The sequence below is a fragment of the Amycolatopsis halotolerans genome, from assembly GCF_042647905.1.
In the GTDB taxonomy this organism is placed as follows: Bacteria; Actinomycetota; Actinomycetes; order Mycobacteriales; family Pseudonocardiaceae; genus Amycolatopsis; species Amycolatopsis halotolerans.
This window is the reverse complement of record NZ_JBHRWI010000050.1, coordinates 1-111541: the sequence shown is the minus strand read 5'-3', so window position 1 is coordinate 111541 and position 111541 is coordinate 1. Positions and strand designations below refer to the sequence as shown.

The 111541-nt window shown below is 67.9% G+C and carries 111 protein-coding genes, 4 tRNA genes and 1 pseudogene (1 of these 116 cut by a window edge); 56 read left to right on the top strand and 60 right to left on the bottom strand.

Annotation, left to right across the window (positions count from 1 at the left end; translation table 11 throughout):
- The 3 genes in view from ACFORO_RS35170 to ACFORO_RS35160 are tightly spaced (at most 54 nt apart) and all read left to right on the top strand, a layout consistent with a single transcriptional unit that may run on beyond the window.
- Window positions 1–214: the 3' portion of a RidA family protein gene (locus ACFORO_RS35170; RefSeq protein ID WP_377874195.1), read on the top strand. It extends 179 nt beyond the left edge of the window; 214 of the gene's 393 nt are visible here — the last part of the coding sequence; its start codon lies off the left edge, out of view; it ends in the stop codon at window positions 212–214.
- Window positions 211–615, top strand: coding sequence for an SRPBCC domain-containing protein (locus ACFORO_RS35165; protein ID WP_377874196.1), 405 nt, complete (start codon window positions 211–213; stop codon window positions 613–615). The genes ACFORO_RS35170 and ACFORO_RS35165 overlap by 4 nt, the downstream gene beginning before the upstream one ends.
- Before the next feature lie 54 nt (window positions 616–669).
- Window positions 670–1329, top strand: coding sequence for a haloacid dehalogenase type II (locus tag ACFORO_RS35160; RefSeq protein ID WP_377874197.1), 660 nt, complete (start codon window positions 670–672; stop codon window positions 1327–1329).
- Here the strand turns inward: ACFORO_RS35160 and ACFORO_RS35155 are convergent.
- The 3 genes from ACFORO_RS35155 to ACFORO_RS35145 all read right to left on the bottom strand — a co-directional run bounded on the left by ACFORO_RS35155 (window position 1319) and on the right by ACFORO_RS35145 (window position 3909).
- Window positions 1319–2344, bottom strand: coding sequence for an NADP-dependent oxidoreductase (locus ACFORO_RS35155; RefSeq protein WP_377874198.1), 1026 nt, complete (start codon window positions 2342–2344; stop codon window positions 1319–1321). The two genes, ACFORO_RS35160 and ACFORO_RS35155, sit on opposite strands and share 11 nt — an antisense overlap.
- A gap of 113 nt (window positions 2345–2457) precedes the next feature.
- Window positions 2458–2892 carry an SRPBCC family protein gene (locus ACFORO_RS35150; RefSeq protein WP_377874331.1) on the bottom strand — a complete coding sequence of 145 codons (435 nt, stop codon included), beginning with the start codon at window positions 2890–2892 and terminating at the stop codon, window positions 2458–2460.
- Window positions 2893–2991: 99 nt separating this feature from the next.
- The gene (locus ACFORO_RS35145; RefSeq protein ID WP_377874199.1) at window positions 2992–3909 is read right to left on the bottom strand and encodes an ABC transporter substrate-binding protein; all 918 of its coding nucleotides are present in this window, start codon (window positions 3907–3909) and stop codon (window positions 2992–2994) included.
- 140 nt (window positions 3910–4049) lie between these two features.
- Here ACFORO_RS35145 and ACFORO_RS35140 point away from each other — a divergent pair, with 140 nt between their 5' ends.
- Together ACFORO_RS35140 and ACFORO_RS35135 are read left to right on the top strand one after the other, a co-directional pair.
- A complete protein-coding gene (locus tag ACFORO_RS35140) occupies window positions 4050–4742 on the top strand; it encodes an ABC transporter permease (RefSeq protein ID WP_377874200.1) in 693 nt (230 codons plus the stop codon).
- Window positions 4739–5452 carry an ABC transporter permease gene (locus ACFORO_RS35135; protein ID WP_354746103.1) on the top strand — a complete coding sequence of 238 codons (714 nt, stop codon included), beginning with the start codon at window positions 4739–4741 and terminating at the stop codon, window positions 5450–5452. Before ACFORO_RS35140 ends, ACFORO_RS35135 begins: the two co-directional genes overlap by 4 nt.
- A gap of 16 nt (window positions 5453–5468) precedes the next feature.
- Here the strand turns inward: ACFORO_RS35135 and ACFORO_RS35130 are convergent, their stop codons facing one another.
- The 5 genes from ACFORO_RS35130 to ACFORO_RS35110 form a co-directional block, all read right to left on the bottom strand.
- Window positions 5469–6836, bottom strand: a complete 1368-nt coding sequence (locus ACFORO_RS35130; protein WP_377874201.1) for an aromatic amino acid lyase — start codon at window positions 6834–6836, stop codon at window positions 5469–5471.
- A 10-nt stretch (window positions 6837–6846) separates the two neighbouring features.
- Window positions 6847–7392: a YbaK/EbsC family protein gene (locus ACFORO_RS35125; protein ID WP_377874202.1), complete on the bottom strand. Its 546-nt coding sequence runs from the start codon at window positions 7390–7392 to the stop codon at window positions 6847–6849.
- A gap of 31 nt (window positions 7393–7423) precedes the next feature.
- Window positions 7424–7717 (bottom strand): DUF2516 family protein, encoded by a 294-nt coding sequence (locus ACFORO_RS35120; RefSeq protein WP_067595455.1) that lies wholly within the window; start codon window positions 7715–7717, stop codon window positions 7424–7426.
- 771 nt (window positions 7718–8488) lie between these two features.
- On the bottom strand, window positions 8489–9181 hold the full coding sequence (locus tag ACFORO_RS35115) for a hypothetical protein (protein ID WP_377874203.1): 693 nt from the start codon (window positions 9179–9181) through the stop codon (window positions 8489–8491).
- A complete protein-coding gene (locus ACFORO_RS35110) occupies window positions 9178–9576 on the bottom strand; it encodes a helix-turn-helix domain-containing protein (RefSeq protein WP_043836265.1) in 399 nt (132 codons plus the stop codon). Before ACFORO_RS35110 ends, ACFORO_RS35115 begins: the two co-directional genes overlap by 4 nt.
- Window positions 9577–9716: 140 nt before the next feature.
- Here ACFORO_RS35110 and ACFORO_RS35105 point away from each other — a divergent pair, with 140 nt between their 5' ends.
- A complete protein-coding gene (locus ACFORO_RS35105; protein ID WP_377874204.1) occupies window positions 9717–10889 on the top strand; it encodes a methyltransferase domain-containing protein in 1173 nt (390 codons plus the stop codon).
- A gap of 93 nt (window positions 10890–10982) precedes the next feature.
- On the opposite strand, the gene ACFORO_RS35100 is transcribed toward ACFORO_RS35105, so the two are convergent.
- A complete protein-coding gene (locus tag ACFORO_RS35100) occupies window positions 10983–11816 on the bottom strand; it encodes an enoyl-CoA hydratase/isomerase family protein (RefSeq protein ID WP_377874205.1) in 834 nt (277 codons plus the stop codon).
- 122 nt (window positions 11817–11938) lie between these two features.
- Here ACFORO_RS35100 and ACFORO_RS35095 point away from each other — a divergent pair, with 122 nt between their 5' ends.
- Entirely contained in the window at window positions 11939–12319 is a 381-nt protein-coding gene (locus ACFORO_RS35095) for a winged helix-turn-helix transcriptional regulator (protein ID WP_377874206.1), read from the top strand.
- On the opposite strand, the gene ACFORO_RS35090 is transcribed toward ACFORO_RS35095, so the two are convergent.
- From ACFORO_RS35090 to ACFORO_RS35080, 3 genes are read right to left on the bottom strand one after another with little or no spacing between them, the layout of a single operon-like run.
- Window positions 12286–12954, bottom strand: coding sequence for an AAA family ATPase (locus tag ACFORO_RS35090; RefSeq protein ID WP_377874207.1), 669 nt, complete (start codon window positions 12952–12954; stop codon window positions 12286–12288). The genes ACFORO_RS35095 and ACFORO_RS35090 overlap by 34 nt on opposite strands.
- Window position 12955: 1 nt before the next feature.
- Window positions 12956–13321 carry a TFIIB-type zinc ribbon-containing protein gene (locus ACFORO_RS35085; RefSeq protein WP_354746087.1) on the bottom strand — a complete coding sequence of 122 codons (366 nt, stop codon included), beginning with the start codon at window positions 13319–13321 and terminating at the stop codon, window positions 12956–12958.
- 44 nt (window positions 13322–13365) lie between these two features.
- Window positions 13366–13734, bottom strand: coding sequence for a VOC family protein (locus ACFORO_RS35080; RefSeq protein WP_377874208.1), 369 nt, complete (start codon window positions 13732–13734; stop codon window positions 13366–13368).
- A gap of 94 nt (window positions 13735–13828) precedes the next feature.
- Between ACFORO_RS35080 and ACFORO_RS35075 the strand changes: the two genes are divergently transcribed.
- Window positions 13829–14296: a CGNR zinc finger domain-containing protein gene (locus tag ACFORO_RS35075; protein WP_377874209.1), complete on the top strand. Its 468-nt coding sequence runs from the start codon at window positions 13829–13831 to the stop codon at window positions 14294–14296.
- Window positions 14297–15097: 801 nt separating this feature from the next.
- Here ACFORO_RS35075 and ACFORO_RS35070 read toward each other — a convergent pair.
- The gene (locus ACFORO_RS35070; protein WP_354746081.1) at window positions 15098–16396 is read right to left on the bottom strand and encodes a DUF445 domain-containing protein; all 1299 of its coding nucleotides are present in this window, start codon (window positions 16394–16396) and stop codon (window positions 15098–15100) included.
- 29 nt (window positions 16397–16425) lie between these two features.
- On the opposite strand from ACFORO_RS35070, the gene ACFORO_RS35065 reads away from it, so the two are divergent.
- Both ACFORO_RS35065 and ACFORO_RS35060 read left to right on the top strand, forming a co-directional pair.
- A complete protein-coding gene (locus tag ACFORO_RS35065; protein ID WP_377874210.1) occupies window positions 16426–17592 on the top strand; it encodes a pyridoxal phosphate-dependent aminotransferase in 1167 nt (388 codons plus the stop codon).
- A gap of 365 nt (window positions 17593–17957) precedes the next feature.
- The gene (locus ACFORO_RS35060; RefSeq protein ID WP_449224226.1) at window positions 17958–19304 is read left to right on the top strand and encodes a hypothetical protein; all 1347 of its coding nucleotides are present in this window, start codon (window positions 17958–17960) and stop codon (window positions 19302–19304) included.
- Between the two features lie 437 nt (window positions 19305–19741).
- Here the strand turns inward: ACFORO_RS35060 and yczR are convergent, their stop codons facing one another.
- On the bottom strand, window positions 19742–21181 hold the full coding sequence (gene yczR, locus ACFORO_RS35055; protein ID WP_377874212.1) for a MocR-like transcription factor YczR: 1440 nt from the start codon (window positions 21179–21181) through the stop codon (window positions 19742–19744).
- A gap of 61 nt (window positions 21182–21242) precedes the next feature.
- On the opposite strand from yczR, the gene yczE reads away from it, so the two are divergent.
- Window positions 21243–21884, top strand: coding sequence for a membrane protein YczE (gene yczE / locus ACFORO_RS35050; protein WP_354746075.1), 642 nt, complete (start codon window positions 21243–21245; stop codon window positions 21882–21884).
- On the opposite strand, the gene ACFORO_RS35045 is transcribed toward yczE, so the two are convergent.
- Window positions 21881–22414, bottom strand: coding sequence for a Clp protease N-terminal domain-containing protein (locus ACFORO_RS35045; protein WP_354746073.1), 534 nt, complete (start codon window positions 22412–22414; stop codon window positions 21881–21883). The genes yczE and ACFORO_RS35045 overlap by 4 nt on opposite strands.
- Complete coding sequence (locus ACFORO_RS35040) at window positions 22414–22623, bottom strand: hypothetical protein (RefSeq protein WP_009071860.1); 210 nt, start codon at window positions 22621–22623, stop codon at window positions 22414–22416. Before ACFORO_RS35040 ends, ACFORO_RS35045 begins: the two co-directional genes overlap by 1 nt.
- A 404-nt stretch (window positions 22624–23027) precedes the next feature.
- Between ACFORO_RS35040 and ACFORO_RS35035 the strand changes: the two genes are divergently transcribed.
- A complete protein-coding gene (locus ACFORO_RS35035; protein ID WP_377874213.1) occupies window positions 23028–23792 on the top strand; it encodes a hypothetical protein in 765 nt (254 codons plus the stop codon).
- 59 nt (window positions 23793–23851) lie between these two features.
- Window positions 23852–24535 carry a DUF998 domain-containing protein gene (locus ACFORO_RS35030; protein ID WP_377874214.1) on the top strand — a complete coding sequence of 228 codons (684 nt, stop codon included), beginning with the start codon at window positions 23852–23854 and terminating at the stop codon, window positions 24533–24535.
- On the opposite strand, the gene ACFORO_RS35025 is transcribed toward ACFORO_RS35030, so the two are convergent.
- Window positions 24513–25541, bottom strand: a complete 1029-nt coding sequence (locus ACFORO_RS35025) for a D-cysteine desulfhydrase family protein (protein ID WP_377874215.1) — start codon at window positions 25539–25541, stop codon at window positions 24513–24515. The two genes, ACFORO_RS35030 and ACFORO_RS35025, sit on opposite strands and share 23 nt — an antisense overlap.
- A gap of 51 nt (window positions 25542–25592) precedes the next feature.
- A complete protein-coding gene (locus ACFORO_RS35020) occupies window positions 25593–26195 on the bottom strand; it encodes a DinB family protein (RefSeq protein WP_377874216.1) in 603 nt (200 codons plus the stop codon).
- 92 nt (window positions 26196–26287) lie between these two features.
- On the opposite strand from ACFORO_RS35020, the gene ACFORO_RS35015 reads away from it, so the two are divergent.
- The 3 genes and pseudogenes from ACFORO_RS35015 to ACFORO_RS35005 all read left to right on the top strand — a co-directional run.
- Window positions 26288–27664 carry an amidase gene (locus ACFORO_RS35015; RefSeq protein ID WP_377874217.1) on the top strand — a complete coding sequence of 459 codons (1377 nt, stop codon included), beginning with the start codon at window positions 26288–26290 and terminating at the stop codon, window positions 27662–27664.
- Window positions 27631–28209, top strand: a complete 579-nt coding sequence (locus tag ACFORO_RS35010; RefSeq protein ID WP_354738696.1) for a TetR/AcrR family transcriptional regulator — start codon at window positions 27631–27633, stop codon at window positions 28207–28209. Before ACFORO_RS35015 ends, ACFORO_RS35010 begins: the two co-directional genes overlap by 34 nt.
- 1 nt (window position 28210) lies before the next feature.
- Window positions 28211–28848: pseudogene (locus ACFORO_RS35005) on the top strand (oxygenase MpaB family protein); the annotation flags it as partial.
- 214 nt (window positions 28849–29062) lie between these two features.
- Here ACFORO_RS35005 and ACFORO_RS35000 read toward each other — a convergent pair.
- The gene (locus tag ACFORO_RS35000) at window positions 29063–29599 is read right to left on the bottom strand and encodes a CGNR zinc finger domain-containing protein (RefSeq protein WP_377874218.1); all 537 of its coding nucleotides are present in this window, start codon (window positions 29597–29599) and stop codon (window positions 29063–29065) included.
- Between the two features lie 75 nt (window positions 29600–29674).
- On the opposite strand from ACFORO_RS35000, the gene ACFORO_RS34995 reads away from it, so the two are divergent.
- Window positions 29675–30511: an alpha/beta fold hydrolase gene (locus ACFORO_RS34995; protein WP_446681615.1), complete on the top strand. Its 837-nt coding sequence runs from the start codon at window positions 29675–29677 to the stop codon at window positions 30509–30511.
- Here the strand turns inward: ACFORO_RS34995 and ACFORO_RS34990 are convergent.
- Window positions 30470–31909: an amidase gene (locus ACFORO_RS34990; protein WP_377874220.1), complete on the bottom strand. Its 1440-nt coding sequence runs from the start codon at window positions 31907–31909 to the stop codon at window positions 30470–30472. The two genes, ACFORO_RS34995 and ACFORO_RS34990, sit on opposite strands and share 42 nt — an antisense overlap.
- Window positions 31910–32078: 169 nt before the next feature.
- Window positions 32079–32339 carry a DUF397 domain-containing protein gene (locus ACFORO_RS34985; protein WP_354738706.1) on the bottom strand — a complete coding sequence of 87 codons (261 nt, stop codon included), beginning with the start codon at window positions 32337–32339 and terminating at the stop codon, window positions 32079–32081.
- A 481-nt stretch (window positions 32340–32820) separates the two neighbouring features.
- On the opposite strand from ACFORO_RS34985, the gene ACFORO_RS34980 reads away from it, so the two are divergent.
- The gene (locus ACFORO_RS34980; RefSeq protein ID WP_377874221.1) at window positions 32821–33057 is read left to right on the top strand and encodes a hypothetical protein; all 237 of its coding nucleotides are present in this window, start codon (window positions 32821–32823) and stop codon (window positions 33055–33057) included.
- Window positions 33058–33428: 371 nt separating this feature from the next.
- Here ACFORO_RS34980 and ACFORO_RS34975 read toward each other — a convergent pair whose 3' ends face one another.
- Complete coding sequence (locus tag ACFORO_RS34975) at window positions 33429–34277, bottom strand: SAM-dependent methyltransferase (protein WP_377874222.1); 849 nt, start codon at window positions 34275–34277, stop codon at window positions 33429–33431.
- 120 nt (window positions 34278–34397) lie between these two features.
- Between ACFORO_RS34975 and ACFORO_RS34970 the strand changes: the two genes are divergently transcribed.
- The gene (locus ACFORO_RS34970) at window positions 34398–35552 is read left to right on the top strand and encodes a glycosyltransferase (protein WP_377874223.1); all 1155 of its coding nucleotides are present in this window, start codon (window positions 34398–34400) and stop codon (window positions 35550–35552) included.
- On the opposite strand, the gene ACFORO_RS34965 is transcribed toward ACFORO_RS34970, so the two are convergent.
- A complete protein-coding gene (locus ACFORO_RS34965) occupies window positions 35512–36366 on the bottom strand; it encodes a helix-turn-helix domain-containing protein (RefSeq protein ID WP_354738712.1) in 855 nt (284 codons plus the stop codon). The genes ACFORO_RS34970 and ACFORO_RS34965 overlap by 41 nt on opposite strands.
- A 282-nt stretch (window positions 36367–36648) precedes the next feature.
- Here ACFORO_RS34965 and ACFORO_RS34960 point away from each other — a divergent pair, with 282 nt between their 5' ends.
- Window positions 36649–37566 (top strand): MBL fold metallo-hydrolase, encoded by a 918-nt coding sequence (locus ACFORO_RS34960; RefSeq protein WP_377874224.1) that lies wholly within the window; start codon window positions 36649–36651, stop codon window positions 37564–37566.
- A 56-nt stretch (window positions 37567–37622) separates the two neighbouring features.
- Window positions 37623–39059: an NADP-dependent phosphogluconate dehydrogenase gene (gene gndA, locus ACFORO_RS34955; protein ID WP_354738716.1), complete on the top strand. Its 1437-nt coding sequence runs from the start codon at window positions 37623–37625 to the stop codon at window positions 39057–39059.
- A 97-nt stretch (window positions 39060–39156) separates the two neighbouring features.
- Here gndA and ACFORO_RS34950 read toward each other — a convergent pair whose 3' ends face one another.
- The 5 genes from ACFORO_RS34950 to ACFORO_RS34930 all read right to left on the bottom strand — a co-directional run bounded on the left by ACFORO_RS34950 (window position 39157) and on the right by ACFORO_RS34930 (window position 45302).
- Window positions 39157–39879, bottom strand: coding sequence for a Clp protease N-terminal domain-containing protein (locus tag ACFORO_RS34950; RefSeq protein ID WP_377874225.1), 723 nt, complete (start codon window positions 39877–39879; stop codon window positions 39157–39159).
- A 60-nt stretch (window positions 39880–39939) separates the two neighbouring features.
- The gene (locus ACFORO_RS34945; RefSeq protein ID WP_377874226.1) at window positions 39940–41658 is read right to left on the bottom strand and encodes an ATP-binding protein; all 1719 of its coding nucleotides are present in this window, start codon (window positions 41656–41658) and stop codon (window positions 39940–39942) included.
- A gap of 89 nt (window positions 41659–41747) precedes the next feature.
- Window positions 41748–42920: a 4-hydroxybenzoate 3-monooxygenase gene (locus ACFORO_RS34940; protein ID WP_377874227.1), complete on the bottom strand. Its 1173-nt coding sequence runs from the start codon at window positions 42918–42920 to the stop codon at window positions 41748–41750.
- A gap of 12 nt (window positions 42921–42932) precedes the next feature.
- The gene (locus tag ACFORO_RS34935; RefSeq protein WP_377874228.1) at window positions 42933–44156 is read right to left on the bottom strand and encodes an NAD(P)/FAD-dependent oxidoreductase; all 1224 of its coding nucleotides are present in this window, start codon (window positions 44154–44156) and stop codon (window positions 42933–42935) included.
- A 66-nt stretch (window positions 44157–44222) separates the two neighbouring features.
- Window positions 44223–45302, bottom strand: a complete 1080-nt coding sequence (locus ACFORO_RS34930; RefSeq protein ID WP_377874229.1) for an erythromycin esterase family protein — start codon at window positions 45300–45302, stop codon at window positions 44223–44225.
- A gap of 88 nt (window positions 45303–45390) precedes the next feature.
- On the opposite strand from ACFORO_RS34930, the gene ACFORO_RS34925 reads away from it, so the two are divergent.
- Window positions 45391–46086, top strand: a complete 696-nt coding sequence (locus ACFORO_RS34925) for a MerR family transcriptional regulator (protein WP_377874230.1) — start codon at window positions 45391–45393, stop codon at window positions 46084–46086.
- A 56-nt stretch (window positions 46087–46142) separates the two neighbouring features.
- Here ACFORO_RS34925 and ACFORO_RS34920 read toward each other — a convergent pair whose 3' ends face one another.
- Together ACFORO_RS34920 and ACFORO_RS34915 are read right to left on the bottom strand one after the other, a co-directional pair.
- The gene (locus ACFORO_RS34920; protein ID WP_377874231.1) at window positions 46143–46451 is read right to left on the bottom strand and encodes an NIPSNAP family protein; all 309 of its coding nucleotides are present in this window, start codon (window positions 46449–46451) and stop codon (window positions 46143–46145) included.
- Window positions 46448–47569 (bottom strand): 5-methyltetrahydropteroyltriglutamate--homocysteine S-methyltransferase, encoded by a 1122-nt coding sequence (locus ACFORO_RS34915; RefSeq protein WP_377874232.1) that lies wholly within the window; start codon window positions 47567–47569, stop codon window positions 46448–46450. The genes ACFORO_RS34920 and ACFORO_RS34915 overlap by 4 nt, the downstream gene beginning before the upstream one ends.
- Before the next feature lie 74 nt (window positions 47570–47643).
- Between ACFORO_RS34915 and ACFORO_RS34910 the strand changes: the two genes are divergently transcribed.
- Window positions 47644–48984 (top strand): nucleobase:cation symporter-2 family protein, encoded by a 1341-nt coding sequence (locus tag ACFORO_RS34910; protein WP_377874233.1) that lies wholly within the window; start codon window positions 47644–47646, stop codon window positions 48982–48984.
- Here ACFORO_RS34910 and ACFORO_RS34905 read toward each other — a convergent pair.
- Window positions 48941–49510, bottom strand: a complete 570-nt coding sequence (locus ACFORO_RS34905; RefSeq protein ID WP_377874234.1) for a TetR-like C-terminal domain-containing protein — start codon at window positions 49508–49510, stop codon at window positions 48941–48943. The genes ACFORO_RS34910 and ACFORO_RS34905 overlap by 44 nt on opposite strands.
- An 88-nt stretch (window positions 49511–49598) precedes the next feature.
- On the opposite strand from ACFORO_RS34905, the gene ACFORO_RS34900 reads away from it, so the two are divergent.
- Complete coding sequence (locus ACFORO_RS34900; RefSeq protein ID WP_377874235.1) at window positions 49599–50039, top strand: pyridoxamine 5'-phosphate oxidase family protein; 441 nt, start codon at window positions 49599–49601, stop codon at window positions 50037–50039.
- Between the two features lie 265 nt (window positions 50040–50304).
- On the top strand, window positions 50305–51723 hold the full coding sequence (locus ACFORO_RS34895) for a pyridoxal phosphate-dependent decarboxylase family protein (protein ID WP_377874236.1): 1419 nt from the start codon (window positions 50305–50307) through the stop codon (window positions 51721–51723).
- A 509-nt stretch (window positions 51724–52232) separates the two neighbouring features.
- On the opposite strand, the gene ACFORO_RS34890 is transcribed toward ACFORO_RS34895, so the two are convergent.
- Together ACFORO_RS34890 and ACFORO_RS34885 are read right to left on the bottom strand one after the other, a co-directional pair.
- Window positions 52233–54167 carry an amino acid transporter gene (locus tag ACFORO_RS34890; RefSeq protein ID WP_354738740.1) on the bottom strand — a complete coding sequence of 645 codons (1935 nt, stop codon included), beginning with the start codon at window positions 54165–54167 and terminating at the stop codon, window positions 52233–52235.
- Between the two features lie 66 nt (window positions 54168–54233).
- Window positions 54234–54764, bottom strand: coding sequence for a hypothetical protein (locus ACFORO_RS34885; RefSeq protein ID WP_377874237.1), 531 nt, complete (start codon window positions 54762–54764; stop codon window positions 54234–54236).
- Window positions 54765–54912: 148 nt separating this feature from the next.
- Here ACFORO_RS34885 and ACFORO_RS34880 point away from each other — a divergent pair, with 148 nt between their 5' ends.
- Both ACFORO_RS34880 and ACFORO_RS34875 read left to right on the top strand, forming a co-directional pair.
- A complete protein-coding gene (locus tag ACFORO_RS34880) occupies window positions 54913–55884 on the top strand; it encodes a rhomboid-like protein (protein ID WP_377874238.1) in 972 nt (323 codons plus the stop codon).
- A gap of 117 nt (window positions 55885–56001) precedes the next feature.
- A complete protein-coding gene (locus tag ACFORO_RS34875) occupies window positions 56002–58707 on the top strand; it encodes a sensor domain-containing protein (protein WP_354738746.1) in 2706 nt (901 codons plus the stop codon).
- Here the strand turns inward: ACFORO_RS34875 and ACFORO_RS34870 are convergent.
- Window positions 58701–59501, bottom strand: a complete 801-nt coding sequence (locus tag ACFORO_RS34870) for an arylamine N-acetyltransferase family protein (protein ID WP_377874239.1) — start codon at window positions 59499–59501, stop codon at window positions 58701–58703. The two genes, ACFORO_RS34875 and ACFORO_RS34870, sit on opposite strands and share 7 nt — an antisense overlap.
- Before the next feature lie 157 nt (window positions 59502–59658).
- Between ACFORO_RS34870 and ACFORO_RS34865 the strand changes: the two genes are divergently transcribed.
- Window positions 59659–60492, top strand: coding sequence for a serine protease (locus ACFORO_RS34865; RefSeq protein WP_377874240.1), 834 nt, complete (start codon window positions 59659–59661; stop codon window positions 60490–60492).
- Window positions 60493–61025: 533 nt separating this feature from the next.
- Here ACFORO_RS34865 and ACFORO_RS34860 read toward each other — a convergent pair.
- The 3 genes from ACFORO_RS34860 to ACFORO_RS34850 form a co-directional block, all read right to left on the bottom strand.
- A complete protein-coding gene (locus ACFORO_RS34860) occupies window positions 61026–62765 on the bottom strand; it encodes a glycoside hydrolase family 9 protein (RefSeq protein WP_377874241.1) in 1740 nt (579 codons plus the stop codon).
- A gap of 617 nt (window positions 62766–63382) precedes the next feature.
- A complete protein-coding gene (locus tag ACFORO_RS34855; protein WP_377874244.1) occupies window positions 63383–64318 on the bottom strand; it encodes an NAD(P)-dependent oxidoreductase in 936 nt (311 codons plus the stop codon).
- Window positions 64315–65316 carry a GntR family transcriptional regulator gene (locus ACFORO_RS34850; protein ID WP_377874247.1) on the bottom strand — a complete coding sequence of 334 codons (1002 nt, stop codon included), beginning with the start codon at window positions 65314–65316 and terminating at the stop codon, window positions 64315–64317. The genes ACFORO_RS34855 and ACFORO_RS34850 overlap by 4 nt, the downstream gene beginning before the upstream one ends.
- Before the next feature lie 56 nt (window positions 65317–65372).
- Here ACFORO_RS34850 and ACFORO_RS34845 point away from each other — a divergent pair, with 56 nt between their 5' ends.
- The 11 genes from ACFORO_RS34845 (at window position 65373) to ACFORO_RS34795 (ending at window position 74098) form a co-directional block, all read left to right on the top strand.
- The gene (locus ACFORO_RS34845; RefSeq protein WP_377874249.1) at window positions 65373–65678 is read left to right on the top strand and encodes a hypothetical protein; all 306 of its coding nucleotides are present in this window, start codon (window positions 65373–65375) and stop codon (window positions 65676–65678) included.
- Window positions 65679–65800: 122 nt separating this feature from the next.
- The gene (locus tag ACFORO_RS34840; protein WP_377874251.1) at window positions 65801–66052 is read left to right on the top strand and encodes a hypothetical protein; all 252 of its coding nucleotides are present in this window, start codon (window positions 65801–65803) and stop codon (window positions 66050–66052) included.
- Window positions 66049–66483, top strand: a complete 435-nt coding sequence (locus tag ACFORO_RS34835) for an SsgA family sporulation/cell division regulator (protein ID WP_377874253.1) — start codon at window positions 66049–66051, stop codon at window positions 66481–66483. The genes ACFORO_RS34840 and ACFORO_RS34835 overlap by 4 nt, the downstream gene beginning before the upstream one ends.
- Window positions 66480–66725, top strand: a complete 246-nt coding sequence (locus ACFORO_RS34830; RefSeq protein ID WP_377874255.1) for a hypothetical protein — start codon at window positions 66480–66482, stop codon at window positions 66723–66725. The genes ACFORO_RS34835 and ACFORO_RS34830 overlap by 4 nt, the downstream gene beginning before the upstream one ends.
- On the top strand, window positions 66725–67042 hold the full coding sequence (locus ACFORO_RS34825) for a hypothetical protein (protein WP_377874257.1): 318 nt from the start codon (window positions 66725–66727) through the stop codon (window positions 67040–67042). Before ACFORO_RS34830 ends, ACFORO_RS34825 begins: the two co-directional genes overlap by 1 nt.
- A 91-nt stretch (window positions 67043–67133) precedes the next feature.
- Window positions 67134–68042: a hypothetical protein gene (locus tag ACFORO_RS34820; protein WP_377874259.1), complete on the top strand. Its 909-nt coding sequence runs from the start codon at window positions 67134–67136 to the stop codon at window positions 68040–68042.
- The gene (locus ACFORO_RS34815) at window positions 68042–70327 is read left to right on the top strand and encodes a cell division protein FtsK (RefSeq protein WP_377874261.1); all 2286 of its coding nucleotides are present in this window, start codon (window positions 68042–68044) and stop codon (window positions 70325–70327) included. The genes ACFORO_RS34820 and ACFORO_RS34815 overlap by 1 nt, the downstream gene beginning before the upstream one ends.
- A 236-nt stretch (window positions 70328–70563) precedes the next feature.
- Complete coding sequence (locus ACFORO_RS34810) at window positions 70564–70941, top strand: hypothetical protein (RefSeq protein WP_377874263.1); 378 nt, start codon at window positions 70564–70566, stop codon at window positions 70939–70941.
- A gap of 16 nt (window positions 70942–70957) precedes the next feature.
- Window positions 70958–72229, top strand: a complete 1272-nt coding sequence (locus tag ACFORO_RS34805) for a DUF3631 domain-containing protein (RefSeq protein WP_377874265.1) — start codon at window positions 70958–70960, stop codon at window positions 72227–72229.
- A 242-nt stretch (window positions 72230–72471) separates the two neighbouring features.
- The gene (locus ACFORO_RS34800) at window positions 72472–72765 is read left to right on the top strand and encodes a helix-turn-helix domain-containing protein (protein WP_377874267.1); all 294 of its coding nucleotides are present in this window, start codon (window positions 72472–72474) and stop codon (window positions 72763–72765) included.
- A gap of 10 nt (window positions 72766–72775) precedes the next feature.
- Window positions 72776–74098, top strand: coding sequence for a tyrosine-type recombinase/integrase (locus tag ACFORO_RS34795; RefSeq protein WP_377874269.1), 1323 nt, complete (start codon window positions 72776–72778; stop codon window positions 74096–74098).
- Between the two features lie 89 nt (window positions 74099–74187).
- Here the strand turns inward: ACFORO_RS34795 and ACFORO_RS34790 are convergent.
- The 4 genes from ACFORO_RS34790 to ACFORO_RS34775 form a co-directional block, all read right to left on the bottom strand.
- A tRNA-Phe gene (locus ACFORO_RS34790) sits at window positions 74188–74261 on the bottom strand.
- Between the two features lie 31 nt (window positions 74262–74292).
- A tRNA-Asp gene (locus ACFORO_RS34785) sits at window positions 74293–74366 on the bottom strand.
- Window positions 74367–74380: 14 nt separating this feature from the next.
- Window positions 74381–74453 (bottom strand) — tRNA-Glu (locus ACFORO_RS34780).
- 337 nt (window positions 74454–74790) lie between these two features.
- A complete protein-coding gene (locus tag ACFORO_RS34775; RefSeq protein ID WP_377874271.1) occupies window positions 74791–75042 on the bottom strand; it encodes a hypothetical protein in 252 nt (83 codons plus the stop codon).
- 451 nt (window positions 75043–75493) lie between these two features.
- Here ACFORO_RS34775 and ACFORO_RS34770 point away from each other — a divergent pair, with 451 nt between their 5' ends.
- Window positions 75494–75913 carry a hypothetical protein gene (locus ACFORO_RS34770; protein WP_354738757.1) on the top strand — a complete coding sequence of 140 codons (420 nt, stop codon included), beginning with the start codon at window positions 75494–75496 and terminating at the stop codon, window positions 75911–75913.
- A gap of 1060 nt (window positions 75914–76973) precedes the next feature.
- Here the strand turns inward: ACFORO_RS34770 and ACFORO_RS34765 are convergent.
- Window positions 76974–77177: a cold-shock protein gene (locus ACFORO_RS34765; protein WP_003097368.1), complete on the bottom strand. Its 204-nt coding sequence runs from the start codon at window positions 77175–77177 to the stop codon at window positions 76974–76976.
- A 458-nt stretch (window positions 77178–77635) separates the two neighbouring features.
- Here ACFORO_RS34765 and ACFORO_RS34760 point away from each other — a divergent pair, with 458 nt between their 5' ends.
- From ACFORO_RS34760 to ACFORO_RS34745, 4 genes are all read left to right on the top strand, one after another.
- On the top strand, window positions 77636–78844 hold the full coding sequence (locus ACFORO_RS34760; protein WP_377874275.1) for a L,D-transpeptidase: 1209 nt from the start codon (window positions 77636–77638) through the stop codon (window positions 78842–78844).
- Window positions 78845–79009: 165 nt separating this feature from the next.
- A complete protein-coding gene (locus tag ACFORO_RS34755) occupies window positions 79010–79321 on the top strand; it encodes a hypothetical protein (protein WP_354738762.1) in 312 nt (103 codons plus the stop codon).
- 7 nt (window positions 79322–79328) lie between these two features.
- Window positions 79329–79874: a SigE family RNA polymerase sigma factor gene (locus ACFORO_RS34750; protein WP_344287969.1), complete on the top strand. Its 546-nt coding sequence runs from the start codon at window positions 79329–79331 to the stop codon at window positions 79872–79874.
- A 5-nt stretch (window positions 79875–79879) separates the two neighbouring features.
- Entirely contained in the window at window positions 79880–80374 is a 495-nt protein-coding gene (locus ACFORO_RS34745; protein ID WP_377874278.1) for a hypothetical protein, read from the top strand.
- 352 nt (window positions 80375–80726) lie between these two features.
- Here ACFORO_RS34745 and ACFORO_RS34740 read toward each other — a convergent pair whose 3' ends face one another.
- On the bottom strand, window positions 80727–82085 hold the full coding sequence (locus tag ACFORO_RS34740) for an MFS transporter (protein WP_354738768.1): 1359 nt from the start codon (window positions 82083–82085) through the stop codon (window positions 80727–80729).
- Between the two features lie 204 nt (window positions 82086–82289).
- On the opposite strand from ACFORO_RS34740, the gene ACFORO_RS34735 reads away from it, so the two are divergent.
- Window positions 82290–82868 carry a PaaI family thioesterase gene (locus tag ACFORO_RS34735; protein ID WP_067594954.1) on the top strand — a complete coding sequence of 193 codons (579 nt, stop codon included), beginning with the start codon at window positions 82290–82292 and terminating at the stop codon, window positions 82866–82868.
- 269 nt (window positions 82869–83137) lie between these two features.
- Window positions 83138–84553, top strand: coding sequence for an NF041680 family putative transposase (locus ACFORO_RS34730; protein ID WP_377874281.1), 1416 nt, complete (start codon window positions 83138–83140; stop codon window positions 84551–84553).
- Window positions 84554–84706: 153 nt separating this feature from the next.
- On the opposite strand, the gene ACFORO_RS34725 is transcribed toward ACFORO_RS34730, so the two are convergent.
- From ACFORO_RS34725 to ACFORO_RS34690, 8 genes are all read right to left on the bottom strand, one after another.
- Complete coding sequence (locus ACFORO_RS34725; protein ID WP_377874334.1) at window positions 84707–87166, bottom strand: tetratricopeptide repeat protein; 2460 nt, start codon at window positions 87164–87166, stop codon at window positions 84707–84709.
- A 733-nt stretch (window positions 87167–87899) separates the two neighbouring features.
- Window positions 87900–88865, bottom strand: coding sequence for a glutamate ABC transporter substrate-binding protein (locus ACFORO_RS34720; RefSeq protein ID WP_354738772.1), 966 nt, complete (start codon window positions 88863–88865; stop codon window positions 87900–87902).
- Complete coding sequence (locus tag ACFORO_RS34715) at window positions 88862–90250, bottom strand: hypothetical protein (RefSeq protein ID WP_377874283.1); 1389 nt, start codon at window positions 90248–90250, stop codon at window positions 88862–88864. The genes ACFORO_RS34720 and ACFORO_RS34715 overlap by 4 nt, the downstream gene beginning before the upstream one ends.
- A gap of 91 nt (window positions 90251–90341) precedes the next feature.
- Window positions 90342–91397, bottom strand: a complete 1056-nt coding sequence (locus ACFORO_RS34710) for an ATP-NAD kinase family protein (RefSeq protein ID WP_377874285.1) — start codon at window positions 91395–91397, stop codon at window positions 90342–90344.
- 143 nt (window positions 91398–91540) lie between these two features.
- A complete protein-coding gene (locus tag ACFORO_RS34705; protein ID WP_377874287.1) occupies window positions 91541–91762 on the bottom strand; it encodes a heavy-metal-associated domain-containing protein in 222 nt (73 codons plus the stop codon).
- Between the two features lie 191 nt (window positions 91763–91953).
- Window positions 91954–92157, bottom strand: coding sequence for a cold-shock protein (locus ACFORO_RS34700; RefSeq protein ID WP_116199576.1), 204 nt, complete (start codon window positions 92155–92157; stop codon window positions 91954–91956).
- 211 nt (window positions 92158–92368) lie between these two features.
- Entirely contained in the window at window positions 92369–92644 is a 276-nt protein-coding gene (locus ACFORO_RS34695) for a hypothetical protein (RefSeq protein WP_354738777.1), read from the bottom strand.
- Between the two features lie 298 nt (window positions 92645–92942).
- Entirely contained in the window at window positions 92943–94586 is a 1644-nt protein-coding gene (locus ACFORO_RS34690) for a thiamine pyrophosphate-binding protein (protein WP_354738779.1), read from the bottom strand.
- Window positions 94587–94710: 124 nt separating this feature from the next.
- Here ACFORO_RS34690 and ACFORO_RS34685 point away from each other — a divergent pair, with 124 nt between their 5' ends.
- The 3 genes from ACFORO_RS34685 to ACFORO_RS34675 all read left to right on the top strand — a co-directional run bounded on the left by ACFORO_RS34685 (window position 94711) and on the right by ACFORO_RS34675 (window position 97024).
- Window positions 94711–95991 carry a hydroxyacid-oxoacid transhydrogenase gene (locus ACFORO_RS34685; protein WP_377874290.1) on the top strand — a complete coding sequence of 427 codons (1281 nt, stop codon included), beginning with the start codon at window positions 94711–94713 and terminating at the stop codon, window positions 95989–95991.
- Window positions 95985–96392: an acyl-CoA thioesterase gene (locus ACFORO_RS34680; RefSeq protein WP_377874292.1), complete on the top strand. Its 408-nt coding sequence runs from the start codon at window positions 95985–95987 to the stop codon at window positions 96390–96392. Before ACFORO_RS34685 ends, ACFORO_RS34680 begins: the two co-directional genes overlap by 7 nt.
- 122 nt (window positions 96393–96514) lie before the next feature.
- A complete protein-coding gene (locus ACFORO_RS34675) occupies window positions 96515–97024 on the top strand; it encodes a hypothetical protein (RefSeq protein ID WP_377874294.1) in 510 nt (169 codons plus the stop codon).
- Here the strand turns inward: ACFORO_RS34675 and ACFORO_RS34670 are convergent.
- Complete coding sequence (locus ACFORO_RS34670; protein ID WP_377874296.1) at window positions 97011–97958, bottom strand: helix-turn-helix transcriptional regulator; 948 nt, start codon at window positions 97956–97958, stop codon at window positions 97011–97013. The genes ACFORO_RS34675 and ACFORO_RS34670 overlap by 14 nt on opposite strands.
- Before the next feature lie 45 nt (window positions 97959–98003).
- Here ACFORO_RS34670 and ACFORO_RS34665 point away from each other — a divergent pair, with 45 nt between their 5' ends.
- Together ACFORO_RS34665 and ACFORO_RS34660 are read left to right on the top strand one after the other, a co-directional pair.
- Entirely contained in the window at window positions 98004–99092 is a 1089-nt protein-coding gene (locus ACFORO_RS34665) for an epoxide hydrolase family protein (protein ID WP_377874298.1), read from the top strand.
- 68 nt (window positions 99093–99160) lie between these two features.
- Window positions 99161–99233 (top strand) — tRNA-Lys (locus ACFORO_RS34660).
- A 14-nt stretch (window positions 99234–99247) separates the two neighbouring features.
- Here the strand turns inward: ACFORO_RS34660 and ACFORO_RS34655 are convergent.
- Window positions 99248–99457, bottom strand: a complete 210-nt coding sequence (locus ACFORO_RS34655; RefSeq protein ID WP_377874300.1) for a hypothetical protein — start codon at window positions 99455–99457, stop codon at window positions 99248–99250.
- Window positions 99458–99550: 93 nt separating this feature from the next.
- Here ACFORO_RS34655 and ACFORO_RS34645 point away from each other — a divergent pair, with 93 nt between their 5' ends.
- Entirely contained in the window at window positions 99551–100021 is a 471-nt protein-coding gene (locus ACFORO_RS34645; protein WP_377874302.1) for an NUDIX hydrolase, read from the top strand.
- Here ACFORO_RS34645 and ACFORO_RS34640 read toward each other — a convergent pair whose 3' ends face one another.
- Entirely contained in the window at window positions 100022–102211 is a 2190-nt protein-coding gene (locus ACFORO_RS34640; protein WP_377874304.1) for a hypothetical protein, read from the bottom strand.
- Between the two features lie 394 nt (window positions 102212–102605).
- Between ACFORO_RS34640 and ACFORO_RS34635 the strand changes: the two genes are divergently transcribed.
- From ACFORO_RS34635 to ACFORO_RS34625, 3 genes are all read left to right on the top strand, one after another.
- Entirely contained in the window at window positions 102606–103550 is a 945-nt protein-coding gene (locus tag ACFORO_RS34635; RefSeq protein WP_377874306.1) for a LysR family transcriptional regulator, read from the top strand.
- Window positions 103551–103678: 128 nt separating this feature from the next.
- Window positions 103679–104152, top strand: a complete 474-nt coding sequence (locus ACFORO_RS34630; RefSeq protein WP_377874308.1) for a MarR family winged helix-turn-helix transcriptional regulator — start codon at window positions 103679–103681, stop codon at window positions 104150–104152.
- A gap of 35 nt (window positions 104153–104187) precedes the next feature.
- Window positions 104188–105825: an FAD-dependent oxidoreductase gene (locus ACFORO_RS34625; protein WP_377874310.1), complete on the top strand. Its 1638-nt coding sequence runs from the start codon at window positions 104188–104190 to the stop codon at window positions 105823–105825.
- A gap of 127 nt (window positions 105826–105952) precedes the next feature.
- Here ACFORO_RS34625 and ACFORO_RS34620 read toward each other — a convergent pair whose 3' ends face one another.
- From ACFORO_RS34620 to ACFORO_RS34605, 4 genes are all read right to left on the bottom strand, one after another.
- Window positions 105953–106639, bottom strand: a complete 687-nt coding sequence (locus tag ACFORO_RS34620) for an MOSC domain-containing protein (protein ID WP_377874312.1) — start codon at window positions 106637–106639, stop codon at window positions 105953–105955.
- Window positions 106640–106737: 98 nt separating this feature from the next.
- Window positions 106738–107283, bottom strand: coding sequence for a carboxymuconolactone decarboxylase family protein (locus ACFORO_RS34615; RefSeq protein WP_377874314.1), 546 nt, complete (start codon window positions 107281–107283; stop codon window positions 106738–106740).
- Window positions 107284–107342: 59 nt separating this feature from the next.
- Window positions 107343–107873 (bottom strand): hypothetical protein, encoded by a 531-nt coding sequence (locus ACFORO_RS34610; protein WP_377874316.1) that lies wholly within the window; start codon window positions 107871–107873, stop codon window positions 107343–107345.
- A complete protein-coding gene (locus tag ACFORO_RS34605; RefSeq protein ID WP_377874318.1) occupies window positions 107870–108457 on the bottom strand; it encodes a protoglobin domain-containing protein in 588 nt (195 codons plus the stop codon). The genes ACFORO_RS34610 and ACFORO_RS34605 overlap by 4 nt, the downstream gene beginning before the upstream one ends.
- A gap of 111 nt (window positions 108458–108568) precedes the next feature.
- Between ACFORO_RS34605 and ACFORO_RS34600 the strand changes: the two genes are divergently transcribed.
- Complete coding sequence (locus ACFORO_RS34600; RefSeq protein ID WP_377874320.1) at window positions 108569–110035, top strand: catalase; 1467 nt, start codon at window positions 108569–108571, stop codon at window positions 110033–110035.
- Between the two features lie 3 nt (window positions 110036–110038).
- Here the strand turns inward: ACFORO_RS34600 and ACFORO_RS34595 are convergent, their stop codons facing one another.
- Together ACFORO_RS34595 and ACFORO_RS34590 are read right to left on the bottom strand one after the other, a co-directional pair.
- The gene (locus ACFORO_RS34595; protein ID WP_377874322.1) at window positions 110039–110641 is read right to left on the bottom strand and encodes a MarR family winged helix-turn-helix transcriptional regulator; all 603 of its coding nucleotides are present in this window, start codon (window positions 110639–110641) and stop codon (window positions 110039–110041) included.
- Between the two features lie 139 nt (window positions 110642–110780).
- Window positions 110781–111380: a TetR/AcrR family transcriptional regulator gene (locus ACFORO_RS34590; protein ID WP_377874324.1), complete on the bottom strand. Its 600-nt coding sequence runs from the start codon at window positions 111378–111380 to the stop codon at window positions 110781–110783.
- Window positions 111381–111541: the final 161 nt, after the last annotated feature.

Here is a 111541-nt window from a genome sequence, read left to right as displayed (position 1 = left end):
GAAGACCGCGCTGGCCGCCGGGGGTGCGACGATCCAGGACGTGGTGCTGCTGAACGTCCTGCTGGTCGAAGACGTCGACATCGACAAGGCCTATCCGGCCGCCGCGGCGGGCCTGGAGGGCGCGACCCCGCCGGTCGTCGCCCAGCGGGTGGCCGGGCTCGGAGTGCCGGGCGCGCTCGTCGAGGTCAGCGCGATCGCGGCGGTGGTCCGGTGAGCGTCGGGCAGACCAAGGACGCGGGCTGGCAGATCGGCGTCTCGAAGACGATCAGCCGCTCCGCCGAAGAGGTGTGGGACTTCATCACCTCGCCGGAAGGCGTGGCGATCTGGCTCGGCGAAGGCGTGACTGTCCACCCCGAACCCGGCGTCGGATACGAGACCGCCGACGGAATCCGCGGCGAGACGCGCAGTTTCCGCGAAATGGACCGGATCCGGCTCACCTGGCAACCGACCGGTTGGTCGCACGAAACGACCCTGCAGCTGGCGGTGCGCGCCAGCGGTCCCGGCAAAGCGATGCTGCGCATTCACCAGGAGCGGCTGGCCAATGCCGCCGAACGGGAGCAGCAGCGCCGCCATTGGCAGGGAGTTCTCACCGAGCTGATCACCGCGCTTGCCTAGCCCGCGACTGACGGAGGACCCTGGTACGCAAGCGGTTCACCGGCAGGAGGCGCGATGCTCTGCGTGTTCGACGTCAACGAGACGCTGCTCGACCTGACCGCGCTCGACCCGCTGTTCACCCAGCTCACCGGAGACCCGGCGGCGCGGCAGGAGTGGTTCACCCTCGCGATCCACACCGTGCTCACGGTGACCGCGGCGGGCCAGTACCGCGATTTCGCGCAGATCGCCGGGGAAGCCGCGGTCGCCGTTTGCACGCGGCACGGGCACGAACTCACCGATGCCGAGCTGGGGAAGGTCGGCGACGGCCTGCGTTCTCTCCCCGCACACGCCGACGTCGTACCCGGCCTTGACCGCTTGCGCCAGGCCGGGCATCAGGTTGTCGCCCTCACGAATTCGCCGCTCGCCACCGCGGAAGCGCAGCTGCAGAACGCTGGTCTGGCAACGAAATTCGACCGGATCTTCTCCGCACAGCAAGTCAGCCGGTTGAAGCCCGCGCCAGAGCCGTACCACCAGGTGCTGCGCGCCTTCGGCGTCGAACCTGGTCAGGCGGTGATGATCGCCGCACACGGCTGGGACATCGCCGGGGCCCAAGCCGCCGGACTCCGGACCGCGCTGCTCGCGCGTCCCGGAGTCCATCCGCTGCCCGGCCTGCCCGCCGCCACCTACACGGCGGCGACGATGCCCGAGCTGGCCGACGCGATCGTCAGGAACTGAGGCGCACCAGCATCTTGCCGGTGTTGGCCCCGCTCAGCAGACCGAGGAACGCTTCCGGCGCGTTGCGGATACCGTCCACAAAGGTCTCGGAGTACTTGATCTCGCCGGACGCGACGAGCGGCGCGACCTCGGCCACGAACTCCTGCATCAGGTGCCAGTGGTCCAGCACGAGCAGGCCGCGCATGGTGATCCGCTTCGCGATGAGCTGCACCAGGTTGCGCGGCGCGGGCGTCGGCTCGGTGGCGTTGTACTGCGAGATCATGCCGCAGATGGCGATCCGGCCGTGCAGGTTCATCGACGCGATCGCGGCTTCCAGGTGCTCGCCGCCGACGTTGTCGAAGTAGACGTCGATGCCCTCGGGCGCGGCCGCGGCGAGCTGCTCGGCGACCGGTCCGTCCTTGTAGTTGAAGGCGGCGTCGAAGCCGAGCTCCTCGGTGAGGTAGCGGACCTTCTCCGCCGAACCCGCGCTGCCGATCACGCGCTTGGCGCCCTTGAGCCGCGCCAGCTGACCGACGAGCGAGCCGACCGCACCGGCCGCGCCGGACACGAAAACGGTGTCGCCGGGCTTGAATTCCGCGCTCACCAGCAGTCCGGCGTAGGCGGTGAGACCCGGCATCCCGAGCACGCCGAGGTAGGTCGAAAGCGGCGCGACGGAATCGTCCACTTTGACCGCTCGCTTGGCGTCGAGCACCGCGTGCGTGCGCCAGCCCGCCTGGTGCAGCACGTGATCGCCGGGCGCGAAGTCGTCCACAGTGGACTCGATGACCTCGCCGACCGCGCCGCCCTGCATGGCCTCGCCGACGACGAACGGCGGCGAGTAGGACTTCACGTCGTTCATCCGGCCGCGCATCGCCGGGTCGACGCTCATCACCGCGTTGCGCACCAGGATCTGCCCGGGACCCGGCTTCGGCACCTCGGTCTCGACGATGTCGAAAGTGTCCATGGTCGGGACGCCGTGCGGACGGGCCGCGAGCCGGACCTCGGTCGCTGTGTCGGGCGCTGTGGGTGCGTTCACCGTCGAACTCCGTTTCGTTCAAGCTGGACTGAAGCGGGGCGCACGCCCCGTCTATCCGGCCAACGGAGCAACCGGGGCGCGCATTCCGATTGTCCCCGGAGCTGTGGCAAGCGCTACACGATCTCCGCGAGCTTGCCGAGAACGCCGTCGTAGATCTTCTTGAGCCCGCCGGGCGCGAAGGTCTTCTCGAAGAAGCCGCCGACGCCGCCCGCGCCGTCCCAGCTGGTCTGGATGCGGACCAGCGAACGCTCGCCGGAGGCGGTGACGGTCCAGGTGGTGACCATGCTGGAGTTCGCGTCGGTCTCGACGAGGGTGCCCGGCGACGGCTCGGTCACCGTGGCCGCGACGTCGCGCACGCGCTTGGACGTGGCCTGCAGCTTCCAGCTGGCCTTCGTGCCGGCGCCGACTCCGCCTTCGCTGACCTCGTAGTCGCGGTAGTGCTCGGTGAGCAGCTTCGGCCGGGTCTCGGCGTAGTCCGCGACCAGCTCACGCACGCGTTCCACCGGCGCGTCGATCGTGCGCTCCGCGGTGGCCGTGACCTTGCCCATGTCGTTTCCCCTGCTCTCCTCGGTTTCCGCCGCAGTCACCTTCGCACACGTGAGGAAACCCCGGGAGTGGCGGTACGCACCCGCCACTCCCGGAGAGCGTCAGGACAGGCCCTGCTGCTTCAGCCAGTCCTTGGCCACGTCGGCCGCGGGCTCGCCGTCCGCGTCGACCCGCTTGTTCAGCTCGCGCATGCCGTCCGTGGTGAGCTTCGCGCTGACCGCGTTGACGACCGTCGCGAAGTCCGTGCCGCGCTCGTCGAGCACCTTCTTGTTCACCGCGGGCACCACGTTCTCGGTGGGCACGATGGTGAGGTCGTCCTTGAGCGCGACGTACTGCGAGTCGCCGACCAGCGGGCTGACCGAGTCGACCGGGATCACCGTGACCGCGCCGGAATTGAGCTGCTGCACGCGCGGCCCGGCCTCCTGCACGGTCTGGAAGGTGGCGTTCGCCAGCTTGTAGACGTCCTTGAAGCCCTTGAAGCACGGCAGCCGCTTCTCGCACTCCGGCGGACCGGCCATGACGACCTTGTCGAGCTTCTTCAGGTCGCTGATCGACGCGATACCCTTCGACTTCGCGACGTCGGCCTTCATGATGTAGGTGTTCTTGTCCTCGGCCGCGGCGTAGTTCAGCAGGCCGACGCCCTCCGGCGCGAACAGCTTTTCCAGCTGGTCGTGCTCGGCCTTGGCGTCCTTCGTGGCCTCCTTGCCGAAGCCGGTCGTGATCGCCGCGCCCTGGTACTCCGGCAGGAACTGCAGTTCGCCGGATTTGAGCGACGGGTAGACCAGCTCCCGCGAGCCGAGGTTCAGCTTCCGGGTGACCGGATAGCCCTTGGCCTCCAGCGCGCTCGCGTAGATCTCGGCCAGGATCTGGCTGTCGGTGAAGTTGAACGAGGCGACGACGATCGGAGCGCCGCCCTTGCTCGGCGCGGCCGGCTGGTCGCTTCCCCCACCGCACGCGGTCAAGCCGAGCGCGGCCGTCGCCAGCAGCGCGGCCACTCGGATGTTCCGGGTCCAGCGCACGTGTCCCCACACTCCTCAGTTCACTCTTTCAGTGGAGTTGGACCCTAACCGCGCGCACCGACAGAAACCACTGGTTAGGAACATCGCCACGCAATCTCAACTGTCGGAATATTGTCGCTCGATCGGGGTAACCTCGTGCGGTGCACGCGTCCGTGACCCCGCTGCTGGCCGACAGCAGCCGTCCCCTCTTCGAATGGCGGTGGGTCGAACGCAACGCTGACGCGATTCTTCAGCGGCTCGGCGAGCACGGCGCCCTCACCGCGACCGCGCTCGGCGTCGGTCTCGTGCTGTCGCTCGCGCTGGCCACGCTGTGCCTGCGCTACCGCTGGTTCTATCCGTTCGTCGTGGGCGCCGCGGGCGCGCTCTACGTGATCCCGAGCCTGGGCGCGTTCGCACTGCTGGTCCCGTTGCTCGGGTTCACCTTCGCCACCTCGGTGATCCCGCTGGCGACGTACACGCTGCTGATCCTGATCCGCAACATCGTGACCGGCGTGCAGCAGGTGCCGACCGAGGTGCGCGAGGCCGCGGTCGGGATGGGCTTCACGCGACGGCGGCTGTTGTGGCAGGTGGAACTGCCGCTCGCGCTGCCGGTGGTGATCGCCGGGCTTCGAGTGGCCGCGGTGACGACGATCGGCCTGGTCACCGTCACGTCGCTGCTCGGCAACGGCGGGCTCGGCTACTTCATCCGCGCCGGCATCCAGACGCCGATCCCCAACCCGAGCCCGATCATCGTCGGCATCGTGCTGTCGATCGCGCTGGCCGTGCTCGTCGATTTGCTGCTGTGGCTGAGCGAACGCGCGCTCGCCCCGTGGGCGCGGAGGGCGGTCCGATGAGCTTTTTCGCGCAGCTGAGCCAATGGCTGGCCGACCCGAACCGCTGGAGCTGGACCGATCCGGCCGGGATTCCGTTCCGGACCGTGCAGCATCTGTGGTTTTCCGCGCTGGCGCTGGTGATCTCGATCGTCCTGACGGTCCCGTTCGCGCTGTGGCTCGCGCACTACCGGCGCGGGCAGTTCCTCGCCAGCAGCGCGGTGAACATCGGCCGCGCGATCCCGAGCTTCGGGCTGATCATCCTGTTCTGGTTCCTGGCCAGCAGGTGGGGCGCGAACACGGACTTCTGGCCGCTGCTGCTCGCGCTCGTCGCGCTGGCGCTGCCGCCGCTGTTCACCAACACCTACGCCGGGGTGGTGCAGGTGGAACAGGAAGTCGTCGACGCGGCGCGCGGCACCGGGTATCGCGAATGGCAGATCATGCTGCGCGTGGAACTGCCGCTGGCGTCGCCGGTGATCGTGGCCGCCGCGCGAGTGGCGTTCCTGCAACTGGTCGCGACGGTCGCGATCGGCGCGATCGTCAACGACGGCGGCGGTCTCGGCCGCTACATCGTGGACGGTTTCGCCCTCGGCGAGCAGGGCCACGGCGAGATCTTCGGCGGCGGCGTGGCGGTGGTGATCCTGGCATTGGTGTGCGAGGGATTGTTCGCTTTGCTGACCAAGCTGGCCACGCCTCGCGGTCTCGCGCTCCAGCAGGCACGGCGAGACTCGTGAGTGTTTATCCCGGTTCTCACCGGCATAGGAACTCACGACACACCGCGGCCAGTCGCTCGATTTCCGGCCCCAGCGACCGGTCGACCACCACCGGTTCGACCCTCTCGGCCAGCCAGGCGTAGGCGTCGGCCAGCCTCGGTGCTCCTGGGGTCTTGAGCAGATACCGCGCCTGCCGTCCGGCGATCAGCTCGCACGCGGTGATGGCGAAGAAGCGTTCGATAACGGTCTCGAGTTCGGCACCGGCCTTGCTGGCAAACGCTTGCACGTCCTCCTGACCAGCGGAAGTGTCGAGCGATCCGAGCGTCGCCGGTGCGGCCAGCCGCCGCATCGCGTGCAGTTCGCCCGCCGCGCGTTTGTGCAGCGGCGTGAGTCCAGCCTGTGGACCCGGATCCACCGCCAGCTGCGGCGGGAGACCACTGAACTGCGGGTCGAGGAGGCGGTGCAGGCGCTGTACCGAGACCTCCGCCGCGTGGATGAGCGCCGCCTTGACAGCGTCCATCCTCAGCCCGACCGCAGCAGCGTGATAGCCCGTTGTCGGGACGAACTCTCCGTCGAGGAAGGCCGGCGAGTCCGCCGGGGTTTCCCAGGACTGCTGCAGGGTTTCCCGCAGTTCCTCGACAGTGTGGCTAACGTATTCGAGCACTTTCGGGCCTACTCGCACCGAGATCGGCGCCTGCAGGACTCCTGGTCTCGAGGCGGCGCCTTTGATGAGTTTCTCGATGCGGGTGCCGCGGTAAATCGCTTGCGGCGCACCGAGAACGTCCACGGTGATCGCCGCGCAGACCGTCTGCCAATCAACCAGCCGACGCGCTCTTCCGCCGCAAACCCACGCGTAGGCCTCGGCCAGCGGCGAACCTTGAATCAGGCTCGCCCCTTCCTTCGGCCCGAGCACGAACGGCTTCACCCCGCGTTGGTGCAGCGCCTCCGCCGCCGGGACTTCGATGCCGTCCTCGATGACTGTGCCGAGCCCGACGAAGGTCTGGAACGCGTGCGCCAGCGGGATGATCTCGCCCGCGCTGCCGAGGCTGTCGCGCGGGACGGCGGGGAGGAACCCGTCGTTGATCCGGTCGGCGAGGAAGGTGACCAGCTCGGGGCTGACCGCCGCGTCGCCGCGGAGAAACCCGCGCAATCGCATGCGCAGCACCGCACGGGTCAACTCCGGCGACAACCACGGCGGCCCGCCCACTGCCCGGCCGACCAGGAGATTGCGCTGGTGGTGAGCTTGCTGCTCGCTGGTGAGCCGGGTCCCGGCGAGCCGCCCCATCCCGGTGTTGACGCCGTAGATCGGGCTGTTGTCGTCCAGCGCGGTCAGCATCGCCTCGCGCTGCTGCTTAAGCGCTTCGAGGACTGCCGGGCTGAGCTTGACCGGTTCCAGTTCGTCCATTATGGACAGTTCAGCGCGCGAGCCCGTCGATGACCTCGGCGTTCGGCAGCCCCGCGAGGGCCGAACCGGAGATCAGGAGCTTGCTGCCGCGGATTCCGCTGCCGATCACCAATTCCGGCGCGTCCGCGACGGCCTGGTCGATGAGGATCGGCCAGTCCGCGGGCAGCCCGACGGGCGTGATGCCGCCGTACTCCATGCCAGTGAGGGAAACGGCCTCGTCCATCGGCGCGAAGGACGCCTTGCGCACGTCGAGCCGACGCTTGATGACGCCGTTGACGTCGGCGCGGGTAGTCGCGAGCACGAGCGCCGCCGCGAAGCGAACCTCGCCAGCGCGCTTGCCGGCGACAACAACGCAGTTCGCGGAGGCCGTCAACGGCGAGCCATATGCCTCGCAAAACGCGGCCGTATCGGCTAGTTCCGGATCGATCTCGGTGACGCCGAGCGCGTCCGGCGCGGGCATCGCGGCCAGCGCCTTGGCGACGGGTTCGGCGAGCAGGTCAGTACGGGTCGGCGCGGGAACGACGGTGAGGCTTCCGGCGATAGTCCAGGTGGTCACCGACCCGAATGTAATCCGCCCGGTGCCCCGGTCACCAGTTGCGGTGGCCCCGCTGGACCTCGATGAGCTTCGGCCGCACGTCGACGATGTAGACGAGCGCCGCCGCCATCGCGGGCACCCAGAAGATGAACCCGGGTCCCTGGATCTGGAACAGCACCAGCGCGAGCGTGGCCCCGCCGGTGATCAACATCCAGATCGGCTTGGTCTTGCGATCGGCCGCCGAGTACGCGTCGGCCCGCTGCAGCAGCGCGTGAACGAAGGCGAAGAGCCCGACCAAGGCGCTGCCCCAGTGGATGACCCTGAGGATCCATTCGGCAACCAGCACGACGTCAGCTTACGGCAAACCGCCCACGCCGCCCGCTCCCCCGAAACCCGGCGTCACGACGTGACTGCTGGTCAGGGTCGGGTCGAGCGGGTTAGCCATGGTCGACCGCCGCAGCGGGGCTCGAGGTGACAACGGTCACTCCCGGCGGGCCGCCTTGGCTCCGGCCGACGTGCGGTTCGAGTGCGGCTCGTTGCTCGGGTTAGGTCGAACCCACCCGCTTTGCCGCGAGCTTAGGTCGGATCCAACGGGGCTCGTCCTAGCTAGGCCGAACCTAATCCGCTCGCCCAAGCTAGGTCCGACCCAATGAGGCTCGCCGCCCCTAGGTCCGACCCAGCGAAACTCCCTCAAGCTAGGCCCGACCTACCGGGGTTCGTCCCGGCCTAGGTCCGACCCAACCACGCTTGCCCAAGCTAGGCCCGACCCAACGAAGCCGCCCCAACCTAGGCCGGACCCAACGAAACTCGGCGAAACCTAGGCCAAACCCAGCCACGCCCCGCCAGGCCGCACCGAACGAATCTCGCCGAATTGGGCCCAGCCCAAGACCGGCCACCGCCCACGGCCCCGGCGCACCGATACCCCGACGCCTCCGCCGAAACACCCCAACGCAGCACACGGCGACCGGACCAAACCTCGGTCCGGCCGCCGTGCGACCCCTCGATCTTCAATTCTCGCCCTCGGCGACTCCGGCGCAAACCGAGTCACCCCAACGATTCCAGCGCCGAAGCGCCCGAACCGCCGTCAGCGCGGTGCAGTGCGGTGCGAGTGCGACCGTCACTTCTCCGTCTTCGGCGCGGCCGGCTTCTTGGCGTTCGCCGTGGCCGTGCTGCTGCTGGTGGTGGTGCGACGAGCAGGCGTCGCGGTCTTCGGCGAGGTGCGGTTCGCGGCCTTGCGGGCCACCGACCGGGTCTCGTGCGCGACGTTCTCGCCGATTTCCTCAACCGCGTCCGCGGTCTCGCCGGCCACCTCGGTCACCTTGCGGGCGGCCTTCTCGCCCGCGGAACGGGTGCGCTTGGTGACCTTCGACAGCACGCCGTCGACGCGCTCGCGGGTCTCCTCGGTCAGGCCGTCGACGCGCTCCTGCGCGGCGGTCAGCGCGTCGTCCAACTGCTCGAGAGCCTTCTTGACCTGCGGCTGCGCGGCGATCTTGTCCCAGGCCTGCTCGCCGGACTCGGCCAGCTTGTTGTACAGCTTCAGCGCGGCCTCGGTGTACTCGTCGATGGCCTTGCGCAGTTCGGCCGGGTCGAGCTTCTCGCGGAGGCTCTCGACGTCGGTCGGCAGCTCCTCGAAGCCCTTGCGGGCGGCCTCGGTGTTCTTGGTGACGTTGGCGCGGGCCTTGGAAACCGCGTCGGTCACGGCCTGGCTGGCCAGGTTGCCGGCGCCGAGCGCGGCGAGCAGCGGGGTGCGGACCTGGTCGAGCGCGGTGTTGACGGCCTTGCGGACGTCCTCGGTCTTGGGCGTGGTCATGCCGACTCCTCAGTGGTCTCTTGGGTGGTCTTCGGTGCGGTGGTGCTCGCGGCGGCGTTTTCGCGCCGGAAGGACTCGTAGACGTCGAGCAGGACCTGCTTCTGCCGTTCGGTCAGCTCGGCGTCGGCGCGGATCGCGTCGCCGACCGGGCCGCCGGTCGGCAGGTCGAGAATCCCGGCCTGCACGTACAACGCTTCGGCCGAGATCCGCAGCCCCTTGGCGATCTGCTGGAGGATCTCCGCGCTGGGTTTGCGGACCCCGCGCTCGATCTGGCTCAGGTACGGATTGGACACTCCCGCGAGTTTCGACAGCTGGCGCAGCGAAATCTTCGCGGAACTGCGCTGCTGGCGGATGTACTCGCCGATGTCGGAGGCGATGTCCGCGACCTTGTCCATGGGGCGCTGTGCTCCGCCGGGTTCTGTCATCCGGTCACCTCCTCGCGACCTACTCGACAGTACGCTCGCGTGCTAGCTATTGCAAGCACCCTGCTTGCAACCATCGGGTGTGGTTCCGCTCACCCCGTTACCCTGGGCTTATGCGGGCACAACGGTTGCGTCGACGCCTGGTCCGGCAACTCGTCGAAGAGGACGTGCTGCACGACGAAGCCTGGGCCGAGGCCTTCGCCACCGTCCCGCGGCACGCGTTCCTGCCGCGCTTTTTCGTGCCCGCCGGCACCGGCTGGGCGGCGGTCGACCGCGGCGATCCGGATTGGCTGGACCGCGTCTATTCGCGCGAAGTCCTGGTCACCCAGCTCGACGACGACCCGGCGCGCTGGGACCGCGCCCGCGCGCACGGGCCAGTCCCCGGCGTGCCGACCAGTTCGTCCAGCATGCCCGCGATCATGGCGATCATGCTGGAAGAACTCCTGGTCCGCGACGGCGATCGCGTACTGGAGATCGGCACCGGAACGGGCTACAACGCGGGTTTGCTGTGCCACCGCTGCGGTTCCGGCCAAGTGTCCACAGTGGATATCGACACGACCATCGCCGCCGCCGCGCAGGAACGCCTTGCCTCCTGCGGCTACGAACCCGCGTGCGCCACCGGCGACGGCGCGCTCGGCTTCCCGGCCGGGGTTCTCTTCGACCGAGTCCTCTGCACCGCGTCGGTATCGCGGATTCCCCTTGCCTGGCTTGAGCAAACACTCCCCGGCGGGCACATCGTCACCACCCTGAACCGCCCGCTCGGCGGCGGGCTCGTCCGCCTCACCGCAGGCGAAGGCGCGACCGCCGAAGGCCAAGTCCTCGCCCGCGACGGCCGGTTCATGCCCCTGCGCGCGCATCGCCTCCCACCGCTCGCGGACCTGCCGGATGCCGCCGGCACACAATGGCGGCCGACTGAGGTGTCGATGTCAGATGTCCTTAAGCCACAACGGCATTTCGAATTCTTCGCCTCACTGGAGCTGCCCGACGTACGCCCGGTGCACGTCGAGCCGAACGGAGCCTTCGCACTGTCCCATCCGGACGGTTCCTGGGCCCGAACCCGCCGCACCGACTCCGGTTTCGAGGCAGCGCAAGGAGGTCCGCGCGCGTTGTGGGATCTCGCCGAGGACGCGCACCGCCGCTGGGAATCGCTGGGCCGCCCCAGCCGATCCCGCTTCGGGCTCACGGTGAACAGCGAGGAACAAACCTTCTGGCTGGACGATCCACAGTCCGAAAACCGATGGCCGTTGCAGGGTCTCAAATCCGATGGCGGATCCGCCAACCGGTAGCGGTCACTGGCGGGAAGAACTGCCATCGAGCTGAGGCCGATCTTGAGTGGCGCAGCCGCTGTTCGAGGCCGCGCAGCCGTGCGGGTGCTTCGATCAACCCGCCAGCCCGCGAAGCAGTCCTTCCAAATCACGCTCGCCGACCCGCGTCTGCGCACCCCGCGCCAATCCTCCGCGAATCAGCGCTTCCGCTGCGGGACGAGTGAACTGCCCCGCCCAAGCATCGTGTTCCCGCTGAAATCCGTTGGCCAAATCATCCGGGACCAGAGCCTGTTTCGCCGCCGCGACCACGCCTTCCGGCAACGCGGCGATGTTGCGCGCCAACCGATCGACGAATTCGTCCAGTTCATCGTCAGGCACCGCCCGATTGACCCAGCCGTAGCGTTCGGCCGTCCGCGCGTCGTACAACCCGGCCCCCAGCACCGCTTCCAACGCGCGGTTGCGACCGATCCGGTTCGCCAGGTACTGCGTTCCCCCGCCGCCCGGAACGATCCCCATCAACGCTTCGATCTGGCCGATCCCCGCGGTGCCGATCGCCGCGAAAGCCATGTCCGCGGCGGCGACGAACTCCGCCCCGCCGCCGCGCGCCAGACCGGCCAGCTTGACGATCGTCACCTGCGGCTGATGCCGCAGCAACTCGCCCAATGCCTGGAAAACGTTGAGCCCCGGCGGCACGTCGGGGGCGAACTGGTCGAACGCGTCCGGCGCGTCGACCAGCGACATGTCGACGTGGGCGATGAAGAAGTCCGGGTCAGCACTGTCGAAAACGATCACCCGCGCCGATTCGTCGTCCCGCAGCGTCGTCAGCAGCCGCCGGAGGTCCGCCATGAGCGCGACGTCGAGGACGTTGACGGGCGGGTTGTCGAGGGTGACGCGGACGAGGCCGGCCTCGCGGCTCACTCGCAGGGTCGCGTAGGCGTCGTGGTGCATGCGGGTCTCCGATACGTATTCGGCAGGCAGCTAGGTTCCTGATGTATACCTAGACTCGGACCCGGGTCGACCAGCGTCAATAACGCACTTTGGGCATCGCAAGGATCATGGAGGATACCGAGATGGCCGCTTCTGACACCGGAACCGTCTACCGGGCCGACTGTCCCAGCCGCCCGATCCTCGACCAGATCGCCGACAAATGGTCGATGATGGCGATGGCCGTCCTGGAGGAGCCGCGCCGGTTCAACGACATCAAACGCCGGTTGGAAGGCGTGACGCAGCGGGTGCTGACCCAGACCCTGCGCCGCCTGGAACGCAACGGCATGATCGTCCGGCGCGTACTGCCGACCTCCCCGGTCGGAGTCGAGTATTCCCTTACCCCGCTTGGCGAATCCCTTCGCGAGCCGTTCGGCAGGCTGTACGACTGGACTGTCGCGCACACCGGTGAGATCCAAGAATCCCAGCAGAGTTACGACGAACGGCTCCGCGCGGAAGAATCGTGAAGGGTCGCTAGGTCCGACCCAATTCTGGCCCGAACCCATTTCTCCACCGCGGTCACGACGTCGTCGAGCCGGGCATCGGTCGTGTCGATGGACTCGACCTGCCCGCGTATCCACAGGTTGAACTCGAGCATCTCCTCGATGCGCGGCTCGTCCCACTCCCGCCACGCGGGCCGGGCGCGCAACCGCCGCCGGAGGGTTTCGTTGTCCGCGACCAGAGCCAGATAGTGCACGCCTGAGAAGAAAACGCGCTCGGGCAACGGTTCCAGCTCCTGCGGCGCGACCGTCCCGCACAGCACGACCGGCCGTCCGTTCTGGTGCAGCATCGCCGCCATCCGCAGCCAGGCACCGCGGAACGCGGGATTGCCCGGTTCGTCGTCGCGCAACGCGCCGGTCCACAGCACGTCCTGCTCCAGCACGACGGCCTCGCCCGCCAACCGCTGCGCCAGCTTCGGCCCGACCGTCGATTTGCCGCCCGCGCTCGGACCGGTCAACGCGAACAACGGCAGCCGCCGGAACGGCCACCGCTGCCCGCACTCCGCGCACCGCAAGATATCGCCGTCAGCCTGTGGACAACTCGCCCGGTCGCCGCAGGACGGACAGATCCGCAGGTCGAGCGCTACCGGATCGGTGGACAACTCAGTCGAAGAGGTTCTCGAGGAAGCTGCGCTTGCGGCGCCGGTCGTACGGCCGCGGCGAATCGCCGTAGCCACCGCGGTACGGCCGCGGCGAGTCCGCGTGCCCGCCTCGGTACGGGCGCGGCGAATCCGAGTGCCCGCCCCGATGCGGACGGGGCGAATCCGAGTACCCGCCTTGATAAGGGCGAGGCGAATCGGCACGGGCGTACTGCGGCGGCTGCTGCCGGTAGAACGCGCTCTCCGCACCGGCGATCTGCTCCAGCTCGCCGCGATCGAGAAAGATCCCGCGGCAGCCGTCGCACTGCTCGATGTGGACGCCGTTCTTGTCGACCGTGCGCATCATGTTCTGACACTTCGGACAAATCACTCATCCGACCCTACGCGGATTCGCCGCGCTGTGTCAGCAGGCGGTCAGCAGGCGCAGAGGCAGAACGGGTGGCCGACCGGATCGGCGTACACGCGGAAGGTCTCCGGGGAATCGTCGAGCAGCTTCGCGCCCAGCCCGAGAATGCGCTGGTGAGCAGCCTCGAGATCCGTGACGTCCAGGTCAAGATGCGCCTGCTGCGGCAGGTTCTGCGACGGCCATTCGGGGGCGCGGTAATCAGCCACCCGCTGAAATTCCAGCCGGACGCCGCCGCGCGGGTCGACGAGCGTGGCCCAATGGCCGTCTTCGGCGATCTCAGGTTCGGCCCACTCGAGCACGGAGCGGTAGAAGCCGGCGAGCGCCGCCGGGTCCGGACAGTCGAACGCAACGCCGCCGAACGTCGGAATCGCACCCATGTTTCGTCCATCCTCTCCTCGTCGCGTAACCAGTAAAACGAGTATGTCGGTTAGGCCACCAGGTCGCAACCGATATCGCCCGTACACTGGGCAGGTGCACACCGACGCTTCCTTGGTGGTCGCCTTTCTCAACACCGTCGACATCGAACGGGGCGACGACCTGCTGGACGATCCGGGGCTCTGGCGGCAGTGGGCCGCGGACCACGACGTGACACCGAACGATCCCGCCGAAGCCCGCGCGGTGCGGGACAGCCTGCGCGCCGCGGTCGGCGATCCGCGACTGCCCGCGACCGCGCTGGACGTCCCGCTCCGCTTCGCGCTCACCGACACCGGCCCGACGCTGCTCGCCCCGGACGCCGTCACCGCGACCCTTGCCGCCGCCACCCGAATGGCCATCCGAGGCGACTGGGTCCGGCTGAAGATCTGCCCCGCCGACGACTGCCTGTGGGCCTTCTTCGACGAATCCCGCAACCGCTCCCGCACCTGGTGCTCGATGCGCGTCTGCGGAAACCGCGAAAAAGCCCGCTCCTGGCGCGCCCGCACAGCGGCTGTGCACAACTGAGACCCTGTGGACAACTTGTCCACACACACCACATATGCACGTGCAGATGCCCCGGATCCCCACAAGTTGTGGACAGCGATTAGGCCATCACCGTGAATTCCTGTGGATAACCCCGGGGATAACTCAGCTTCCTGTGGACAACTGGTTTGAGCCCCTCCCGGCTGTGGTATAGGACGGCGCGCATGCGACCGGCCACCCGCCGCATCCGGCCGGGGCAGGGGAAAGACCGAGGAAACGCGGCCGACTCAGCAGCACCAGACCGCTGAAGGCAGCCCCAGACTCGGGCGGCTGCGGCTGCGGGACAGTCTCCGCTCATGCCCGAGGCACGTGCGCTCGAACCAAGATCCGCTGAGGTCGCGAGCGCTCGTGCTGGAGCTTCCCCGCCGACGAATTCCGCTCAACCACAACGAAATCCACCTCAGCCAACAGCCAGAACCCGCCACGCTGCCCTCGCCACAACCGGCAGCCAGCCCTCAACTCGCCCGCCGCACAGCCATCACGACGGCCCTCAGCAAACCCCACCGCACGGACTTCACCACGGCCGCCGCCCAACTCTCGGCCAGCTTCGCGACATGGCTCTCGCCGCAACCGCCTAGCCCCAGTCCGCCTCACGGCACAGCTCTCGCCGCAACTGCCCAGCCCCAGCCCGCCTCACCACACAACTCTCGCCGCAACCGCCCAACCCTCGCCGCCCCGCCGCCCGACCGGCCCCCAGCCAGCCGCACCGCACATCCCCCGCCACGACCGCCGAACCAGCCCCAGCCCTACCCCTCGCAGCAAACCGCAGCAGAACTCCGGCCGTCAGAACAGCAACTGCGCCACCGCGTAAATCACCAGCCCAGCCAGCGCACCCACCACGGTCCCGTTGATCCGGATGAACTGCAGATCCCTCCCGACCTGCAGTTCGATCTTCCGGGAAGTCTCCTCGGCGTCCCACCGCTCCACCGTGTCCGTGATGATCGTCGTGATCTCGCGCGAATAGTGGGTCACCAGGTAAACCGCCGCGCTTTCGACCCAGCCGTCGACCTTCGAGGTCATCGACGGGTCGTCCACCAGGCGCTTGCCCAGCGATTCCAGGCCGCCGCGCACCCGCTGGCGCAGTTCGCTCGACGGGTCCTCCGCGGCGTTCAGCAGCATTTCCTTGGCCGTCGCCCACGCGTTGCCGATCAGTTTCTGCACTTCGCCGTGGTTCACGATCTGGCCCTTGACCTGCTCGGCCCGCTCCATGGTCTTCGGGTCGGTCTGCAGGTCCTGCGCGAACTCGCCGAGGAACTTGTCCAGCGCGAGGCGCATCGGGTGGTTGACGTCCGTCTTCACGGCCCAGGCGAAGGTCAGTACCTCGCCGTACACCTTGTCCGCCAGCATTTCGTCCACGAACTTCGGCGACCAGCTCGGCGCGCGGTCCGAGACCACGCGCAGCATCGTCTGGTGGTTGTCCCGGACCCATTCGTACGCCCGGTCGCACATCAGGTCCACGAGCTTGTGGTGCGCGCCGTCCTCGAAGACGCCCGCCAGGATTTTGCCGAGCGGCGGACCCCACGGCTTGTCGATCACGCGCTTGACCACGGCCTGCTCCATGATCGCCTGCACGTCCTCGTCACGGAGCACCGTCACGGCACCGCGCACGACCGTCGCCAGTTCCGACGTCACGCGTTCCGCGTTGTCGCGCTGCGAGAGCCAGGCACCGAGCCTGCTGGCGACCTCGACGCGGCGGAGCTTGTCGCGGATGACATCAGGGGACAGGAAGTTCGAGCCGACGAACTCGCCGAGGCTGTTGCCGAGCGCGTCCTTCTTGTTCGGGATGATCGCGGTGTGCGGGATCCGCAGCCCGAGCGGATGCCGGAACAGCGCGGTCACCGCGAACCAGTCCGCGAGCGCGCCGACCATGCCCGCCTCGGCCGCGGCGCGCACGTAGCCGACCCAGCCTCCCCAGCCCGCCGACTGCGCCCAGCTCGTCAGCAGGAACACGATCGTCGCGCCGAGCAGGAAGGACAGCGCGACCAGCTTCATCTTGCGCAGGCCGCGCCGTTTCGCCTCTTCGCCGGCGGTGCCGCCGGGCGGGTCCGCGGGCGTGACCTTGGCAGGGGTGAGTTGCTCCACACCGCCATTGTCCGTGAGGATGCGTTCTCGTGCGTGAACCAGCTCTCGTCCCCCGCCTCCGCCCGTTCGCCTCGACGGTCTTCGCGGAGATGACCGCGCTCGCCGTCCGGCACGACGCGGTCAACCTCGGCCAGGGCTTTCCGGACACCGACGGGCCCGCCGGAATGCTCGAAACGGCGAAGAACTCGCTGTTCGGCGGCGACAACCAGTATCCGCCGGGACCGGGCCGCCCGGAGCTGCGCGCCGCGATCAGCCGGCACCGCCAGCGCTACGGCGCCAGCTACGACCCGGACACCGAGATCCTGGTCACCGCGGGTGCGACCGAGGCCATCGCGGCGACGCTGATCGCGCTGACCGAGTCCGGCGACGAGGTGATCGTGGTCGAGCCGTACTACGACTCGTACGCCGCCGCGGTCGCGATGGCGGGCGCGCAGCGGCGCGTGATCGGACTGGTCGAAACCGAGAACGGACAGCTCGAACTCGACCTCGACGCCCTCCGCGACGCGATCACGCCGAATACCCGCGCGGTGCTGCTGAATTCGCCGCACAACCCCACCGGCACGGTGTTTTCGCGCGCGCAACTGGAGGAGGTCGCGCGGCTGTGCGTCGAGCACGACCTCATCGCGGTCACCGACGAGGTCTACGAACACCTCGTCTTCGACGGTGCCGAGCACCTTCCGCTCGCGTCGTTCCCCGGCATGCGCGAGCGGACCGTCGCGATCTCGAGCGCGGGCAAGACCTTCAACTGCACCGGCTGGAAGATCGGCTGGATCTGCTCGACGCCGGAGCTCGTCGCCGCGGTGAAGGCGGCGAAGCAGTTCATCACCTTCGTCTCCGGCGGACCGCTGCAGCCGGCCGTCGCGTACGCGCTCGACAACGAACTTGAGTGGGTCGAAAACCTGCGTGTGAGCCTTCAAGAGAAGCGCGATCGGCTGTCTGCCGGTCTTGTCGATGCGGGATTCGCCGTACGGCCGAGCGCGGGGACCTATTTCGTGACCGCTGACGTGCGTCCGCTCGGCTTTGAAGACGCCGCCGAACTCGCTTGGACGCTGCCGGAACGCGCCGGAGTCGCGGCAGTACCCGTCAAGGTGTTCACGGATCACCCGGACGAGTGGAAACATTTGCTGAGGTTCGCGTTCTGCAAGCGCAACGAGGTGATCGACGAAGCGGTCGAACGCCTGCGGAAACTCGTCTGACGACTGCGGCCCGGCCGCGGTTTCTCCCTGCGGGAAAGGAGATACCGAGAGTGTCGCGGTGGCCGAAACATCGGGTCAACGCCCGAATTCGCGCCGTCGGACGGCCGCCCGGATGGCCGCATTCGCCCCGGTTGAAGCGACGCTGGGTGATCGACTAGGGCGGATCGGACACCAGAGCCGGTGGGGACGTTCCGCCGTACGGGGTGGATCGAGCGCGGGAGAGATGAAACACTCGCGTCCGGTGCTAGAAAGAGGGCAGCCCCGGGGGACCTGCGACCTGGCCGGAAGAGAGCCCCAGCAAGATCAGCCTCGTGCGGTGGGCCGCACGAGCTTCAGGCGCGGACGGTGGTGGTGGCGTGACCGGCATGGCGACCCCGCGCGGCCTCGCACATCCCGCGCCCTCCGGCGCGAGCGTCAGTCCGCTCGGGAACACGAGTTCGGTGTTGCTGGGCATGGTCGACCGCGCTGAGCGGAATTCCTCCTTCGCGCGCGCGGGCGCGCGACGACGGCCACGCGCCTGGGCGGCGCCGATCGCCCGGCCTGCCGCCCGAATCGCCGTCGCCGGCGGACTCACGCTGGCCGGATGGCTGCTCGGAGCGGCGTTGTCGCAGGCGAACGCGGCGACGGACGACCACGTCGACCATCCGATCTCTTCCGCACACGACACCGAGCCGGAGCACCGGTACGCCGGAACGGCCACATCCGGCACGCTCACCTGGGCCATGCCGGGCGCGGCGACCGGCGCGAAGCGCGCCAACCTGCACCGGTTCCACGTCTCCGCCAAAGACTTCGAGCCCGACGTGAGCTTCCGGCCGACCACAGTGGCCGGAAGCGACCCGGGTACGCAGAATCCGGGTCACCACGCTTCCCGGCCCGCCCCCGCGGCGAAGGTCACCAAGCCCGCCAAGCCGAAGAGCCCGGTCAAGCCCAAGCACCACGCGCCTGCCAGCGACCCCGCGCCGGAAGCCGCCACCCAGCCCGGCCTGCTCAGCAGCATCGAACCCGAGCCCGGCATCCTCAGCACCGCCAGCCACGAACCGCGGCAAGGACTCCTCGACGGCCTGCTCGGCGGCTCCGATCGCGACTCCGGCCCTGGTCTCCTGGACGGCCTCCTCGGCAGCCCCGAACACGACCAGCCAGGGCTTCTCGACAGCGTCCTCGGAACCGTTGACGACACCGTCGACACGACCCTGCACACCACCGTCACCTCGGTCGACACCGTGATCGACACCGCGCCGGTCCGAGTCGTCGAACCGCCGGTCCGCGCAGTCGAACCCGCACCGGTGGCCAGCGGCTCGGTCAGCGCCTCCGTCCCCGCGACGAAGCTGGCGAAAGAGCCTGACGCGCCGGTCGCCGAGAAGGTCAGCAAGCAAGCCCCCGCCGTCGTGCACACCGCGCCCGCCCGCGTCCTCACCGGACAACCCGCCGCGAAGCAGGAAACCCAGCCCGCGCCGCCGGTCAAAGAGCGCAGCCGGGCAGGCGGCGGCAGCAGCGGTGGCGGCGAAGGCCTCCCCTCTGCACCGGCCGCACCGGCCGCGCCCGCGTCGACTGTCTCAGCGGGACACGACGGTTCCGGCGGCCTGCGCCAGCTGTTCGCGCTGGCCGGCGACGGCGACACCGTCACTCAGCTCAAGCTCATCGGCGTCAGCCGCGACCACGAGGTCGACGGCGCGGGCAGGGATGCCGCCCTGCCGACCACCTCCCCGGACTGACCGCCCGACCGGTTTCCCGGGGAGAGCTACGTCCACGTCAAGATCAACTTCTTGATCGCGCGCGCCCGTTCGCTGCGCCGGGCTCACCCCTTCGCACCAATGCCACTTCGAACCAGGGGCTGAACCATGACCGCACTTCCCGACCGGCCGACCGCGCCCGGCCGGATCGGGCCCTGGTCCCGGCGCCGCGCTGCCCCCGCGGCGCCGGGACCCACCACGGGCGTGCTCCGGAGGTTTTCGCTCACCGCGCCGAGCGAAAGCCTGCGCCAACCGAAGCTCGCCTGAACCGAGGGCGCTTCCCGGCACTTCGAGGGGCTGTGCCGGGAAGCGCCTCGGACGATCGGCCGGTGCGCCGGACAGGAGACCGCCACCCTCCCTGGAGTGGCTGGATCCCATCCGGTGCACCGGCTGTTCACTTTTCCGGACCGTGAGTGGCGCTACGTCACCGGAATCCGCTCCGCGGGCACATCCGCGCAGCCGCGTACCGAAGCCGCCGCCGCGCTGACCCGCCGCACCGCCTCCGGCAATTGCTCGCGCGGCAGCCCGAACGGCAGCCGCAGCCAGCGTTCCAATCCGCCGTGCACCCCGAACCTCGACCCCGGCGCGAGTTGCACGCCGCGAGTCGCCGCCGACACCGCCAGCCGCGTGCTCATCGGCTCCGGCAACCGGCACCACACCGACAGTCCGCCGGACGGCACCTGGAATGTCCACTCTGGACAGTACTTGCGCAGTGCCGAGACCGTGATGTCCCGCTGCTCCCGGAATTCCGTACGACGCCGGGCAAGCACCTCGTAACCCTCCGGTTCCAGCAGCGCCGCCAGCACGAGCTGATCGAACACCGGCGCCCCGAGATCGACCGCGAACCGCGAGGACTGCAGCCGGTCCAGCAGATCCGTCGACGCCCGGATCCAGCCCAGCCGCAACCCGCCCCACTGCGATTTCGCCGCGGATCCGACGCTCAGCACCAGATCCCCGCCGAACGCGGCCAGCGGCGGCGGACCGTCCACCGGATCGCCCTCGTAATCCAGCTCTACCAACGATTCGTCGACCACGACCGGCGTCCGCGTCCGGGCGAGCAGCCCGCCGAGCCGTTCGCGGCCAGCCGCGTCGAGGCGCAGTCCGGTCGGGTTCTGGAAGTCCACCACGAGGTAGCCGAACCGGGGCGCGGCCTGGCGCAGCGCGGCTTCAATCCCGGGCAAATCCCAGCCGTGCACCGGATCGAGCGCGACCGGCACCGGCAACGCGTGCGTCGCGCGGACGGCGTCGATCGCGTTGGGATACGTCGGTTGTTCAAGCAGGACACGATCGCCCGGCCCGGTCAGCATCCGCAGGCACAGCACGAACGCGGAGTACGCGCCGGACGTCACCAGCACCTGGTCCGGCGAGGTCGGCAGGCCACGCGCGGTGTAGCGCTCGGCGATCCGCTCACGCAATCGCGGAAGGCCGCCCGTGAGGTAGCCATTGCCGCTGGCGTACTCGACCAGGTCCCGCCGCGCGGTGTCGAACGCGGCCATCAGCCCCGGCACGGCGGGCGGCGCGGCCCGCGCGAGGTCGAGGAGGTCGTCGCGGACCGCCTCGGCCTCGTCGCGGTTTCCGACCCCGGCCACCCACGACCCGGCTCCGCGACGGCTGGCGACGAGGCCGTCCGCGCGGAGCCGGTCGAGCGCCGCCCCGATGAGCGTGCGGCTGACGCCGAGCGCGTCGGCGAGTTCGCGCTCGGCGGGCAGCCGGGTGCCGATCGGCAACTGCCCGTCGAGCACGTGCAACTCGACCGCCGCCGCGAGATCCGACGCACCTTGCCGGGAGCCACGCTGCCGCCATTCCCCCAGCAATGTGGCCAATCGACGTCCCGAGATGCGCCCACCGAGCGGTTCCATAAGGCCAATTATTGCGCATTGGCCATGGCATATCAGGCCAGTTGTCGCCAATAGTGGAGAAGTGGCAGCTATCGACCTCAGTCCGCTCAGCATCCGCCGATCCCCCGCGCGCCGGGGCGCCCAGTTGTTCGCCGGACTCGCCCTCTACGGCGCGAGCATGGCCATGCTCACCCGAGCCCGCCTCGGCCTCGACCCGTGGGACGTGCTGAACGACGGCCTGACCAAGCTCACCGGCCTGACGTTCGGCACGATCAGCGCCGTAGTGGCGGTCTTCGTGCTGCTGCTGTGGATCCCGCTACGGCAGCGCCCCGGCATCGGCACCGTTGCGAACATCGCGGTGATCGCGGTGGCCGTCGACGCGGTGCGCGCCGTGCTGCCGGACCAGCACGTGCTCGTCTGGCAAATCCTGATGCTAATCGGCGGCGTGGTCCTGAACGCCGTCGCGACCGCGGTGTACGTCGGAACCCGCCTGGGCCCCGGCCCACGAGACGGCCTGATGACCGGCCTGCACGCCCGAACCGGCTGGTCAGTGCGCCTAGTCCGGACCGGCATCGAAGTACTCGTCCTGGCCGCGGGCTGGCTGCTCGGCGGCTCGGTCGGCGTCGGAACGGTCCTGTACGCCCTCAGCATCGGCCCGCTGACCCAGGCTTTGCTCCCCCTGGTCACTTGGCGCACCGGGCCGGACGAGCAAGAACAGCATTAGCGTTTGCCGACGGCGTGGCGGACCGCCGGATAATCCACGCCGCGCGCCGCGAGGAAATCGGCGACCGGACCGCGCTGTTTGACGAGCGCGAGCAGCAGATGCTCCTGCCCGAGATGCTTGTCGCCGAGGTCGTGCGCCTCCCGCACGCTCATCTGCAGCGCGTTCTTGGCCTCCGAGGTGAACGGCAAGTGATTGCGCCGGCTGCGCCGCCCAGCCTCAGCGAGCGCACCCGGCCCGTGCGTCTGCTCGATCCGGTCCACGATCTGATCGACGTCGATGCCGAACTCGGTAAGCGCCTCGGCATCGGCGTCACTGATCCCCCCACGCCGACGCACCCGGGCAAGCTCAGCGAAGACGTCGTCCCGAGACACCCCGAGAACCCGCAGCAGCCGCACCGCCTCGCCGTCCTCAACCCGCGCCAACCCAGCGAAAACGGCCTGCGCGGAAATCTCGCGCGCCCCCGCTTCGTGCGCCGCCGCCTGCGCCTCGACCACCGCTCTCCGGGCGTCATGGGTGAACTTCTCGAACATCAATGCCTCCCGTACTTCTTGTGCACGGCCTGCCGGCTGACCCCCAACTCGGCCGCGATGTCCTGCCAAGACCAGCCGTGCATGCGCGCACTGCGCACCTGCACGGCCTCCAACTGCTCCAGCAACCGCCTAAGCGCCGCCACCGCCCGAAGCCCCACCCGGGGATCCCGGTCACCGGCGCGAGCGGCCAGATCCGTCGCTTCCGTCATGATGTCAATCTAGGTTGACACCGACGCCTCTGTCAACCTCCGTTGACACCGCAAGGTTCGTGAGGGCCACCCTCACAGACTCTGATTCCCTCAGGGTCCCCCTCACGACCACCGCCCGCCGCGATGCGCCCCAATGCCACATTGGGTGCGTCCCACGCACCCAATGTGGCGTTCGGTGCGTCCCACGCACCCAACGCCACATTGGGGCGCTAACCCAAGCCCACCACGAACCGCAGCCGACGCACCCAACTGTCGAGGCGCCCAGCCCCTCCCCCGCACCCCGATACGAAGCGTCCCTGCGGTCTGCACAATCAAGCTTCGGGGTGCCCCACGCACGCCAGGGCGCAATGTCGCCGCCAGGCGACGAGCCAAACCCACACCCAACGAGAGCTACAGTCAACGACGTGCCCGAGATCTCGACCGCAGAGCGAGCCGGAGTCGGTTCCGACGGCCACCCCCGTCCAACCGAAGACCACATCGCCCTCCTCCCCCAAGCCATCCTGGTCCTGGACGGCGCCACCTCCCCAAGCCCGGACCTCCCCCCAGGCGGCTGGTACGCCCACTTACTCCGCGACCAACTGGCCCACGAACTGACCACCCACCCCCACCAACCCCTAACCACCGCACTGGCAACCGCAATCACCGCGGTAGCCAAAACGAACGACCTGAACCCAGGCCACTCCCCCTCCAGCACAGTCTCGATCCTCCGCTGGACCGACCGCGAAATCGAAGCCCTGGTCCTGGCCGACAGCCCGATAGTCGCGTTTGGACACTCCGGAACCGACGTAGTCGCGGACGACCGCCTCATTTCCCTGCGCAACAACGGCCTCCTCCAAACCAGCGCAGACGTCCGCCGCAGGCGCAACGCCGAGGACGGCTTCTGGGTAGCCGAAGCCGACCCCGCCGCAGCCCACAAAGCCGTCCGACGCAGCTGGCCCCGCAAAGACATCGACGCAGTCCTCATAGCCACCGACGGCGTGGCAATCGGAGTAGACGAGTACGGCCTCTTCAAGTGGCCAGAAGTCCTGCAAATAGCCAAAAACAAAGGCCCAGAAGCAGTACTGGACGCAGTACGCGCCGCCGAAAACGACGACCCGCACGCCGTCCGCTGGCCCCGGGCCAAACGCCACGACGACCAAGTCCTCGTCCTCGCCGACTTCGCCGGGTAGGGGCTGAATCAGGGGTTTTCCCTGATCACGAAACGCCGCCGAGCGGCCAATCTGGCTACATGGGGAACTCACGAGGCGTCCGGGGATGGCGCCTGACCGCGCTGGCTGCGATCGCCTGGGGGCTGTTCACGATCACGGTGCTGCACATCATCAGCTCGCACGACCCGATCTACGACACGCTTTCGAGCTACACGATCACCGACCGAGGGGAAGGCATGCTCGGGGCGAGCGTGCTGTCGGTGGCCGTCGGATCGCTCGCGGTGCTCGGCGCGCTGATCGCCGGCGGGGTGCCGATGACGTTCAGCACCAAGGCTTTGCTCATGCTGTGGGCGCTCGGACTGGCGGTCGCCGCGGTTTTTCCGGCCAGTTACCCGCCGAGCCCAAACCCGCTCAGCGGCGACATCCACCTTTACTCGTGCCTGGTCGCCTTCGCGAGCCTGCCCGGCGCGGCGATCACGATGCTGGAACCGTTGCGCGGCACCGCGGAGCGCGTGTTCGTGGTGCGCTGGCTGAAGTTCGGGCTCGCCGCGGTCGGGCTGTTCGCGCTGAGCTTCCTGTTTGTCCGCTTGGACGAGGCCGGGGTGCGGCCGTTCCACGTGCTCACCGAGGTGCTGCCGGTGGGCGCGACGCAGCGGCTCACGCTGATCGCGAACGTCGCCCTGCTGCTGGTCCTGCTCCGCATCGCCGTGCGGACCGAAACCGCTCGCGCCACGGTGCTCGTCACTTCCGCGCCTCGGCCATGAATTCGGGCGCGTAACCGAACAATCCGGGAAGACCTCCGGTGTGGACGAACACCACGGTCTCCTCCGGCGAATACCGTCCCGCCGCCGCCCATTCCACCAGCGCGGCGGCGGCTTTTCCGGTGTAGACCGGGTCGAGCACCACACCCTCGGCACGGCCGAACAACCGGATCGCTTCCCAGGTCCCCGAAGCCGGAATGCCGTACCCCTCGCCGATCGTCGTGTCGTTCAGCCACACGTGCTCGAGTTTCGGTGGGTCGAACCCAAGCAACTGCGCGGCCCCGGCGGTGAGGTGGGACAAGTTGTCCACAGCCTCGTCGAGCGGGTGGCTGACGCAGGCGATGTCCAGGTCCAGCGAACCGAGCACCTCCGTGCCGAGCGCGAGCCCGGCCGCGGTGGCCCCGCTGGCGTGCGGACCGACGATCCGGGCGTGGTCCAGGCCCAGTTCCACCAGCTGGGCCGCCAGCTCGCGGGTCGCATCCACATAGCCAAGAACGCCCAGTGGGTCGGACCCACCGACTGGGACCGTCCGCACTTTCCGACCCTCGTCCGCCGCTTCGGTGAGCAGCCGTTCGTACGTCGCGGTCGCTTCCGCGTCCGACGCGCAGATGTGCACCCGCGCGCCGAAGAGGTGGTCAAGCGGAACGTTGCCGGACCGCTCGTACGCGTCACCGGAACGTGGCACCTCAGCGGTCAGCACCAGCTCGCAGCGCAACCCGAGCTTCGCGCACGCGGCTGCGGTCTGACGGCCGTGGTTGGTCTGCAGGGCACCGAAGGTGATCACGGTGTCGGTGCCGTCGGCGAGCGCCGCGCCGAGGTGGAAGTCGAGCTTGCGCAGCTTGTTGCCGCCGACGCCGAGCGGGTGGACGTCGTCGCGCTTCAAGAGCAGCCGGGGAATGCCGAGCGCTTCGCCAAGCCGCGGCGCCGGGACGAGCGGTGTCGGCCCGTAGTGCAGACCGGCGCGCGGAAAGCCGTCGAAGCTGGGGAACCGGGCGAAGTCGAACGTCATCGATCCTCCGTGCGCTGGCCGGGCTGATGGCTTGGAGTTTAGGTGGCTTCCTCAGGCGGTGGCCGGGTCCGCGGCCTTGGCTGCCCGCTCGATTTCGGCCCACCGGCTTTGCCAGAAGGCCTCGTCCCGGCCGCGCCGCGCCATGGCAGCCAGGTCCATCTCGACCGCGCCGTCCAGCTGTTCGCGCAGGATGTCGGCGTGCCCGGCGTGCCTGCTGGTCTCGGTCAGCATGTGGACAAGAACGGTGAACAGCAGCACATCCGGGCGCGGCCACCAAGGCACGTAGCCGGGCGAGTCGATCGCGAGAGCGGCGATCGTCGCGTCGGAGTGCTCGCAGACGCGCTGGTAGCGGCTGGTGATTTCCTCGCGGGTCTCGTGCTCGGTCGCCCAGAAGTCGGCACCGCGCTGGCCGAGGTCGTCCCATCGCGGGACCGGCTCGGGGAAGGGCCGGTCGAAAACCTCGCCGAAGTACCGGGCCTCGGCCAGCGCAAGGTGTTTGACCAGGCCGAGAAGGTTGGTCCCGGTCGCGGTCAGCGGACGGCGAATGGCGTATTCGGGCAGTCCGCCGAGCTTCCGGAGCATCGTCTGCCGGACCTCTTTCAGGTCGTCGTGCAGGTACTGCTTCGCGAAGTCATCGATCACCGGTACGAGCATGCCCGAACTTCGGCCACCGTGGTCAGGGGTGCTTTCCGAGCGTCCGCCGTGATACGTTCGTTCGAGCGAACGAGAGAAACGGGGAGCCGCTGATGCCTTCCGCGATGACAGAGTTCACGACCCTTGCCGACCAGGTCGCCGCGCTCGAAGCCGGCGACGTCACGGCCGTGCGGCTCACCGAACTCGCGCTCAAGCGGGCCCACGCGAGCCAGCCGGTGCTCAACGCGTTCCGTGTCCTGCGGGACGAAGCCGCGCTCGCCGAGGCCGCCGAAGCTGATCAGCGCCGGGCCGACGGTGATCGCGCACCCTTGCTCGGGGTGCCAGTGGCGATCAAGGACGACGTGGACATCACCGGCCTGCCCACCGCGTTCGGCTGCCCCGGCGACTTCCCGGCGGCCACTGGAGACGCGCCGGCGGTAGCGAGTCTCAAGCAGGCCGGCGCGGTCATCATCGGCAAGACCAACACGCCTGAGCTGGGCCAATGGCCGTTCACCGAGGGCACGGCGTTCGGCGCGACGCGCAATCCGTCGCAGCCCGAGCACACGCCGGGCGGGTCGTCCGGCGGATCGGCCGCGGCGGTGGCGGCCGGGGTCGTGGCCGCCGCGCTCGGGTCGGACGGGGCGGGTTCGGTGCGCATCCCGGCGGCGTGGACCGGGCTCGTCGGGATCAAGACCCAGCGCGGGCGGATCCCGACCGGCAGCGAACTGTTCCACGGCCTCACCGTGCTCGGCCCGCTCGCCAGGACGGTCGCCGACGCGGCCCTGCTGCTCGACGTCACCGCGGGCACCGGCACCTCGTTCCAGACCGCCGCGCAGCGCGAACCCGGACGGCTGAGAATCGGCCTCTCCACGCGGATTCCCTTCACCGCCACCAAAACCCGGCTCGACCCAGTGGTCGAAGCGGCAGTGCGGCAGACCGCCGAAACGCTCGCCGGGCTGGGGCACGAGATCGTGCCGGTCGAACCCGGGTACGGCCTGATCGGACTCACCTTCCTGCCGCGGTCGCTCACCGGCGTGCGCGATTGGGCCCGTCGCGTGCCGGAGCCGTCCGCGCTCGACCCGCGCACCCGCAGCAATGCCCAGCAAGGCGGCCTGCTCGCCGGGCCCGCGCTGAAACTCGCCCGCGCGCTCGAACCCGTGCTGCGCCGCCGGATCGGCGGAATGTTCGGCGACATCGACGTCCTGCTCACACCGACCACCGCCACCCCGCCGCCCGCGATCGGCTCCTTCGACGGGCTTTCCGGCTGGCAGACCGATCAGACGATGATCGCCGCGTGCCCGTACGCTTGGCCGTGGAACGTGCTGGGCTGGCCCGGGGTGAACGTGCCTGCCGGACTGACCGCGGACGGGTTGCCGCTCGGCGCCCAGCTGCTCGGCCCGTCGCATTCCGAGGAGCGGCTGATTTCCGTTGCCGCGCAACTGGAAGAGGTACTGCGATGGCCGGACCGACGTCCCGAGCCGGGGTGGTGAGCACCCGCGACGCGATCCTCCGCGCCACCCTGAAAGTGGTCGGCGAACAGGGCGTCGGCGGGCTCACCAACCGGCGCATCGTCGCCGCGGCCGGGGTTTCGCTCGGCACGCTGACGTATCACTTCCCGAGCCAGACCGAACTGTTGCGCGAAGCGATGCTGTTGTTCGCCGAGGAGGAAACGGCGAAGCTGGCGGGGATTGTCGAGGTATACCGGGAACAAGGGCTGAGCCTCGAACAAGCGGCGACGGTCGTGGAGCACGTGATCAAGCAGCTGCCGTTCGGCACGGACGAACTCGCGCCGCACGAGCTGTACCTGCAAGCCGCGCGCGACCCCGGGCTGCACGAAGCTTCAGCGAAATGCTTTGCGGCGTATGACGAATTGGCCATCACGATCCTCACCGCGCTAGGTTTGCCGGATCCGGAACGAGTGGCCGGGCCGGTGGTCGCGTTGATCGCCGGGCTGCAGTTGCGTCGGCTCGCCACCGGCACGGACGTTCCGGCCGCCGAACCGTTGATGATGCTGTTGCATGGCGCCCGGGGCTGACGTGGCCCCGCCGGTCGTCCGCGGTACCCGCGGCTTGGCGCTATTTCGGCGACTTCCGCGACGCGCTGCTCGCGGAGCAGGTGCTCGTGCTGCAGGTCGCGCATCCGGTTGCGGCGGCTGGGGTTCGCGATCATTCGGACTACCGCGAGGACCTGTGGACCCGGCTGATGCGCACCATCGCTTCGCTGTCGATCTATGTGTACGGCGGGACAAAAGGCGCGCAAGTCGAGGCCGCGCGACTGCGGAAATTGCACCGAACCCTTCACCGGGATCGCTGACGGTCGTCGCTACAGCGCCCTCGATCCTGGCGCGTACGCGTGGGTGCACGCGACGCTGGCTCCCTTTGACGCACAACGATTCTTCGGCCACCCAATGTCCACTTCGGAGCTTGACGAGTACTACGCGCAGCTGCGCGGCATCGGCCGGACCCTCGGCGTGCGCGAGCGGTACTTGCCGCCGACCTGGCCGGAATTCGAGCAGTACTACCGGAAGATGATCGCCGGATTCGGTCCTGACGAAACGATCAGCACGCTGTTCGAAACCATCGACACCGTGGGGAAACCGTTCGCGCGCATGTCGGACCGCCGCTGGTCGAAGCTCCAAAAAGGATACTCGACCGGGCAGATGTTCCTGATCCGCACGCCGGACGTTCCCCCTCGCCCCGGCCCCGCCAGCGCAGCCCCCACCCTCTCCGGGGGACGGCCCTTGTCCAGTCTATCCGCTCCCACTGACAACCCCGTCCACTTCGGCCGGGTTGTCCACAGCAAGCGCGACTTGGGGAAAGTCCCGTGCTCACCGGCCCCATGCGAGTGGTCGGCAAGCTGAACGTGTGGCTGCGCGAGCGCCCGTGGGCTTACCGGTTTTTCGTGCGCTCGTAGTGCGCCCGGGCCTTCGCCCGGTTCCCGCAGCGCGACATCGAGCACCACTGCCGAGTCCGGCGTGGCGACGTGTCGACAAACCGCAGACCGCAGTCGTCCGCCGAGCAGATGCGGATGTCCTCCACGCCGGTGGCGAGATCGACCGCGTCCGCGGCCAGCAGTGCGAGGACCGTCGCCACTGGATCCGCCGGAGCGGGCACTTCCCGCTGCAGCAAGCCGTCCTTCACCAGCAGGCGGTCCGGTTTCGGTGCGGCGGCAAGCGCGTCGTTGACCAGCCGGATGTCGGCGACCAGCGGCTTGACAGTCAGCAGCCGGTTCACTGCCTCGCGCAGTTCCTTGGCCGCCGCCAGCTCGGCGGCGGTCACTCGGAGGCGGCCGAACCCGGCCAGCTCAAGCCATTCCGCGAGCGCGTCCGGGTCGGTGAGCAGCTCGATGCCTTCCGGGAGATGCCGGGAGCGCAGCGTGTTCACCAGGTGCAGACACGGCCGTCCGGCGTCGAACACCCAATCCATGCCGCCCATTCTAACCATTGAAACCGGTGAGAACCCGCGCTACCGTCTAACCCTATGAGCCGGTTAGAAGCAGCCATGGCCCAAGTCGACGACCTGCGCGTGCACTACCTCCGCGGTGGCGACGGTCCGCCGCTCTTCCTCCTGCACGGCTGGCCACAGACGTCGCACTGCTGGCACCGTGTCGCCGGGCCACTGACCGAAACACACACCGTGATCGCACCTGACCTGCGTGGATACGGGCGCACCGACAAACCCCGCACCGGTTACGACAAGCGCACGATGGCCGCCGACGTCGCGAAGCTGGCCGAGCAGCTCGGGTTCGACCGGGTCGCGGTCGCGGGACACGATCGCGGCGGGCGGGTCGCGCATCGGTGGGCACTCGACCGTCCGGACCAGGTGGAACGACTGGCCGTACTGGACATCGCGCCGACGCGGGAGATGTGGCGTCGCCTCGACCGCGACCTCGGAAAGGCGTACTGGCACTGGCTTTTCCACCTGCAGCCAGACCTGCCCGAACTGCTGGCCGGGCAGAACATCGCCGCCTACCTCGGCTACTTCTTCGAGCGCTGGACCTTCCAACGCCACGGACTGCCCGCCGAAGACGTCGCCGAGTACGTCCGCGCCTTTGAAGCACCCGGCGCGCTCCGAGCCGGTTTCGACGATTACCGCGCCTCTTTCCCCGACGACGCCGAACTGGACGACGCCGATTACGCCGCAGGAAAACGCCTCACCCAGCCGGTACTCGCGATGTGGGGCAAAGCCGGCCTGCTCGGCAGCCTGCCCACGCTGGACATCTGGCGCGACTATGCGGACCACGTCACCGGCATCGGCCTCGAAGACTGCGGTCACTTCCTCCCAGAGGAGCAACCCTCACAAGTCGTGACGCACCTGCGGGAATTCCTGGCCAGTTAACGGAATCCGGGCAAACCCAGCGCCCACGGTCTGCTCGATCGCCGCGCCGACGCGGAACGCCGTGCCGTCGTCGTACTTGTCCGCGACGACCTGAACACCGGTCGGCACCCCATTGCTGGCCCAACCGGATGGCACGGCAAGCACCGGATGCTCACTGCCGACATTGAACGCGGGAGTCAGCGAAGCGTCCGAAAAGTGTTCCAGCGCAACGCCGTTGACCACGACCTCCGCAGACAGATAGTCCTCGCCAGCAGCGAAGGCGGTGGCACCGAGAGTCGGCACGATGAGCGCGTCGAACCGGCCGAACACCGCGTCAAGGCGCTCGCGGATCGCCGCTTCGACCGCGTGGCCGGTTTCCGCGTCCACAATGTTCTCGACGCCCTTGCGCGCGAACGCCTGACAGTACGGCGTGATCACGCCCGGGTTTCGCCGGTCCAGTTCCAGGACTTCGGCAGCCAGGCCGGTCCCGAAGTGCGCCCACAAGGCCTGTTTGACCATGTCGAGCGTCCAGTCGATCTCAATCTCGGTCACCACCGCACCCGCGGACGCCAGCGCCTGTCCGACCGCGCGGGTATTGGCCGCGACCTCAGTGTCGACAGGGAAGTCGCCAGGCACCGGACAGCACGCGACGCGCAGCCCGCGCACGTCACCCAGCTCGACAGAAACCGCCGGGAGCCGCGAATGCGAGTCGCGCGGGTCTTCGCCCGCCATGACGTTCTGCAGGAGCGCGCAATCGGCGACCGTCCGGGCCATCGGGCCGTGGTGGTAGTAGGTGTCCAATCCAGCGGGCGGCAAGACCGGATTACGGCCGTGCGGCGGTTTGAACCCCACGACACCGGTGAAGGACGCAGGCGCGCGAAGCGAACCGCCGATGTCCGACCCCGTGGCGAGGAAAGCAGTCCCAGCCGCCAGCGCCGCGCCCGAACCTCCGGACGAACCGCCCGCCGCGGTCTGGAGGTTCCACGGATTGCGCGTAGTCCCCCAGCGCCGCGTGTGAGACAGCGGCATGCAGCAGAACTCGGACGTCGTCGTGCGAGCGTGCAGAATCCCGCCGGCCGCCTGGATCCGGCCGAGCCCGATCGCGGTCTCCCGCGCCAGCCGAGGCGGACGCAGGAGGGTGCCGTCGGTGACCGGGTGCCCGGCCAGCGGCTGTTCTTCCTTCGCCGCGACCGGCAGCCCTTCGAGCGGCCTCGGCCGACCGCCGGGCGCGTACTGCTTCTCCGCGACGGCCGCCGCCCGCAACGCCTGCTCGAACATCTCCTCGGCGAACGCGTTGACGTCCGGCTCGACCCGCCCGGCCCGCTCCACGACCGCGCGCATCAGCTCCACGGGTGACAGTTCGCGGGCGCGGAAGAGCCGCAGCGCTTCGACGGCGGAGAGGTAGTGGAGTGAGGTCATCGCGCGCTCCGTGGGGTCGGGCCGCTCAACCTACTCAGCAGGCGACCCTCGCCAAGCCGACATTCAACCCACAACCCCCGGCACCCACGGTGACCAGAGCTAATCCACACTCCACCCGATCGAGTGACTGTTGGCGAATCGTTCTCCGTTGAGACCTCGCCGTGGTGGACTACGAACTCGGCGGCAGGTCGAACTGACCAGCCTTGACCGCGACGAGGAAGGCGTCCCACTCGCCGCGGTCGAAGACCAGCACCGGGCTCGCGGCGAGCTTCGTGTCGCGCACGCCGATCAAGCCGGGACGGGAGAGGTTGACCTCGACACAGTTTCCGCCGTTGGGCTCGCTAGCGAACGACTTCGCCCAGGCCGCGGCCGCGAACAGCGACTCTGCCGTGTCCGGGTCGTAATCCTGGGGCGACGGATAATCCGCCATGGGTCGTCCACCTCCGAGCCTTGTGCAGGGCGTGCGGTCTGGTGCACGTCCCCGGCTTCTTTGCGTCACTACGGAGCAAACCGCAGGGCCAAGCGGGTGATCAACTCGACCCGATCTCGACATGAAGATTATTCCAGGAGTAGGATTAATCGCAGCGATCGGGGCGTCAGTGGTGGGTGAATGGCTTGCGACATTCAGCCCAACACCGTCAGCACCGGCCCGGGCACCCGGCCCGGGCGGCGGAACAGCCGCGAGATATCGGGAGGAGTGCGGATGCGAGCCGACCCGTTCGGCCCGGCCAGGAGCCGATCCGCCCGCCTTTCCGGGATCCGCACTGGTCCAGGTGCTGCGACGACCCTGAGGAGACGCCGCAACGGAGCGGTTTCCCTGGTGCCCGGCGTTGACCCGCCGAGCGCATACCCCGATCCGGCCGGCGCCGACCCGCGCCGGTTCCCGTTATCCGAACTGGGGGTGTGATCCCATGGCCGTCCGGCTCACCACGCTTTTCCGCCGTGAGGACGAACACACTCGCGGCCGGCGTGGGATCAATCACGAATTGCGCAACCGGTTCGGGTTCAGCCTGATCCAGGCCCCGCTGCGCAGCCCGATGGTTGTGGACACCGAGATCGAAGTACCTGCTCCGCGCCAAGCGGACACCGTCCACACCACCCGCCACCGTCGCGAGACACGAGTACCGATTCTCCACGGGCTCGGCTGAGCCGAAGCCCGCATCGTCCACGCTCCCCGGAATTCCTTGCCCGGGGAGCGTTTTCGTGTCCGGACCCTGGCCGCGACGGAGGTTCAGACCACTGCGGCCGGTCTAGACCATGCCCGCCGCGCGCGCCCCAATGCCACATTGGGTGCGTCTGACGCACCGAACGCCACATTGGGTGCGTGGGATGCACCCAATGCCACATTGGGTTTCTCGGCAGCGGGTTCCGAGCCGACGGGGCGCGCGGTTCGTCCTCGCCGAGGGGCCTGGTCCGGCACCGTCCAGCCGACGCTCCGCAACGCCGTGGCAGGACCGCACACAACTGCTGCGGAGAAACCCCCATCCGGGGGCACCAACAAGCGAGTGGCGGGGCCCCGTCAGGGCTTGCGACCCAAAGCGCAAATCCCGCCGCTGAACGAAGGATCGTCCGCCATCCGCGCGCTCGCCGTCGTTTCGCCCGACTCCGGGTGCCAGTCCGACACCCACGCGATGCCCGGCTCCACCAGTTCCAACCCGGAGAAGAACTCCCCGAACTCCGCCCGCGAGCGATAGTGGAACGGCGTGCTCGACTTCTGGTACTGCTTGTGGATCGCGTCGCGGCGTTCGCCGTCGGTCGTCGGGACGCCGTCGTCGGTCAGGTGCGAGGACAGGAAGTACGAGCCGGACGGCAGAAGCGACAGGTACTTCCGCACGATCTCCAGCGCCGGTTCGTCGCGGCCGACGAAGTACAGCACCCCGACCATGATCAGCCCGATTGGGCGCTTCGGGTCGAGCACTCCGGTGTCGAGCGCGCGCGGCCAGACGTCGGCCGGGTTGCGGAGGTCGCCCTGCAGGACCGCGTGCCGGTCGGCGACGCCGTCTCGTTCCAGCAGGATCTGCGAGTGCGCGACGGCCACCGGCTCGTTGTCGACGTAGACGCAGCGCGCGTTCGGGTTCACCGATGTCGCGATCTCGTGCACGTTGCCGACGGTGGGCACGCCGGAGCCGATGTCCAGGAACTGGTCGATGCCCTGTTCGGCCATGTACCGCACGCCGCGGCCGAGGAACTCGCGGCCGGCCTTGGCGATGGTCTTGATCATCGGAAAGGTCTGGACCGCTTTTTCGCCGAACTCGCGGTCGATGGCCCAGTTGGCGGTGCCGCCGAGGAACCAGTCGTAGATCCGCGCCGCGTTCGGCCGATCGAGGTCGACGCCCTCCGGGGCTTCCGGATCCGGTGCCTGAGTCATCAGCTTCCCCTTCCGTGCGGGTACCAGTGTGCCCATTCGCCGCGACCGCGCGCCGCCGCCCCCGGCAATCGCCCGAAAATGCCACGACTCCGGTACGTCCGGGCCACTAGGTTGCGAGGGATGCGCATCCTCTTCTCGTTCGTCGGCGGTCGCGGCCACTGGGATCCGATGGCACCGGTCGCGCGAGCGCTCCTCGCGCGGGGCCACACCGTAGCGGTCGCGGGCGGCGGTTCGCACGTGCCGGCGCTGGCCAAAGCCGGATTCACGACCTTCGCGGTCAACGAACCGCGCGAGGTCGAGGCGACGCGACAGCCGATGCCGCCGGTCGACCCGGCGCGCGACGATTGGGAAATCCGGGAACTGTTCGCCCGCCGTGCGACTCAGGAACACGTGCCGGTGCTGCTGGAGATCGCCCGGGAATGGCGGCCGGACCTGATCGTCCGGGACGAAGTGGACTTCTCCGGCGCGATCGTCGCCGAGGCACTGGGCCTGCCGTGCGCGACCGTCCTGGTGCTCGCCGCGGGAACGTTGCTGCGCAAGGAACTCCTCGCCGAACCGCTCGCCGAGGCCCGCGCCGCGCACGGCCTTCCGGACGACCCGGAGCTCGAAATGCTGACCCGCGGCCAGGTGCTCTCGCCGCTCCCGCCGTCCTTTCGCGACCCCAGCTCGCCGCTGCCGGCCGGCACTTTCTCGTTCCGCCAAGGAGATCCGGTCGCGCCCCGCCAGCCCGCCGACAGGCCGCGCGTGTACTTCACGCTCGGCACCAACTTCAACCTCGAGTCCGGCGACCTCATCGAGCGCACTCTCGCCGGGCTGGGCCAACTGGACGCCGACGTGACCGCCACCGTCGGCACCCAGATCGACCCCGCCGAGTTCGGACCGCAACCGGCGCACGTCCGGGTGGAACGGTTCGTCCCGCAGGCCGAACTGTTGCCACGCCTCGATTTGATGATCTCGCACGCCGGATCCGGCAGCGTGATCGGCGCGCTCTCGCACGGTCTGCCCTCGCTGCTTTTCCCGATGGGCGCCGACCAGCCTGGCAACGCCCGGCGCTGCGCCGCGCTGAACGTCGGGCACGCGCTCGACCCGGAAACGTCCACTCCGGACGAAATCCGCCAAGGCGCCGCGAAAATCCTCGCCGACCCCAGTTATCGCGAGGCCGCGCGACACCTGCAGGCGGAGATCAACGCACTGCCCGATGCCGGGGAAACCGTGCCCGTGCTCGAAGCACTGGTCACATCATCTGGGAGCGGTAGCTTTCCGCCAGCTCCTTGAGGAACTGCCGCGTCTCGCCCCGTTCCAAAGCGGCGCCGCGCAGCCGGTCCCACGAGTCCACGAAGATGTTGAAGTCCTTCACGTCGTCGAGGTACAGCCCGCCCGCGGAGTGTTCGATGTAGACGAAGTCGCGCGTGCGGTCCGGGAACCGCATGATCGTGAAGTCGTTGGGCACCGCGGCGAGCTTCGCGCCGAACGGCAGCACGTGCACGTACACCCGAGGGTGCCGGTCGAGCGCGAGCAGGTGCTCCACCTGGTCCAGCATCACCGCGGGCGCGATCCCGCCGGGCGCGCGGCGCAGCGCGCCCTCGCTGATGATGAACCGGTAGTACGGCGGCTGCTGCTGGTCGAACACCGCCTTGCGGTCGAGCCGGTTGCGCACGAGCGACGTGACGTCGGTGGCTCCCGCCTCGGTGAACTGCTTGAGCATGTAGTGCTCGGACTGCAGCGGCCCCGGGACGCGCTCGCCGTGCCAGGTGAGGATCTCCGCGGCGGCGGGCTCGAGGTCGGTGAAGGTGCGGAACCAATGCGGCACCACCGACCGGTAGCCCGACCAATGGCCGCGCTGCCCGGCCGCGGCCCGGGCCAGGTTCATCAGAGTGTCGGCTTCTTCGCCGTTGATCCCGAACGCGTTCAGCATGGTCCGCACATCTCCGAGCTTGACCCCCACCGCACCGGACTCGATCTTGTTGACCTTGCCCTGGGTGCAGCCGAGTACCTCGGCGACTTGCTGCTGCGTCATCTTCGCGGCGTTTCGAGCATGCCGGAGCTCGTTGCCGAGCTGCTTGCGGCGCGAGGTGACGGTGCTCGCCATCTCCCCTTGCTCTCCTGAACACTACTGCCGACGGGCTTTCCGCCGGACCGCGAACTACGAACCACCCAGGCCACTGCGACCCAACGGAGTTCGATGATGACACCCGGCAGCGTTTCAGGAAATGCACGAGAACGCCAGTCACCCGGCATGTCACCCTGCCGGAGCAGTCGAATCCGGGCGCGGCGGACATCTCGGCTACTCCATTCGGACTAAGAGGAGACTTCCGGGCACAGCTGAGCCGCCGACACCCCACGCGGGCGAGCAGGGCGGCATAGTGTCGGCGTGATCGATCGATCCCCCGGCGCGGCGAGCGTCAAACAGCTGGCAGACGGCGCCTTCGGCTACGTCCAGCCCGACGGTTCCTGGTTCATCAACAACTGCGGCTTCGTCGACGCCGACGGGCACGCTGTGCTTATCGACACATGCGCGACCGAACGGCGTACGCGCGCCCTGCTTTCGGCCGTAGGCGACACCGCCGGCCCGGTCACGACGCTCGTCAACACGCATCACCACGGCGACCACACGAACGGCAACTACCTCGTCGGCGGCGCCACCGTCGTCGGCCACCGCAAGACCCGCGAGACGCTGCTGGCCGACGGGATCCAGCGGTACGAGGGCGTCTTCACCGACAGCGATTGGGGCAAGCTCGAACTGCGCGTGCCCGACCTGGTCTTCGACGACACCGTCACCCTCTACGCCGGACAGACCCGGATCGACCTCATCCACCCCGGCCACGCCGCGCACACCACCAACGACGTCCTGGTCTGGCTGCCCGAGCAGCGCCTGCTCTACGCGGGCGACCTGGTGTTCAACGGCGGCAGCCCGTTCGCGCTGATGGGCTCGGTCGCCGGCTGGCGGGCCGCGCTGAACGTGATCCGCGAACTGGACCCGGCGGTCATCCTGCCCGGCCACGGCCCGGTGTGCGGGCTCGAAACGGTGGACTTGGTCGACGACTACCTGGAGTTCGTCCAGCGCGCCGCGGAAACCGGCAAGGCGGCGGGGCGGTCGCCGTTGGAGCAGGCGAAGGCGACTGATCTTGGCCGGTTCGCCGAGCTGACCGAACAGGAACGGCTCGCCGGGAACCTGCACCGGGCATACGCCGAACTCGACGGCGAGGGGTGGGGTGCGCCACTCGATCTGGTGGCTCCGCTGAAGGACATGCTGGCCTGGAACGGGGGCCCGATCCGCTGCTTCTCGTGAGCACCGGTTTTGTGGCTAGGCTCGGAATCCGGCAGAGGTTTTCGGAAAGGTTTCGGATGAGCAAGAAGGCGAGCATCGGGGTCACCGGCCTCGCGGTCATGGGCCGCAACCTGGCGCGGAACCTGGCCCGGCACGGGCACACGGTCGCCCTGCACAACCGCTCCGAGGAGCGCACCCGCTCGCTCGTCGAGCAGTTCGGCGACGAGGGCGACTTCATCCCGGCGTACTCCGCGCAGGAGTTCGTCGACGCGCTGGAGCGGCCGCGGCAGATCGTGATCATGGTGAAGGCGGGCGGCCCGACCGACGCCGTCATCGAGGAGTTCGCGCCGCTGCTGGAGCCGGGCGACGTGATCGTGGACGCGGGCAACGCGCACTTCGCGGACACCCGCCGCCGCGAGCAGGCGCTGCGCGAACGCGGCCTGCACTTCGTCGGCACCGGCGTGTCCGGCGGCGAGGAAGGCGCGCTGCACGGGCCGAGCATCATGCCCGGCGGGTCGAAGGAGTCCTACGAGTCGCTCGGCCCGCTGTTCGAGGACATCTCGGCGAAGGTCGACGGCGAACCGTGCTGCACGCACGTCGGCGCCGACGGTGCCGGGCATTTCGTCAAAATGGTGCACAACGGCATCGAGTACGCCGACATGCAGCTGATCGCCGAGTCGTTCGACCTGCTGCGCGGCGCGGCGGGCTACTCCCCGGCGGAGATCGCCGACGTCTTCGGCACCTGGAACACCGGGCGGCTCGACTCGTACTTGATCGAGATCACCGCCCAGGTGCTCAAGCACGTCGACGGCGCGTCCGGCAAGCCGTTCGTCGACGTGGTCGAGGACGCGGCGGAGCAGAAGGGCACCGGCCGCTGGACCGTGCAGATCGGGCTCGACCTCGGCGTGCCCATCAGCGGCATCGCGGAAGCGGTCTTCGCGCGTTCGCTGTCCGGGTCCACGGGGCTGCGTTCGGCCGCGCGCGGCTTGGGCGGACCGACGCGCACGCCGCTCACCGGGTCCGCGCTGGAGACCTTCGCGGACGACGTCGAGCAGGCGCTGTACGCGTCGAAGGTGGTCGCGTACGCGCAGGGCTTCAACCAGATCCAGGCCGGTGCCGCGGAGTACGGCTGGGACATCGACCTGGGCCGCGTCGCGTCGATCTGGCGCGGCGGGTGCATCATCCGGGCGAAGTTCCTGAACGACATCACGTCCGCCTACGCCGCCGAGCCGGGCCTCCCGACCCTGCTCACGTCCGGCGATTTCCGGGCAGCTGTCGAAAACGCGCAGGACTCGTGGCGTTCGGTGATCTCGACGGCGGTCCGGCTGGGCATCCCGACGCCCGGTTTCTCGACCGCCCTGGCGTACTACGACGGCCTGCGCGCGGACCGGCTCCCGGCCGCGCTGGTGCAGGGACAGCGCGATTTCTTCGGCGCGCACACCTACCGCCGGGTCGACCGTCCCGGCTCGTTCCACACGCTGTGGGCCGGAGACCAGTCTGAGGTCGAAGCCTGATTTTTTGTTGCTGCAGAAGGGCTCTCCCCTTGTTCCAGGGGAGAGCCCTTCTGCTATATCAGGGTCAGGATGAACAGCACCGCGAGCGCGATGGCGATCATTTTTGCAAGGTGCCGAGAATTTCCGCGAGGAATTCCTTGATCTTCGTTTCGGCCTGTTCCTTGTCGACCCCCAGTGCGGCAAGGACTTCGTAGCCCGCGCCCTCGCCCTGTTCCAGCAGGGCGAGGAGGATGTGCTCGGTGCCGATGTAGTTGTGCCCGAGCCGCAGCCCCTCGCGCAGGGTGAGTTCGAGCGTCTTCTTGCCCGCCGGAGTGAACGGCACCTTCTCCGGCGCCTCGTCGACCGGCTCCGGCAGCTTCGCCTCGGCGGCTTCCCTGACCGCGTCGAGAGTGATCCCCTGCGCGACGATCGCACCGGCGGCCAGCGCGTCCGGCTCGGAGAGCAGGCCGAGCAGCAGGTGCACGGTGTCGATCCCGGGGCTCTTGCCGTCGATGGCCGCCTGCTGAGCCGCGACGATGACGTGCCGGGCCCGGTCGGTGTAGCGGCCGAACATGCGTTGTATTCCGCCGGATGGATCGTCGCCCTTCGGCACGAATCTCTTCTGGGCGGCTTGTTTGGTTACGCCCATACTGGCCCCGATGTCGGTCCAGGAAGCCCCGCTGCGCCGTGCCTGGTCGACAAAGTGGCCGATCAGGTGGTCCGCGACGTCGCCGAGGTGCTGGCCGACGTATACGGCGTCGGTGAGCTGGGCGAGGGCGTCTTTGTCGTTGTTGGCCTTGATGGCGCTGATGAGGTCGTCGAGTTTCACTGAGTCGGTCATGGCGTCAACCGTAGGTTGACGATTGGGTTGCGTCAACCCTTGGTTGACGAATTGCGAGGGCTATTCGCCGAGCATGACCTTGCCCGTGCGCCGGTAGCGAGCGTTCGGGCTGTGCGGGGACTCGCCGATCAACTCGACCAGTTCCTCGCCTCGAAGAACGCGCAACCATCGGGACACCGTCTTGTCCGGCATGTCCAGCAGCGCCGCGAGTTCGGCCCGGGTCAGTTCAGCGGTGCCCAAGGCGTCAAGCACCTCGCGCCGCCGGTCCCGCCTGCCGCTCGTCCGAAGACCGGTGCCGACCGAAGCGACGAGTTCGTAGCGCGCCCACCGTCGGCTTCCGGTCTGTCGCAGCAGACCACGCGACACGAGGTCGCCGAGTTCGGCAGTCGCGCGCCGCGAGTCCACCCCGGTCGCACTGCGGTAGGAATGGTTGTCCAGGACGTCTCCCGCTTTGCTCATGGCCAGCCCGAGACACTGGCTGTCGGTGAGCCCGTATTCCCCGAGCCCTCGAATCCAGGCGACAACCTCGTCGCTGATCAATGCGTGATTGGGAAACTCGACCCGGAAAAAGGAAATCTTGTCGACGAACCGTGGCGGACTCAGCGAGGCGTCCCGCAACGCCATAAGCATCGTGCGGATTCCCGAGCCGCGGTTCTCGCACACAGTGCGTGCCGTGCCCGGCAACGGCACATCCTCGAGAAGCTTGAGCAACGTAGCGTTCCGCGCCGAAGAAACACCTTCCTCCCCCAAGGTGTCTTCGGTAACCGGCCCGTAGAGGCCGCCCGGATTGCGGATGACGAGCCGGTCCGGGTACATCTCGATCTGCACCTGGGTACCACGAGATTCCGGCGAATAGTCGCGATGCGCCAACGCGTTAACCACGGCCTCGCGCAGCGCTGGTTCTGGGTACTCCCAACTGTCGATGCGCCCAGCACCGCGCACCGTCGCCCGGCGTGACATGTTCGCGCGAAGCACAGCCAGCGCGTCGCGGACCATCGCGGGGATCGATCCCTCGAGAACCCGGTTGTCGAGGAATCTGTCTCCGGTGCGGAGATCTGCTCCCTCCGGCGTCGGGTAATGCACGAAGGAAACCATCAGCTGAGGGAAGAAGTGCTGCGGATAGCGCCCGAGTGCCAGCAACCCCGCGACAGTCACCCGATCATCGACGAGAACCTTGACCCTGCGCAGAACGTCCTCTCGCGAAAGGTCCGCGAACGCGTAGGGCCTCTGCTGCTGAAGCCGTCCGACGAACGTCGAGACGAGTTCGGAGTCCAAGTCAGCAAGACTTGCTTCGGAAATCGGTTCCTCGTCGTCTCGCGGCTGCCCCCGGTTGGCCACCATGAGGTGGACCTCGTAGCCGCTGAGCCGCCGGTCCCCGTCGCCGACCCGGACGTAGCTGCCCTGCGCCATTCCGAGCCGCTTGGCGAAACAAGGCCTGCTGCGGCTGTCGAGGGCGGGAACCTCGGCGACGACGAGGTCGGCACCCTCGAAACGGTGTGTCCTGATCAAGGGCCGCAGCGGCGGCTCCATCTCGTCGGCGCAGACCGCGGACAAGTCGGCAGTCATTTTCGCTGGGTCGCGCACACCGTTCGCGCTAAACCCCGAGGCCTCGTCGAGCCCGAGAATCAGCACTCCGCCACGCGTATTGGCGAACGCGGAGACCGTGTCCCGGACCGACTTAGGCAGGCGATCCTCAGCGCGTTTGGCTTCGACGTCGGCATCGTCGCCACCGAGCCGACGAAGGTTGCCGACAATCTCCGCCAGCTCGTCGTCCAGCATCCCGCCCCCGCCTACCTCTACATGCTCACTTACTTGCTCACTTTAACCCAAGTGAGCAAGTAAGTGAGCATGTAGCCGCTCCGACGCGCTCAGGCGAACGGCAACCCCACGTAGTTCTCCGCCAAACTCGTCGCCGCCGCCCTCGACGAAGCCGTGTACCGCAGCTGCGACAACTGCAGCCGCCGGGCAAAGGCGTCTGCGCCGGGATCCACGTGGAGCATCGTCGTCATGAACCACGAGAAGTGCTCTGCCCGCCACACCCGCCGCAAGCAAGTGTCCGAATAGGACTCAGCCAGCGACGAATCCCCCTGCAGCAAAGCCACCAAAGCCCGCGACAGCACCACCACGTCCGCGACAGCCAGGTTCATCCCCTTGGCCCCAGTCGGCGGCACGATGTGCGCCGCATCGCCAGCCAGGAACAACCGGCCGTGGCGCATGGGTTCCGTGACGAAGCTGCGCATCGGCGTGATGCCCTTGTCCAGGATCGGCCCCTCCTGCAGGGTGAACTCCCCGTCAACGGCCAGGCGCGTCGACAGTTCCGTCCAGATCCGGTCATCCGACCAGGCCGCCAGGTTCTCCTCCGGATCGACCTGCAGATACAGCCGCGTGACATCAGGGGAACGCATGCTGTGCAAGGCAAATCCCCGAGGATGATGGGTGTAGATCAGCTCCTCGTGCGACGGCGGCGTCTGCGCCAGCACCCCGAGCCAAGCGAAGGGGTACTCGCGTTCGAAGGCAGTCAGCACACCGTCCGGAATGGACGGACGCGAGACACCGTGGAAACCGTCGCAGCCTGCCACGGCGTCGCATTCCAGAGTCTGCAAGACACCAGCGGAATCCCGGTAGCGCACAACAGGGCGCGAAGTATCCAAAGAGGACAGTGAAACTTCCGAGACCTCGAAGTGCAGCGGCAGATCCGCGTCCTCATGCGCGTCCACGAGATCCTTCACGATCTCCTGCTGCCCGTACACCGTGATCGCCTTGCCGGTCAGCTCGGTGAGCGCAATACGGTGGTCAGCACCGTCGAAGCGGAGCGAGAAACCCTCGTGCGGCAAGCCTTCCGCCGCCAACCGGCCGCCGAGACCGATCTCCGTGAGCAGGTCGACCGTCGGTTGTTCGCACACCCCGGCGCGCACGCGTTGCCGCACGTACTCGCGGTCGCGGGCTTCGAGCACCACAGCCTCGACACCCGCCTGGTGCAGCAAATACGACAGCAGCAACCCGGCCGGGCCGGCACCGATCACGGCGACCTGCGTGCGCAACGAAACCTCCGATCAAGCCGCGGTGCGCGACTTCAGGTGTGCTTTCAGATCGAACGAGCTGGCTTCCAGATCCGCGTACGCCGGATGCGGTTCAGCGGCGAACAACCGGCGCGCGGCGATGTGGTCCGGCGCGCGGTTGACCGATTCGACGGCGATCAGGACGTCGTCGCGGAAGGACAGCACGGAGAACTTCCCGGCGGACCGATCACCGGTCACGACAGTTCGGTCGGCCGCCCCGAGAATGCCCGCGATCTGCAGTTTCGCGCCGGTCTGGTCGGTCCAGAACCACGGCAGGCTGTCGTACCGAGCCGGTTCCCCGGCGATCGCCGCGGCCACCGATCGCGCCTGGTCAACGGCGTTCTGCACGGATTCCAACCGGGTCGCGGCCCCGGCCTGCACGCACGGGAAGCAAGCGCAGTCGCCGATCGCGAAGATCTTCGGGTCCGCAGTGCGCAGGTGTTCGTCCACGACGACGCCGTTGCGCACCTCAAGCCCAGCCGCCTCGGCCAGCGCCGTCTCCGGCAGCACGCCGACCGCCACGACCACGAGGTCCGCGGGCAACCGTCGTCCGTCGGAGAGTTCGACGGACTCCACACGGCCGGACCCGTGCAGCGCGGTAACCCCGACGCCCAGCAACAGCGTGTGCCCGGCCGCCCGGTGATGTTCGGCGAAAAATTCCGAGATCTCCGGCGACGCGACCCGCGCCAGCAGCCGGTCCTGCGCCTCCACCACGGTGACCGGACGGCCGGCGTGCGCGGCGAACTCCAGCCCGATGAACCCGCCGCCGATCACCACGACGTCGCCCGCCGCGTCCAGCGAAGCCCGCAGCCGGTCGGCGTCCGCGCGCGTGCGCAGCGTCAGGACGCCTTCGAGGTCGGCGCCGGGCACCGGCAGCGCACGGTTGCGCGCGCCGGTGGCCAGCACCAAATGGTCGTAACCCAGCTCCGTACCGTCCTCGAGCCGGACCTTCGCCGCGTCCCGGTCGATCGCGGCGACCCGGCCGCGGACCAGCTCGATGTCCTTCTCGGCGAAGTAATCCTCGGGCCGCAGCACCAGCTGCTCGACGCCCGCGCTGCCCGCCAGATACGCCTTCGACAGCGGCGGCCGCTGATACGGCACCCCCGGCTCGTCGCCGACAAGAACCACGCGGCCGGCGAACCCCTTGTCGCGCAAGGACGCCGCGGCCTGGAACCCGCTTTGCCCACCGCCGACGACGAGAACGGTCTCGGTGCTCATCTCGCTCCTCCCGACATCTCAGGTCCATCTGAGCACACCTCGGCCAAGATCGTCGAGGAGCAGCGGTCAGACCCGCTGCAGGAAGGCGATCGCATCCGCCGCCTCGACCGCGTCGAACGGGAGATACCCGCGTCCGTCGCCGGTCCGCGCGGGCAGCTCCGGGTCGATTCCGGCGGTTTCGACCAGTTCACGGTCCTGAACCGTCGCGGCGAGACACGCCTGCAATGTCCCCGACGCGGGCTCCCCTACCGCATCCGAGAAACCGAAATCGGTGGCAATGAACACATACCGGTCACCAAGCCGATCAGCGACCTGCGCGCCCGCACTCCACCACTGCGCACCCATCATCGAGGCCGCGCGACGCTGCAGATGCTGGTTGTGCGCGGAGACGAACGTGCCCGGCAGCGCGAGCAGGTTGTCCGCCATCATCGCGTCGCGCTGCGCCCCGAGCCTGCCCATCCGTTCCGGCGAGGTGCCGGCCATCAGGGAGTGGTAGCGGCAGAGCCCGACCGCGGTCCGCGCGAGCAGGTCTCCGCCTTCAGGCAACGCCGGGCGAGCCCGTTCGAAGTGGCCAGCGAGATCGTCGGCGACCAACCGCAACTCTCGCGCGCAAGGACTGTCCCCTTTGGACTTCGCCCCGTCCCACATCGCCGCTTCGTCGGCCCACCCCGCGTCGTCGCCCGCCAACCGCTCGATGGTCGCGACGTCGTGTGGCACGTCGTCAAGATGCTTGGCCAGGAAGCCATGCAGTTCGGTGAGCACTCCGCGCGGGCTGGGCGCGCTGGCCATCTCGAGCGGAGCGTCGAAGCCGTGGAAGTGGACCTGGTCTTCGGTCGCCCGGCCAGCGTTGTGGTCACGCAGCCACTCGACCAGCGCGCGGTTCGACGGGAACGCCCCGAAACCGTGGCTGAACCCAGTGGCCAGCACTTTGTCGAGGTCGCCTTCGCCGGTGGTCACGTAGTGGTCGACCAGGCGTCCGGCCAGGCAGTCGCTTTCCAGCGTGATCGAGCGGTAACCGTGTTCGAGGACGAGGTGCTGGAAGATTTCGTTGCGGAACAACGGGAACGCCTCGGTCCAGTGCGTCGGTTCTCCCAGGCCGAGCAGTGTCGGCGAACGGTGCGCGAGGAAGTCGTCAAAGGTCTGCATTGCTTTGACCGTATCGTTGAACTCTCCGTTGGCACTTCTTCGCGATTCACCTGGTTGAATGGCAGCAAACCCTCAAACCGGAGGTGACATGCGTCCGAAAGACCTAGCCCGCGAGCACGGCCTGTCGACCCAGGCCGTCCGCAACTACGAGGAGGACGGCATCCTCCCGCCCGCCGAGCGCGGGTCGCAGGGCTACCGGACGTACACCGAACGCCACGCGCAAGCGTTGCGCGCCTTCCTCACCCTGCGCCCCGGCTTCGGCCACGCCCGCGCGGCGGCGATCCTGCGCGCGGTCAACGAGCGTTCGGAGGACACCGCGTTCCAGTTGATCGACGAGGGCCACGCCGAGTTGCTGCGCGACCGCGGCACCCTCATCGAAGTCGAGCACGCGCTGCGAAACCTGACGCAGGAACCGGCCGTCCGCCAGACCGTGCCGTCGATCGGCGCGCTCGCGCACCAGCTGTCCGTGCACCCCGCCACGCTGCGCAAATGGGAGGCCGCCGGGATCCTCCGGCCGGAGCGCGATCGAGCCGGAAACCGCCGCTACCCACCGGCCGCGGTGCGCGACGCCCGCCTCGCCCACCAGCTGCGCCGCGGCGGCTACCCGCTGGCTCGCATCGCGGCGGTACTGGAGCAGGTCCGGCACGCGGGCGGGGTCGCGCCGCTGGAAGAAGCCTTGCGCACCTGGCGTTCCCGGCTCACCGCCCGAGCACACGCGATGCTGGACGGGGCCGCTCAGCTGTCGCGTTACCTCGCCGAGCACCCGCCTGGCCGAGTGCCGTGAGGGGAACCCTGAGGGAATCAGATTCCCTGAGGGTTCCCCTCACGGACAGCCGCTGATCACTCCGGCAGCAACGGCCGCATGAACATCCGCCGATACCGGATCACGCACCCGCTCTCGTCCCGGATCCGGTCCGCCGCCACGAACTCCGGGTCCACTCCGAACAGCGTCCGGTACCGCTCGTACGCGGCAAGGCTTTCGAAGCTGAACAACGCCCGGGCCTCGTCGCTGGCCCCTTCCGCGGGCAGGAAATACCCGTGGTGCACCCCGCCCTCGCGCCGCACCAGCCGCATCCACTCGGCGGCGAACCGTTCGAAGTCCGCGATCTTCTCCGGGTCGATCACGTAGTCGACAACGCAGGTGATCACGAACGACCCCAGACCCGCTCCGCCGTCGAGACGATCAGCTCCAGCTTCCGCAGCTGCTCGCTGGCGGTCAGGTCGTTTCCCTCCTCAGTGGACGAAAACCCGCACTGCGGCGACAGACACAGCTGGTCGACGTCGACATACCGCGACGCTTCCTCGATCCGCCGCACCAGCGCGTCCGGGTCTTCCAGCTCCGGCCGTTTGCTGGTCACGAGCCCGAGCACGACCCGCTTTCCCTTCGGCACGAACCGCAACGGCTCGAAGCCGCCCGAGCGTTCGTCGTCGTACTCCAGGAAGAATCCGTCCACCGCCAGCTCGCCGAACAGCGCTTCGGCGACGAACTCGTAGCTCCCGGACGCCACCCACGACGAGCGGAAGTTGCCGCGGCACAGGTGCGTCGTCACGGTCAGGTCGTCCGGTTTCCCGGCGAGCGCGGCGTTGATCGTCGAGATGTTGCGCAGGTGCATGGTGTCCGGGTCGCTGCCCATGCGCGCGACGAGCTCACGCTGCTTCGGGTCGTTGAGGTACGCCAAGCTGGTGTCGTCCAGCTGCAGGTACGTGCAGCCGAGCGCGTTCATCGCACGCAACTGCTCCGCGTACGCCGCGCTGAGGTCGGTGAAGAACTCGTCCAGCTCCGGGTACACGGTCTCGCTCACCGCCGCCCGGCCGCCGCGGTAATAGACCATGCTCGGCGACGGGATGGTCAGCTTCGGCGTGATGCCCGGGTCGGTGTGCGCCTTCAGGAACTCGAAGTGGTCGGAAAAAATCGGCTCGTCGAGCCGTATCTTGCCGTCGACCTGCAGGCCCGGCGGGCTGAACTCCAGGTCGCCTGCCAGATTGTGGAATTTCACGTGCAGCCGCTCGTCGCTGCGCGAGACGCCGCCGAGCACGTAGATGAAGTCCATGTGCCAGGAGGACCGGCGGAACTCGCCGTCGGTCGCCGATTCCAGGCCGGCCGCCTTCTGCATCTTCACGACGTCGCGGATCGCGTCGTCCTCGACGGCTCGCAGCTGTTCGGCGGAGATCTCCCCCGCGGCGTGGTCGCGCCGCGCTTCGCGCAGCACCGCCGGCCGCAGCAGGCTCCCTACATGATCGGCACGGAACGGAGGTCGTGCAGTCATGTCTGGCATGGTCACACACAAACCGGCGGTATGTGCAGCCATAATCCGGCGGGACCACACAGAAGGAGCCGCTCATGACCAAAGCCGCGCACCCGGTCGACCGGGGCCTTCCCGCCGGACGGCTGCTTCTGCTCGGACTGCAGCACATGGCGATCATGTACACCGGCTGCATCGCCGTGCCGCTGGTCATCGGCAGCGCGCTGCACCTGGACAACGCGTCGATCGCGCTGCTGGTGAACGCCGACCTGTTCGTCGCCGGGCTGGCCACTGTGGTCCAGTCGGTCGGCATCGGGCGGCTGTTCGGCGTCCGGCTGCCGGTGGTCGCGGGCGCGACGTTCACCGTGGTCAACCCGATGATCCTGATCGCCGCGCAGTACGGCATCACCGCGGTGTACGGCGCGATGATCGCCTCCGGCGTCTTCGGCCTGCTGATCGCCCGCCCGTTCGCCGCGCTGATCCGGTTCTTCCCGCCGCTGGTGTCCGGGACGTTGCTGCTGGTCATCGGCATCTCGCTGCTCGGCCCCGGCACGGCGATGATCGGCGGGCACGACACCGGCGACCCGTCCTACGGCGATCCGGCGAACCTCGGGCTGGCGTTCGGCGTGATCGCGCTGGTGGTGCTGTTCACCCGGGTGCTGCGCGGGTTCCTCGGCCAGATCGGTCCGCTGGTCGCGCTCATCGCCGGCGTGCTGATCGCGATCCCGCTCGGCCGCACGCACTTCTCCGGCGTCGGCGACGCGAGCTGGTTCGGGCTGGCCTCACCGTTCCACTTCGGAGCGCCGACGTTCCCCGTCGCCGCGGTCGTGTCGATGTGCGTGGTGATGCTGGTGTCGTTCACCGAAACCACCGCCGACCTGATCGCCGTCGGCGAGATCACCGGCCGCCCGGTCACGCCGTCCGACCTCTCCCGCGGCCTGGCGACCGACGGACTGTCCGCGATCTTCGGCGGCTTCATGAACTCCTTCCCGGACACCGCGTTCGCGCAGAACGTCGGTTTGGTGCAGATGACCGGCGTGCGCAGCCGCTGGGTGGTCGCCACGACCGGCGGCATGCTCGTGGTGATGGGCCTCGTGCCGAAGATCGGCGCGTTCATCGCCGCGATCCCGGAACCGGTGGTCGGCGGCGTCGCGGTGGTGATGTTCGCGATGGTCGGGGTCGTCGGCGTGCAGACGCTCAAGAAGGTCGATTTCTCCGGCAACCACAACGCTTTCGTGGTTTCCGTCGCACTCGGCGTCGGCCTGCTGCCCGCTTTTGGCCTCGACCGCTTCGGCAACTCGGTGTTCTTCCAGCACTTCCCCGCCTGGCTGCGCACGATCTGCGGCAGCCCGATCACCGTCGCCGCGGTGCTGGCCTTCGTGCTGAACCTGCTGTTCAACCACCTTGGCCGGAAGCGGGAGGAAGACCTGCTGCCGTAAGCAACCGATCGGCGAGCCGCAGGCCGATCCCCGGTTCGATCGGCCTGCTCAGCAGCACCCGCAGGTACAGCGGCGCGAGCACGTAATCCAGCAGTTCCTGCAGGTCCAACGCGGGCTCGCCACGGGCAGCCGCCGCCGTCAACATCTGCTCCAGATCCTCGCCGCGCGACAGCAGGTGCTCGATCGGATCAGCGTTGGTCCCGATGAAGGTGATCAACGCCCGAACCAGCACCGCGCCGTCCGGATCAGCGAGCGCGCGCTCGACCGCCGTCGCCCACTGCTCGACGTCACCGCGCAGCGACCCGGTATCCGGCACCGGCGACGTAAGGCTCAACCGAGCGACCGCGGCGTCGAGCAGCACGCTCGCACAACTGCCCCAGCGACGGTAAACGCTGGTCGGATTCACTCCTGCCCGCTCGGCGATCTGCGGTACCCCCGCGGTCGTCTCCCCCTCCGCGAGCAGCTCAATCACCGCACGGTGCACCGCTTCGCGCACCCGCGCGCTTCGCCCGCCCGGCCGAGTCATCCGGCCATCCTAAAGCAAAGGGGCTGGCCTTAACGACTGAAGTGTGCGTAACCTAAAGGCAAATCAATTGGCCTTAAGGAGCCCCGACATGGTCAGCAAGATCCCGCCCGCCGAACGCGAGGCCCTGCTAGCCGAACCGATCATCAGCGTCCTGAGCGTGACCGCGGAGCCCGGCCGCGCACCGCTGACCACCCCGATCTGGCACCAGTACACCCCCGGCGGCGAGGTCACAGTGCTCACCTCGCCCGGTGCCCGGAAGACAAAGTTGATCGAAGCCGCCGGCCGCTTCGCCCTGTGCGTGCAAGACCCGAAGACCATCCGCTACGCGACCGCCGAAGGCCCCGTCACCGGCGTCCGCGCAGTCACGGAGGAAGACCGCCTAGAGATGGCGCGCCGATACCTGCCCGAGGAGGCGGCGCTCGCCTACGTCAAAGCCACTCCCGAACAGAGCCACAACGTCGTGATCTCCATGCGCCCGGAACGCTGGAACACCGCAGACTTCACCGACCTGACCGACGAACTCTCCTGACCCGTCCCCAGGGTCGGCTCCATCCCTCCGCGCCGGAGCCGACCCTGGAACCCTTGTCCCCCAACCTTTTCCCCGGTACCGCCGTTCGGCCGCACACCCCGATCATGCCCGGTTTCCCTAGTTGCCCCGGCCGTTCGGGCACTCCTTTTCCTCGTCCTATTCGGCCCAGCAGCCAAAAGTCCCACCCCCTGCTTTCCGCCATTGCGCCGCTGTTCCAGCCCATGCCACCTTGTGCCGGAAAAGACCTTCGAACAGAAGAGGGCGCATGGACGGCACCACCCTCATTCTCAACGCCGCCGAACGGACCAAAGCGGCCGAACTTTTGGCCAGGTTCACCGACAGCTACGAAAATTCACTAACCAGTCGCCCGATCGCCCCTGACGCGGACCGGGAAACCCTGACCAAACTGCTAGCCGAACCGTTCCCGGAAGAAGGCCTGGGCGTAGAAGCATTCTTCGCCGACGTAGTAGACCGGATCGTGCCCTACACCACCACGATCGCACACCCACGCTTCCTCGCCTACGTCCAGGGCCCGCCAAACGGCATCAGCCCCTACGCCGAAGCGATCGCCGCGGTACTGAACCAGAACTGCAACCTGTGGCAGATTTCCCCCGCTGCCAACGTAATCGAACGCTCCGTCATGGACTGGCTCACCGACCTCTTCGCGCTAGGCCCTTCCTCCGGCGGCCTCCTCACCAACGGCGGTTCCGGAGCCACGAAGGACGCGATCACCGCCGCCATCGCCGACCGCAGACCAGACTTCCGCGAACGCGGCCTGCAGGAAACCCGCGCCCCGCTAGTGCTTTACACCTCCGACGAAGCACACCGCAGCGTTGTCAAAGCCGCCACCCTCCTAGGAATCGGACTGGCCAACGTCCGCACAATCCCGACCGACGACCATTTCCAACTCCGCGTCGACCTGCTGGCCAAAGCAATCGCCGACGATCGGGCAGCCGGAAAAGAACCGTTCTGCATCGTAGCCACCGCAGGCACAGTAACTACTGGCTCGATCGACCCGATCGGCCCCATCGCTGACCTCTGCGAAAAAGAAAACCTCTGGCTACACGTAGACGGCGCTTACGGTGCCCTGTTCATCCTGGCCGATTCAACCCGCGAGGCGCTAGCCCCGTTGTCCCGAGCAGACTCCATCACCCTGGACCCGCACAAGCTGCTCTTCGCCCCGTTGGAAGCAGGAGCCCTGCTAGTCAAGGACATGGCGAAACTACGCGCAGCCTTCGCCTTCTCCTCGACGTCGTCGTACCTCACCGCAATCGACGACGCCCACCTACTCGACTACATGGACCACGGCCCGCAACTTTCCCGCAGCTTCAAGGCTTTGAAGGTCTGGGCCGCACTCCGCACCTTCGGCGTAGGAGCCTTCCGAACGACCACCGAACGCTGCCTGTCCCTAGCCACCCGACTCGGTTCGCACATTGCCGCGAACCCCGGCTTGGACTTGATGAACCCGGTGACGCTCACCGCAGTCTGCATCCGAATGCCCGGCCGCAACGCCGAAGCACACGCAGAACTCCTCACGAGACTCCACGAAGAAGGCACCGCAATGCTAGGCCCAGCAAGGATTCGCGGCCAAGCCTGCATCCGCGCCTGCATCACGAACCACCGCACCACCGAAACCGACATCGACCTGCTAGCCAGCCGCCTAACCACCCTGGCCACCCGCTGACCAGTTCCGTGAGGGCCACCTTCAGGGACTCTGATTCCCTCAGGGTTCCCCTCACGACCCTCGACAGTCCGTGAGGGCCCCCTTCACGGACCCAGATTCTCTCAAGGAGCCCTTCACGGACCCGCCCCATCTCCGCGATGCACCCAACGCACCATTCGGTGCACCCCACGCACCCAATGCGGCGTTTGGTGCGTCGCATGCACCCAATGCGGCATTCGGTGCGTCACATGCACCCAACGCGGCATTCGGTGCGTCACATGCACCCAACGCCACATTGGGGCGCAAGCCCCACCCCCACCCACCAACCGCAACCGATGCACCCAACCCTCGAGGCACCCAGCCCCTCCCCCGCACCCCGATACGAAGCCTCCCTGCGGTTCGGGGGTGCTTGTCAAGGCATCTTTCCCGCCTTGACAAGCACCCCCGAACCGTCAGCACAATCAAGCTTCGGGGTGCCCCACGCACACCAAGGCCGATGTCGCCGCCAGGCGACGAGCAGCCCCGGGGACTCACCCCACATGCACCAACGGCCTCCGCTGCGGATCCGGCTCCGCCCGACGCAACACCTCCCGAGTAACCGGAGGCACATCCCCATCCCCAAAAAACAAATACCGCCCCAAGAACTTGAACGGATTCCCCTCCGTCCAAGCGAAGTAAATATGCGGCCGCTCCCCAGTCTCATCCCGCACATGCAGCAAAACCGCCGCAATAGCATTAGCGATAGACGGGCTCTTCATCCGCAAAATCCGATACCCGGCCCGCTTCTCCCCATGCACCCGCAAGGTAGTCTCAAAATCCGAAGCATCCGAAATAGTAACCTCAAGAAAGAACAACGCACTGTCCCGAGGAATATGATTGTCCTCCCGCGCCTCCCGCTCCTTCTCCCGATACTCCGCCTCATCCCGGGCATCCGGCTCATTAGCGATAATCCGAACCGCCCCAGACCGCACCGCCTTGTCCACGATCCGCTGCGCGGCGGCGTCGAACTCGACCTTCTCGACCCGCAGCTCCAACGACCGCGTAGCCCGGGAGATCAACGAGGTCACCACGATCGCCCCGATGAAGAACCCGGCGATCTTCACCCCTTCCGGCCGCTCCACGATATTGGCGATCGTCGTGTACAGAAACACCACAGTGATCACCAGATAAGCCCAGTACGCCCGCTGCTTGAGCCGTCGCGCGGACAACGTGACCGCGACCGAAGCCGATGAAATCAACACCAGCACCCCAGTCGCATACGCCCCGCCCTGGGCCTCCACGTCAGCATCGAAGATCAAGGTGATCACAAACGCGATCACCGAAACCACGATCACCAACGGCCGGGTGGCCCGAGCCCAGTCCGGAGCCATCCCGTACCGCGGCAGATACCGGGGCACGATGTTCAGCAACCCAGCCATCGCCGAAGCCCCGGCGAACCACAGAATCGCGATGGTGCTGACGTCGTACACCGTGCCGAAGCCGTCACCGAGGTAACTGTGCGCCAGATACGCCAGCGCACGCCCGTTGGCCTTGCCCCCAGCCTGAAACTCCTGCTGCGGAATCAGCACCGCGGTAGCAAAACTGGAGGTAATCAAGAACGCACTCATGATCAACGCCGCGGTAAGCAGCAACCGCCGGGTGTTCCGGATCCTCCCGACGGGGTCCGCCTCCGTGTCCCCGCTGGATCCCCGGACGAGCGGCATCACCGAGACCCCGGTCTCGAACCCGGACAGTCCCAGCGCGAGCTTCGGAAACACCACTAGCGCGACCCCGACCATCAACCAAGGATTGGGATGCTCGCTGACCAACAGGTTCTGCCAGTCCACAATCAACTGCGGCGCCCCGAAAACATGCGCCAGCGCGACAACCACCACCACGACGTTCAGCGCGAGATAAACCCCGACCAGAACGACCGCGACGCCAATCGCCTCAGCGAACCCCTTGAGAAACACCGCCCCGAGCAACGCGATGAGCACCAACGTGATCCACACCTGCCCGCCATGCAGCGCGGCCGGAACAAACGGATTCTCAATAACATGCGCAGTAGCATCAGCCGCGGACAACGTCACCGTAATCACGAAGTCAGTAGCCGCAAACCCAAGCAGCGCAAGCACTAACAGCTTGCCACCCCACCGCGACAGCAGCTTCTCCAGCATCGCGATCGACCCCTGCCCGTGCGGACTCTCCCGCGCCACCCGCCGATAGATCGGCAGCGCCCCGGCAAGAGTGAGCACCACCAGCACCACAGTGGCCAACGGCGACAGCACGCCAGCGGCGAGCGCGGCAATGCCCGGCTGATATCCGAGCGTGGAGAAGTAGTCGACGCCGGTGAGGCACATGACCTTCCACCACGGCTGTTCGGCTTTTTTGGTCTCCCGCTTGCCACCGGTCATCTGCTGGGCGCGCTTGTGCTCGCCTTCGAGGAGCCAGGCGCGCAGCTTTGTATTCGGCACGCGGCCGATCATGCCGGTTTCCGCCCCGCCGCGCGGACCGCGCTCAGCGGACGCTCAGGGTTTCACCGGACAAATAAGTCAGAGACAAATAATGTTCAGGACGCACGGTGGCTCGTGGCTGCTCGGCGAAGACGGCTGGCTCGAGCTCGACGGACCCGACGGGCTCGACGACGGATGCGGCGGCGCGGTCGGACCGGTGGTCTCCGGCCGTTCGCTCGACGCCGGATGCGACGGAACGGAATCAGCCGAGTGAGCAGGCGTGCTGTGCTCGCCGAGCGGATTGACGTTCACCTTGCTCGAAGGAGCGTCCCCGACGCCGACCGTGCCCCCTTCGGTTTCCTCGCCGGTGGGCGTCGGCGGGTTGGTCTCGTCGACGCCGCCAGCGCCGCCGGTGCGATCCGGCATCTCGACCACGCGCATCTCGGTGATCCGGGAGGCCCCGTCGCTCGCCGTGGTCCCGTAAGAGACGAGCATGGCCGCCGCCCCGCAGCCGACGATCACCGCGAGCATCACCGAAACCATGCGCCACCGGGACCGGGACGGCGGCGGCATCCGTCGTTCGTGTCCTTCGCGCACCAACAGCTCGGCGACCGAAACCTCGTCGTTCACCAGCGAGACCTTTCACCAGGAGTGGCCTATTCCTACCGGATGAGCCCACCGAACGGGTGACAAAGGGCGAAACCTTCTACCCTGAGTGCTCACTCTAGCGGGTGTGAATCACAGCGCATTCACAGCTGCTCTTGGCCAAAATCCCAGCATGCCCAGCCACTCTGGACGCATGTCGCTGCGCGAACCGGACCCGGTGCCCCGCCCGGCGCGCAGTGCTGCCACCACGGGAACTCCCCGGAAGTGGCGGTCCTTGACGTGGCTGCGCGAGCGGACTCCGGCCGCTGTCCCGCCCGCCGGGACCACCGACGTCCTCGAACCGGCCGGGACCGCGGCCACGACCCGGGCAGGCGGAACCCAGTTGGCCGACCTCATCGGATCCCCTCGGCCGACGGCGACGGCCGTGCTGCCGGACAGCGATCCGCTCGACCTCGTCCAGCCCGCCCCCAGGCTTCCCTTCCTGGCGATCCCCGCGGCCTGTCGGCCGAAACGAGCCTGGCTGAACCTCGTCCCCAGCCCGCGGTCCACGCCGTTCACCTTCGGCTACCTCGTTCTCCTCCTCGGCACCTCGCTGCTCCTCCGGTTCGGCAGCTCCAAGCTCACCGGCAAACTCCTCGCCGCATCGAGCACCGACGCGCACAACATGGCGCGTCACCCCTTTACCGCACTCCTGACCAGCGCGTTCTGGATCGCCGACGGCGGCTGGCTGCCGTACGCGGTGATCTTCGCGATCGCGGTCGCCCCGTTCGAACGGCGGTTCGGCGGCCTCCGGACGGCTCTCGTCTTCTTCAGCGGGCACGTGCTCGCCACGATCGCCACCGAACTTCCGGTCATGGCCCTGATCCACAGCGACGTCCTGCCGCACTCCGCGGGCCGCTGGCTCGACATCGGGGTCAGCTACGGCTTCCTCACCACCGCCGGCGTGCTCGTCGCATTGCTGCGCGGGCGGGCCAGGATCGCCGGGATCGTGGCCCTTGAGCTATTCGTTATCAGCGTCTATGTGACCGACGATCCGGCCAGTCTCGCGTCCGTCGTGACCGTCCTCGGACATGCCTGTGCGGCCCACTTCGGCCTGCTCGTGTGGGGTCCGCGACTGCGCAGCGTGCCCCGCGTCGCCCGATAGCACCCGTCGTCGGCGTCCAGACGAGTGATGCAAGCGGCTCCCCGTGCGGATATACACAGGCTTCACTCGGTGGTGTAATCGACGGGCCATACGCCGACAAGGGGGATCGGAAGCACCATGGAGGCTGACGCCCTGGCCGGTGAACCGGGTGGAATCACCCGGCGCGCCCAGCTCGCGGGCCTGCGGCCGGACGCAGGCGCGGGGGTCCTGTTCTCCCTGCATGCCTCCGAACCGGCGACCCTCACCTGGCTGCCCGGTCTCGACGCCGTCCTCGGCCTCCCCGGCGCGACCGGCAAGGAGCTGTGCGACCGGCTCACCGAGCTGCTGCGCCCGCTCACCGCGAACCTCCGCCGCACCCCGCCCGGCCGCGATTTCGAACTCGAACAGCCGCAGGACGGCGCCGACGGGACCCCTCGCCGCATCCGGCTGCGCGCCCGGACCGTCGGCGAACAGGACCACACGACCGGCCTGCTCGGCGTCGCCTCGGCGGTCGCGGAAACCGAGCCGGACAAGTCCGATCTCGCGGAGCTGTCCGACCGCTACCAGCTGCTGATGGAACAGAGCCCGGACGCGATCTGCGTGCATTCGGGCGGCGTCGTCACCTACGCCAATCAGGCCGCGCTCGACCTGTTCGAGGCACGGGCGGCACACGAGGTCGTCAGCCAGGAGTTCGGGGATTTCGTGGCCGCCGAATCCGCGCAGCTGCTTGAGGATCCCAGTGCGGAACCGCGTGAAGCGGTGCTGAAACGGTTGGACGGGAGCAAATTCGTGGCGGAAACCGTGTCGGTACGCACCAGCGACTCGAACCCGCCGTCGTTCCAAGTGGTGATCCGCGACAGCACCGTCAAGCACGCCGCCGCGGCCGCCGTCCGCGCGCAAGAAGCGCTGGTCACGCACGTCAGCGACGCCATCGTCACGATCACCGCCGAAGGCATCGTCACCGGCTGGAACCCGGCCGCGGAGACCGTCTACGGCTGGCCCGCCCCGGAAGCGCTCGGCCGACGGGTGCACGAGGTGCTCGGCATCGACCCGAACCCGGCCGCGATCCGCGACGGCGTCGCCGCACAGACCCACCGCGGCCGGGACGGCTCGCCTCGGCAGGTCCGGGTCTCCGCGACCGAGACCGTCGACGGCTTCCTCCTGGTCTGCACCGACGAGACCGCACGTCGACGCGTCGAACAGCACTACGCGACGGTCGTCGCCGCGCTCGACGAGGGCGTGCTGGTGATCGGCCCGACCGGACTGATCCAGTCGGCGAACCCGTCCGCCTGCCGCATCCTCGGCGTCCCGGAGACGCAGCTGCTCGGCGTGCCGTGCACGACGCTCGTGCTGTTCGACGAGGACGGCAACCGGATCCCGGACGACGACCTGCCGTCCATGCACACGCGCCGTACCGGAAGCACGCACAACGGCCTGGTCGTGCGCCTGCGCCGGCCCGACGGCCGCGACGTGTGGGTGTCGCTGACCTCCCGGTTGCTCGACTCGGACGATCCGAACGGCGTCACGGTGGTCACGTCCTTCACCGACATCACCGAACGGCGCGCGATCAGCGCCCGGCTGGCCCACGAGGCGACCCACGACCCGCTGACCCGGCTCGCCAACCGCACCCTGGTGCTGGACCGGCTCGACCGCCGCGACGGCGCCGAGGCGGCCGCCGTGCTGTTCCTCGACCTCGACAAGTTCAAGCTGATCAACGATTCCCTCGGCCACCCGGTCGGCGACCAGGTCCTGCGCATCGCCGGCGAACGCCTGCGCCGGGCCACCGGCCCCGACGACGTCGTCGGCAGGCTGGGCGGCGACGAGTTCGTGGTCGTCACGTCCGCGACGACCGGACAGGCGCAGGTCGGCGTCTTCGCCGCGCACCTGCGTTCCGTGCTGGCGGAGCCGGTTTCGGTGCACGGCAGGCAACTGCACCTCGACGCGAGCATGGGCATCGTGCTCGTCGAACCGGACGACCGCCGCAGCGCGGAGGACTTGCTGCGCGACGCGGATGTCGCGATGTACCAAGCGAAATCCCGCGGCCGTGGCCGGTTCGAATTCTTCGACGTCGCTTTGCGCGAACGCATGCAGCGCCGATTGCGGATGGAACAAGACCTCCGCGACGCCGTCCACAGTGGACAGCTGTGGCCCGCCTACCAGCCGGTGGTCGACCTGCGCACCGGAGAGATGGTCGGCGTCGAAGCGTTGCTGCGCTGGACCCATCCGAAACACGGCGCGATCTCGCCCGCGGAATTCATCCCGCTGGCCGAGGAAAGCGAACTCATCAACGTGCTGGGCAAGTACGTCCTGCGCGACACGACGCGCGAACTGGCCGCCCTGCGCACCGGCCGGGGCCTCGACCTCAGCCTGAAAGTGAACCTCTCCGTGCGGCAGCTGGACGACCCGCACCTGGTCCCGGCGGTCCGCGACGCACTCGCCACCACCGGCCTGCCGCCCGGCTCATTGACGCTGGAAGTCACCGAAAGCGCCCTCATGCGCGATACGTCGGCAGCCGCGGAAGTGTTGTCCGCCTTGCGTTCTCTCGGGGTCTTGCTCGCCATCGACGACTTCGGCACGGGTTATTCTTCGCTGGCCCAGCTGCGTCGCCTGACGCTGGACACCCTCAAAATCGACCGCTCGTTCATCACCGGAATCGCCGACTCCCGCGACGCGGCGGCGATCGTCACGAGCATCATCGCGATGGCGCACGCGGTGGATCTGACGGTGGTCGCGGAAGGCGTCGAGACCGCGGAAGAGCTTGCGCTGCTACGAGAACTCGGCTGCGACCAGGCCCAGGGCTACCACCTCGGCCGGCCGCTTGCTGCCGCGGAGCTGTTTCAGTAAGTCTCGAGCAGAGCCGCCAGCTCGTCCTCAGTAAGGAAGACGTCCAGATCCTCCAACGTCTTGCCGAGATCGACCGGTTCGATCGTGCGCGTCTCGACCGTGCCGTCCGGATGGCTCTCCTGGTATTCGCGGCCGAGCAGCCGACGGAACCGTCCCGGCTCGAGCCGCATCACCACGATGCGTCCGGTGAACGGCGACTTCGGATGTGTGGACGTGTAGTGGTGGAACACCTGGTAATCGATCGGACGGCTGCTCACCAGCGGGAGCACCTCGTGCAGGTCCTCCCAGCCGTCGCCGTCCTGCTTCTGCAGCACCCACCAGCCGTCGCGCAGCGTCATCCGGTGCGTCCACCCGGCCTGGTCCACTTCGGCCCCGTCGATCAGCGGCATCGGCAGCAGGATCCCTGCGCCGAACCCGACGTCCACCAGAAACTGTTGCCCCTCAACGGTAATCACCAGCGTCATGTGGGTGTACGGCCCGCTCTTCCGCGGCTGCACCCGCGCTACCGTGCGCTGCACCTCGTACCCGAGCTGCTCGGCGACGGCCGCGAAAAGCCCTGCCTGCTCGTAGCAATACCCGCCCCGGCGGCGTCCGACGAGCTTCTCGCTGACGACGTCCAGCTCGATCCCGCGGTGTCGCCCAATCACCACGTCGACATTCTCGAACGGGATCGCCCGGACGTGCGCCTGCGCCAACCGCCCGAGCGCCGCTACGGACGGCTTCTCCCGCCGCTGCCCCACGCGCGCGAGGTAGGCGTCGACGTCCGCTGCTTCGATGTTCCATTCCCCGGTCATAAGGCCAGTCTGCAACCTCCAGCTAGCTCTAGGTCAACAGTCACCCAGGGTCACAACGGTTGTGACTGGCACCACTCTCTGGTGTGATGTACCCCGCGATGCCTACCAGTCAGTAGCACACGTCCGAGTGAGTGCTGGCCTTCTCGAAGGGAGCCCGATGAAGACCCCTCGACCACTGGCCCGGGCCAGTGCGGTGACGGCCCTGGCGACCGCCGCCGCGTTGCTGCCCGCGACCGCGTGGGCCGCGGCCCCGACCTGGGCCCCGGCGGACACCGCCGCCGTGCACCCCGGGGTGCAGACGCACACCAACGGGGCGCAATGCACCTCGAACTTCGTGTACAGCAACGGAACGGACGTCTTCCTCGGACAAGCCGCGCACTGCTCCGGCACCGGCGGCTCGACCGAAACGAATGGCTGCTCCGCCGGTTCGCTCCCGATCGGCACTCCCGTCTCGATCACCGGGGCGAGCAAGCCGGGGACGCTCGTCTACAACTCGTGGCTGACCATGCAGTCCCGCCACGAAGCGGACGCGAACACCTGCCAGTACAACGATCTCGCGCTGGTGAAGGTCGACCCGGCGGACGTGTCGAAGGTGAACCCCAGCCTCCCGTTCTGGGGCGGCCCGACCGGCGTGAACACCACCGGCACAAAGCAACTCGGCACGGTGCTCAGCTACGGCAACTCCGAACTCCGCGGCGGAATCACCCAGCTGTCCCCCAAACAGGGCACCAGTCTGGGCGACACCGGCGGCGGCTGGAGCCACACAGTACTAACGGTGACCCCTGGCATCCCCGGTGATTCGGGTAGCGGCTTCCTCGACCGGGCCGGAAACGCACTCGGGGTGCTGAGCACGCTGAACCTGGCACCCCAGCCCGGGACGAACGGCGTCGGCGATCTCTCGCGTGAGCTGGCGTACGCGAGTGCTCATGGTGGGCTCGGGACTGTGGAACTGGTGCCGGGGACGGCCAAGTTCCGTGGGCCGTTGATCTAGCGTTTGCGCTAGCTTCGAGCTGAGGTACCTGGCGTGCCCGGCACGGTTCAGATCGTGCCGGGCACGACCACGTTCCCTGGCCACGGCCAGGGTGCGTCCACCCCACAGCAGCCCCGACGCGGTGCAGCCCTCACCGGGCACGGCCACGTTCTGACGCCAGTGCCAAGGTGCAGCCACCCCACGGCGGCCCGACGCCACGCACCCCACTCTCTTGCACGCGGAGCGTGCGGCACGACCAAGCTCCGCGATGCACCTCGTCCCGGGCACGACCAAGCTCCGCGATACACCTCGGCCCGGGCACGACAACGCTCTGCGAACCCACCGAACCAGGCGTCGGCAAGGGGATCCCGCGGAACTTCCCGCGAGCATCCCTTCACCGTCCTCGCCAGAGCAGGCACCCATCCCGCAGCGCCACCGAAACCTGCCGATCGCCCACCGCCTCGGGACCTACCTCAGTCCCCCACCGCAACCGCATACAGGTACCAAGCCGAATGCGGCAGCCACTGTTTCATCGCAACGCCTCGGGACCCACCTCAGTCCCCCACCACGACCGCGTACAGGTACCACGTCGAGTGCGGCAGCCATTGTTCATCCCACCGCCAGTCGTCGTCCTTTCCGGTGACCACGTAACCGCGGTCCCACGCTATTCCGCTGCCGTCCTCGTTCAAGCCGGTGATGCCGTTGACAATCCCGCCCGCCGTCGGCAGGAACTGCCACGACCCGAGCCAGCTGTACTGCGGGTTGTCGCGGCCGCTGCCGTCGAGCATGCACACGCCGTACGGGTTGCTGCCGCAGATCCAGTTCAGCTGGTCCGCCGCATATGACCGCAGCCGACCCGCGAACTCGCCCGAAAACCGTTGCGCGGCAAGCCGAGCCGCGGTCGCCAGCGAAGCGATCCGCGCGTTCTCGCCCTGCCACCACTGGTCCTTCACACGCGGCGTGACGTTGTGCGGGAAGAAAAATGAGCTGTACCTCTTACCCTCTCCATCTTGCACAAGATTCCGCGCATACCCAAACGGGTTAGGCACCTCGGAAGTCACCGCGAGCTCGAACTCCAGCGACCGCCGTACCACCTTCAGCACCTCGGAAACCGTTAGCGCGTCGGCGATCTCGGCGTACGCGAGCAGGCTGAGCACCGGCAGCCCAGCGTCCGAGGGATGGAAGTACGGCCGGTCGCCGTCGTCCGCGCGCCAGTAGTCCCGGTAGGACTTCCAGGAAACCAAGCGCTGCAACAGATTATGCGCCCGCCGGTCCGCCGCCTCGCGGTATACTGGTTTCTTGGTCACCTGATACAACTCGACCGCCGCCAGCAACGCGCCGTAGTCGTCCTGGATGTTTTCCTTGCCGTCATTGGTCATTTCGACGTTGTGGTGCTCCAGGAAGTCGAACGCCGCTTCCGCTGTCGCCAGATACTCCTCGTGGGAGTAGTCGCCCGACGCGTCCAGCGTGGTCGCCGCGGCCAGCGCCGCGATCGCGACCCCGCCGCCTTCGCGGTAGTTCACCTGAACGGGCTCGCCGTCGTCGTTCGCCAGGACAAACCGCAGCTTCGGATCTTTCGGCGGCCCAGGCTGGATGACCGACGTGACGAACGTGCCGTCCGCAAGCTTCACCCGACGCAGATAGTCAGCGCCGAACAGCGCTTCGTCGGCCAGCCAGGTTCGCAATTGGGTGAAGTTGGTGTCGCCGCGCGCAGTGAGCCGCTGGTACGCCTTGGCCAGCACCCAGGCGGTGAGCGGGATCTGCAGAGTGTTGAAGTAGCTGCGGTCCGAGAGCTGCGTGAAGTGCTTGCCGAAGTCGCCAGTCGCGTCGTACCAGCCGCCGTGCGCGTCCATGACCTGCGTGCCCTTGGAGCCGATCGGCGCTGCGCGGTCCTGGCGATCGAACCGGTCCGAGCTGCGGGTGCCCTTGAAGTAGTGCACGACGTGGGAGAGCGTGTAGCGCTCAAGCACCAGCTGATCGATGCGGAACGGCTGCGACCGCCCGTCCGCGGCGAGCAGGACGTACTCGCCTTCGGTCTTCAGCGCGGAAAAGTCCGCGGTCCAGTAATGCCGGTCATCCCACCCCGGAACCTGAGCCGCCGGCCGCGGACTCCCGGTGAAGACGACCTTCCCGGTGGCGACGTCAACGACGGTAAACCTCGGAATCGCCCGCGGCGACCCGGCCGCGAGCACCGCCCGCTTGGGCGCACCGGGCGCGTAACCGACGTTGTTCGCGTAAACCGCCACCCCGGCCTGCGCCTCGACGGCCACGGCCTCAGCTCCCAACGGAGTCATCGCCCCCACTGCCCCGACCCCCACCGCCGCCGACCCGGCAAGAAAACTGCGACGCCCCACATCTCCCGGCATTCTCGACCTCCAAGTGGTCCAGACCTCTGAGATGTTATTGAGGCTAAGTAGCGATCCGGAGGTTTGGCAAGACTGCTTCCGAATGGCAAATCCGGGCAAGTCGGCGGAAGCGGAACCATGGTCGGCGCGGCAGCCACTCAGTGAATACCGCCTCGACGGCACGACATCACGGCCATCAAGCTTGAGCCCCGCGCTGCGGGCGGTCTGGACTCCCCGACAGCAGCAAGGAAGCGTCGCGCGGCCGCGGCTCTCCTGGACGGCCCCGCGGAACCACAGCCAAGACGGCTGAAAAACGAAACAGCCCCCATCCGGCTGGATGAGGGCTTCTTTCGCAGGTAACGGTGTGGCCAGGGCCGGGGTCGAACCGGCGACCTTCCGCTTTTCAGGTCTCGGGTTCTCTGTTCACTGGCGGTCGCCCGAGTCAAAGCCGCTGGTCAAGGGCACACAGTGACCGCCAGCGACCCCCGACGTACCCCCGTAACTGGAACCCTTTCTGGGCACCAAACGGGGTGCCCATGGCCCGCTGGGCACCCCGGTCAGTCAGCTCACACCTCACGACGCTTGGCAGCGTTGGGTGGCACATCACCGGCGAGGAACGCTCGCACCTGCTCCACGGCCACCTCGTAACAAAGCTCGTTTGTGCCAGGGACAGTGCGAGCGGAGTGCGGGCTGATGATGACTCCGTGGCAGCTCCACAGCGGGTGGTCCGCAGGTAAGGGCTCCGGCTCCGTGACGTCTAGTGCGGCCCGAAGCCGACCCGCTTGGACTTCCGCGACGAGGGCGTCCGTATCCACGATCTTGCCCCGCCCCGCGTTAATGAGCAGCGCGCCGCTATCCATGGCAGCCAGGAATCCCTTGTCAACGAGGTTCAACGTGCCGTCGTTTAGCGGCGCAGTAATCACCACGATCTGATGACCTGGGATAAGGCCAGGGAGTTCGGCGACCCCATGCACTCCCGGGCGAGACTTACTCGCCACCAAGGTTGAATTTGCACCAAACGCATCGAATAGTTTTGCCGTAGCGTTGCCAATCGCCCCGGCACCTACGATGAGAACCTTCTTTCCCCGAAGTGTGTCCGCGTCAAATCGGCGGTGTGCCCAGGTGTGCTCGTCCTGGAATCGAACGAGGGAGGGCCATTGCCTGTACTGCGCGAGCGCCGCGGAAATGACCCACTCGGATACGGGCGCAGCATGTCCGCCACGAGCACCAGCAAGCGTGATTCCCGCAGGAACGACCGGCTCCCACTCGTCGGTTCCCGCAGCAAGAAGCTGCACCATCTTCAAGTTCGGCATTTGTGCCATGAGCGGCATCGGTCGGTTCGTGCCTCGGTAGGGCGGCACGAATATGTCGGCGAGCCGTTGGCGGTCGTCAAGCTCCGTAGTTGTCGGGTCATACGGCACGACCTCGACTGAATCGAGTTGACTGAACAGCTTGTGACCCACCAGGTCATCGGTTTCGTTGCTGACGAGCACTTTTGTCATCGGCTATCTTGGCTTTCTGATAGAACTTGCGAAATCAGGTTGGCTGCTTGCTCTTGAAGGGGGCTACTGGACGCCGAGTTGTCGATTACGACGTGCGGCACGGGTGGCCGCAAATCCAAGTTGATTCCGGCTATGTACTCATCCCAGTTTGCAAGCTTGTGCGCGTCACGAGCCGCCCCTCGGTGACGTACATATGTGTGCATGGTTTCCGCGTCGCAGAACACCCAGACAAACGTCGGCGTAGCGCCCATGCTTTGGCAGGTTGCCTGCATCCGGCTAACCCACGCGGCATCTGAGAACTCACGGATAAACGGCGCGGTGACGATGGCACTGTTTCCGCATTGCACGTTCTCAGTCATTGCACTGGAAAGTGCCTCATATTCACGGGGACGGATCTTGTCGACGTATACCGTCGATTCCCGGTCATTCGGTGATTGGCCCAGTAGCTCTAGGGCGGCCTCGACGACTGGCCGGGTGAGGGTGTCCTTGTCCAGCATCGGCCAGCCGGTGCCCCGGGCGATGACGCGCCCGAGTTCTGTCTTGCCGCTGCCTGCATAGCCGCCGACAAAGAGCACGCGTGGGGATGTCGGCTTCGGGAGCGCCGCCGACGTTACGTGCGGCGCGTGGACCACCCTGCCAGCGCGGGGCTTGCTCACCACAAGACCTTCCTTGATCAGGGCATCCATCGCCTCATTGATGGTGAACGGGCTCACGTTCCACTCCGCCGCAAGCTCGCGCGTCGACGGGAGCTGCTGACCGTCGCGGAGACGCCCGGCCTCGATGTCGTTGCGGATGTTGCGGGCTACCTGCTGGTGCAACGGTTCCGAACGCTGCACTCCCGAGCGTGGCCGTGACATGTCTGGCGGCTCCCTAATGGCAGTGAACGGCAGATCATCTGATTTGCCGACGCGGCAGACCATACCATCTGTTTGGTTGCATTGTCCCTGGTCAAGCTCACATTGTTGCTCCATTCGAGTGAAACCAGTTGGTTGGCTCACATATCAACTGTTAGCTTCGTGGTGTTCCACAGCACACCAACCGAGAGGGACCCACGATGAGGACCGCACGAGCCATCACCCGCGAAGCTCAGGCCGTCGTTGACTGGCTGGGAGAGGGTGTTTCCGCAAGTGAGGGCTACTGCCCGGACGGCTTGGACGAGTCGGCTATCGACGCACTGATCGCGTCGGTCGACGCGGAGCTGGCCGCCACCGATGAGGCCGCGGCCGTCCGGGTGCAGCACTCGTTCACCGACGCTCGCCGTGCGCACCGGATCCGCCGCCGGGTCGAGGGTGCGACGTTGCGGGCGGTGCCGGGCCGGTTCGAGGCCGCCGCCGGTGAGCCGGTGGGGGAGGCCGCGTGATGGCCGATCCGCGCTCGTTGACCAGCTCGTTTGACCCCGACGCGGCGGCTCACTCCGCCAAGAACGCGCCTGCCGCGCCGGGTCCCGCCGACCAGCCGCATGACCGTTCGGAGAGGAACACCATGGTAGGGACCGCAGCCGCGTTCGTGACGGACGCGTACAAGGCCATCGCTGATCTGATGGCCGCTCGCCCGATCTCGGCCGTCAACTACGCGACGGGCCGCGAGTTCGACGCGGCGCAGGTGACGTGGCTGTTCGCGATGGCCGACGCCCTGGAGGACGCGGACTTGTGCGAGGACGCGGACACCACCCGGGAGACCGCGCTCAGCGTGGTCCGGGAAGCGGTGTCCCAGGTTGCGGGGGTGGTCGCGTGATCACCCGCAACCGGATGCGCCTGCCGATCCTCGCGCCCCAGGCGGTTGTCTGCCCGAAGGGTGAACCGGCCCGCGACGCGGGCGCGATGTCCGCGCTGGTCACCTACGACGCCCGCGACCCGTTCGCGGTCACGCTGACCCTGACCACCTCCGGGGTCGAGTGGGTGCTGGCGCGGGAGCTGCTGGCCGACGGCGTGAACGCCGGGACCGGCGAGGGCGACGTCTACGTCTGCCCGGACATCCACGGCGAGGCCGTGATCTGGGTGACCCTGCACGGCGAGACCAGCACCCTCATCCTCGGGTTCTCCCGCAGCGACATCGAGCACGCGCTGGACGGGATGGAGCGGATCGTGCCCGAGGGCAGCGAGTCCGACCGGATCGACTGGTCCCGCGAGTTCGGCTGGATCGTGTCGGGCGGTGAAGCCGCATGACCGGCAAGAACCTCTCGCCGCTGGCAATCGAGCGGCTGGCGAAGAAGCGCTGGGCCGAGGCCCACGGCCGGACCTGGGCCAAGGCCAGCAAGCGCGAACGCGCGAACTGGCTGGCCGAGACCGAGCCGCTTATCCGCGAGGAACACGGCATCGCCGCGGACGCGGAATGGCGCGGCGGGGACTGGCACGCGCCCCAGCAAGCCGACTTGTTCGACCTGTTCGGCACCCCGGAGGTGGCCTGATGTCCACGCAAACCCTGATGGTCCTGGGCGGTCTCGCCCTGCTGGGCGTGTTCAGCGTGTGGCGGGCCGGGCGCAAGTCCGCGGCCAAGAGCATGAAGGGCGTCCGCGAGGTCACCCGCATGACCGGCAACACCATCCGTCTGATCCTGGCGACGGTCATCATCGCCGGAGTCCAGTGGCTGGTGATCGTGAAGATCGGCAACACCACCGCCACCTGGATCGCGCTCATCGTCCCCGCGCTGCTGGCCGCCGCCACCATCGTCCGGCTCATGGCCATCACCGAACTCGTGCACACCACCCGGGGAGGCCGCCGATGAACCCCACGCCCGAAGACCCGTGGGAAATCCACGACCACATCACCCGCGAAAACGAACGCATCGCCCGCGAACGCCGCCAGGAGGGGAACCGATGACCAGCACGGAACTCGCCCCGCAGGACGCGCGGCACGTGCCGCTCACCGACGCGGACAAGCTCGCGCAGGACGCCGCGACCGCGGCGCAGGTGCGGCGGCTGGCCAACCACCCGGACGTGGTGGCACTGCGGGTGGAGAAGGTCCGCACGCAGGTGGACGCGGTGATCTGGCTGGGGATTTTCCTGGGCCTGGCGTTCACGATGGTCAACGTTCAGCAGTTCGCCGCCGCCGGTGCGCCGGTGTGGTCGCTGGGCTGGTTCGCGGGCTGGCTGCTGGACCCGATGGTGTCCCTCGTGCTCGTGGCGGTGCTGCGGGCGGAGCAGATCACCGCCCGCTACCAGGTGTCGACCGGGGTGTGGGCGCACCGGACGAAGTGGTTCGCGTTCCTGGCCACCTACGTGATGAACACCTGGGAGTCCTGGACCCGGTTCGACGTGGCCGGGGTGGCGCTGCACTCGGTGCCGCCGGTGCTGGTGTTCCTCGCCGCGGAGACCGCGCCGGTGCTGCGCGACAAGCTCACCGAAGCCGTCCTGGCCGCCGCCGGTCACGCCCATGCCGGCATCGGGATGCCGGACGTCGACCAGCACGAACCGGCGAGCCCTGCCGAACCCGCCGAACTCCCCGCCGACGAGGAGTTAGCCGCGGCCAAGCCGGTCCCGCAGCCGCGCAAGCCCGCCCGCAAGACGAGCAAGGCCAAGGCCAAGCCCGCGACGGGCCGGAAGCTGCTGGCCGACTACGTGGCCGACGCCCGCGCCGCGTGGACGCCCGGAACCGAGATCACCCCGGCCTGGGTCCGCAGCGTCACCGACTGCGGACGCGGCACCTCGTCCAACGTCGCCGCCGCCCTGGCCGCCGAACTCGCCGACACCGACCCGGAGCCCGCCGATCTGAGGGAGGCCGCCTGATGTCCACGACCGCCGACCACGCCCCGTTCCCGACCGCCGACCGCGAACACCAGGGAGACCAGCCCGTGAACACCCCCGCCGAACCGTCCGCGAACACCACCGCCGACGCGCCCGCGAACGCTGACACGGACGTCGCCTGGACCCGCTCCGGGAACGCCGTCCCCGTTCACCCGGACACCGCCCGCAGCGCGGAGCAGATCCCCGCACAGGACACGGGCGAGCGGGACGCCCGTGCCGGTGACGTCATCGACGCCGCCGACGGGGACGAGCCCGCCGACACGGCCCCGGCCGCGCTGGTCGACCCGCCCGCGGTGACGCGGTCGTGGTGGGAAACCGCCGGGGACGCCACCGCCCGCCCGTTGGTGGCCAAGTGGCTGACCTCGGCCGAAGAGTTCAAGTCCCGGGCGCGGTTCCTGGTCCGCTACGCCGCCCACACCACGGCGTTCCACGCGCTGCGGGTGCCGCTGTACGTGCCGACCGCGTTCCTGCGCTCGTTCGGCGCGGTCGGCCGTCTGCTGGGCCGGTTGCACCACTGGGTGTTCGACGGTGAGTCCAAGCCGGTGCGGATGAACGCCCGCGACCGCAACGACTCGGACGTGTACATGAAGCTGCGCGAGGCCCGCAACGACGCGGTGCGTCGCCGGATGGCCCCGGTCATGGTCGGGATCGTGGTGTTGCTGGCCGTGGTCTACCTCGCCATCACCTACGTCACCCCGTTCTGGAACTGGACCGTCCTGGTATCGGCGATGACCCTCATCGGCTGGTGGGGCGCTCCGGCCGACAAGCCCGTCGCCGGGCGCGCGGTGGACATGGAGAAGACCCCGAAACTCACGTCCACGACGGTCGAGGACGCCCTGTGCTCGCTGGGGATCGGGGCGCTCAACCAGGCCTACAGCAAGGGAAAGCGGATGGGCTTCCCGTCGCCGATCTCCCGCGACGGCGACGGCTGGCGCGCGGACGTCGACCTTCCCCCGGCCGTGACCGCGGGCGACATCATCGCCAAGCGCGCCGAACTGTCCTCGGCACTGCGCCGCCAGATCGGGTGCGTGTGGCCCGAAGGAGACGCGCGAATCCACGAAGGACGGCTCGTGCTGTGGGTCGGGGACAAGGACATGTCCCAGTCCAAGCAACCCATCTGGCCGCTGGGCAAGCCCGGCGCGACCGTGGACCTGTTCAAGCCGCAGCCCTTCGGCACCGACCAGCGCGGCCGCTGGGTCGACGTGACGCTCATGTTCGTGTCCATGATCATCGGTGCGGTGCCGCGGATGGGCAAAACCGTGTCCCTGCGGGAACTCCTGCTCATCGCCGCGCTCGACCCGCGCGCAGTGCTCTACGCCTACGACCTCAAAGGCACCGGCGACCTCTCGCCGCTCGCGCCCTGCGCGCACGGCTACGGCGTCGGCGACGACCCCGAGGACATCGAGCGCATGGTGGTCGAGATGCGGGAGCTGCGCGAGGAACTGCGCCGCCGCACCAAAGTCATCCGCGCCCTGCCGGAGTCGGTCTGCCCGGACAACAAAGTCACCCCGGAACTGGCCGCCCGCAAGGACTTGCGGCTCGCGCCCATCGTCGTCGGCGTGGACGAGTGCCAGGTCTGGTTCGAGCACAAGGAACACGGCGCGGAGTTCGAGGAGATCTGCACCGACCTGGTGAAACGCGGCCCCGCACTGGGCATCGTCCTCATCCTCGCCACCCAGCGCCCGGACGCGAAGTCCCTGCCCACCAGCATTTCCGCCAACGCCATCCTGCGCTACTGCCTGAAAGTCCAGGGACAGACCGAAAACGACATGGTCCTCGGAACCAGCCAGTACAAGAACGGGGTCCGGGCCACGATGTTCGCCCGCTCCGACCGCGGCATCGGCTACCTCGCCGGTGAAGGCGACGACGCCAAGATCGTGCGGTCGGTGTACAAGGACGCCACCGACGCCAAGAAAATCGCCGCCGGAGCCCGCGTCCGCCGCGAGGCGATCGGCAACATCACCGGCTACGCCGCCGGGGAAGAGGTCGACGTCGAGGCCGCCCGCCTGGACCCGCTCGCCGACACGCTGTCGGTGTTCGAGCGCGGCGAGGACAAGCTGTGGTCCGACGTCATCGTGACCCGCCTGGCCGACCTCCGCCCGAGTCAGTACGGCGGGTGGACGGCGCAGAACCTCGCCACCGCGCTCAAGCCCAAGGGCGTCAAGCCGAAGCAGGTGTGGGCCACCGACCCGGAAACCGGCAAGGGAGCCAACCGCAACGGCTACACCCGCGACGCCCTCACCACCGCCCAGAACAACGGACAGTAACCGAACGGAGTGGCTAGGGGCGGGCCGTCCTCTAGATCCGAGGCCCTCTAGACCTAGACCCCGCCCCTAGACACCCGCAGCCATCCTGACCAGGACTCTAGCGGCCTAGACCACCCCCGCGCCGACCAGCGGAAACACCCGCAAACCCCGGCTAGCCGCCGACACCGACCGGCCCTAGCCCTGGCCGAACGCACCCAAAAACAAGCACGCAGAGTCACGACCCTAAGAGGTGCACGTTGACCACGCACGCCACCCGCAGCCCAGTCCACGGCCCGGCCCGCCCGCCGGTCACCATCCCGTTCGCCGAGTACCGCGCCCTCGCCGCCGACGCCGCCGCCTGGCGGCACCTGGCCGCCAGCCCGCACGTCGCGGAACTCCTCGCCGAATGGGTCGAGTGGGACCGCCGCCGCACCGCCCGCCAGACCTCCAACGCCGTCTCAGCCGCCGCCGACTGGCGCGCCAACGCTGCCACGCCCACCTACGCCGAACTCGCCCGCCGCCGCGCGACGTTCGCCCGGCCTGCCCTGACGCCGCAGCAGATCCGCGCCCGCGCCGCCGCGTCCTGGGCGCGGGTCGAGGCCCGCAGCGCCCATGCCGGCATTCGCGCCGCCTGACCGGAAGGACCACCCCATGACCACGCTCGACACCGAACAGTCCACACCGGACGGCGCGGCCTTGCTCGACTCGCTGCGCACCGCGCTGACCCGCTACGTGTCCTTGCCCAGCCCGGAAACCGCGGACGCCATCACGCTGTGGATCGCGGCCACCCACGCCCAACCGGCGTGGGCGCACGCGCCGCGGCTGGTGATCCGCGCCCCGGAGAAGCGCTGCGGGAAGTCCCGGCTGCTCGACATCGTCGAGGCCACCTGCCACAACCCGTTCATCACCGTCAACAGCTCCCCGGCCGCGGTCTACCGGTCCGTCACCAACGACCCGCCCACGCTCCTGGTGGACGAGGCGGACACGATTTTCGGGCCGAAGGCTGACGGGAACGAAGACCTGCGCGGGCTGCTCAACGCCGGGCACCAGCGCAACCGCCCGGCCAAGCGCTACGACGCCACCAACAACCGCGTCGAGTCCATCCCCACCTTCGCCATGGCCGCCCTCGCCGGGATCGGCGCGATGCCCGACACCATCGAGGACCGCGCCGTCATCGCCCGGATGCGCCGCCGCGCGCCCGGGGAAACCGTTGCCCCGTACCGGCACCGCCGCGACCGGCCCGCGCTGCGCACCCTCGCCGACCAGCTCGCCGAATGGCTGCGCTCCGACCTGCCCGCCCTGGAAGCCGCCGAACCGGAGATGCCCGTGGAAGACCGCGCCGCCGACACCTGGGAACCCCTCGTCATCGTCGCCGACCACGCCGGAGCCGACTGGCCCGACCGCGCCCGCCGCGCCGTCCTCGCCCTCACCGCCAACGAAGGCGACGACAACGCAACCTCCGACCGCCTGCGCCTGCTCATCGACTGCCGCACCGCGTTCGGCGAAGACCTCGCCCTGCCGACCGCGGAACTGCTCAACCGCTTGCGCCGCATGGATGAGTCCCCGTGGCAGGAGTACGGGCCGAACGGGCTCACCGCGATGCGGCTGGGCACGCTGCTCAAGGAGTACAGCATCCGGTCCGGCACCATCCGGTTCCCCGGCAACGGACAAGCCAAGGGCTACCGCCGGGCCGACTTCGCCGACGCCTGGACCCGCTACTGCCCCGAGATTCCCGCAGCCGGGGAGGGGGAGCCGTCCCAGCCGTCCCAGCCTCATAACCCCAGCTCGGAGCCGGTACGGCTGGATTCCTGGTACGGCTCAAGCCGTACCGCCCGAAAAGCCGTACCGCCCCTGACCTGCAGAAACGAGGCTGGTACGGCTGGGACGGCTCCGACCTCCGCCCGCACCGGCGACGCCACCTGACCCACCGCCAGCGGGGTAGGCGTCCCGGCCGTCCCAAGCGTCCCCGCGCAGGTCAGCCCCGGGACGGCTCCGATGCCCGGTACGGCTCAAGCCGTACCGCCCAGCCGCCTTGGGACGGCTCAAGCCGTACCAACAAACCGCGCCGTACCAGGTCTGACCAGCGACGGGACGGCTGGGACGGCTGGGACGCCTACCCCCGCCCACGCTCCAAGCCCGCCCCAGCACGAAGGGTTTCACCACCCATGTCTACCGCCGAAGACATCACGCAGCTCGCCACCACACTCGTCCAGCTCGCCGAACGCCTCGCGGCCAAGGAAGCCGAGACCGCCCGACCCGCGGTGCGGCCAATGCCAGCACGAGTCCTGCTGACCGTCGAAGAGGCCGCCGAACGCCTCGGCATCGGCCGGACGATGACCTACCGCCTTGTCCGGACCGGACAACTCGAATCAGTCCAGATCGGCCGCCTCCGCCGAATTCCTGCGTCCGCAATAGCCGCCTACGCCGACCACCTGATCGCCGACAACAAAGCTGCCTAGGAGAAACAACGTGTCTCGCACTGAACGTCCCAAAGGAACCCGGAACCCGAACGGTGAGGGGAGCCTCTACTACAGCGAATACGACGGATACTGGCACGCAAAAGTCACCGTCGGAACACTCGACAACGGCAACCCAGACCGGCGGCACATCAAGCGTCGCGACGAGAGTGAAGCGCGCGCCGAATATCGCGAGCTTCTGAATGAACGCGACCGCGGCACAGTGCGCAAGAAGGGAACAAAATGGAAGGTGGACGCCTGGCTTATCCACTGGGTGGAGAACATCGCCCCGCTAACCGCGCGATACAAGACGGTCGTCGGTTATAAGACTGCCGTCTACCGGCACCTCGTGCCCGGCGTCGGAGCCCACTGGCTAAAGCAGATTGAGCCGGAGCACTTTGAGAAGCTCTACACGCGGATGATTCAGTCCGGTCTCAAGCCCGGAACTGTCCACCAAGTGCACCGGACCGCGCGGACCGCATTCGGGGAAGCCGAGCGGCGCGGAATCGTCTTCCGTAACGTCGTCCGCCTCGCCCGCGCGCCTCGCGTCGAAGAAGAAGAAATTGAGCCGCTTGAGCCAGAGGATGTGCAAAACATCTTGACCGCTGCGCTTAAGCGACGAAACGGCGTTCGCTACGTGATTGCGTTGGCACTGGGGGCGCGGCAGGGAGAAGCGCTCGGATTCAAGTGGCCAGCACTGAACAAGCGGCGCAAAACCCTGCGCGTCCGAAAAGCACTACAGCGCCAGAAGTGGCAACACGGGTGCGATGACCCCAATCTCTGCGGGGCGAAGTACCACAAAGTCACCCCATGCAAAGACCCGTGCAGCAAGCACAAACGACCGTGCCCGCCTCCCTGTCCGCCGGATTGCGTCGAACACGCACGAATGTGCCCGCAGCGGCACAGTGGCGGCCTCGTGGAGGTCGACGTCAAGTCGAGTGCTGGCCGCCGGACCTGGACCCTGCCGGACCAGCTCTTTGCCCTGATCGAACGGCACGAGGAACAACAGGCGCTCGAACGCGAGCACGCCGGGTCCGAGTGGCACGAGGGCGATTGGATGTTCACCCAGCCCAACGGCAAGCCGATCGACCCGCGGGCGGATTACGAGACGTGGTGCGAACTGCTCGCCGAAGCCGGGGTGCGAGACGCCCGGCTTCACGACGCACGGCACACCGCAGCGACCGTGCTGCTGATCCTGGGCGTCGACGAGCGAGTGGTGATGGAACTGATGGGCTGGTCAACCATCACCATGAAGAAGCGCTACCAGCACGTCACGGCAGGCATCCGGCAGGACGTCGCCGAACAACTCAACGACTACTTCTGGCGGGCTGTCTAGGCCCCAACTGGGCACCTTTTTGGGCACCTGCACAGACGAAACAGCCTCCACCCGGACCGGGTGGAGGCTGTTTTCGCAGGTAATGGCTGTGGCCAGGGCCGGGGTCGAACCGGCGACCTTCCGCTTTTCAGGCGGACGCTCGTACCAACTGAGCTACCTGGCCGGGAACGCCGGCTAGGAGCCGAACGATCTTGCGACCCTGACGGGACTCGAACCCGCGACCTTCGCCGTGACAGGGCGACGCGCTAACCAACTGCGCCACAGGGCCTTACTGGTACTGCGTACTCCCAACGGGATTCGAACCCGCGTTGCCGCCTTGAAAGGGCGGAGTCCTAGGCCACTGAACGATGGGAGCCCGGTCGGTTTCGGTGTACCGACCGACCGCGCTCTCAGGTGTTCCCCTGGGAGCGATTACAAGCATAGGGCACGTTCCAAGGGGTTTGCACCGGGGGTTCCTTAAGCGGTCAGCGAGCCTCCGACCTGCGACAACGTCCACGTCAGCGACCTGACCGCACCTTGCGACGCCGATCGGCCCGTCCGAACCCGCTCCGGACGATCGGTGTGCGCCACGCCACTCTACGCCGGACACTGGCCCGCAAGCCGAGATCAAGCCGCGCTTCCCGGCCATCGAGACACGAGTTCGCGCCAAGACCGGCGAGCACGACCAGCCCGCCCGCACACCGACGGCCGGGTCAGCGCTGCACGGGCGCCTGACCGTCGTCACCCGGACTCAGCCCGAGCATCTCCAGCAATTGCACGCAGTCCTCCACGTCCAGCGCGCCGGCCGCGACAGCGAGCCGGGCTCGGCGGACCTGGTCGTCGGAGACCCGTTGCCCTTCCGATGGCCCGCGCTGCGCCGGCACACCGCCGGACAGTGACGTGCTTCCCCCGTCGGCACCTTCGTACCGAAGGAGGAACTGACGAACTTCGACCGATCCGCTCATGGCCCCTCCATGCGGTTCGCAACAACTGGCCGCGAGGCTAACCAGCGGCGAGCGGCACCGGCAGCCCCCCGGAGAGTGAACCTGCGAACACTCTCCGAAGCTTCCCTGGTAAAGCATTCCAAGATCGCGCAGAACGATTTCTCCCGGCTTCCCCTCGCCGATCCCCGGAACTCGTGCAACAATCGGTGTTGCTGACACACCCCCGGTCAGCGCCTGTGGAGATCCCCTCCGACCCCCGCGTTCCTCCCCCTGGCGCGGGGGTCTCTCCATTTCTGCACACCGGTGCTGACCTGCGGATCTACTCTCCGTACTCCTGATCAACAGACAGTCGCGAAATGCGTTTACCGACTGGGCTGAACAGGTGATCAAATTGGGCTGGCCGAGCACGGAAATGCGTGTGTCGTGGCTCACAGTGGTTTCTTTGCCGAGACCCAACCGTTATCGTGACCGCGTGCCTCTTCCCTCCCTCGGCCGCCTCAGCAGCCGCACGAATCTCAAAGCCGTCTCGAGCGGGCGGCATCGCAATGCCGCCAAGGTCGCCGGCGACGAAGTCGTCGAGGACAAGGAGCTCACCAGCTACCTCGCCGCGCTCGCCCCGGACTCCGACCCGGAGAGCACCGGAACCGGCAGCCGCTTCGGCGACGCGCAGGTCTACCAGCTGCGCATGAACCTCATCGCCAGCCAGCAGCTCAAGGACATCGCCGTCGCCAGGAACCTGACCCCGCAGGCCTTGGCGCAGGAATGGATCCTGGAGCGCCTCTCGTGGGAGGGCCAGGCCGCCTCCGCCCAGGAGCGCCGCCACTCCGACGCCATGACCGACGAGTTCCACTTCCCGGCGGAGACCTTCGAACAGCCCCTCGTCGGACGCTGATCCCCGCCCCCCTGAACGAAAACCCCCGGCTTCCCCCGACGGCCGGGGGTTTTCCCTTTTCCGGGGTCGCCGAGCGGCCGGGGTCCCGGTGAGTGGGACGCTTCCCGGATTCGCCTGGGGATGTCTTGGCTGCGGCGCGAAACGGACGGCCTGGCTGATAGTTCGCCGCGGGCTGGGGCACGGCTCGCGAGCAGGCCCACAGCGCGGGGACGCCTGGCGGCGGCGCGACCCGACGGCGTGGCGCAACGGCAGTCCGGCAGCGCGGCGCGACGGAGACGTGACGTGCGGGCACCCGGCCTGGCAGCGGTGTGGCAGGGCATCGCGGCGGCGGGGCTGGGCATCACGGCGGCGCACTGGGCAAGGCGCGCATCAGATCGCTCCATGGCGAGACCCGCGATCACCGCCAACCGAGGCCCCGGCAGCCCGCTCCGGCCTCCAGCTCGGGGCAGCTGGCTCCCTTGCCTCAACTCGGGCAGCCGACTCACGCAGCCAACTCGGCAGCCGAATCCGGCGAACCAACTCCACCCGCAAACTCCGGCAGCCGACTCACGCAGCCGACTCCGGCTCGGGCGACCGACCACAGGCCCCTCGACCACGCCGCCAAACCCGGCAATCAGCCCAAGCCTCCCGGCCTTCACCGCCCCGCGGCCACCCGATCGAGTCAACTCGGCCGCACCCACTCACAGTCGGGGCAACCAACCGATCCGGCGTCGCCCATCCGTGCCCGGCCCCGCCGAAATTCGCCCGCGCCAACCCCGCCGAACCAGGCCTCGGCCGTGCTCCCCGGACCCCGGCCGAACCGACCCCAGCCGAACTCCCCCGAACCCCGGCAGCCCGCCGACTGCCCGAATCCGATCAACCTGTGGCGCACCCCACGAGCCACCCTGACCGGTGCTCAACCCACGACCACCGAACCGCCGCCCCATCAACAACCCAGGATCAACCGCGATAACCGTCGCCCCAAACATTCCCCACAACGGAACTCGCAATGAAAAAGGGCCCCGACGGGAAATCCCGTCGGGGCCCTTCTTTCAGGCCTGAGAAAACGCGCGGGCCTGACTCAGATCGCGCGGACCTTCTGGGCCTGCGGGCCCTTCTGCCCCTGGCCGACCTCGAACTCCACTCGCTGGTTCTCCTCGAGGGTGCGGAAGCCGCGTCCCTCGATCTCCGAGTAGTGCACGAAAACGTCGCCTTCGCCGCCGTCCTGCGCGATGAAGCCGAAGCCCTTCTCCGCGTTGAACCACTTCACAGTGCCTTGCGCCACCGCTGTACTCCTCGTAACAGATCCGCTTCGAATGCCACCGAAGCGGCACCCAGGCCGTCCCGGGCGGTTCCAACGAGACGAGCGAAGAGCTTTTCGGCCCCACGGCTCGCGTCAGAAGTTCCGCGAGTGTGAAGCCACGAACACGCAAAACGACGGCCTGGTCAGCAGCCTACCGGGATCTCACCAAATCTGAACCCCGTTGATCGCAAGGATCGGTTCCATCGTGCGCGCATCACCGGAACGTCGTATCGCCGCCTACGCACCGCTGTCGGACCCCGCGGCTACTCTGATCCAGTACACCCAGCGCAGTTCGGTGATGCACAGTGCGCGGTCGGTCGAGCCGCCTCCGTAATGGTCACTCGGTGCAGTGTGATGCTGGTCACCCCTTTTCCGGTGAACGTGAAGGCATCTCGGGACGTCTGGGTGTTCGGGGTACCAAGGGGAGATTGGGGATCGGTGTGACAATCCGACACTTCGCACGCCGCCGGGCCGGCGTCGCGGTGCTGGGCTTGGTCGCCGCGCTCACGCTCGGGGCGTGCAGCGGCGGCGGGTCGAGCGTGAACGCGGGCGGGACCGCGGGCGGCGGGCCTACCGAGGCGCCGACCACGCCGGTGAAAGCGGCGGCCGTGGCGCTTACGCCCGCTTCTGGAGCAGGGGACGTGGCACCAGGCGCACCGGCGAAGGTGACCGTCGCCAACGGCACTATCGGAGCTGTCACGCTCACGAACGCCGACGGCAAACAGGTGCAGGGGCAACCGTCTCCGGACAAGAAGAGCTGGAGCAGCACCGAAGACCTCGGCTACGGCAAGACCTACACCTGGTCCGGCCAGGCCACCGGCGAGGACGGCAAGCAGGTCCAGATCAACGGCTCGTTCACCACGGTCAAACCGCGCCGCCAGATGCAGGGCAGCCTGAACGTCGGCGACGGGCAGACCTACGGCATCGCGATGCCGATCGCGCTCACGTTCCCGAGCCCGGTCAAGGACAAGGCCTCCGTCGAGCGCGCGCTGTCGGTGGAAACCACGCCGAAGACCGAGGGGTCGTGGGCCTGGCTCGAAGGCGACACTTCGGTGCACTGGCGGCCGAAGGAGTACTTCAAGCCGAACACGAAGGTTGTCGTCTCGGCCAACATCTACGGCGTTTCGATGGGCGACGGCGTCTACGGCAAGCAGGACGTCTCGGCGAGCTTCAGCATCGGCCGCTCGCAGATCGTCAAGGGCAACACCCAGGAACACACCATGCAGGTCGTCCGCGACGGCCAGCAGGTCATGGACTTCCCGGTGAGCTACGGCCTCGACTCCGACCCGGGCCGCGTCACGCACAGCGGAACGCACGTGGTGATGTCGAAGCACGCGACCTACTCGATGAGCAACCCGCGCTACGGCTACACCGACGTGAACGTGCCGTGGGCGGTGCGGATCTCCAACAACGGCGAGTTCATCCACGGTCTCGCCGGGTCGATCTGGGCGCAGGGCAAGAAGAACATCTCGCACGGCTGCCTCAACCTGTCGCCGGCGAACGCGAAGATCTACTACGACAGCGTCCTTCCCGGCGACCCGGTGGAGATCTCCGGCAGCACCCAGCAGCTGGGCGCGAAGGACGGCGACTACAACGACTGGACCTACGACTGGGCGTCGTGGACCAAGCTGTCGGCGCTGTCCGCGTAACCGAGAACCGAACAAGCACCACCGGACGGCCGGGAGAGCTCGAACTCTCCCGGCCGTTCGCTTGTCCGGCGAGAAAAAGAAACCCGATGCAACCCCGGCGAGCGCCGGCCGCATGACTAGAGCAGACAAGCGCCACCCGGCGCTCGTGGAACCAGGAGGAAACTCGTGCGTGTTCGCTTCGCTCTCGCCATCGGTTCGCTGCTGCTCGCCGGAGGCGCGCTGACCGGCGGCGCGGTCGCTTTCGCCGCGGACGCCCCGCCGTCGGCGCAGCCAGCCCCGACGAAGACCGCCCCGGCCGAGCGGCCCACTGCCGCGCCCGCCCCGGCGCCCACGGACCGCCAGACCACCGCCGCTCCGGCCCCGGGTGCGCCGCGGGTCGCCGCTCCGGGCACCGCGCCCAAGACGGGCAAGCGCGTTCCGACCGCCGTGCCCGCGGGCCCGACCGGCGACCTGCACCTGCCCTCGGTCTGGGGCTGATCACCCGGTGCCCTCCCGCTCCAGTCCGGCGTCCGGGCCGAGCTCGCCGTGGGACGGCGAGTTCGCCCGGTACTTCGGCGAGCGCGCGCACAGCCTGCGGTCCACTGCCTACCTGCTGTGCGGGGATTGGCACCGGGCCGAAGATCTAGCGCAGGCGGCGCTGCTCAAGCTGTACCTCGCCTGGCCGCGGCTGGCCCGGCACGACGCGCTCGACGCTTACGCGCGCAAAATCGTGCTGCGCACTTTCCTCGCGGAAAACCGCCGCAGCCGCTGGAAACGGGAGCGGCTCACCGACGCACCACCTGACGTCCCGGCTCCTGCCGCCGAGACTGAGCACGACCAGCTGATCCAGCAGGCACTCGCCGCGTTGGCCCCGCGCCAGCGCGCGGTGCTGGTGCTGCGGTACTTCGAGGACCTGTCCGTCGAGGAGACCGCCGCGGCGCTCGGCTGCCGGACTGGCACGGTGAAAAGCCAGGCCGCGCGCGGTCTGGCCACCTTGCGGACCCGGCTGGGCCCGCATTTCGAGGCTTTGCCCGTCCCGGGAAGGAGGTGAACGAGATGGTCTCCGAAGATGCCGAAAACACCGAAGCTGTGCGCGCCTTGTTCGCGCAGGCGCCGGACGGCCCGCCGATGCGGGTCGACGCCGCCGACGTGATCGTGCGCGGTGCCGCTATCCGCCGGAAGCGCAAGCGCTGGGCGGTCGCGGGAAGCTCCGCCGCGACGGTCGCGGTGATCGTGGTGGCCGGTCTCGCGGTGGGCAGCCGCGGGACCGAGCAGCCGCCGGTCATGCCCGCCGGACCGGGACTCGCCACCGTCTCGCCCGCCCCGTCCAGTCCGGCCAGGCCGATGAAGACCCCGTCGTATCCGGCGCCCGGTCCGGAGGTGAGCCCGGGCTCGCCGGACAGGCAACCGCCGACGGAGCCCGGTCAGCGGGCGGGAACCTCGCGGCCCGCACAACCGCCGCGGGCGCATCCGACCACGAGCGAACGAGCTCCCGCGTCCCTGCGTTCACCTGCGGGAACCGCGTCGTTACCCAGCCCGACCTCCGGCTGAAACGCTTTCGTGGCAAGAGTGGCGGACGTCACCAGATCAAGTGGGTTTTCGACGAAATATCCCGGGCTTTCGGGGCGATGTTCTCAGTGACGGCCGGAGCGGCCGTCGAACCAGTCGCTCAGCCGGCACAGGATTGGCCGGCCCGAGAACCTGAGGAGGAAGCACCATGGTGCTCGTTGCACTGATGATCGAAACCGTTGTTGCCGTCGTGGTCGCCGGTGGCCTGGCAGCTTGGGCCCGTAAGCGCTTCGCCCCGCAGGTGATCGAGGCGACGCAGAACAGCTGACTTCGCAACGAAAACCGCCCTCCGTCCTTAATGGACGGAGGGCGGTTTTCGCATGGTCTCAGCTACTCACTTGCTGGCACCGGCCAGCTTGCCGCCGGTGTCCGAGGTGTCGATCTGCTCGATCGGCACCTGGGAGGTCTCCGGGATCTTGATGATCGGCACCAGCGCGATCAGTGCGGCGATGATCAAGTAATACGCCGGCCAGTCCGCGTTGCCGGTGCCGTCGATCAACGCGGTGACGATCACGCCGCAGGTGCCGCCGAACAGCGACGTCGAGATGTTGTACCCGATGGCGAACGAGCCGTAGCGCACGCGCGTCGGGAACATCGCCGGGAACGTCGAGCCGATCACCGCGAGCAGCAGCGCCAGCAGGATCGCCACGACCAGGAAGCCGATGATCAGCCACAGGAGACTGCCGGACTGCATCAGCTTGATGCTGGGCCAGCTCAGCACGATGAACCCGATCGCCGCGGTGAGCATCAAGGGTTTCCGGCCGATCCGGTCGGACAGCGCGCCCAGCGGGATCAGCAAGGCGAACTGCACCATTTCCACGCCGATGATGATCAGGCTCGATTCCGTGGAACCGATCTTCAGCGTGTCGGTGAAGTAGGACGGCATCGTGGTCAGCAGCATGTAGTCCGCGATGTTGACCAGCAGCACGATCCCGATCAGGTTCAGGATCATCCGCCAGTTGCGCTGGATGGTCTCCTTGAGCGGGGCCTTCTCCGACTTTTCGCCCGCCGCCTCGAGCCTGCGGAACTCCGGCGTGTCCTCGAGCTTCGACCGCAGGTAGAGGCCGATCGCACCGATCGGAAGCGCGATGAAGAACGGAATCCGCCAGCCCCACGAGTCGAACTGCTCGGTCGACAGGGACAGCGACGTGATCAGCACGGTCGCGTTGCCCAGCACGTAGCCGGCCAGCGTGCCCATCTCCAGGAAGGAACCGAAGAAACCGCGCCGTTTCGTCGGCGCGTATTCCGCGATGAACGTCGCCGCGCCGCCGTACTCGCCGCCGGTCGAGAAGCCCTGGATGAGCCGCAGCAACAAGATCGCGATCGGCGCCGCGATGCCCATGCTGTAACCGCCCGAATACGTCGGCAGCACGCCGACCAGGAAGGTGCAGCCGGACATCAGCAAAATGGTGAGGGCGAGAACCTTCTGCCTGCCGAGCTTGTCCCCCAACGGCCCGAAGAACGCTCCGCCGAACGGCCGTACGATGAAGCCGACGGCCAGCAGGGCAAGCGATTTCAGCACCGCGTTGCCCTCGCCGGGGAAGAACAGTGTTCCGATGCTCGTCGCGATCGCGCCCGAGGTGAATACGCCGTAGTCGTACCACTCGGTCGCATTACCCATCGCGGACGCGATCACCGCGCGTTTGACTGTTCTCTGATCAACCTCGGGTTTCCCCGCTTTTGGCTCACTCATCCCGGCGGTGACCTCCTCCTGCACACGTCCCGGTACATCCGTTGGAGCACATTTCCCCAGTCTTGACCCGTTGAACCAAGCTGGCAGGGTGAGTCGCGAAATTTCTACCGTGCGGAATTTTCCGACTACCCTGCGCTCAGGAAATGGGCCCGCGCCGGTCAGGGCGGGTGCCGACGGGTCCTTCCGCCGGGTTAACGTCGTCCCATGAGTCCTGTTTCCGGCCCGTGGCCGCCCGTGCCGGTGGAGCCGCCGGAGATCCACCCGAAAGCCCCCGCGCCCGGCACTGAACTGGGCGCCCACTTCGCCGAATGCTTCGGCTGCGGCGACGAGGTAGACGACGGCCTGCACCTGCGCTCAGCCATCGGCGAGGGCTACACGGTGCACTCGAAGTTCACCGTGACGTCCGCGCATCAGGGCGCCCCGGGCCTGGCTCACGGCGGGTTGCTGGCGTGCGCCTTCGACGAGGCGCTCGGCTCGACGGTCGGGAACCTGCTGCACCGGCCCGCGGTGACGGGCAAGCTCGAGACGGACTTCCGCCGTCCGGTGCCGGTCGGGTCCACGTTGTACATCGAGGCCCGGCTGGACGGGGTCGCCGGCCGGAAGATCTACGTGAGCGCGGACGGGCACCTGGACGCCGCCGACGGGCCCGTGGCGGTGAATGCCCGGGCGGTGTTCATCGCGGTGGGCTTCGAGCACTTCAGCACGCACGGCGACCCGCAGGCGTTGGAGAAGCTCGCCGAGCAACACCGCCGCAACAAGCGCGAGTGGGACATCAACCCCTGATGTCCGTGAAGGGCTCCTTGAGGGAATCTGGGCCCAATGCCAGGGACTTAAGCCGCGTGACCTCGGCTCGCTGACTGTCCACAAAGGACGCCAACAATGCCGAAATGCCCGATTTGTCACCATGCGGCCGGGTCTTGAAGTCCGTGAGGGGAACCCTGAGCTTGTTGTTTAACCTTTGGGGTGTTGGGTGGCCCCTGGTTGATCATGGGTGAAGCCCTTGGGTGATCATTCCTTCTTGCGACAGTTGGAAGATCAACCCAAGGGCTTCGATGACAAGTGTGCACGACCTTGCTGCTGCGGGCGCGTTCGGGGAGCTGTCCAGGTTCCGCCAGGAGTTCTACGATTGCCTGTCCGCGCGGGGTGACGCGTTGTTCGAGCTGACCGACGCGCTGCTGTGCGCCGAGGGTCCGGTCGCCTCGCTGGTCGAGTTGTCGGTCGCCGCCGAGCACCGGCGTGGCCACGGCGCCCTCTACGACGGGGTGAACCAGGGCCGGGTCGACATCGACCGGCTCCGCGACGCGGTCGCCCGCCGGCGGATACCGCGCTGCGACGACGGCCGCATCGTGCTGGCCGTCGACGTCAGCAACTGGCTGCGGCCCGACGCGTCCACCAGTCCTGACCGCGCGTTCTGCCACACCTATGCACGCGGCAAAGGCCGAACCCAGATGATCCCCGGATGGCCCTACTCGTTCGTGGCCGCCCTCGAACCCGGCCGCACCTGCTGGACCGCGATCCTCGACGCCCGGCGGCTGCGCCCCGACGACAACCACACCGACCTCGCCGCCGCCCAGCTGCGCACGGTCGTCGACACGCTCGCCGCCGCCGGGCACTGGCGCGAGGGCGATCCCGACATCTGGATCGTCGGCGACAGCGGCTACGACGGTCCCCGGCTGGCGTTCCTGCTCGACGATCTCCCCGTCCGGTTGCTGGTCCGCCTGCGATCGGACCGGGTGCTGGCCTTCCCCCCGCCGCCGCGGCGGCCAGGGGCCCCCGGACGCACCGTCCGCCACGGTCCCCGGTTCGCGTTCGCAGACCCGCAGAGCTGGCCGGAGCCCGCGCACGCCACGACCGCCGACACCGCCCGCTACGGCGCGGCGCACGCACGCTCGTGGGATCGGCTGCACCCGAAGCTGACCCGCAGCGACGCGTGGGCCCCGCACGAGGGCGCGCTGCCGATCCTGGAGGGCACGGTGATCCGCCTGCAGGTCGAGCGGCTGCCCGGCGCGTCCGCGCCGAAACCGTTGTGGCTGTGGTTCTCCGCCACCGCGAGCACCGCCGCGCAGGTGGACCGGTTGTGGCAGATGTTCCTGCGGCGTTTCGATCTCGAACACACATTCCGGTTCCTCAAGCAGACCCTGGGCTGGACGAGACCTCGCCTGCGGACACCGGCCGCGGCGGACCGGTGGACGTGGCTGGTGATCGCGGCCTGCGCCCAGTTGCGCTTGGCGCGGCACCTCGTGGAAGACCAGCGGCGCCCCTGGGAACGCACGGCAACGACACCAGCCCGACTGTCCCCCGCCCGCGTCCGTCGAGGGTTTCGCGCCGTTCGCCTGACAACCACCGCGCCCGCCAGCCCGCCGAAACCCTCCCGGCCCGGCCCAGGACGTCCAGCAGGGTCACGAAACTCCCACCGAGCACCACGCCACAACCCCGGCAAGACCCCAAGAACAACCGCCACAGGTTAAAAGACAAGCTGAGGGAATCAGAGTCCCTCAGGGTTCCCCTCACGGACGCCTGGCCCCGCCCAGGTCCTCCGACCTGGGCGAACCGCATTCGCAGCGCCGCCTTAAGTCCCTGGCATTGGAATCTAAGTCCCTCAAGGAGCCCTTCACGGACGGTCAGGTCAGGGTGCGGGGACGGATGGCGTTGGCGCGGTCCACCAGCGCGATCCGGTCGGTTGTGTTGTCGGTGAGCCGGGCAAGCGACCGGTAGCAGCGCTCCAGTCCGAATCGGACGTCACGCTCCTCCAGTTCACAGCCCAGCACCTTCGCCGTCGTGACCGGCTTCGTCTGGTTCGGCACCTTCAGCCAGTCGTAGGCCGCTTCCAGGACCTCCGCGCTGAGCCGCGTGTGCCGTTCGGCGTCGAGGTTGAGCCGCTGCAACCGGCCTGAAGCATCGACCAAGTCGCCCTCGGTGACAGTCGGGTGTTCGCCAGTACCAACGCCTTGTGCGCGAGTCTTGATCTTGATCGCGGCGACCTGCGCGTCCACGTAATGCGTGGAAGTAGCCGGAACCCCTTCCAGCACCTCGACCGCGCTCTCCCGCGCTCCCTGCGCCAGATAAACCCGCGCCAGACCGAACGCGGCACTCACATACGTCCGGTCAGTCCGCCACACCAGCTCATAGAACCGGGCGGCACCGAAGTAATCCCCAACGCCCTCAGCACTGACCGCCAACGCCAGCTTCGGCGCGATCTCGCCGGGCAGATCGTCGTAAACCGCGTCGAACGCCACGTGCGCGACCCGCGGCCGACCACCGGCCAGCTCGATCAGCCCGCGGTACCAGTCAATCCGCCAGTCATGCGGGAACCCGTGCCGGATCGCCAAATACTGCGCGGCCTGCAGTTGCCGCTGCGCCTCCACGAACTCGCCCAGCTCGATCCGAGCCCGGACGATCCGCAACCGCACCTCAATCGACTCACGCGGCGCGGTCGCAAGAGCCTCGATCGCCTCGTGCGGATCAAGCGCGGTAGTCGTGGCAAGCACACCGGCAGCCGGGTCGTCCGTGTCCACCTGCGGAATCGGCAGACCGGCGACAACCTCGGCGGCATCCGGCAACGGCACCCGCTCACCCTGCTCGGGCACCACCAGATGAACACCGAAAGTCCGGCTCTCCGGCCCGAACACCGTCGACGCGGCAGGCCGCGGCTGACCAGTCCCCAGCGCCATGATCTCGCGCAGAACCCCGGTCAGCTGATCAGCCATGTCGTCGGCGGCGATGAACCGCCGATCCGGATCGGCATGCGTAGCGCGCTTGAGGAACCGGTAGTACGACCCGAAAAGCGCGAACAACGGCACCGCGTCGGGCCCGGGCAGCGTGTTCTTGAACTCCCGCGTGTAACCGGCGAACTCGAAGCTCAGCACAGCCAACGTCCGGCCGACCGTGTACAGGTCCGAAGACACCGAAGCGCCGTGCGACGCCAGCTCGGGCGCGCTGTAGCCGGTGGTGAAGAACAGCGGGCTCTCGTAGTCGTCGAGCCGCCGCACCGCGCCGAGGTCGATCAGCTTGAGCTGCTCGCGGGTCTGGATGACGTTGTCCGGCTTGAGGTCGCAGTACAGCAGGCCCTGGCCGTGCAGGTAGCCGAGCGCGGGCAGGATTTCCAGGCCGTACGCGATGACCTGGCCGATCGGCAGCGGCTCCGGCCGGTTGCTCTCGCGGTGGTGCTGCAGCGCGAGCTCGCGCAGCGACTGGCCGCCGACGTACTCCATGACGATGTAGCCGACGGAGTTGCCGGTCTGCGCGTCCGGATGCTGCACGAAGTTGTGGATCTTGACGATGTTCGGGTGTTCGACCTCGGCGAGGAACCGCTGCTCGTTCGCCGCGGCGGCCATCGCGGTGGAGTCGCCGGTGTCGATCAGGCCCTTCAGCACGACCCAGCGGTCGGACACGTTGTGGTCCTTGGCCAGGTAAATCCAGCCGAGACCGCCGTAGGCGAGCGCGCCGAGCACCTCGTACTGGCCGCCGACGACCTCGTGCGCCTTCAGCTTCGCGATGAACGAGAACGACGTGCCGCACTTCTCGCAGGTGCCCTCGGGCTCGCCCGGCTGGCCGTCCTTGCCGCGGCCGACCTTCGCGCTGCAGTTGCCGCAGAACCGCTTGTCCTCGGCCACCACCGGGTTCGCCAGTACCGCGGTCGACGGATCGCGGTACGGCACCGGCGGCACGTCGATGAGACCCGCGCCGAGCCGTCCGCGCCGGGACCGGCGGGTGCCGCGCGAGCCGGTACGCCGCGAGGTGCCCGGGAACGAGCCGGTTCCGGTTCCAGTGCCTTGCGAGCCCTGCGAACCGTGGGTGCCGGTGCCGTGGCCTTCGCTGCCGCCGGAGGGCAGGACGCTGTCCGTGCCGTGGTCGGGCAGCGGGCCGCCGTCGGCGGGGGCCACCCGTGGCGCCGGCGGCATGATGCTCTGGGTGTGCGGCGTCGGGCTGGCCAGCACGCTGGTCGGCATCGGCGCGGCCGGGTCGACCGGAGCGACCGGCTGGTTCGACTGCGGCAGGATCACCGGCGCGAGGTCGCCCGGCGGACGCGTGGGGGCTTCCCCTCCCTCGACCGGACGCTGGCCCTGAGCCGCGGCGCCCATCGGGATCGGGCCGGAGTTCGGGCCGGTGGCGCGGTTCTCCGGCTGCCTCGACGGACGGTTTCCCTGGGCGCCCTGGGGCTGCTGCGGGCGGTTCGGCGGGACCGGTCGCTGTCCGGTGCGCGACTGCGGCGGATACGGCTGCCCCTGCGACGGCGGCGCGGGCTGGCCTGGCGCGGCGGCCGGATACTGCTGGCCTTGCGCAGGCGGACGGCCCTGCGGCGGCATCGGCTGGCCGCCGCGCGGAGCCGGACGGCCCTGCGTCCACGGCGGCTGACCCGGCTGAGCCGACTGCCCCGGCTGCGCGGGCTGTCCTGCCTGACCCGGTTGACCGGGCTGTCCTTGCTGCTGTGCCTGCCCCTGCTGAGCCCCGGGACCGGACGGCCCCCGCTGCCCCTGCTGACCGGCTTGGCCGCCCTGAGCGCCCTGGGGACGCTGCACCGGAGCGTTGATCAACGTCTCGGCATCGGGATCCGGCTGCGGGTTGAGCCGCCCGGACACCGACGGTTCCGGGGTGTCCCAGCGCACCGGCGGCGGCGGAGTCCACGAAGCGTCGGCCGCCTCGCCCCGCCCGGACGGCTGGTCCGCGGCTTTCGCCGGGTCGCCGTCCCCCTCCGGTGCTGCGTGCCGAGGACGGCGCGCCTCCTCCGACACAACTACCTCCCGAGCTCCCCGCGGCAAACCTGCCGCTCAAAAAGTACAACTTGCGCGGCGCCCGCGCCGCAAGACCGGCCGGTCAGCCGTATTGCGGGGACGGCGGGTTCGCCGGCCCCAGCCGCGCGCCGACCCAGTTCTGGTAACTGCTCGCCCAGGTGCCGTCGCCGCGGATCTTGTCCAGCACCGCGTTCACGAAGCGGACCAGGTCCTCCTCGTCCTTCGGGATCCCGACGCCGTAATTCTCCTGCGTCATCGGATCGCCCGCGACCTTCACCGTCGGGTCCTGTGCGGCCATGCCGGCCAGGATCGTGTCGTCCGTGGACACCGCGTCGACCTGGCCCTGCTGCAGCATCACCAGGCAATCCGACCAGTTCGGCACCGACACCGCGACCGGTTTGGCCGGGTCGGTGGCGATCTTCGCCAGCGAAGTCGACTTCGCCGCCGCGCACACGCGTTTCCCGGCGAGGTCGCTCAGCGACTGCGCGTTCGACGACTTCGGCACCAGGATCTTCTGCCCGGCCACGTAGTACACCGACGAGAACTGCACCTGCTTCCGGCGGGCGCAGGTGACGCTGTAGGTCCGGACCACCACGTCGACCTGGTGGTCCTTGAGCACCGTCTCGCGCTGCGACGACGTGATCGCCCGGTACTGCACGTGCCCGTCGGAACCGAAAATCGCCTTGGCGATCTCGTTGACCAGGTCGATGTCGAAGCCCTCGAGCTTGCCGGTCTTCGGATTCCGGAAGCCGAAGAGATAGGTCGTCTGGTCGACGCCCGCGATGAGCTTCCCGCGCTCTTTGATCTTCTGCAGGCTCGGTCCAGACGTGTCCAGACCATTCGGCGCGAGGCTGGCGAGCGGGTTGCAGCTGGTGTCGGAGTCGCCGCCGGCCGTGGCGTCGGGGCCGCCGACGCCGGCCGGGGTCGGCCAGGCCGCATCGGTGACCGGCGCGGCCTCCATCGGCTGGTCCGCCGTCCCGCAGGCGGCGGCGAGAACCGCGACCACCGCGAGGACGGCAGTCCGGACGAAGTGCCGCGACCGGATCACCTGTACTCCCTCAATCTCTCTCGCACGCCGACTGTCGCGCCGCCCGCGGCGAGCACCGCCAGCACGCCGACGCCCGCCGCGAGCGCGGTGAGCGCGTTGTCGCCGGATCTGGTGCTGTCGAGGAATTCCTGACGGCAGACGTCGATCGCGGCCTGAAGGTTCGTGTCGAGCCGGGCGAACGCGGCGGCGGCGCTGTTCGGGCTCACGCTCGTCGCGAAGTCCACCGCCTCCTGGTACTGCCCGCCGTCGTCGAGGCGGCGCACCTGAAGGTGGGCCAGCGACCATTCGCGCGCGGCCTGCTCCGCCGCTTCGATCTTCTTCTCGCCCGCGGTGCCGGACGCGAGATCGCGCGCCTGGCCGAGCAGCCCGCCCTTGCCGTCGGCGCCGACGAGATTTTCGGCCAGCTTGATGAACTGCTGCTCGTACGCGCCACCGTCGCCGCGCGCGACCAGCGTGAGGGTTTCGTCCGCACGCGCCTGCAGCGCGTAGATCCGGGCCCGCACCAGGATGTCGACCTGCGAACTGCCGTCGGTGCGCCCGGTCGCGACGAGACTGCCTTGCACGACGAGCGCGACCGCGCCCCACAGCAGCGACAGCACCATGCAGCCGGTGGCCACGAGAAGACCGATGTTCAGCACGCGGTTTGTCCGGCGGGTCAAGTAGATCTGCGCGACCACGAGCGCCGCGAGGAGCACGAGGATCAGCGCGACCGCCACCCACGGCACGTCGCTGCTGCTGTCCTGCTCGTCGGAAAGCTTCTGGGTGTGCGCCTTGTAGAGCGCGTCCGCGGCGGGAAGGATCGTCGAGCGCATCAACTGCGAAGCCTCGCGCAGATACGAAGCACCGGACGGGAAACCCTGCCGGTTGTTCGCCCGCGCGGTCTCGACGATCCCGGCGTAGACCGGGACCTTCTGGTTCAGGATGTTCACCTGGTCGGCGGCGTTGCGGACGTCAGCGGTGTCCGACGCCGCGCGCGCGAGCGCGGATCCCGCTTCGGCGATGTCCTGCTCGTACCGCTTTCGCAGCGCGGGCGGTTCGGTGCCGACGGAAAGAAAGGCACTGGCCGCGGTCGCGTCCGCGTCCGACAGCGAGCGGAACACCTGCTGCGCGGCGGACGCGAGCGGCTCACGGTGGTCGATCAGGCCGTTGATCGTGTTGTCCTTGTCCTTCACGGACAACACGCCGACGAGCCCGGCCACCAGCGACAGCAGCACCAGCGCGACCGCGATCAGCGACAGCTTGCCGGGCGTGGTGGTCGACGATCTGACGACCGCGCGCACCGCCTGGCCGGGCAGGTCAAGCAGCCCGGCGATTCCGCTGCGGCCCCGAAATTCCTCTGGTGGGGGCTCGGCAGTCGTTTCCGGCCGCGTCGCAGTGCTGCTCATCCCCGATCCTCCCCGTGTGCCACTCGCAGAAGGTAGCCGGTCGGGCAAGTCGCAGCGAACGACACCCGGAAGGTGTCACCTGCACGTGATCTCAGCCAGCGCAGCGACCGTGGCTTCGGCCTTTCTCGCCGGTTCCGCTTGTAGCGGTACTGCGCAGCAACCCCTGGGTTGCGGCTTCGGCCATTGCCGCGCGTACGTCGACGCACCACGGGCCGTCTGCGCGCAGTTCTACGTACGCGCCTTCGCCGTTCTTCAGCTCCAGCTCGCGTTCTCCGTCTACCGCGATAACGCCGCCACCTGCGGCAAGGTCCACGCGTATGCCGGGACGCAGCACTCCCCAGCCGCGTACGCCGACCGGACGCACCACGCCGGGCGCGATCGCGGCGTGCACCACGTACGCGGAACTCTCGACCGGACCAAGCTGTAGCGCTACGCCATCCGCGCTGGAACGAGAACTCGGACACAGCTGTCCGGCAATGCTCGACAGGCCAATGCCGTCCGGCTCGGCGAAGGTGCAATACAACTCAGTGAGCGCGGTGGGATCCCAGAGCGCCTTCGCGCCGACGTGTTTGTTCATCGAAACCGCGACGTCCACCAACGCGATCTCGCGGCGGTTCTTCGTGACGACCTCGAGCATGCTGACCCGCTGGGTCACGAGGTCCGCGTCGACCTGGCCGCTCGCGACCATCCCGGCGGCGAGCCCGGCCACCGTGGCCTCGCCGGCCTGCGGAAACGCGTTGTTGGTGCCGGTCGGCAGTGCGAGCAGCGGCACGTCGCCGCAGGCCTTCGCGGCGACGCGGGCAGTGCCGTCGCCGCCGAGGCACACGATCACGCCGGCCCCGGCGTCGACCATCCGGCGCACCGCGTTGACGGTGTCCTGCGCGGTGCCGGTGAGCGTGTCCTCGTCGCAGAACTCGACCGCGGGCAGCGGATCGCGGCCGAGGTCGCGCAGGACGGCGGCGGAGATGCCGCCGAGATCAGTCGAGAGCAGCACGCGTTCGACGCCGGTCACCGCGAACGCCGACAGCAGCCGGCGCACCAGATTGGCCTTCTCCTCGACCGGGACGGCCGACGCCTGCGTGACGAGTCTTCGGATGTCCTGTCCGGAGGCAGGGTTCGCCACTATCCCCGCAACGACTGCCCCCATCGGGCACCCCCAAGTCTGCTGCCGCCAGGGGGCCAGCACACACGTCCGGCCGCGCGGAGGAAAGGGTTGCACGGACGTTGCATCGCACCGTGCCTCCACGCCGGCCAGAGCCTACCCTGGGTTCCCGCGTGGCTACCCATCGTTCAAACGAGAGAAGCAAGCCCTTCGTAGGTGTACCCGGCTTCCTCGACCGCAGCGCGGACGGCGGTCTCGTCGAGGGCTTCGGCGCCGCGGACCGTCACGTGCCCGGTTTCGACGTCGACGGTCACGTTCTCGACCCCGGGCACCTCGGTGAGTTCTTCGGTGACCGACTGCGCGCAGTGGCCGCAGGACATCCCGGTGACGAGATAAGTGTTTTCGCTCATGTCCGCGAGCCTACGAGCATCCGGGCACGCCACGATCGGGTGATCCACAATGGCCGGTCAGGCACAGAAAGCCTTGGCGGGCAACACAATCCGCATCGTGAGACGACCCTGGTCGCGAGACGGCCGCTGAAACGAAAGAAGCCACCACCCCCGAAACCGGGAGTGGTGGCGACTTAGCGATCAGACGCAGGTCAGATCAGGTTGACCGACGTGGCCTGCGGGCCCTTCTGGCCCTGGCCGATCTCGAACGACACGCGAGCGTTCTCCTCGAGGGTACGGAAACCGTTGCCCTGGATCTCGCTGTAGTGCACGAAGACGTCGCCGCCGCCGTTGTCGGGAGTGATGAAGCCGAACCCCTTCTCGGAGTTGAACCACTTCACGGTGCCCTCAGTCATCTAAACAATCTCCATACATAAAACCAAAACAGGAAGCCGACCGACGTCCTGGGCCCAGACACGGGCGAGATGTGTTCCCCGAAGAGGAAGATCACGCCCGCTGAGTCTTGCGAGCGTGCTTAACCACGAACACAAAAATCGAGACCAACCAAAGTAAAGCACAGCGGAGCGGGCCCGGACAAGCCGACTCACCCCAGTTCGCGCTACCGGGTCACTCCCCGCTGGCCTGGCGAAGCGGTGCGCCGAACGGCGAGCGCCACTCAGCGCCCTGGTCGGACGCGACCACGGCTACGTCGTGCGCCTCCGAACTGGCGCTGAACAGCACCGGAACCACTCCGGACCGGTTCTGCTCGGGCACCTCGGCGACCGCGCCGTGCTCCGGCTCCTCGCGCACTACGGACACCAGCGCACCGGCCCGCGCGGACCGGGCCCGGCCGCGAGCCGTCGCCGCGGCGGTACGGGATTTCCCGTCCTTTTCGTCGGCCATGACGAACTCCCCTCGTTCCTTCCTCGCGGCAAGCGAGGCGATGACCGCGATGGTGCCATCCGGCACCGACAAAATCCGGCCGAAACCGGTTGTTCCCCACCCCTGAAACGGGCCGAATGGCCGCGAACCGAGCCGGGGAGCGTGTCCACCCGGGAATTTCCCCAACCGAACGCCGGCCGAACCTAGCCGAGCGAACCGGGTCCGGATGCCGAACCCCGGGAACACCGTCAGGCTACCTGAGCGAACCCCCGGCAGCTAGCGCACGTTCCCGGCGTTTCCCTGTGTTCTCAGGAAGATTTCAGGTCCCCGAGGGTCGCGGGGCTCCGAGAAGCGTGCTGAGCCGCACGTCCGGAGTAACGACATCCGGGTCTGTGCGCACGTCGATCACGCACGGCCGCTGCCGGACGAGCGCACTCGCGATGATCGGCTCGAGCCGCTCGCGATCGTCCACCGTGTACCCCGCCGCACCGAGCCCTCGCGCCCACGACGCGAAGTCAGTCAGTGGGATGGTCACTCCGGACAGCCGTCCGTGCGTACGCGCCTGATGCATCGCGAGAGGGCCGTGCAAGCCGTTCTGGAACACGACCACCATCACCGGCGCGCGGTAACGCACAGCGGTCTCGATCTCTTGCCCTGTCATGAGCGTGCCCGCGTCGCCGACCATCGCGACCACAGTGCGCCGCGGCTCGGCGAGCTTGGCCGCTACCGCGGCAGGGACCGCGTACCCCATCGCGGCGTTGCTCGGACCGAGCTGGCTGCGCGGAGCGGTGAAGCACCAGTAGCGATGCATGAACTGCGCGAAGTTGCCAGCGTCACTTGTGACAATGGCGTCCTCGGGCGCGAGCTTTCGCAGCGCGCGCACGACGTCGACCGGATGCACGCGCGTGTTGTTGCTTGTGTTCGGCGGTGTCATGAAGGTGTGTACGGCGGCGTTCGCGGCCGACGCTCTGCGCGTACGCGGCGAAGCGATCGCGCGCAGCTCCTTCAGGAACGGCTCCACCTCAGTGTCGACCCGGAACGTCAGGCCGCGCCGGCGTTGTTCGTCGATGCCAGTGCCGACAAGGACAAGCGTCTGCTGCGGAGTCGGATAGCGGAAGCCCTGCGTCGTGACTTCGTCGAGCTGAGTGCCGAGCGCGAGCACGAGGTCGGCCCGTTCGAGCGCGTCGAGCTGGCGCGCGGGGATGCCGAGGCCGAGGTGTCCGGCGTAGCGCGCGTGGTTCTCCGGGAACGCGTCCTGGCGGCGGAAAGCGTTGTACACCGGGAGCGCCAGCTCGTCCGCCACCGCGATCAGCTCGTCCCGCGCCGACCGCGCGCGCCCGCCGACGATGACCACCGGGTAACGCGCTTCGTCCACCAGACCGGCTACCGCTTCCGCCGAACGGCCCAGCGTTCCGGTGACGGGCGGGCGAACCTTCGCCACCGGTTTGGCCGAGTCGTACGGCACCCCCCACGCGTCGCTGGGCACGCCGATGACGACCGGACCCGGCCGTCCTTCGCGGCAGCGGGCGAGACCTTCGGCGAGGAGGTGCGGCACGTCGTCGGGATCGTCGGCGCGGACGACCCATTTGGCGACCGTTTCGAACATCCCGGTCGAATCGGACGCGGGCACCTCGCCGGTGAGCACCGGGTCGAGCGCGGGGGTTTCGAGCAGCACCACCATCGGCGTCTCGTCCTGGTACGCCGTCTGCACGCCCATGACCAGCGCGGCGGCGCTCGGGCCGCGGCTGGAGAGCAGCACGGCGGGGCGTTCGGTGAGCTTGCCCTCTGCCTCGGCCATGAAGGCGGCGCCCGAATCGTGGCGGGCCGAAACGAGCGTGACGTCGCGCTCGCGGCGGAGCGCGTCGAGCAATTCCAGGAACGACTCGCCGACGACCGCGTACACCCGGCGAACCCGGGCCTCGTTCAAGACGCGTACGGCCGTTTGCGCGACGGTGGTTCCCACTTGGTATCTAATGAGGAGAGCTTAGGGCGGCACCGTGAACCGGCGTCAAGTGATCTTGAACAACTCGCCGCGGGATTGTGCCGATTGCCGGATCGCGCTGCCCACCAGTTGGGAGGACGCCGTCGTGACATCCGCCGAACATGAGACTGTTTTCACTTATGGGGCTCCGGCGCTCAAATACGGAACCGGCTCGAGCGACGAGATCGGATACGATCTTGCCCAGTTCGGCGCGCGCAGAGTGCTCGTCGTCACCGACCCGGTCGTCGCGGCGACCGGCTGGCCGGAGCGGATCGCCGAGGGCATCCGCGGCTACGGGATCGCGGCCGAGACGTTCGACGGCGTACACGTCGAACCCACTGACGTCAGCATGCAGAAGGCAGTCGACTTCGCCCGCGGCACCGGCCCGTACGACGCGTTCGTGGCGGTCGGCGGCGGCTCCAGCATCGACACCGCGAAGGCCGCCAACCTGCTGACCAGCAACGACGGCGAACTGATGGACTACGTCAACGCGCCGGTCGGCGGCGGCCGCGCGCCGGCGAAGCCGCTGAAGCCGCTGGTCGCGGTGCCGACGACGACCGGAACCGGGTCCGAAAGCACCACGGTGTGCGTGCTGGACGTGCTGTCGCTGCGGGTGAAGAGCGGGATCAGCCATCTGCGGCTGCGTCCGACGCTTGCGGTGGTGGACCCGCGGCTCACGGTCAGCCAGCCCGCCGGAGTCACCGCGGCGAGCGGGATGGACATCCTTTGCCACGCCGCGGAGAGCTACACCGCCAAGCCCTACACCGAGTTCGACCGGAAGCGGCCGGAGGAGCGCGTGCCGTACTGCGGGTCGAATCCGCTGGCGGACATGTTCGCGGAGAAGTCGCTGCAGCTGCTGTCGTGGGCGCTGCCCGCCGCGGTGCGCAACGGCGAGGACCTGGCCGCGCGCGAGGCGATGGCGCTGGCCGCGACGTTCGCCGGGCTCGGCTTCGGCAACGCCGGCGTGCACATCCCGCACGCCAACGCGTACCCGATCGCCGGGCAGGTCCGGGATTTCCACCCCGACGGCTACCCCGGTGACGAAGCGATGGTTCCGCACGGCATGGCGGTCTCGCTCACCGCGCCCGCCGCGTTCCGGTTCACCTTCGCCGCGAACCCGGAACGCCACCAGCGCGTCGCAAGGCTGCTGGCCCCGGACTTCGAGTGGTCCGGCGACTTCGCCGATCACCTGCCCGCCGTGCTGACCATGCTGATGCGCGAGATCGGCCTGCCCGCCGGAATCGGCGCGGTCGGGTACACGGAGTCCGATGTGGACTCTCTGGTGGAGGGAACGCTGAAGCAGCAACGGTTGCTGGCCACCGCGCCGCGCACACCGTCCGAAGAGGACTTGTCGGGGATTCTGCGCGACTCGGTGCGGCTGTGGTGAGCTACCCGCACTGGCAGACGGTTCCGTTGCGGTGGAAGGACAACGACGTCTACGGCCACGTGAACAACGTCGTGCACTACTCGCTGATGGACACCGTCATCAACACCTGGCTGATCGAACGCGGCGGCCTCGACATCGAGTCCGGGCCGGTGATCGGGCTGTGCGTGGAATCGCGTTGTGCTTACCACGCTTCGGTTTCGTTCCCGGACACGCTGCGGATCGGACTGCGGGTGGCACACCTCGGGCGGTCGAGTGTGCGGTACGAGATCGGGATGTACTCGACCTCGGAAACCTTGGTCGCGGAGGGGCATTTCGTGCACGTGTTCGTGGACCGCGAATCGCGGCGGCCGGTCGAGGTGGCCGGAAAGTTGCGGGAATCGTTGGCGGAACTGGCTGTTTGACGTTTGGGGTGCGCTGAGGTTGCCCGAGAGTGCGAAACGGCACTGCGGGCGCACCTTCGGCTTGTGGTGAGCGTCTGCCTGGGTAGAAGAAAGTTCGGTCAAACAATCACCAGGAGGCCACCGTGATCGCTCTTCGCCGCACCCTCGCCGCCGCTGCCGTCCTCGCCGTGGCAGGTGGGACCGCTGCCCTCACCGCGACCTCCGCGAGCGCGTCACCAGCCGAAACACCGTTCTGCACCGACGCCGACGTCACGGTCACCGCCACCCCGGCCACGGACCACGCGGCCGGGCACCACGCCGACGTCCTGCACTACTCCGCGGCCACTCCGACGACGCACTGCACGCTCAGCGGCGCTCCGTACAACACCGTCTTCTACGACAACGCCAACGCCCCGCTGGGCGTACCGACCACTTCGGACTCCAGCGAAGGCGCGCCGGACGTGCTCATCGACGCGACGCACACCGCCAGCTCGTACGTCGTCATCCCGACCACCGCCGAGCCCGGCCCGAACTCGGTGAAGGCGCTGGAAATGCACCTGCCGTCCGACGCGTCGCGCACGCCGATCGGCGTCTACTGGCCCGGCAACGACCTGACCACGTCCGCGCACTTCAGCGTGATCACCCAGGACTGACCGCTCGCAGCGCCCGGCCGCCGAGTTCGCGCAGGTGCTCCGCCAGCTCCGGCGGTTCGTGCACCTCGAACTCGCGGCCAAGGCTGGTCAGCCGGAACGCCAGCCACTCCAGGGTGTCGGCCGGGCTGACGACGCGGCAGGTGCGGTCGTCCACCGCGGTCACTTCGCTTGCTGCGCCCCAAATCCGCGCCACCGCGTCCGCCGGCGCGTGCACGGTGACCACCGCGCGATGCGTCGGGCGGGAGGTGTGCAGCTTCTTGGTCACGTACGCCGCCGGGTCCTCGGCGGGCAGGTCTTTCGCGGTGAACCGGGTCCCGATGGGTTTTGGTTTTTCGATGCGATCGACCCGGAAGACCCGCCAGTCGTCGCGGTCGCTGTCGAACGCGAGCAGGTACCAGCGGCGGCCGGACGACACCAGATGATGCGGCTCAACCAGCCTTTTCGTCGCTTCTTTGGCGAGGTAGTCGAACCGCAGCCGCTCGCGGTTGGCGATCGCCGTCGCGAGGACCGTGAGCGACTCCGGATCGACGCGCGGCCCGTCGTTCACCGGCAGCGGCACCGTCGCCTTGCTCAGCACACTCACCCTGCGCCTCAATCGGGACGGCAAGACCCTCTCCAGCTTGGTCAGCGCCCGCACCGACGCCTCGTCAATCCCGGTCACGGCGTGCCCCGACGCCATCCGCAACCCGACGGCGATCGCGACCGCCTCCTCGTCGTCGAGCAGCAACGGCGGCATCGCACTGCCCGCGACCAGGCGATATCCGCCCTCCGCGCCCATCGTCGCCTCGACCGGATACCCGAGCTCGCGCAACCGCTCGATGTCCCGGCGAACCGTGCGCCCCTCGACGCCCAGCCGCTCCGCCAGCTCACTGCCCGGCCACTGCCTCGGCGTCTGCAACAAGGACAGCAACTGCAATAACCGCGCCGCGCTCATGATCTAGGACCATATCTGACCTACATGGCCTCTAGCGTTCTCCTCATGAACATTCGCCCGTTTCGCATCGACATCTCCGACGCCGCCCTAGCCGACCTGCGCGCCCGGCTCACGCAGACCCGCTGGCCGGCGCCGCTGCCCGGCGAAGGCTGGGACCGCGGGGTGCCGGTCGACTGGCTGCGCGAGGTCGCGTCGTACTGGACGACCGGCTACGACTGGCGCGCCCACGAGGCCCGGTTGAACGAATTCCCGCAGTTCCAGACCGAAATCGACGGCGTCGACCTGCACTTCCTGCACGTCCCGTCCGCCTCGCCGGACGCCACGCCGGTGTTGCTGACGCACGGCTGGCCGAACTCCTTCGTCGAGTTCGCGGACCTGATCGAGCACCTCTCGGACTTCCACGTCGTCGTGCCTTCATTGCCCGGCTTCGGCTTCTCCTCCGCGCCCGGCGCAGGCTGGGACGCCGCCCGCGTAGCCCGCGCATGGGCCGAACTGATGCGTCGCCTGGGCTACCGCGACTACGTCGTCCAAGGCGGCGACCTCGGTGCCTACGTGGCCCCAGAAGTCGCGCGGGTCGCTCCGGTGCTGGGCGTCTACATCACCGCTGGCCTGGGGATTCCCACGGAAGCCGACTTGCCTGATCTGGACTCTGCGGAGCGCTTGGCGTTCACCGAGATGATGTCCCAGGACTGGATGAACGGCGTCGACCACCACGCCCTGCTGCGCACCGCGCCGCAGACGTTCGCTTATGGCTGGAACGACTCCCCCGTGGCCGCGCTGGCGTGGATGGCGCAGAAGTTCCACGAGTTCAACGCCGGCGGTCGGCCGCTGGACGAGATGCTGGACGCGTTCCTGACGAACCTGAGCGTGTACTGGTTCACCGGGACCTTCGGGACGTCGTCGTGGTCGTTCTACTCAAGCACCGGTTTCGCCTGGCCGCGGGGCCAAAAGGAGGCGCCGACCGGGGTGTACAGCGGGGTACCGGGGATCCGGCGGCTGGCCGCACGAGAGTCGGAGATCGTGCACTGGCCGGTCGACAATCCGGCTGGGCACCACTTCATCGCGATGGACCAGCCGGAGGCTTACGCAGCGGATCTCGCTCGCTTCGTGACGCAGGTCCGGTCTATGCGGTGAAGCCGGGCTGCCGGGGTGGACACCCACCCCGGCGAGCGGCCGGGCCGCGCCCGCTAGACTGAGCGCGCGGGCCGTTAGCTCAATTGGTAGAGCTGCGGACTTTTAATCCGTAGGTTCTGGGTTCGAGCCCCAGGCGGCCCACTCAAACTTCCAGGTCAGCGGCTTGTCTCGGACCTGCGGTCAAGATCAGTTCCCCGGTTTATCCCCGGTTTTGGGGCGGACGGATTATCCAGCAGCCCTTCCAGGGCCATCGCCGTGACCGGGTCCACCGCCTTCCGCTCCAGGTAGCTGTCCTGCGTCATCGACACCCGCGAGTGGCCGAGATGGTCCGCGATCAGCCGGGTCGGGATGCCCGCGTCGTCCATCGCGGTCCGCCGGGGACCTCTTCGAGACCTACTCGGAGAGCTTCGAGACCGTCTGGAACCTCGCCAAACCCGCCACCATCTAGGAGGCACCACATGGCCCGCGTCGACTACTACAACGACCCCAACGCGCCCAAGGCCAACAGCATCGCCGTCGCGGTGTCCGCTTTCATCCAGGACGATGAAGAGCGGATTCTGATGATCCGCCGGACCGACAACGATCTGTATGCCATTCCCGGCGGCCAGCTGGAGTTGGGTGAAACGCTTGCCCAGGCAGTCGTACGTGAGGTTCGGGAGGAGACCGGCATCGAGTGCGAGGTCACAGGGGTGGTTGGCCTGTACTCCAATCCACACCATGTCATCGCATACGACGACGGAGAGGTCCGTCGAGAGTTCTCGATATGCTTTCGGGCGAGCCCAGTCGGCGGCAGTCCTAGGACAAGCAACGAAAGCAAGGAAGTTTTTTGGCTTGCCCCCGAAACTCTTCCAAATTTAGAAATACACCCGTCAATTGATCTGCGCATCCAGCATGCTCTTTATTCGCAAGATCTACCGTTTTATAGCTAACTACTCGACCAGCTCATCCTGTATATCCGTGAGCGAGCGTGGACGATGACGGGGATCGTGAGACCTTCTTGTATCGAGGCGATCTCTGACCATTCTCTGTATGCGACGTTCTGACATATTAGAGTTTTGAGCACGTGCCTCGTCTGCAACTTTGATTAAGTCCGGAGAAATACTGGCATGCTTGGCCATTTCCGTCAGAACAGGAATGCTTACCCTTTGATCCTGAGATAGAGCCGACCGAGTAGGACCGATACGCAAGTACTCTGTGAGGAAGTCTGGATTCATAACCGGCGACTTTTCCCGCCAGTCCAGCAACGACTCGCGAATCTTAGGGCCAATGCTTACTGCAGCCCTATCCAAACAAAGCCACCATTGCCTGTAACCGCGAGAGTTGCTTCGATCCTCTTCTCTTACCTTTAATATACCAACAAAGCATTCCGTATCATGCTCGGCCAACTTCAATATCTTGATAGGATCGACAGCCGATTCCAATTGACCCTGATTGCGACGTTGATTGTGCACGTTAATCCAGTACTCTTTGACCGCCGCTCTTACTTCAGGGTCCGCTCGATCCATCTCATCACGCAGATTTCTCCGCCCTATCTGGAACTCTTCGAGGAGGTAGTCGGCGACATCATCCGCAGGACGTGAATTACCGCGGAACTCGTCTATCCAGTCCGTAAAGCTACTCGCCGATCGACCTGAGTTTATATATTCAGAATAGAGAAATGGGACATTAGATCGCCATGCGGCAGTGCTCCTATTGCATAGTATGGCCCGATTGATATGCGACAACACTTCTTCAATCACGCCATCTGTTACATAAAATTTGAGACCTGCAGTAAAAGCCGCGTGTAAAATGTTGGTATATCTTTTAGGCTCGCCTTCCGCAATTAAGCTTTCTGCTATCAGTGGAAGAACAACAGTGGTGTCGAGCCAGACTTGGCCATCCGCGAACAGATTCACGATTGCCTTTTGCACATCAGCTGTCTGACGAAGGAAAGCAAACAGCGTGTAGGCGTCCCCAAGTCGACGGAGATGCTTGCAGGTCGCCTGGTCGGCATCTGCTATAAATGCACATGCCGCGTCGACTACGCGATCCAAGTCGATACCGCGGAGCTCCTTGGATCTACTTTTTCCCAATATGGTCTTAAATTCCGCCGAGTCCACTGGATGAGGCTCCCCGTTCGCAACCTGAGTCGCAAACCTTTCACCCAAGTGAAGTAGTGATTCTTCTAGCGCTGCCTTTACAGCCTTAGCCGCCAGGGCGGCCCTTTTAGAATCATCCTTCAATTGATCAATATAAATGCCGAGCTTTTCGGAAATTTTTCCCTCTACCTGCGCCTCTTCCAACATAAATTGGCTCAGCTCAGCCTTGATGGCCAGTATCTCATCGTGACTAAGACAGTAGTCGCTTGTTTTAGTCCAATGCTTAACTTTCCCATTCTTCTTGGATAAGCGTGCCAGCGCTCCCGTCACATAAACGCCTACTTGGTGACCAACATCGGCCGGAAGCATTGCCTGCACACGCTTCGTGACCTCCTCGGCGGAAATCCGGTTTCCTGAGTCGGTATCATGAAGCGCGGCCAAAGTTAACGACTCGAAAGAGCTTCTAGTGAGACCTTTATCAGTCGCTTTATCGCTGGCATCGAGAGCCAAGTGAAGTAATCCGATCCGCGCTTCTTGGTCGGTAATCGCATGCGCGACATCAGAAGTTATCTTGTTCATTGCCAGAAGCGGCCCGACAACATGCTCAATAAGCGACTCGCTAGCGCTCTCCCGTTGCGGATTAGTGAACTGCCTATCAACGAACCAAGATAAGTCTCTAACATCCAAGCTTATATTGAAGTCGATGCGCAGAGTTTTCTTCAAATCATCGGCAGATGGGCCAATTTCCCGGTTGGTCAAGTAAACCAATTCATCGATTTCCTTGAAATTTTGCCGAAGCCTAGCGACGGTCTGAGATATCTTAGCCTTCCAGTCCTCTGACGTAGATATCTGATAGAGACTCGTGGATCGTGCGCCTAAACAATAGGCTTCACCGTCTCGTCCCATGTCCCCGTAGGTCGCTGCCATGTTTCTATAGCTCGAAAGCTCCGACGCAATGAACTGAGATGCAAAGGTCTCCAAGCGGCGCCAGTCTGGGTATTTGAGACTGCGGAGAGCAAACTCGAGACTTTCGGCGTTCATCAAATCCACCTGTCCGCTGATCGAGATTGGTGTACGACACAACTCGCGATTCTGCGACGTTTGCAGAATTTGGCTCTATAGGATCAAGGGCGCGCCGCCGGGCGGCGCGCCTGCTGCGGTCCGTAGCCCCTCACCTGGGCGGCCGCCGCGATCCCGACACGGCGGGCTCCCGCTCCGCTCCGCCCACCGGCCGGGCCGCGCGTCCGCCAGCGGTGCCGGACCCCAGCGCCGCCCGACAGCAGCACGCGTGGCCCTCGCGCCAGAACCGGACAACCCACCCATGCGCAAACAGTCGCCGACCATCCTGGACCTGTTACGCACACGCATCGCCTGAGGCCACCCCGAAGCCTGATCGTGACAACGGTCGGTAGCACCGCGTCAAGGCTGGAAAGTTGTGCACCCGACCAACGCGCTGCCACCGGCCGAGTTCGACCTCCGGCTGGTCCGCTACTTCGCGATGGTCGCCGAGCAGCAGCACTTCGGCCGCGCCGCGGCACTGCTGCACGTCACACAGCCGAGCCTGAGCCGCCAGATCCGGACCCTTGAGCAGCGCGTCGGCGCCCGGCTGCTCGATCGCGACCGGCAGGGCACCCGCCTTACCCCCGCCGGAGCCGCGTTCCTTCCCCACGCCAGGCAATTGCTCGCCGTCGCCGCAACGGCCGCGGCGGAGGCCCGTGCGGCCGCGGTGCCCAGCCGGGTCACCGTTGGCCACACGCGCGGGCTGATCATCACGCCGGCAGTGCGGCGACTGCGCCACCACCACCCCGAGGCCGAGGTGCACACCGTGCACTTGGAACTGTCCGAGGTGCGGACGGCCCTGTTCGGTCACCGGGTGGACGCCGTCGTGACGCGACTGCCGTTCGCCGCTGATGGGCTGCGCGTCACCGTCCTGCACGAGGAGCCCCGGGTGCTGCTCGTGGCCGGGGACCACCGGCTGGCCGGCCGGGAATCGGTCACCCTCGACGACATCGCGACCGAGCCCATGCCGAGGCTGCCCGATGCGGAGTGGGACGCGTACTGGCGGCTGGAACCCCGGCCGGACGGCACGCCGGCACCCGACGGCCCGCTGATCGGCCACCTCGAGGACTCGTTCGAACTGATCGCCTCCGGGCAGGTCGTCGCCATCGTGCCCGCCGGGCTGCGTGCCGACAGCACCCGCCCGGACCTGACCTCGATCCCGCTGCACGGCTTCGAGCCCTGCCAGGTGGTGCTCGCCACCCGCGACGGGGAGACCGCGCACTTGGTGGCCGCCTTCCGCGAGGCCGCCCAGGCCGCGCTGAACCGATCCGCGACGGCATCGGACATCGGCCGCACTTCATTACATACGAATGTAATATAACTTGTCCCGACCTGCGAGAAGGTTCGTGTGACCAAAATCCAGGCTATATCACGATAAAACGGACCTGAAGGGCAGTGACAACCCTTGAGTCGCTAGCCAGTTACATAATCTAGTGATATAAATCGGCTATGGGCGAGAGCGAGCGCGACCACGGGCGGGATGACGTCACGGAGGCTTTCGACGAGGTCATCCACCTGATGATCCGGCACCTGAACGACCACGGAAGCCTGACGTTCCCCGCGATCACGTGCCTGGGCAGGCTCTACCGGGACGGCCCGACCCGGCTGACCGCACTGGCTGAGGCGGTAGGTGCCAGCCAGCCCTCGACGAGCCAGTTGGTGCAGCGCCTGGAACGGCAGGGGCTGGTGGCCCGGGTCAGAGATCCCCAGGACGGGAGGGCGTCGCTCATCGCGCTCAGCGACGCCGGTCGCACCCTGGTGGCCGACCGTCTCCGCGAGCGCCATGACCGCCTGACGGAGTTGCTGGCAACGCTCTCCCCCGAGGACGACGCCTCGCTTCGGTTGGCGATGCACGTGATTCGACCGATCGTCCGGCGGTTGAGCGAGACCGCTCGCCAGTCGGAGGCCCAGGCCAGGTCCTGACGACTTGGCCACCCGATCCAGTGCGGAGGTACACCATGACCACACCATCCACCGCTTCCTCGCGATCCCACGCGGCCGGGCGGCCGGCCGACTGCGACGTGGTGATCGCCGGGGCCGGCCCCGCGGGGCTGATGCTGGCCGGCGAGTTGCGGACCGGCGGCGCCTCGGTCATCGTGCTGGAACGGTTGACCGAGGTCGATCCGATCCTCAAGGCAGGAACCCTGAACCGGCCCAATATCGAGGCGTTCTACCGGCGCGGCCTGCTTCCCGCGCTGCGGAAAGCCCAGCAGGAGACGGAGTGGACCGTCTCCTACCTTTCCACCCGGCGTCCGGACGGCACGAGCGCGCTGCCCAGGTTCTCCGGACATTTCGCGGCGATCATGCTCAGCGACGAGATGCTGGACGAGTCCGACCCGGACCTGGCTGGGCTCTGTCCCCCGGACCTGGTCGCCCTGGTCCACCAGAAGCAGGTCGAGGCGATCCTCGCGGACCGCGCCGCCAGGCTCGGCGCGGAAGTTCGCCGCGGGGTGGAAGTGACTGGTTTCGAGCAGGACGACGAAGGAGTGACGGTCGCGACCGATCAGGGGCCGATCCGGTGCGGATGGCTGGTCGGCTGCGACGGCGGCCGCAGTACCGTGCGCAAGCTCGCCAGGTTCGATTTCCCCGGCACCGAACCGGAAATCACCGGCTACCACGGGATCGCCGACATGGTCGGCGTGGAGGACCTTGGCGTCGGCTGGCACGCGACCGACACCGGCGTCTACCTCAACGACCCGCCGCGCGGGCGGATCACCACGGTCGCGTTCGACGGCGCACCGGCCGACCGCGACACCCCAGCGACCGCCGAGGACCTGCAGGCAGCCATTCGCCACGTGACCGGCGCCGACGCCACGGTCACCGGGATCAGGAGCCTGACCCGGTTCACCGACAACACCCGGCAGGCCACGACCTACCGGCAGGGGCGGGTGCTGCTCGCCGGCGACGCGGCCCATGTGCACCCTCCGTTCGGCGGACAGGGGCTCAACCTGAGTGTGGGCGACGCGATGAACCTCGGCTGGAAGCTCGCCGCCACTGTGCGGGGGACGGCGCCGGACGGGCTGCTGGACACCTACACCGCGGAGCGGCATCCCCTCGGCGCCTGGGTGCTGGACTGGACGCGTGCCCAGATCGCGGTGATGCGCCCGGATCCCCATGCCCGTGCGCTGCGCGAGGTGGTGGCCGACTTGGCACGGACCGCGGATGGCGCCACGTACCTCGCGAAGAAGATCTCGGGTGTGTGGCAGCGCTACGACCTTTCCGGTGACCATCCGTTGGTCGGCACCAGCACACCCGACTACGCGCTGGCTGACGGGTCCCGGCTCGCCGACCACATGCACGACGGCAGAGCGCTCCTGCTGGACCCCTCCGGTGCGCTGCACGAACTCGCTGCCCCCTACCGCGACCGCATGCGGACAATCACCGCGGCCCCGCTGACCGACGACGCTCCGGCGGCCCTGTTCGTACGGCCCGACGGTTACGTCGCCTGGGCGGGCGAGCCCGACCCGGGCTCGCTGGACAAGGAACTGCAGACCTGGCTCGGCGTCCCGCTGGCACATCCGAGCCAGACTCCGGAAGCGGTCACCGCCAACCCCTCTCTTGGCCAGAACCCACCCAGTGGCAAAGCAAAGCCTTGAGCAGAGTCTTGCGCGATTCGATCATGGCGAGACCCCGGGACACAGCACGGGTTCGAATGCCGCCGCTCCACCAGCTCGGTGATCCGCTGAGGACAGCTTCCGCACAAGAACGCTCGTTTCCGAACGCCTAATCCCGGCTGCCGTACAAACGAGTCGATTGGTCGTCGAGGTGCCCGTCGAGGCGTTTGCGCAGCAGTGTCGTCCAGGAAGCGGGCAGCACCTCGGGATGATTGAGGAGATGTTCGGCGGCGGCCCGGTCGGTGCGGTCGATGTTGAGCACGCGGTGCACTTCGGCGACGGTGATTCCGTGCGCCGGGCGAAGAACCAGGTCGAGCCGGTCGCCCGCGGTCAGGCGGCCCGGTCTCGCGACCCGGCAGTAGATGCCGGTCCGGCCGGTGCGCTGGATTTGGACGGCGAGGTCCGGAAGGCCGTGGTGGGCGGCGAGCCGGTAGCAGGGCCGGCGCGGCTGGGTCACCTGTAGCGCAACGGAGCCGACGAGGTAGATCGAGCCCACCACGACGTTGTCTTCCAGTATCTCCGCGGTGGTGAGGTTTTCGCCGAACGCTGGCGGAGCGACAGTGCCCAGAACTCCGTCCCAGGCCTGGTAATGCTCGTCCGGATAAAGGAGAACTGCCTTGTCGGGACCGCCGTGGTGTTTCCGGTCGCCTTGTTCGTCGTGCGCCAGGCCGAGCGGTCCGACGTCGACCGGACCGCGCACCGGGGTTTTCTGGATGCCGGACAGCACTGTGCGGCCGCGCCAGGACATCGGTCGCACGACACCGGCGGAGACGACTGCGACGTGTCCGCCGTTCATCGCTTTCCCTTGGGCAGCAGGTGAAAAAGCACGGGAAGCTCCTCTCGAGTGTACGCCGAATGCGGGCGGCAGGCCGTCGACCTGCCGCCCGCTCCAGGTCAGCTGGCCTTGCGCAGCGCGACCTTCGGGAAGTCGACGGGAACCGACAGCGCGACGTTGAGGTAGTTGGTGAAGAGGTTGAGCGCGACGTGCGCTACCAGCTCCACGATCTCTTCGTCGTCGAAGCCCGCCTTGCGCAGGGTTTCCACATCGGAATCGGTTACGTGGGCGCGGTTTTCCACCAGCTTGGCCGCGAAACCGAGCGCGGCGTCGGTGCGCGGATCGGCGGAGTGGCCGGCCTGGGCGTGACTCATGTGCTCGGCGGAGACCCCGGCTTTCCGGCCGAGTGCGGTGTGGGCCGCCAGGCAGTACTCGCAGCCGTTGCGGTCGGCGACCAGCACAGCGATCTGCTCCCCGAGCTTGGCGCCCAGCCGTCCGCCGCCGAGCGCGCCGAAGCCGCCCCACATCATCTTGAGCGCGGCGGAGGAATTGGCGACGGCCTTGAACATGGCCGGGGTGGTGCCGAATGCCGCGGTGATTTCGGACAAGAGGGACTTCGCTTCGCCGGTGGCGTCCTGGGGGTCGATCAAGGTCACTCGGGACATCGGGGTTGGTGCTCCTGTCAGAGGTAGTTGTTTCGTGAGCGCACTGAGGAGTGCGAACGTCAGGTGCAGGTCCCGTCGGCCGTGCAGACGGCGTCCGGTGCTGCCGTGTCAACGGGCGTTTCGTCGATCAGCCGGGTTACCGCGGTCGCGAGTTCCAGGTCTTCGACCGCGCCGAAATAGTGGCCTCGGAGTGTGCCGTCGCGGTCGATGAGCACCAGGGACGGCGTGCCCCGCATTCCGTACCGGCCGAAGGTGATCGGTGTCGGATCACCGCCGCGGTGCGCGTCGACGCCGACCGGGAATCTGATCTTGTACTCGGACAGGAACGCTTCCAGGCTGATCGGCGTCATCGCCTCGTGGTGCTCGAAGACGCTGTGCAAACCGACCACGACGAGGTCATCGCCGAAGGACCGGGCCAGCCTGCCCGCTTGCGGAAGACCGTGGCTCACGCAACCGGGGCACAGCATCTGGAACGCCTCCAACGCGACCACCCGGCCGCGCAGACCGGCGAGCGTCAGCGGATCGCTGTTGAACCACCGGGTCGTCGTCCATTCCGGAGCCGCCGCTTTCCCGAGGACAGCGGCGGTCACCACGCGGACTCGGCATAGGGCCGCGACCACAGCGTGACCTGCAGCGTGACGGATTTGAACCAGGCCTGGAACATCGCCTCGACCTGCTCGTCGCTGTGCCCGCCCGCGGCGAGGAACGGGCGGATCGTCGCGCTGATCGGGTAGATGAACGCGACCAGGTAGCGCAACGGGATGTGCGGCACCGAGTCGGCCCGGTCGGTCTGGTTCTTCTTTTCCGCGGTGTGCCGCAGGGCGATTTCCTGCTGATACGCCAGCCATCGCTCGTCGTAGGGACGGGTGCAGGTGTCGACGATCCACTGTCCGAACCGCGACCGCACCCGGTCGAGATAGTCGGCGATCGGCTCGCCGGACGGCGTGGAGAAGTACGCGAGCAGATGCGGATGCGAGCCCACGAAGCCGTACCAGACGTCGAGGACCTGCTCGATCTGTCCATTGAGGACTTCGCCGGCCGTGCGCAACGCGGCCTCGTCGTCCGGTCCGAAAAGGACGGTCGCCTTCAGTTTTTCGAGGTCTTCCGCGGTGACCTGGGACGCCGGGAGCGCGGGATCGTCATGGGTGTAGCCGGGTATGGCGGGAGCGTTCATCTCATGCGCTGCCTTCCTTGGGGCCAAGGCCTTCCTTGTGCCTGCATCGACAGCATGCCACAATATCGCTAGGAGTCCTACCTATCCGTTCTCGAGAGCAAGAGAGAAGCAATGACCTCCGCCGACAACACCGATCCGTTGACCACCGCGGCCGGCGCACCAGTCGCCGACAACCAGAACAGCCTCACCGCGGGTCCGCGCGGTCCTGTGCTGCTCCAAGACCTCTGGCTGCTCGAGAAGCTCGCCCACTTCGACCGCGAGGTGATCCCGGAACGGCGGATGCACGCCAAGGGGTCCGGCGCCTTCGGGAAGTTCACCGTCACGCACGACATCAGCCGGTACACGAAAGCCGCGCTCTTCGGCCAGGTCGGCAACGAGTGCGAGACGTTCGTGCGCTTCTCCACGGTCGCCGGGGAACGCGGTGCCGCCGACGCCGAACGCGACATTCGCGGATTCGCCGCACGCTTCTACACCACGCAAGGAAACTGGGACCTGGTCGGCAATAACACCCCGGTCTTCTTCCACCGCGACCCGCTGAAATTCCCCGACCTGAACCGCGCGGTCAAGCGGGACCCGCGGACGAACCTGCGGGATCCCGAGAACAACTGGGGTTTCTGGACGAACCTGCCGGAGTCGCTGCACCAGGTCACCATCGTGATGAGCGACCGCGGCATCCCGAAGACCTACCGGCACATGCACGGCTTCGGTTCGCACACCTTCAGCCTCATCAACGCCGCAAGCGAACGCCACTGGGTGAAATTCCATTTCCGTACCCAGCAAGGGATCGAGAACCTCAGCGACGAGCAGGCCACCGAACTCATCGGCCGGGACCGCGAATCGCACCACCGCGACCTCTACGACGCCGTCGAGCGCGGCGACTATCCTAAGTGGACGCTGTATGTGCAGCTCATGCCGGAGGCGGACGCGGCGACCTACCGGTTCCACCCGTTCGACCTGACGAAGGTGTGGAGCAAGAAGGACTACCCGCTCGTCGAGGTCGGCGAACTCGAACTGAACCGCAACCCGGAGAACTACTTCGCCGACGTCGAGCAGGCCGCGTTCACCCCGGCCAACCTGGTGCCGGGCATCTCGGTCAGCCCGGACAAAATGCTGCAGGGTCGGCTGTTCTCCTACGGCGACGCGGCCCGCTACCGGGTCGGCGTGAACCACCACCAGATCCCGGTCAACTATCCGCGCGCGGCCACGCTCGTGAACACCTACCACCGCGACGGAGCCATGCGCGTCGACGGCAACCAGGGCGGCGTCCCGGGCGTCGAGCCGAACAACTTCGGCCGCTGGACGGAACAGCCACAGCACGCCGAGCCCGCGTCCGCCGTCGGAGCGGTTGCCGACAGGTTCGACTACCGCGAGGACGACGACAACTACTTCGAGCAGCCAGGCGACCTGTTCCGGCGCATGACCGAGACGCAACAGCAGGCCCTCTTCGACAACACCGCGCGCGCGATCAAAGGCGCGCGAACGGAAACCGTCGAGAAACACATCGCGAACTGCAGCCGGGCGGACCCCGCCTACGGCACCGGAGTCCGCAAGGCTTGCGAGGCGATCGGCACGCTCTGAGCACTACGCCGCCGGCTGATGCTCCGGGCAGTCGGTGCGCAAATCGGTCAGCGGCAACGGTGTCCGCAGCAGCTCGCAATGATGCGGCGCCGACGGGTCAGCGTGCTTGTCGGGACTGAAGAAGCGACAGGTGGTGCACGTACGCGCGACACTCACCACCCCCTGGCGTTGCAGGTCCGCGATGACCTGAAGGAGGGTGTGCAGGGTCGTCGCCCGGTCGCTAGTGGGCAGCTTTCCCAGCGAGGTCACCACCTGCTCGTCCCACGCCGCCAGTTCACGGGCGACCGCCTCGCCTCGTTCGGTCAAGACGAGCCGCCGACGGCGGCCGTCCGGGATCGGGGACCGCGTGAGCAGTTCCTTGCGCTCCAGCGCGCCGACCGCGTCGGACATCGTCGGCGTGGTGACGTCGAACTCCGCGGCGAGCGCGTTCACCTCGCACCGGGCCTCGGGCTGCCGGGACAACGCCAGCACAGCCTGCTGCTGCAACGGCGACAAGCCGTGGCCGCGGGCGCTGCGCTGCGAGAGCGACCGCAGACCGTTTCCGAGCCGTTCGATGGCGTCGGCCAGCCTCCGATCCAGGTCGGCCTCGCCGTGCGATCCGGTCATGCGCTCCGCCTTGAAGTTAGGACTCCTTACCGTTTCCATGGTAGACCACGGACGCGGCAGACCTCGGCTGATGACGGAACCGGCACGCTCGGTTCGAGGAGAAGCCGTACGGGGTCGCCCGGCATCCAGCGGCTGCAGGTCAGACCGCGGGCCCGGCAGTTCCGTACGCGGCCATGAACATGTCCAGCAGCTGGTCGACGGTGTCTTCGTCGACCACGCGGGTCGACAGCAGATGGCGGTAGTACAACGTGCCGCACAGCACCTCGGCCGCGAATTCCAGGTTCGCGTTTTCCACCAGTTCTCCGGTGTGCTGCGCACGGGTGATCCGTTCGAGCGTGCGCCTCTCCACGGTGAGCAGGAATCGTTCGTGCAGGGTCGCTCGCAGGGCGGGATCGGATTGCGCCTCGGCGATCAGCCCCCGGTAGACGGGGCCGACCGGTGGGCCGGAGAGCGCGGGGCCCGAGCGCAGGAACTGTTCGCGCAGGTCTGCTCGGACGTCGCCGGTGTCGCGGTAGTCCAGGTCCGTGGTCCATACGCGGCTCAGCGCGTCCAGCAGGAGTGCCGCCATGGACGGCCAGCGGCGGTAGATCGTGTGTTTGCCGACTCCGGCCCGGCGGGCGACCGCTTCGATGTTCAGGCCCGCGTAGCCGACCTCCGCGGCCAGGTCGAGGGTCGCTTGAAGCAGTTCGTCGGTGCGGGCGGCGCCTCTGCGTCGCGGTGCGGCGGGCTGGTCGGCCATGTCGTCATCTTATCGGCACGTTGCGTGCCGTTGACAACCAGTGGAGGTCGCGTACATCATCATTTCTCGATCGGCACGGTGCGTGCCGATGCTGAAAATTCTCGAAAGGACTTCCCAATGGGGTTTGTCAAGTCATGCTGCCGCCGGGATCGGGGGTGAAG

Bases quoted from the DNA above. Each gene is read 5' to 3' on its own strand.
- ACFORO_RS35160 (WP_377874197.1), top strand. From the start codon at position 670: ATGCTCTGCGTGTTCGACGTCAACGAGACGCTGCTCGACCTGACCGCG.
- ACFORO_RS35150 (WP_377874331.1), bottom strand. From the start codon at position 2,892: ATGGGCAAGGTCACGGCCACCGCGGAGCGCACGATCGACGCGCCGGTG.
- ACFORO_RS35135 (WP_354746103.1), top strand. From the start codon at position 4,739: ATGAGCTTTTTCGCGCAGCTGAGCCAATGGCTGGCCGACCCGAACCGC.
- ACFORO_RS35130 (WP_377874201.1), bottom strand. From the start codon at position 6,836: ATGGACGAACTGGAACCGGTCAAGCTCAGCCCGGCAGTCCTCGAAGCG.
- ACFORO_RS35115 (WP_377874203.1), bottom strand. From the start codon at position 9,181: ATGACCACGCCCAAGACCGAGGACGTCCGCAAGGCCGTCAACACCGCG.
- ACFORO_RS35110 (WP_043836265.1), bottom strand. From the start codon at position 9,576: ATGGACAAGGTCGCGGACATCGCCTCCGACATCGGCGAGTACATCCGC.
- ACFORO_RS35105 (WP_377874204.1), top strand. From the start codon at position 9,717: ATGCGGGCACAACGGTTGCGTCGACGCCTGGTCCGGCAACTCGTCGAA.
- ACFORO_RS35100 (WP_377874205.1), bottom strand. From the start codon at position 11,816: ATGCACCACGACGCCTACGCGACCCTGCGAGTGAGCCGCGAGGCCGGC.
- ACFORO_RS35095 (WP_377874206.1), top strand. From the start codon at position 11,939: ATGGCCGCTTCTGACACCGGAACCGTCTACCGGGCCGACTGTCCCAGC.
- ACFORO_RS35080 (WP_377874208.1), bottom strand. From the start codon at position 13,734: ATGGGTGCGATTCCGACGTTCGGCGGCGTTGCGTTCGACTGTCCGGAC.
- ACFORO_RS35060 (WP_449224226.1), top strand. From the start codon at position 17,958: ATGGCGACCCCGCGCGGCCTCGCACATCCCGCGCCCTCCGGCGCGAGC.
- yczR (WP_377874212.1), bottom strand. From the start codon at position 21,181: ATGGAACCGCTCGGTGGGCGCATCTCGGGACGTCGATTGGCCACATTG.
- ACFORO_RS35045 (WP_354746073.1), bottom strand. From the start codon at position 22,414: ATGTTCGAGAAGTTCACCCATGACGCCCGGAGAGCGGTGGTCGAGGCG.
- ACFORO_RS35040 (WP_009071860.1), bottom strand. From the start codon at position 22,623: ATGACGGAAGCGACGGATCTGGCCGCTCGCGCCGGTGACCGGGATCCC.
- ACFORO_RS35030 (WP_377874214.1), top strand. From the start codon at position 23,852: ATGGGGAACTCACGAGGCGTCCGGGGATGGCGCCTGACCGCGCTGGCT.
- ACFORO_RS35025 (WP_377874215.1), bottom strand. From the start codon at position 25,541: ATGACGTTCGACTTCGCCCGGTTCCCCAGCTTCGACGGCTTTCCGCGC.
- ACFORO_RS35020 (WP_377874216.1), bottom strand. From the start codon at position 26,195: ATGCTCGTACCGGTGATCGATGACTTCGCGAAGCAGTACCTGCACGAC.
- ACFORO_RS35015 (WP_377874217.1), top strand. From the start codon at position 26,288: ATGCCTTCCGCGATGACAGAGTTCACGACCCTTGCCGACCAGGTCGCC.
- ACFORO_RS35010 (WP_354738696.1), top strand. From the start codon at position 27,631: ATGGCCGGACCGACGTCCCGAGCCGGGGTGGTGAGCACCCGCGACGCG.
- ACFORO_RS35000 (WP_377874218.1), bottom strand. From the start codon at position 29,599: ATGGATTGGGTGTTCGACGCCGGACGGCCGTGTCTGCACCTGGTGAAC.
- ACFORO_RS34995 (WP_446681615.1), top strand. From the start codon at position 29,675: ATGGCCCAAGTCGACGACCTGCGCGTGCACTACCTCCGCGGTGGCGAC.
- ACFORO_RS34990 (WP_377874220.1), bottom strand. From the start codon at position 31,909: ATGACCTCACTCCACTACCTCTCCGCCGTCGAAGCGCTGCGGCTCTTC.
- ACFORO_RS34985 (WP_354738706.1), bottom strand. From the start codon at position 32,339: ATGGCGGATTATCCGTCGCCCCAGGATTACGACCCGGACACGGCAGAG.
- ACFORO_RS34980 (WP_377874221.1), top strand. From the start codon at position 32,821: ATGGCCGTCCGGCTCACCACGCTTTTCCGCCGTGAGGACGAACACACT.
- ACFORO_RS34975 (WP_377874222.1), bottom strand. From the start codon at position 34,277: ATGACTCAGGCACCGGATCCGGAAGCCCCGGAGGGCGTCGACCTCGAT.
- ACFORO_RS34970 (WP_377874223.1), top strand. From the start codon at position 34,398: ATGCGCATCCTCTTCTCGTTCGTCGGCGGTCGCGGCCACTGGGATCCG.
- ACFORO_RS34965 (WP_354738712.1), bottom strand. From the start codon at position 36,366: ATGGCGAGCACCGTCACCTCGCGCCGCAAGCAGCTCGGCAACGAGCTC.
- gndA (WP_354738716.1), top strand. From the start codon at position 37,623: ATGAGCAAGAAGGCGAGCATCGGGGTCACCGGCCTCGCGGTCATGGGC.
- ACFORO_RS34950 (WP_377874225.1), bottom strand. From the start codon at position 39,879: ATGACCGACTCAGTGAAACTCGACGACCTCATCAGCGCCATCAAGGCC.
- ACFORO_RS34945 (WP_377874226.1), bottom strand. From the start codon at position 41,658: ATGCTGGACGACGAGCTGGCGGAGATTGTCGGCAACCTTCGTCGGCTC.
- ACFORO_RS34935 (WP_377874228.1), bottom strand. From the start codon at position 44,156: ATGAGCACCGAGACCGTTCTCGTCGTCGGCGGTGGGCAAAGCGGGTTC.
- ACFORO_RS34930 (WP_377874229.1), bottom strand. From the start codon at position 45,302: ATGCAGACCTTTGACGACTTCCTCGCGCACCGTTCGCCGACACTGCTC.
- ACFORO_RS34925 (WP_377874230.1), top strand. From the start codon at position 45,391: ATGCGTCCGAAAGACCTAGCCCGCGAGCACGGCCTGTCGACCCAGGCC.
- ACFORO_RS34915 (WP_377874232.1), bottom strand. From the start codon at position 47,569: ATGACTGCACGACCTCCGTTCCGTGCCGATCATGTAGGGAGCCTGCTG.
- ACFORO_RS34910 (WP_377874233.1), top strand. From the start codon at position 47,644: ATGACCAAAGCCGCGCACCCGGTCGACCGGGGCCTTCCCGCCGGACGG.
- ACFORO_RS34905 (WP_377874234.1), bottom strand. From the start codon at position 49,510: ATGACTCGGCCGGGCGGGCGAAGCGCGCGGGTGCGCGAAGCGGTGCAC.
- ACFORO_RS34900 (WP_377874235.1), top strand. From the start codon at position 49,599: ATGGTCAGCAAGATCCCGCCCGCCGAACGCGAGGCCCTGCTAGCCGAA.
- ACFORO_RS34895 (WP_377874236.1), top strand. From the start codon at position 50,305: ATGGACGGCACCACCCTCATTCTCAACGCCGCCGAACGGACCAAAGCG.
- ACFORO_RS34890 (WP_354738740.1), bottom strand. From the start codon at position 54,167: ATGATCGGCCGCGTGCCGAATACAAAGCTGCGCGCCTGGCTCCTCGAA.
- ACFORO_RS34880 (WP_377874238.1), top strand. From the start codon at position 54,913: ATGCCCAGCCACTCTGGACGCATGTCGCTGCGCGAACCGGACCCGGTG.
- ACFORO_RS34875 (WP_354738746.1), top strand. From the start codon at position 56,002: ATGGAGGCTGACGCCCTGGCCGGTGAACCGGGTGGAATCACCCGGCGC.
- ACFORO_RS34870 (WP_377874239.1), bottom strand. From the start codon at position 59,501: ATGACCGGGGAATGGAACATCGAAGCAGCGGACGTCGACGCCTACCTC.
- ACFORO_RS34865 (WP_377874240.1), top strand. From the start codon at position 59,659: ATGAAGACCCCTCGACCACTGGCCCGGGCCAGTGCGGTGACGGCCCTG.
- ACFORO_RS34860 (WP_377874241.1), bottom strand. From the start codon at position 62,765: ATGACTCCGTTGGGAGCTGAGGCCGTGGCCGTCGAGGCGCAGGCCGGG.
- ACFORO_RS34855 (WP_377874244.1), bottom strand. From the start codon at position 64,318: ATGACAAAAGTGCTCGTCAGCAACGAAACCGATGACCTGGTGGGTCAC.
- ACFORO_RS34845 (WP_377874249.1), top strand. From the start codon at position 65,373: ATGAGGACCGCACGAGCCATCACCCGCGAAGCTCAGGCCGTCGTTGAC.
- ACFORO_RS34840 (WP_377874251.1), top strand. From the start codon at position 65,801: ATGGTAGGGACCGCAGCCGCGTTCGTGACGGACGCGTACAAGGCCATC.
- ACFORO_RS34830 (WP_377874255.1), top strand. From the start codon at position 66,480: ATGACCGGCAAGAACCTCTCGCCGCTGGCAATCGAGCGGCTGGCGAAG.
- ACFORO_RS34825 (WP_377874257.1), top strand. From the start codon at position 66,725: ATGTCCACGCAAACCCTGATGGTCCTGGGCGGTCTCGCCCTGCTGGGC.
- ACFORO_RS34820 (WP_377874259.1), top strand. From the start codon at position 67,134: ATGACCAGCACGGAACTCGCCCCGCAGGACGCGCGGCACGTGCCGCTC.
- ACFORO_RS34815 (WP_377874261.1), top strand. From the start codon at position 68,042: ATGTCCACGACCGCCGACCACGCCCCGTTCCCGACCGCCGACCGCGAA.
- ACFORO_RS34805 (WP_377874265.1), top strand. From the start codon at position 70,958: ATGACCACGCTCGACACCGAACAGTCCACACCGGACGGCGCGGCCTTG.
- ACFORO_RS34800 (WP_377874267.1), top strand. From the start codon at position 72,472: ATGTCTACCGCCGAAGACATCACGCAGCTCGCCACCACACTCGTCCAG.
- ACFORO_RS34775 (WP_377874271.1), bottom strand. From the start codon at position 75,042: ATGAGCGGATCGGTCGAAGTTCGTCAGTTCCTCCTTCGGTACGAAGGT.
- ACFORO_RS34745 (WP_377874278.1), top strand. From the start codon at position 79,880: ATGGTCTCCGAAGATGCCGAAAACACCGAAGCTGTGCGCGCCTTGTTC.
- ACFORO_RS34740 (WP_354738768.1), bottom strand. From the start codon at position 82,085: ATGAGTGAGCCAAAAGCGGGGAAACCCGAGGTTGATCAGAGAACAGTC.
- ACFORO_RS34735 (WP_067594954.1), top strand. From the start codon at position 82,290: ATGAGTCCTGTTTCCGGCCCGTGGCCGCCCGTGCCGGTGGAGCCGCCG.
- ACFORO_RS34730 (WP_377874281.1), top strand. From the start codon at position 83,138: ATGACAAGTGTGCACGACCTTGCTGCTGCGGGCGCGTTCGGGGAGCTG.
- ACFORO_RS34725 (WP_377874334.1), bottom strand. From the start codon at position 87,166: ATGGGCGCCGCGGCTCAGGGCCAGCGTCCGGTCGAGGGAGGGGAAGCC.
- ACFORO_RS34715 (WP_377874283.1), bottom strand. From the start codon at position 90,250: ATGAGCAGCACTGCGACGCGGCCGGAAACGACTGCCGAGCCCCCACCA.
- ACFORO_RS34710 (WP_377874285.1), bottom strand. From the start codon at position 91,397: ATGGGGGCAGTCGTTGCGGGGATAGTGGCGAACCCTGCCTCCGGACAG.
- ACFORO_RS34705 (WP_377874287.1), bottom strand. From the start codon at position 91,762: ATGAGCGAAAACACTTATCTCGTCACCGGGATGTCCTGCGGCCACTGC.
- ACFORO_RS34700 (WP_116199576.1), bottom strand. From the start codon at position 92,157: ATGACTGAGGGCACCGTGAAGTGGTTCAACTCCGAGAAGGGGTTCGGC.
- ACFORO_RS34695 (WP_354738777.1), bottom strand. From the start codon at position 92,644: ATGGCCGACGAAAAGGACGGGAAATCCCGTACCGCCGCGGCGACGGCT.
- ACFORO_RS34670 (WP_377874296.1), bottom strand. From the start codon at position 97,958: ATGAGCGCGGCGCGGTTATTGCAGTTGCTGTCCTTGTTGCAGACGCCG.
- ACFORO_RS34665 (WP_377874298.1), top strand. From the start codon at position 98,004: ATGAACATTCGCCCGTTTCGCATCGACATCTCCGACGCCGCCCTAGCC.
- ACFORO_RS34655 (WP_377874300.1), bottom strand. From the start codon at position 99,457: ATGGACGACGCGGGCATCCCGACCCGGCTGATCGCGGACCATCTCGGC.
- ACFORO_RS34645 (WP_377874302.1), top strand. From the start codon at position 99,551: ATGGCCCGCGTCGACTACTACAACGACCCCAACGCGCCCAAGGCCAAC.
- ACFORO_RS34640 (WP_377874304.1), bottom strand. From the start codon at position 102,211: ATGAACGCCGAAAGTCTCGAGTTTGCTCTCCGCAGTCTCAAATACCCA.
- ACFORO_RS34630 (WP_377874308.1), top strand. From the start codon at position 103,679: ATGGGCGAGAGCGAGCGCGACCACGGGCGGGATGACGTCACGGAGGCT.
- ACFORO_RS34625 (WP_377874310.1), top strand. From the start codon at position 104,188: ATGACCACACCATCCACCGCTTCCTCGCGATCCCACGCGGCCGGGCGG.
- ACFORO_RS34620 (WP_377874312.1), bottom strand. From the start codon at position 106,639: ATGAACGGCGGACACGTCGCAGTCGTCTCCGCCGGTGTCGTGCGACCG.
- ACFORO_RS34615 (WP_377874314.1), bottom strand. From the start codon at position 107,283: ATGTCCCGAGTGACCTTGATCGACCCCCAGGACGCCACCGGCGAAGCG.
- ACFORO_RS34605 (WP_377874318.1), bottom strand. From the start codon at position 108,457: ATGAACGCTCCCGCCATACCCGGCTACACCCATGACGATCCCGCGCTC.
- ACFORO_RS34600 (WP_377874320.1), top strand. From the start codon at position 108,569: ATGACCTCCGCCGACAACACCGATCCGTTGACCACCGCGGCCGGCGCA.
- ACFORO_RS34595 (WP_377874322.1), bottom strand. From the start codon at position 110,641: ATGACCGGATCGCACGGCGAGGCCGACCTGGATCGGAGGCTGGCCGAC.
- ACFORO_RS34590 (WP_377874324.1), bottom strand. From the start codon at position 111,380: ATGGCCGACCAGCCCGCCGCACCGCGACGCAGAGGCGCCGCCCGCACC.